Origin of the sequence: Lentilactobacillus kribbianus (assembly GCF_013184075.1) — a bacterium.
GTDB classification, from domain to species: Bacteria; Bacillota; Bacilli; order Lactobacillales; family Lactobacillaceae; genus Lentilactobacillus; species Lentilactobacillus kribbianus.
Genome location: NZ_JABEQQ010000001.1, coordinates 574,996 through 690,338 on the forward strand (window position 1 = coordinate 574,996; position 115,343 = coordinate 690,338).

General features: G+C 39.4%; 99 protein-coding genes and 1 pseudogene (2 of these 100 only partly in view). 65 read left to right on the forward strand and 35 right to left on the reverse strand.

The annotated features are described in order from the left end of the window. From gyrA to dnaA, 6 genes are all read right to left on the reverse strand, one after another. A protein-coding gene (gene gyrA / locus HII32_RS03015) for a DNA gyrase subunit A (protein ID WP_246224845.1) crosses the window boundary here: on the reverse strand, nucleotides 1–888 show its beginning. 1,656 nt of this gene lie to the left of the window's left edge; 888 of the gene's 2,544 nt are visible here — the first part of the coding sequence; it begins with the start codon at nucleotides 886–888; its stop codon lies off the left edge, out of view. A gap of 129 nt (nucleotides 889–1,017) precedes the next feature. Continuing rightward, the gene (gyrB, locus tag HII32_RS03020) at nucleotides 1,018–2,958 is read right to left on the reverse strand and encodes a DNA topoisomerase (ATP-hydrolyzing) subunit B (protein WP_172188162.1); all 1,941 of its coding nucleotides are present in this window, start codon (nucleotides 2,956–2,958) and stop codon (nucleotides 1,018–1,020) included. Beyond that, nucleotides 2,955–4,088 carry a DNA replication/repair protein RecF gene (gene recF / locus HII32_RS03025; RefSeq protein WP_172188164.1) on the reverse strand — a complete coding sequence of 378 codons (1,134 nt, stop codon included), beginning with the start codon at nucleotides 4,086–4,088 and terminating at the stop codon, nucleotides 2,955–2,957. Before recF ends, gyrB begins: the two co-directional genes overlap by 4 nt. Next, nucleotides 4,088–4,327 (reverse strand): S4 domain-containing protein YaaA, encoded by a 240-nt coding sequence (gene yaaA, locus HII32_RS03030; protein ID WP_343034641.1) that lies wholly within the window; start codon nucleotides 4,325–4,327, stop codon nucleotides 4,088–4,090. Before yaaA ends, recF begins: the two co-directional genes overlap by 1 nt. Before the next feature lie 239 nt (nucleotides 4,328–4,566). Then, nucleotides 4,567–5,706, reverse strand: coding sequence for a DNA polymerase III subunit beta (gene dnaN, locus HII32_RS03035; protein ID WP_172188168.1), 1,140 nt, complete (start codon nucleotides 5,704–5,706; stop codon nucleotides 4,567–4,569). A gap of 291 nt (nucleotides 5,707–5,997) precedes the next feature. Then, nucleotides 5,998–7,371 carry a chromosomal replication initiator protein DnaA gene (gene dnaA / locus HII32_RS03040; protein ID WP_172188170.1) on the reverse strand — a complete coding sequence of 458 codons (1,374 nt, stop codon included), beginning with the start codon at nucleotides 7,369–7,371 and terminating at the stop codon, nucleotides 5,998–6,000. 494 nt (nucleotides 7,372–7,865) lie between these two features. On the opposite strand from dnaA, the gene rpmH reads away from it, so the two are divergent. The 6 genes from rpmH to mnmG all read left to right on the forward strand — a co-directional run bounded on the left by rpmH (nucleotide 7,866) and on the right by mnmG (nucleotide 13,774). After that, entirely contained in the window at nucleotides 7,866–8,000 is a 135-nt protein-coding gene (rpmH, locus tag HII32_RS03045) for a 50S ribosomal protein L34 (protein ID WP_172188172.1), read from the forward strand. Between the two features lie 57 nt (nucleotides 8,001–8,057). Further along, the gene (gene rnpA, locus HII32_RS03050; protein ID WP_172188174.1) at nucleotides 8,058–8,417 is read left to right on the forward strand and encodes a ribonuclease P protein component; all 360 of its coding nucleotides are present in this window, start codon (nucleotides 8,058–8,060) and stop codon (nucleotides 8,415–8,417) included. After that, a complete protein-coding gene (yidC, locus tag HII32_RS03055) occupies nucleotides 8,417–9,265 on the forward strand; it encodes a membrane protein insertase YidC (protein WP_172188176.1) in 849 nt (282 codons plus the stop codon). Before rnpA ends, yidC begins: the two co-directional genes overlap by 1 nt. A gap of 224 nt (nucleotides 9,266–9,489) precedes the next feature. After that, complete coding sequence (gene jag / locus HII32_RS03060; protein ID WP_172188178.1) at nucleotides 9,490–10,248, forward strand: RNA-binding cell elongation regulator Jag/EloR; 759 nt, start codon at nucleotides 9,490–9,492, stop codon at nucleotides 10,246–10,248. Nucleotides 10,249–10,418: 170 nt separating this feature from the next. Next, the gene (gene mnmE, locus HII32_RS03065) at nucleotides 10,419–11,813 is read left to right on the forward strand and encodes a tRNA uridine-5-carboxymethylaminomethyl(34) synthesis GTPase MnmE (protein WP_172188180.1); all 1,395 of its coding nucleotides are present in this window, start codon (nucleotides 10,419–10,421) and stop codon (nucleotides 11,811–11,813) included. Between the two features lie 32 nt (nucleotides 11,814–11,845). Further along, the gene (gene mnmG / locus HII32_RS03070; RefSeq protein WP_172188182.1) at nucleotides 11,846–13,774 is read left to right on the forward strand and encodes a tRNA uridine-5-carboxymethylaminomethyl(34) synthesis enzyme MnmG; all 1,929 of its coding nucleotides are present in this window, start codon (nucleotides 11,846–11,848) and stop codon (nucleotides 13,772–13,774) included. Between the two features lie 44 nt (nucleotides 13,775–13,818). Here the strand turns inward: mnmG and HII32_RS03075 are convergent, their stop codons facing one another. From HII32_RS03075 to HII32_RS03095, 5 genes are all read right to left on the reverse strand, one after another. Beyond that, nucleotides 13,819–14,883 (reverse strand): FUSC family protein, encoded by a 1,065-nt coding sequence (locus HII32_RS03075; protein ID WP_172188184.1) that lies wholly within the window; start codon nucleotides 14,881–14,883, stop codon nucleotides 13,819–13,821. Between the two features lie 116 nt (nucleotides 14,884–14,999). Next, nucleotides 15,000–15,758: an ABC transporter ATP-binding protein gene (locus HII32_RS03080; protein ID WP_172188186.1), complete on the reverse strand. Its 759-nt coding sequence runs from the start codon at nucleotides 15,756–15,758 to the stop codon at nucleotides 15,000–15,002. Beyond that, nucleotides 15,751–16,662, reverse strand: coding sequence for an ABC transporter permease (locus HII32_RS03085; protein ID WP_172188188.1), 912 nt, complete (start codon nucleotides 16,660–16,662; stop codon nucleotides 15,751–15,753). The genes HII32_RS03080 and HII32_RS03085 overlap by 8 nt, the downstream gene beginning before the upstream one ends. 20 nt (nucleotides 16,663–16,682) lie before the next feature. Beyond that, nucleotides 16,683–17,645 (reverse strand): ABC transporter substrate-binding protein, encoded by a 963-nt coding sequence (locus HII32_RS03090; protein ID WP_172188190.1) that lies wholly within the window; start codon nucleotides 17,643–17,645, stop codon nucleotides 16,683–16,685. A gap of 390 nt (nucleotides 17,646–18,035) precedes the next feature. Beyond that, nucleotides 18,036–18,887 carry a hypothetical protein gene (locus HII32_RS03095; protein ID WP_172188192.1) on the reverse strand — a complete coding sequence of 284 codons (852 nt, stop codon included), beginning with the start codon at nucleotides 18,885–18,887 and terminating at the stop codon, nucleotides 18,036–18,038. A gap of 134 nt (nucleotides 18,888–19,021) precedes the next feature. Here HII32_RS03095 and HII32_RS03100 point away from each other — a divergent pair, with 134 nt between their 5' ends. The 4 genes from HII32_RS03100 (at nucleotide 19,022) to HII32_RS03115 (ending at nucleotide 21,668) form a co-directional block, all read left to right on the forward strand. Continuing rightward, the gene (locus HII32_RS03100; protein WP_172188194.1) at nucleotides 19,022–19,969 is read left to right on the forward strand and encodes an NAD(P)-dependent oxidoreductase; all 948 of its coding nucleotides are present in this window, start codon (nucleotides 19,022–19,024) and stop codon (nucleotides 19,967–19,969) included. A 32-nt stretch (nucleotides 19,970–20,001) separates the two neighbouring features. Further along, nucleotides 20,002–20,682 carry an NAD(P)H-dependent oxidoreductase gene (locus HII32_RS03105; RefSeq protein WP_343034642.1) on the forward strand — a complete coding sequence of 227 codons (681 nt, stop codon included), beginning with the start codon at nucleotides 20,002–20,004 and terminating at the stop codon, nucleotides 20,680–20,682. Beyond that, a complete protein-coding gene (locus HII32_RS03110; protein WP_172188196.1) occupies nucleotides 20,682–20,861 on the forward strand; it encodes a hypothetical protein in 180 nt (59 codons plus the stop codon). Before HII32_RS03105 ends, HII32_RS03110 begins: the two co-directional genes overlap by 1 nt. A 105-nt stretch (nucleotides 20,862–20,966) precedes the next feature. Next, the gene (locus HII32_RS03115) at nucleotides 20,967–21,668 is read left to right on the forward strand and encodes a GTP pyrophosphokinase (RefSeq protein ID WP_246224805.1); all 702 of its coding nucleotides are present in this window, start codon (nucleotides 20,967–20,969) and stop codon (nucleotides 21,666–21,668) included. A 53-nt stretch (nucleotides 21,669–21,721) separates the two neighbouring features. On the opposite strand, the gene HII32_RS03120 is transcribed toward HII32_RS03115, so the two are convergent. Next, a complete protein-coding gene (locus tag HII32_RS03120; RefSeq protein ID WP_172188198.1) occupies nucleotides 21,722–22,921 on the reverse strand; it encodes an MFS transporter in 1,200 nt (399 codons plus the stop codon). 127 nt (nucleotides 22,922–23,048) lie between these two features. Here HII32_RS03120 and HII32_RS03125 point away from each other — a divergent pair, with 127 nt between their 5' ends. After that, nucleotides 23,049–23,447 carry a winged helix-turn-helix transcriptional regulator gene (locus HII32_RS03125; protein WP_172188200.1) on the forward strand — a complete coding sequence of 133 codons (399 nt, stop codon included), beginning with the start codon at nucleotides 23,049–23,051 and terminating at the stop codon, nucleotides 23,445–23,447. A 3-nt stretch (nucleotides 23,448–23,450) separates the two neighbouring features. Then, nucleotides 23,451–23,822, forward strand: coding sequence for a DUF1304 domain-containing protein (locus HII32_RS03130; protein ID WP_172188202.1), 372 nt, complete (start codon nucleotides 23,451–23,453; stop codon nucleotides 23,820–23,822). Between the two features lie 38 nt (nucleotides 23,823–23,860). Here the strand turns inward: HII32_RS03130 and HII32_RS03135 are convergent, their stop codons facing one another. Then, a complete protein-coding gene (locus tag HII32_RS03135) occupies nucleotides 23,861–25,420 on the reverse strand; it encodes a multicopper oxidase family protein (RefSeq protein ID WP_172188205.1) in 1,560 nt (519 codons plus the stop codon). A 200-nt stretch (nucleotides 25,421–25,620) separates the two neighbouring features. Between HII32_RS03135 and HII32_RS03140 the strand changes: the two genes are divergently transcribed. Next, nucleotides 25,621–26,364, forward strand: a complete 744-nt coding sequence (locus tag HII32_RS03140) for a DUF554 family protein (RefSeq protein WP_172188207.1) — start codon at nucleotides 25,621–25,623, stop codon at nucleotides 26,362–26,364. 37 nt (nucleotides 26,365–26,401) lie between these two features. Here the strand turns inward: HII32_RS03140 and HII32_RS03145 are convergent, their stop codons facing one another. Continuing rightward, complete coding sequence (locus tag HII32_RS03145; RefSeq protein WP_172188209.1) at nucleotides 26,402–27,403, reverse strand: tRNA-dihydrouridine synthase; 1,002 nt, start codon at nucleotides 27,401–27,403, stop codon at nucleotides 26,402–26,404. Nucleotides 27,404–27,596: 193 nt separating this feature from the next. Here HII32_RS03145 and HII32_RS03150 point away from each other — a divergent pair, with 193 nt between their 5' ends. From HII32_RS03150 to codA, 3 genes are all read left to right on the forward strand, one after another. Next, entirely contained in the window at nucleotides 27,597–28,454 is an 858-nt protein-coding gene (locus tag HII32_RS03150) for a GRP family sugar transporter (RefSeq protein ID WP_172188211.1), read from the forward strand. Between the two features lie 87 nt (nucleotides 28,455–28,541). Next, entirely contained in the window at nucleotides 28,542–29,939 is a 1,398-nt protein-coding gene (locus HII32_RS03155; protein WP_172188213.1) for a cytosine permease, read from the forward strand. After that, nucleotides 29,929–31,164 carry a cytosine deaminase gene (gene codA, locus HII32_RS03160; protein ID WP_172188215.1) on the forward strand — a complete coding sequence of 412 codons (1,236 nt, stop codon included), beginning with the start codon at nucleotides 29,929–29,931 and terminating at the stop codon, nucleotides 31,162–31,164. The genes HII32_RS03155 and codA overlap by 11 nt, the downstream gene beginning before the upstream one ends. Nucleotides 31,165–31,201: 37 nt before the next feature. Here codA and HII32_RS03165 read toward each other — a convergent pair whose 3' ends face one another. Continuing rightward, complete coding sequence (locus tag HII32_RS03165; RefSeq protein WP_172188217.1) at nucleotides 31,202–32,197, reverse strand: zinc-binding alcohol dehydrogenase family protein; 996 nt, start codon at nucleotides 32,195–32,197, stop codon at nucleotides 31,202–31,204. A gap of 165 nt (nucleotides 32,198–32,362) precedes the next feature. On the opposite strand from HII32_RS03165, the gene HII32_RS03170 reads away from it, so the two are divergent. After that, the gene (locus HII32_RS03170; protein WP_172188219.1) at nucleotides 32,363–32,629 is read left to right on the forward strand and encodes a hypothetical protein; all 267 of its coding nucleotides are present in this window, start codon (nucleotides 32,363–32,365) and stop codon (nucleotides 32,627–32,629) included. 197 nt (nucleotides 32,630–32,826) lie between these two features. Here HII32_RS03170 and HII32_RS03175 read toward each other — a convergent pair whose 3' ends face one another. Both HII32_RS03175 and HII32_RS03180 read right to left on the reverse strand, forming a co-directional pair. Continuing rightward, nucleotides 32,827–33,756, reverse strand: a complete 930-nt coding sequence (locus tag HII32_RS03175) for a DMT family transporter (protein ID WP_172188221.1) — start codon at nucleotides 33,754–33,756, stop codon at nucleotides 32,827–32,829. A gap of 141 nt (nucleotides 33,757–33,897) precedes the next feature. Continuing rightward, a complete protein-coding gene (locus HII32_RS03180) occupies nucleotides 33,898–34,527 on the reverse strand; it encodes an NAD(P)H-binding protein (RefSeq protein ID WP_172188223.1) in 630 nt (209 codons plus the stop codon). 125 nt (nucleotides 34,528–34,652) lie between these two features. On the opposite strand from HII32_RS03180, the gene HII32_RS03185 reads away from it, so the two are divergent. Continuing rightward, nucleotides 34,653–34,973: a DMT family transporter gene (locus HII32_RS03185; protein WP_172188225.1), complete on the forward strand. Its 321-nt coding sequence runs from the start codon at nucleotides 34,653–34,655 to the stop codon at nucleotides 34,971–34,973. A 327-nt stretch (nucleotides 34,974–35,300) separates the two neighbouring features. Further along, on the forward strand, nucleotides 35,301–36,284 hold the full coding sequence (locus tag HII32_RS03190; RefSeq protein WP_172188227.1) for a matrixin family metalloprotease: 984 nt from the start codon (nucleotides 35,301–35,303) through the stop codon (nucleotides 36,282–36,284). 107 nt (nucleotides 36,285–36,391) lie between these two features. Here the strand turns inward: HII32_RS03190 and HII32_RS03195 are convergent, their stop codons facing one another. After that, complete coding sequence (locus HII32_RS03195) at nucleotides 36,392–37,255, reverse strand: DegV family protein (RefSeq protein WP_172188229.1); 864 nt, start codon at nucleotides 37,253–37,255, stop codon at nucleotides 36,392–36,394. A 121-nt stretch (nucleotides 37,256–37,376) separates the two neighbouring features. Beyond that, a complete protein-coding gene (locus HII32_RS03200) occupies nucleotides 37,377–39,206 on the reverse strand; it encodes a hypothetical protein (RefSeq protein WP_172188231.1) in 1,830 nt (609 codons plus the stop codon). Nucleotides 39,207–39,413: 207 nt separating this feature from the next. Between HII32_RS03200 and HII32_RS03205 the strand changes: the two genes are divergently transcribed. Further along, a complete protein-coding gene (locus HII32_RS03205; RefSeq protein ID WP_172188233.1) occupies nucleotides 39,414–40,934 on the forward strand; it encodes an MFS transporter in 1,521 nt (506 codons plus the stop codon). A 60-nt stretch (nucleotides 40,935–40,994) separates the two neighbouring features. Here the strand turns inward: HII32_RS03205 and HII32_RS03210 are convergent, their stop codons facing one another. The 4 genes from HII32_RS03210 to HII32_RS03225 all read right to left on the reverse strand — a co-directional run bounded on the left by HII32_RS03210 (nucleotide 40,995) and on the right by HII32_RS03225 (nucleotide 44,420). Beyond that, nucleotides 40,995–41,792, reverse strand: coding sequence for a CPBP family intramembrane glutamic endopeptidase (locus HII32_RS03210; protein ID WP_172188235.1), 798 nt, complete (start codon nucleotides 41,790–41,792; stop codon nucleotides 40,995–40,997). A 150-nt stretch (nucleotides 41,793–41,942) separates the two neighbouring features. Next, nucleotides 41,943–43,337, reverse strand: coding sequence for a DHA2 family efflux MFS transporter permease subunit (locus HII32_RS03215; protein ID WP_172188237.1), 1,395 nt, complete (start codon nucleotides 43,335–43,337; stop codon nucleotides 41,943–41,945). After that, a complete protein-coding gene (locus HII32_RS03220; RefSeq protein WP_172188239.1) occupies nucleotides 43,318–43,731 on the reverse strand; it encodes a MarR family winged helix-turn-helix transcriptional regulator in 414 nt (137 codons plus the stop codon). The genes HII32_RS03215 and HII32_RS03220 overlap by 20 nt, the downstream gene beginning before the upstream one ends. A 185-nt stretch (nucleotides 43,732–43,916) precedes the next feature. Beyond that, the gene (locus HII32_RS03225) at nucleotides 43,917–44,420 is read right to left on the reverse strand and encodes a DUF1836 domain-containing protein (RefSeq protein ID WP_172188241.1); all 504 of its coding nucleotides are present in this window, start codon (nucleotides 44,418–44,420) and stop codon (nucleotides 43,917–43,919) included. 132 nt (nucleotides 44,421–44,552) lie between these two features. On the opposite strand from HII32_RS03225, the gene trhA reads away from it, so the two are divergent. Beyond that, complete coding sequence (gene trhA / locus HII32_RS03230) at nucleotides 44,553–45,206, forward strand: PAQR family membrane homeostasis protein TrhA (RefSeq protein ID WP_425483255.1); 654 nt, start codon at nucleotides 44,553–44,555, stop codon at nucleotides 45,204–45,206. A 104-nt stretch (nucleotides 45,207–45,310) separates the two neighbouring features. Here trhA and HII32_RS03235 read toward each other — a convergent pair whose 3' ends face one another. From HII32_RS03235 to HII32_RS03250, 4 genes and pseudogenes are all read right to left on the reverse strand, one after another. Beyond that, nucleotides 45,311–47,116, reverse strand: coding sequence for a heavy metal translocating P-type ATPase (locus tag HII32_RS03235; RefSeq protein ID WP_172188245.1), 1,806 nt, complete (start codon nucleotides 47,114–47,116; stop codon nucleotides 45,311–45,313). A gap of 73 nt (nucleotides 47,117–47,189) precedes the next feature. Further along, a complete protein-coding gene (locus HII32_RS03240; protein ID WP_172188247.1) occupies nucleotides 47,190–47,834 on the reverse strand; it encodes a TetR/AcrR family transcriptional regulator in 645 nt (214 codons plus the stop codon). Nucleotides 47,835–47,856: 22 nt separating this feature from the next. Continuing rightward, nucleotides 47,857–49,029, reverse strand: coding sequence for an ABC transporter permease (locus tag HII32_RS03245; RefSeq protein WP_172188249.1), 1,173 nt, complete (start codon nucleotides 49,027–49,029; stop codon nucleotides 47,857–47,859). After that, nucleotides 49,026–49,745: pseudogene (locus tag HII32_RS03250) on the reverse strand (ABC transporter ATP-binding protein). The gene HII32_RS03245 and the pseudogene HII32_RS03250 overlap by 4 nt, the downstream one beginning before the upstream one ends. Before the next feature lie 73 nt (nucleotides 49,746–49,818). Here HII32_RS03250 and HII32_RS03255 point away from each other — a divergent pair. The 29 genes from HII32_RS03255 (at nucleotide 49,819) to HII32_RS03395 (ending at nucleotide 87,372) form a co-directional block, all read left to right on the forward strand. Next, nucleotides 49,819–49,980, forward strand: coding sequence for a hypothetical protein (locus HII32_RS03255; RefSeq protein WP_172188251.1), 162 nt, complete (start codon nucleotides 49,819–49,821; stop codon nucleotides 49,978–49,980). Beyond that, entirely contained in the window at nucleotides 49,970–51,553 is a 1,584-nt protein-coding gene (locus HII32_RS03260; RefSeq protein WP_172188253.1) for an Nramp family divalent metal transporter, read from the forward strand. Before HII32_RS03255 ends, HII32_RS03260 begins: the two co-directional genes overlap by 11 nt. Before the next feature lie 32 nt (nucleotides 51,554–51,585). Then, a complete protein-coding gene (locus HII32_RS03265) occupies nucleotides 51,586–52,032 on the forward strand; it encodes a universal stress protein (RefSeq protein ID WP_172188255.1) in 447 nt (148 codons plus the stop codon). A 489-nt stretch (nucleotides 52,033–52,521) separates the two neighbouring features. Then, on the forward strand, nucleotides 52,522–53,763 hold the full coding sequence (locus tag HII32_RS03270) for an S-layer protein (protein ID WP_172188257.1): 1,242 nt from the start codon (nucleotides 52,522–52,524) through the stop codon (nucleotides 53,761–53,763). Between the two features lie 230 nt (nucleotides 53,764–53,993). After that, nucleotides 53,994–54,491, forward strand: a complete 498-nt coding sequence (locus HII32_RS03275) for a MarR family winged helix-turn-helix transcriptional regulator (RefSeq protein WP_172188259.1) — start codon at nucleotides 53,994–53,996, stop codon at nucleotides 54,489–54,491. Between the two features lie 174 nt (nucleotides 54,492–54,665). Continuing rightward, a complete protein-coding gene (locus HII32_RS03280; RefSeq protein ID WP_172188261.1) occupies nucleotides 54,666–55,568 on the forward strand; it encodes a DMT family transporter in 903 nt (300 codons plus the stop codon). Nucleotides 55,569–55,729: 161 nt separating this feature from the next. Next, on the forward strand, nucleotides 55,730–57,157 hold the full coding sequence (locus HII32_RS03285; protein WP_172188263.1) for an NAD-dependent succinate-semialdehyde dehydrogenase: 1,428 nt from the start codon (nucleotides 55,730–55,732) through the stop codon (nucleotides 57,155–57,157). Between the two features lie 89 nt (nucleotides 57,158–57,246). Further along, on the forward strand, nucleotides 57,247–57,957 hold the full coding sequence (locus tag HII32_RS03290) for a TIGR00266 family protein (protein ID WP_172188265.1): 711 nt from the start codon (nucleotides 57,247–57,249) through the stop codon (nucleotides 57,955–57,957). A gap of 435 nt (nucleotides 57,958–58,392) precedes the next feature. Next, nucleotides 58,393–59,925: a metallophosphoesterase family protein gene (locus tag HII32_RS03295; RefSeq protein WP_172188267.1), complete on the forward strand. Its 1,533-nt coding sequence runs from the start codon at nucleotides 58,393–58,395 to the stop codon at nucleotides 59,923–59,925. 25 nt (nucleotides 59,926–59,950) lie between these two features. Next, a complete protein-coding gene (locus HII32_RS03300; protein ID WP_172188269.1) occupies nucleotides 59,951–60,586 on the forward strand; it encodes a pentapeptide repeat-containing protein in 636 nt (211 codons plus the stop codon). Between the two features lie 133 nt (nucleotides 60,587–60,719). Beyond that, nucleotides 60,720–62,645 carry a heavy metal translocating P-type ATPase gene (locus HII32_RS03305; protein WP_172188271.1) on the forward strand — a complete coding sequence of 642 codons (1,926 nt, stop codon included), beginning with the start codon at nucleotides 60,720–60,722 and terminating at the stop codon, nucleotides 62,643–62,645. 21 nt (nucleotides 62,646–62,666) lie between these two features. Further along, nucleotides 62,667–62,894: a heavy-metal-associated domain-containing protein gene (locus HII32_RS03310; RefSeq protein WP_172188273.1), complete on the forward strand. Its 228-nt coding sequence runs from the start codon at nucleotides 62,667–62,669 to the stop codon at nucleotides 62,892–62,894. Nucleotides 62,895–62,906: 12 nt separating this feature from the next. Continuing rightward, nucleotides 62,907–63,455: a ferritin-like domain-containing protein gene (locus HII32_RS03315; RefSeq protein WP_172188274.1), complete on the forward strand. Its 549-nt coding sequence runs from the start codon at nucleotides 62,907–62,909 to the stop codon at nucleotides 63,453–63,455. Nucleotides 63,456–63,842: 387 nt separating this feature from the next. Next, nucleotides 63,843–64,337: a helix-turn-helix domain-containing protein gene (locus HII32_RS03320; RefSeq protein WP_172188277.1), complete on the forward strand. Its 495-nt coding sequence runs from the start codon at nucleotides 63,843–63,845 to the stop codon at nucleotides 64,335–64,337. Nucleotides 64,338–64,494: 157 nt separating this feature from the next. Then, a complete protein-coding gene (locus tag HII32_RS03325; RefSeq protein ID WP_172188279.1) occupies nucleotides 64,495–64,662 on the forward strand; it encodes a hypothetical protein in 168 nt (55 codons plus the stop codon). 137 nt (nucleotides 64,663–64,799) lie between these two features. Next, nucleotides 64,800–65,468, forward strand: a complete 669-nt coding sequence (locus HII32_RS03330) for a helix-turn-helix domain-containing protein (RefSeq protein WP_172188281.1) — start codon at nucleotides 64,800–64,802, stop codon at nucleotides 65,466–65,468. A 16-nt stretch (nucleotides 65,469–65,484) separates the two neighbouring features. Beyond that, on the forward strand, nucleotides 65,485–65,712 hold the full coding sequence (locus HII32_RS03335) for a hypothetical protein (protein ID WP_172188283.1): 228 nt from the start codon (nucleotides 65,485–65,487) through the stop codon (nucleotides 65,710–65,712). A gap of 75 nt (nucleotides 65,713–65,787) precedes the next feature. Further along, entirely contained in the window at nucleotides 65,788–66,120 is a 333-nt protein-coding gene (locus HII32_RS03340) for a ribonuclease G (RefSeq protein WP_172188285.1), read from the forward strand. A gap of 292 nt (nucleotides 66,121–66,412) precedes the next feature. Further along, complete coding sequence (locus tag HII32_RS03345; protein ID WP_425483261.1) at nucleotides 66,413–68,467, forward strand: heavy metal translocating P-type ATPase; 2,055 nt, start codon at nucleotides 66,413–66,415, stop codon at nucleotides 68,465–68,467. 208 nt (nucleotides 68,468–68,675) lie between these two features. Next, on the forward strand, nucleotides 68,676–69,746 hold the full coding sequence (locus HII32_RS03350) for an AEC family transporter (protein WP_172188289.1): 1,071 nt from the start codon (nucleotides 68,676–68,678) through the stop codon (nucleotides 69,744–69,746). A gap of 24 nt (nucleotides 69,747–69,770) precedes the next feature. Then, nucleotides 69,771–70,775, forward strand: a complete 1,005-nt coding sequence (locus tag HII32_RS03355) for an NAD(P)-dependent oxidoreductase (protein ID WP_172188291.1) — start codon at nucleotides 69,771–69,773, stop codon at nucleotides 70,773–70,775. A gap of 68 nt (nucleotides 70,776–70,843) precedes the next feature. Then, nucleotides 70,844–72,448, forward strand: coding sequence for an ATP-binding protein (locus HII32_RS03360; RefSeq protein ID WP_172188293.1), 1,605 nt, complete (start codon nucleotides 70,844–70,846; stop codon nucleotides 72,446–72,448). After that, complete coding sequence (locus HII32_RS03365) at nucleotides 72,429–73,142, forward strand: response regulator (RefSeq protein WP_172188295.1); 714 nt, start codon at nucleotides 72,429–72,431, stop codon at nucleotides 73,140–73,142. The genes HII32_RS03360 and HII32_RS03365 overlap by 20 nt, the downstream gene beginning before the upstream one ends. A 73-nt stretch (nucleotides 73,143–73,215) precedes the next feature. Next, nucleotides 73,216–75,744, forward strand: a complete 2,529-nt coding sequence (locus HII32_RS03370) for an AAA family ATPase (protein WP_172188297.1) — start codon at nucleotides 73,216–73,218, stop codon at nucleotides 75,742–75,744. Nucleotides 75,745–76,060: 316 nt separating this feature from the next. Next, complete coding sequence (locus HII32_RS03375) at nucleotides 76,061–76,924, forward strand: DNA adenine methylase (RefSeq protein WP_484496948.1); 864 nt, start codon at nucleotides 76,061–76,063, stop codon at nucleotides 76,922–76,924. Nucleotides 76,925–76,940: 16 nt separating this feature from the next. After that, on the forward strand, nucleotides 76,941–78,353 hold the full coding sequence (locus tag HII32_RS03380; protein ID WP_172188301.1) for a type II restriction enzyme: 1,413 nt from the start codon (nucleotides 76,941–76,943) through the stop codon (nucleotides 78,351–78,353). A gap of 635 nt (nucleotides 78,354–78,988) precedes the next feature. Then, nucleotides 78,989–79,903, forward strand: a complete 915-nt coding sequence (locus HII32_RS03385) for a hypothetical protein (RefSeq protein WP_172188303.1) — start codon at nucleotides 78,989–78,991, stop codon at nucleotides 79,901–79,903. A 42-nt stretch (nucleotides 79,904–79,945) separates the two neighbouring features. Then, nucleotides 79,946–82,243 (forward strand): bifunctional glycosyltransferase/CDP-glycerol:glycerophosphate glycerophosphotransferase, encoded by a 2,298-nt coding sequence (locus HII32_RS03390; protein WP_216655621.1) that lies wholly within the window; start codon nucleotides 79,946–79,948, stop codon nucleotides 82,241–82,243. A gap of 53 nt (nucleotides 82,244–82,296) precedes the next feature. Beyond that, entirely contained in the window at nucleotides 82,297–87,372 is a 5,076-nt protein-coding gene (locus HII32_RS03395) for a CDP-glycerol glycerophosphotransferase family protein (RefSeq protein WP_172188305.1), read from the forward strand. Between the two features lie 67 nt (nucleotides 87,373–87,439). On the opposite strand, the gene HII32_RS03400 is transcribed toward HII32_RS03395, so the two are convergent. The 3 genes from HII32_RS03400 to HII32_RS03410 all read right to left on the reverse strand — a co-directional run bounded on the left by HII32_RS03400 (nucleotide 87,440) and on the right by HII32_RS03410 (nucleotide 90,867). Then, nucleotides 87,440–88,300, reverse strand: coding sequence for a hypothetical protein (locus HII32_RS03400; RefSeq protein ID WP_172188307.1), 861 nt, complete (start codon nucleotides 88,298–88,300; stop codon nucleotides 87,440–87,442). A gap of 357 nt (nucleotides 88,301–88,657) precedes the next feature. Continuing rightward, nucleotides 88,658–89,401, reverse strand: a complete 744-nt coding sequence (locus tag HII32_RS03405; protein WP_172188309.1) for a DUF4811 domain-containing protein — start codon at nucleotides 89,399–89,401, stop codon at nucleotides 88,658–88,660. Further along, a complete protein-coding gene (locus HII32_RS03410; protein ID WP_172188311.1) occupies nucleotides 89,401–90,867 on the reverse strand; it encodes an MDR family MFS transporter in 1,467 nt (488 codons plus the stop codon). Before HII32_RS03410 ends, HII32_RS03405 begins: the two co-directional genes overlap by 1 nt. A 189-nt stretch (nucleotides 90,868–91,056) precedes the next feature. On the opposite strand from HII32_RS03410, the gene HII32_RS03415 reads away from it, so the two are divergent. The 8 genes from HII32_RS03415 to HII32_RS03450 all read left to right on the forward strand — a co-directional run bounded on the left by HII32_RS03415 (nucleotide 91,057) and on the right by HII32_RS03450 (nucleotide 101,882). Beyond that, nucleotides 91,057–91,500, forward strand: coding sequence for a MerR family transcriptional regulator (locus HII32_RS03415; protein ID WP_172188313.1), 444 nt, complete (start codon nucleotides 91,057–91,059; stop codon nucleotides 91,498–91,500). Nucleotides 91,501–91,722: 222 nt separating this feature from the next. Beyond that, nucleotides 91,723–92,874: an MFS transporter gene (locus HII32_RS03420; RefSeq protein ID WP_425483262.1), complete on the forward strand. Its 1,152-nt coding sequence runs from the start codon at nucleotides 91,723–91,725 to the stop codon at nucleotides 92,872–92,874. Between the two features lie 114 nt (nucleotides 92,875–92,988). Beyond that, on the forward strand, nucleotides 92,989–93,906 hold the full coding sequence (locus HII32_RS03425) for an ABC transporter ATP-binding protein (RefSeq protein WP_172188317.1): 918 nt from the start codon (nucleotides 92,989–92,991) through the stop codon (nucleotides 93,904–93,906). Next, a complete protein-coding gene (locus HII32_RS03430; RefSeq protein WP_172188319.1) occupies nucleotides 93,903–95,513 on the forward strand; it encodes an ABC transporter permease in 1,611 nt (536 codons plus the stop codon). The genes HII32_RS03425 and HII32_RS03430 overlap by 4 nt, the downstream gene beginning before the upstream one ends. Before the next feature lie 10 nt (nucleotides 95,514–95,523). Then, nucleotides 95,524–96,174 carry a TetR/AcrR family transcriptional regulator gene (locus tag HII32_RS03435; protein WP_172188321.1) on the forward strand — a complete coding sequence of 217 codons (651 nt, stop codon included), beginning with the start codon at nucleotides 95,524–95,526 and terminating at the stop codon, nucleotides 96,172–96,174. Continuing rightward, nucleotides 96,175–96,804 carry a GyrI-like domain-containing protein gene (locus HII32_RS03440; protein ID WP_172188323.1) on the forward strand — a complete coding sequence of 210 codons (630 nt, stop codon included), beginning with the start codon at nucleotides 96,175–96,177 and terminating at the stop codon, nucleotides 96,802–96,804. A 119-nt stretch (nucleotides 96,805–96,923) separates the two neighbouring features. Next, nucleotides 96,924–97,910, forward strand: coding sequence for a linear amide C-N hydrolase (locus HII32_RS03445; protein ID WP_172188325.1), 987 nt, complete (start codon nucleotides 96,924–96,926; stop codon nucleotides 97,908–97,910). 342 nt (nucleotides 97,911–98,252) lie between these two features. Continuing rightward, nucleotides 98,253–101,882, forward strand: coding sequence for a YhgE/Pip family protein (locus HII32_RS03450; protein ID WP_172188327.1), 3,630 nt, complete (start codon nucleotides 98,253–98,255; stop codon nucleotides 101,880–101,882). A 92-nt stretch (nucleotides 101,883–101,974) separates the two neighbouring features. On the opposite strand, the gene HII32_RS03455 is transcribed toward HII32_RS03450, so the two are convergent. Both HII32_RS03455 and HII32_RS03460 read right to left on the reverse strand, forming a co-directional pair. Next, nucleotides 101,975–104,692, reverse strand: coding sequence for an HAD-IC family P-type ATPase (locus tag HII32_RS03455; protein WP_172188329.1), 2,718 nt, complete (start codon nucleotides 104,690–104,692; stop codon nucleotides 101,975–101,977). 283 nt (nucleotides 104,693–104,975) lie between these two features. Then, nucleotides 104,976–105,587, reverse strand: a complete 612-nt coding sequence (locus HII32_RS03460) for a LysM peptidoglycan-binding domain-containing protein (protein ID WP_425483263.1) — start codon at nucleotides 105,585–105,587, stop codon at nucleotides 104,976–104,978. A gap of 460 nt (nucleotides 105,588–106,047) precedes the next feature. Between HII32_RS03460 and HII32_RS03465 the strand changes: the two genes are divergently transcribed. Both HII32_RS03465 and HII32_RS03470 read left to right on the forward strand, forming a co-directional pair. Beyond that, nucleotides 106,048–106,704 (forward strand): hypothetical protein, encoded by a 657-nt coding sequence (locus HII32_RS03465; protein ID WP_172188331.1) that lies wholly within the window; start codon nucleotides 106,048–106,050, stop codon nucleotides 106,702–106,704. A 9-nt stretch (nucleotides 106,705–106,713) separates the two neighbouring features. Beyond that, entirely contained in the window at nucleotides 106,714–107,388 is a 675-nt protein-coding gene (locus tag HII32_RS03470) for a Crp/Fnr family transcriptional regulator (RefSeq protein ID WP_172188333.1), read from the forward strand. Between the two features lie 145 nt (nucleotides 107,389–107,533). On the opposite strand, the gene thrS is transcribed toward HII32_RS03470, so the two are convergent. Then, nucleotides 107,534–109,513 carry a threonine--tRNA ligase gene (gene thrS, locus HII32_RS03475; RefSeq protein ID WP_172188335.1) on the reverse strand — a complete coding sequence of 660 codons (1,980 nt, stop codon included), beginning with the start codon at nucleotides 109,511–109,513 and terminating at the stop codon, nucleotides 107,534–107,536. A 486-nt stretch (nucleotides 109,514–109,999) separates the two neighbouring features. Here thrS and HII32_RS03480 point away from each other — a divergent pair, with 486 nt between their 5' ends. The 4 genes from HII32_RS03480 to HII32_RS03495 all read left to right on the forward strand — a co-directional run bounded on the left by HII32_RS03480 (nucleotide 110,000) and on the right by HII32_RS03495 (nucleotide 113,576). Further along, on the forward strand, nucleotides 110,000–111,334 hold the full coding sequence (locus HII32_RS03480) for an APC family permease (RefSeq protein ID WP_172188337.1): 1,335 nt from the start codon (nucleotides 110,000–110,002) through the stop codon (nucleotides 111,332–111,334). Nucleotides 111,335–111,416: 82 nt separating this feature from the next. Beyond that, nucleotides 111,417–111,941 (forward strand): GNAT family N-acetyltransferase, encoded by a 525-nt coding sequence (locus tag HII32_RS03485; RefSeq protein ID WP_172188339.1) that lies wholly within the window; start codon nucleotides 111,417–111,419, stop codon nucleotides 111,939–111,941. Between the two features lie 2 nt (nucleotides 111,942–111,943). Further along, nucleotides 111,944–112,585, forward strand: coding sequence for a DNA alkylation repair protein (locus HII32_RS03490; protein ID WP_172188341.1), 642 nt, complete (start codon nucleotides 111,944–111,946; stop codon nucleotides 112,583–112,585). Between the two features lie 241 nt (nucleotides 112,586–112,826). Next, on the forward strand, nucleotides 112,827–113,576 hold the full coding sequence (locus HII32_RS03495; RefSeq protein WP_172188343.1) for an ATP-binding cassette domain-containing protein: 750 nt from the start codon (nucleotides 112,827–112,829) through the stop codon (nucleotides 113,574–113,576). Here HII32_RS03495 and tenA read toward each other — a convergent pair. Further along, a complete protein-coding gene (tenA, locus tag HII32_RS03500; protein WP_246224807.1) occupies nucleotides 113,573–114,277 on the reverse strand; it encodes a thiaminase II in 705 nt (234 codons plus the stop codon). The two genes, HII32_RS03495 and tenA, sit on opposite strands and share 4 nt — an antisense overlap. Nucleotides 114,278–114,372: 95 nt before the next feature. Between tenA and HII32_RS03505 the strand changes: the two genes are divergently transcribed. Further along, a complete protein-coding gene (locus HII32_RS03505) occupies nucleotides 114,373–115,119 on the forward strand; it encodes a glucose 1-dehydrogenase (RefSeq protein WP_172188345.1) in 747 nt (248 codons plus the stop codon). 133 nt (nucleotides 115,120–115,252) lie between these two features. On the opposite strand, the gene HII32_RS03510 is transcribed toward HII32_RS03505, so the two are convergent. Beyond that, nucleotides 115,253–115,343, reverse strand: the 3' portion of a protein-coding gene (locus tag HII32_RS03510) for a class I SAM-dependent methyltransferase (RefSeq protein ID WP_172188347.1). It continues 623 nt past the right edge of the window; only the last 91 of its 714 coding nucleotides appear in the window; its start codon lies off the right edge, out of view; the stop codon is at nucleotides 115,253–115,255.

Below are 115,343 nucleotides of genomic sequence, written 5' to 3' on the forward strand. Positions count from 1 at the left end.
GGCACTAGCATCCCGACGAACATCAATCACAATTCGCATACCTTCACGGTCGGATTCATCGTTAACATCCGTAATGCCTTCAATCCGCTTTTCTCGAGCTAGTTCGGCAATTCTTTCGATTAACTTGGCTTTGTTAACCATATATGGAATTTCGGTGGCAATAATTTTTTGTTTACCATCGGCTTCGCCTTCGATTTCAACTCTAGCCCGTAAAGTAATTGAACCCTTACCAGTTTCATAGGCTTTTCTGATACCAGATTTACCCATTACGACCCCACCAGTAGGAAAATCAGGACCAGGTAAAGCTTCCATCAAGTCCGCTGTGGTGGCTTCTGGGTTATCCATCAAGACGTGAATAGCACTAATTACTTCCGCCAAATTATGGGGAGGAATATTAGTGGCCATCCCAACGGCAATTCCGGAAGCCCCGTTTACCAGTAAGTTCGGAAAACGAGCTGGTAAAACGGATGGTTCGCGTTCAGTACCATCGTAGTTATCTTGAAAATCAATTGTATCTTTGTTGATATCACGCAACATTTCCATAGCAATTTTGCTTAACCGAGCTTCGGTATAACGCATTGCCGCTGCACCATCACCATCGACAGAACCAAAGTTTCCGTGACCGTCAACTAACATGTAACGGTAACTAAAATCTTGGGCCATCCGCACCATTGAGTCGTAAACGGCGGTGTCACCATGGGGGTGATACTTCCCTAAAACGTCCCCAACGATTCTGGCAGACTTCTTATATGGCTTATCAGGGGTAACCCCTAATTCATGCATATCGTATAAGATTCGGCGATGGACTGGTTTTAATCCATCACGAACATCAGGTAAGGCCCGCGCAACGATAACACTCATTGCGTAGTCTAGAAATGATGTTCGCATTTTTTTAGACAAATCCACATTGGTAACGTGGGTTTCAAATTCTGCATTGTCCAAACTGTTTTACCTCCATTTTTGGGCGACATTTGTTTCACGTGAAACAAACATTTTGTTCAACGGTATTTCAGCAAATTAAATGTCCAAGTTCTCAACAAACGTAGCATTTTCTTCGATAAATTCACGACGTGGTTCAACTTTGTCACCCATTAGCATTGAAAAGACTTGGTCGGCTTCAGCGGCATCATCGGCTTTCACCCGTAGTAAACGACGATTTTCTGGATTCATCGTTGTTTCCCATAATTGTTCCGCATCCATTTCGCCTAAACCTTTGTACCGTTGAATAACTGGCTTAGGTGATGGTTGGAGTTGTCCTAACACTTGACTTAATTCTTCGTCTGAATCGATATAGCGAATCATCTTACCTTGACGAACTTGATATAGAGGTGGTTGCGCTACATAAACAAAACCGGTGTCAATCAGCGGTCTCATGTACCGGTAAATTAACGTTAATAATAAAGTTTGAATATGCGCACCATCGACATCGGCATCCGTCATAATGATTAACTTGTGGTAATTAATCTTAGCTAGATCAAAATCATCACCAAAACCGGTGCCCATTGCGGTAAAGAGGGAACGAATTTCTTCGTTGGCTAAGATACGATCCATGGTGGCTTTTTCAACGTTTAAAATCTTACCCCGAATTGGCAAAATTGCTTGAGTCAACCGCGAACGGCCTTGCTTAGCTGAACCACCGGCGGAATCCCCTTCGACAATAAACAATTCAGAAATTTCTGGATCTTTACTAGTGTTATCAGCTAACTTACCGGGTAAGTTACTAATTTCTAAGCCACTCTTTTTACGAGTGACTTCACGAGCCCGCTTAGCGGCTGAACGAGCTTTCGAAGCTAAAATACCTCGTTCAACAATTTTCTTAGCGTCACTAGGATTTTCCATGAGGAATTTGCTGAAGTGATCAGAAAAAATTCGATCAGTAGCTGTTCGCGCATCTGAGTTACCCAATTTAGTCTTGGTTTGCCCTTCAAATTGAGGGTCTGGATGCTTGATAGATACAACGGCGGTCATTCCTTCACGAACATCTTCACCAGATAAGTTTGGTTCGCTGTCTTTCATCAATTTATTCTTCCGAGCATAATCGTTAACAATTCGCGTCAACGCCCGTTTGAACCCTTCTTCATGGGTCCCACCTTCATAGGTATGAATATTATTAGTGAAGGTCATTAAATTGTTGTGATAATCATCCGTGTATTGTAAGGCCACTTCAACGGTAATATCGTTTTCGATACCTTCAACATACACCGGTTCCTTCAACAAGGTTTCTTTATCTTTATCGAGGTATTCTACGTAATGCCGAATCCCACCTTCATACATAAAGTCTTCTTCAGTTGGAGTTTCTGGACGATTGTCCTTAATAACAATTCGTAGTCCTTTATTTAAAAAGGCCAGTTCCCGAATTCTAGTCGTTAATGTTTTAATGTCATAAGTTGTAGTTTCTTGGAAAATATCTGGATCAGGTAAGAAATGAACCCGAGTCCCGTGATCATCCGCAGAGGTATCTCGGACAATTCGCATGGCTTCTGTTACATGCCCGCGAGTGAAATCCATCCGATAAATGTGACCATTTTTGGCCACTTCAACGTCTAATTGAGTCGATAAGGCGTTCACAACTGAGGCCCCAACCCCGTGAAGACCACCAGAAACTTTATAACCACCGCCGCCAAACTTCCCGCCGGCATGCAAAATGGTAAAGACCGTTTCTAATGCTGGCTTGCCGGTTTTTTCTTGGAGATCAACCGGAATTCCTCGACCATCATCGGTTACGGTGATGGAATTATCTTTTTCAACGGTAACGGTAATTTTTGTAGCAAAACCTGCTAAGGCTTCATCAATTCCGTTATCAACGATTTCCCATACTAAATGGTGAAGACCTTGAGAACTGGTCGAGCCAATATACATTCCGGGTCTTTTACGAACGGCTTCCAAGCCTTCCAGCACTTGAATTTGACTCGCATCATATTCTTTGGCTTGGGCTTTTTTGCTTTCTTCTTCACTCATTCATGTTCCTCCTTATCGCCTGCTTGAACCTGACCTGCTTTAATCTTAAAAATCCGGGGATCTCTTAATAATTCTTGTTGCACCCCACTTAAACTAGTGGTGGTCAAAAACGTTTGTACTTTATCTTGAATAGCCGTCAGCAGATGGGTTTGCCGGTAATCATCAAGCTCAGATAAAACGTCATCTAACAACAAAACCGGATATTCATTAGTTTGTTCTTTCATCAAATCAATTTCGGCTAACTTTAACGCTAAAGCGGTAGTTCGCTGTTGTCCTTGCGAACCAAACGCCGCCACGTTTTTATCATTAACTAAAAATTGCAAATCATCACGGTGCGGTCCGAGTAATGTCGTGGCCTGCATAATCTCTTTGGCTTGAATTTGCTGGTACTGTTGTTGCAAATACTGATACAGTGCCTCCACTGAAATTTGATTGGCTACCGGAATTGAGGTGTGATAGTCAAGCACCAAGGTTTCTTTGCCTTGTGAGATTTCACTGTGGATTTGTTGCGCAAATTTCTCTAATTGTTTAATTAACTGTAATCGCTGAAAGATAATTTCAGCACCAAAGGCGGCTAGCTGGTCCGACAACACGCTTAAATAGACCTTATCCGTGCTGGTTTGCCGGTGTAAATCCTTTAAATACTTATTACGTTGTTTTAAAATTTTGCGGTACTGACTGGAATTATAGAGGTACTTGTTACTCATCTGCCCAAATTCCATGTCCATAAACTTGCGTCGCTTTTGCGGTGCTCCTTTGACGATTTGCAAATCTTCTGGGGCAAACAAAATCACGTTTAACTGACCGACGTAAGAAGAAAGTTTAGCTTGTTCTAAATGATTAACCTTCGCCTTTTTACCCCGGCTACCTAAGTCTAGCTCAAGTGGTAATACCCCGTTTTGCTTTTCAATTTGCGCCGCAATCTGGGCGTTACTGCTTTGCCAATTTATCAATTCCTTGTCATTAGCGGTTCGGTGCGAACGCGTTAAGGCAAGCACATAAATGGCCTCTAACAAATTGGTTTTTCCCTGCGCATTTTCACCCAATAAGACGTTGATATGAGGTGAAAATAATAGTTCCGTCTCTTCATAATTACGAAAATTGCGTAGCTTAATATTCAGTAATTTCATTAATCAGCCTTTTTTGTACGGATAAAAAATAAGCCAACCCCCGGTACATCAACGTTATCACCGTCAAATAATTTACGACCCCGACGATCATCGAGCTCGTCATTGACGCGCACAGCGTTTTCTTTTAGATACCATTTGGCTTGGCCGCCACTACTGATGATGGCTTCTTCTTTAAGCAATTGGCCCAAAGTTATATATTCTCCATTGACGAAAACTTCTTTTTTCACGATTTCACCCACCTTTAACAGGGTTAATTATACACTTTTTTTAAGCAAAAGTACATTTTGTTTCGCACATATTGCCCTTCTCAGCCGTTTTAAGTTAAAAAGTAATATTTAGCCAAAATTAAGTAAAATAGCTATAATCAAAAAAATTGGATTTTTATGGCCTTTAAGGCCGATTTTTAATTTAGTGGCAAAAAAATCACCCCGACTAATCTCGGAGTGATTTTTTTATTAGCATTTAATTTTAGTTTTAATTAGAAGGTCCGGATTGGCGTGATTAGTTGAATAAAACTATCGCCATCTTCAGTTGGCATTAAAGTAAAGGGCCGCAAGGCGGACGTAAAGTTAACGTTAATATTGGTTTGGCCAAAAGAACGCAAAGCGTCTTTCATATAATCTGGGTTAAAGGAAATTTCTAAATTGTTGCCCGTTACCGCTTTGGGTTCTAATTCTTCTTCAACGTTACCAACATCAGGAGAGTTTCCATAAATAGTAACTGCATGATTATTAGGTTCAATGGTTAATTTAACCACGTTATTTCTGGATTCGTGTGATAACAATGAGGCCCGTTCAATTGCTGCCAATAAATCATGAGCTTCAAATTGTAATTGGGTATCAAAGTCTTCGGGAATCAAGCGAGAAGTATCGGGATAATTACCTTCCAACAACCGAGAATAAAACATAGTATCGCCCAACATAAATAGTACTTGGTTTTCGGTTACTAGTAACGTAATATCCGTTTGCTTTTCATCGACCATTTTGGTTAATTCGGTCAAACTGCGACCCGGAACAACAAAGTCATAGTGGCCATTAACCGGATGATCTAAGATAACTTTACGTTGGCTCAAACGATGACTATCAGTGGCCACTGCCATAATTGAATCGCCTTCGATGGTGAAATGAACACCAGTTAAAATGGGCCGACTTTCTTGGTTAGAAACGGCGATTACGGTTTCACTCACGATTTCTTTAAAGATATCCGCTGCCAAAATAATTGAATCATTGGTATCAATTTCAGGTAAATGCGGATAATTATTGGCATCTAAACCGTTAATCGTAAAGGCCGATTGACCGGATTTGATACTAGTTTGAAATTTATCAGTGACTTCTAATTCAATGGTATCTTCTGGCAATTTTTTGATAATTTCCGTAAAGAACCGAGCAGGTAACACAATGGCACCTGGATTTTGAATTACCAATTGGTTGTCAGGATCTTCAACTGCCAAAGTGGTTTCAATAGAAACATCAGCATTGCTACCAGTTAAAACTAATCCTGTAACATCAGCTGATAATTTTAATCCCGTTAAAATGGGAATGGTGGTTTTACTAGAGATTGCTCTGGATACGGTGTTTAAGGCCTTAATGAAGACCGGTCGATTGATTGAGAATTTCATGTTAAGTAAGATACCTCCCGGAGAGTTGTATTTATATATTTAATTAATAAAAAAATTAGTAGTAACAGTAGGGGCTGTGGATTCTGTGGATAACTATCCGTTAGCTCAATCACCGCCTATTTTTTGCGTGTGGATAACGTTGTGGATAACTTTAAACGTTGTTCCACCTTTGTCCACAAGCAATTATACCATTATTGTCACTAAATTAGCAGGGCAATTCGCTTGCCAGTAGTTAGATGATGGAAAATAAAACCAGAAGCCCCCACTAACTGACTTCTGGTTTTATTTTGATTATTTAGCGTCTAAATCGTGTTTTAATTCATTAATTTCTTTTTTAAGATCGGCGTTAGTAGTGATAATGTCGGCAATCTTATCATAGGCGTGAATGACCGTGGTATGGTCCTTACCACCAAACTCTTTACCGATTTTAGGCAGGGAATTATTGGTTAATTCTCGGGAAAGATACATGGCAATTTGTCGCGGCATCACGATTGATTTCAAGCGCTTCTTACCTTTTAAATCGCTTAGAGAAACGTGATAATATTCGGCCACTTTATTTTGAATATCAGCGACTGATAATTCGTGATGTTCATGGGCAATATTCATGCCCCGCAAGGCCTCATAAACAAGAGCGGTGGTGATCGGCTCTTTTCTTAATTTAGCGTAGGCTTGAACACGTGACAAGGCCCCTTCAAGTTCTCTGACGTTGGAGTCAATTTGGCCGGCGATATAAGTTAATGTATCATTCGGAATTTCCAAATGATCCGCTTCGGCTTTAGAACGTAAAATGGCAATTCGAGTTTCCAAATCCGGTGGGGTAATGTCGACCGGAAGGCCCCAGGCAAAACGGGATACTAAGCGCTCTTGCAACTTAGGGATTTCTTGGGGCATGCGATCAGACGTCAGCACAATTTGTTTGCCATTATTGTAGAGATCGTTAAAGGTATGGAAGAATTCTTCTTGAGTTCCTTCTTTTTCAGCAAAAAATTGAATATCATCGACCATTAAAATATCCACATCACGGTATTCTTGTCTAAATTCTTCATTTTTATTGGTTTGAATCGCAGTGATGAAATCATTAGTAAAGGCTTCACTAGTGACGTATTTGACGTTAACGTTGGGATCTTCTTGCAGCATATGATTACCGATGGCTTGCATCAAATGAGTCTTACCTAAACCAACACCACCATAAAAGAAGAGTGGATTATAAAGTTTGCCGGGTTCTTCTGATACCACTAAAGCGGCCGCATGAGCCATTTGGTTACCTTTACCAATCACGAAGTTTTCAAAAGTATAAGTCGGATTGATATGGTTTTCCTTACTAAAGGTGACGTTTTGATTGTTCACTAATTGGTCAGTTACCTCAGGTTTAGGCTCTGGTTGGGCTGATTTGGGAATATCTTCTTCTAAGATGAACTTAGGTTCCACATTTTGTTGGGTAATCATATAAGCGTATTGAATCAGCTCATTGGATAATTCTTTGTTCCAATAAATAGTAAAGAGTTTGGATTCAGCCGCTAAGGTGAGAATTTTACCATCAAAAGAAATTGGTTTAATGGGGGGAACCCACGCTTCGTAGGTACTCTTGTCCATAGTTTCTTTAAATTTTTTGGTGATTTCTGCCCACAGGGAATCCTTATCCCATTGTGATTCGTTATTGAGCACAGTTGCGCCCCCCTAGTCATTCGGAATTAGTAAATTTATTTTAGCATGGATGATAAAAGTTTTCCACAGGTTAATTACCCCTGTGCATAATTGTTTCACAGAGTTGAATGGAGTTTTCCACAGGGGTGTTCGTAACTACCGATTTCAGGAGCTGATTTTGAGTTATCACCAACTAACTGTGGATAATTAACCCCTGTTATACCAATGAGTTAAGCGTTTTTTATAAAAGTTATCCACAACCGACAATATACGGTTATCCCGCCCTGTTAGCTTGTGGACAAAGCCGGAATAAGTCTGTTGATTACGATTTCAAAATCGAGAAGTTATCCACAGAAAATGTGCATGAAACAATTTTAAAAAATATTTGTCTACTACCTAATCTCGAAATTAATTGTTTAATCCCTAAATAATTTGTGTTATCATGTTTAGGAAATGCATTTGAACATATAAATAATGCTTAAACGCGACACTAACAAAAGGAGGATTCTTGAGTTATGAAAAGAACATACCAACCAAAGAAGCGTCATCGCGCTCGCGTTCATGGTTTCCGTAGCCGAATGAGCACCAGCAATGGTCGTAAAGTGTTAGCACGCCGACGTCAAAAAGGTAGAAAAGTATTGTCTGCATAGACCACTGACCATTCAGTGGTCTTTTTTCATTTTTTAAATCATTTTTGGAGATGAATCATGAGAAAATCATATCGGGTCAAGAAAGAAGCCGAATTTCAACAGGTATTTAATACCCATGATTCGGTGGCTAACCGCCAATTCGTCATTTATACATTAGATAAACCGGGGCAACCACATTTTCGGGTCGGAATTTCAGTCGGCAAGAAAATCGGGAATGCCGTTCACCGCAATTGGGTGAAACGACGAATTCGTCAATCACTTCTTGAACTCAAGCCACAGTTACGTCAAGATGTTGACTTTATTGTGATTGCTCGGCCATCAACCGATGGCATGTCAATGGCAGAACTCAAGCCGAGCTTGATTCATGCCTTAAAATTAGCAAATCTACTAGATTTTGCGGATGCCGGTGAGGAATAATGAAAAAAAGAATAAAAAAAATTACGGTGCTAATGGCGTTAATGTCGTTAACACTGGTTTTGACCGCCTGCGGTAAGTCGGCGATGTCACCAATTACCGAACATAGTACCGGTTTTTGGGATGGCGTTATTTTATTAAACTTCTCTAGAGCCATTATTTGGTTGTCCAAGTTCTTTGATAATAATTATGGAATCGGAATTATCCTATTTACCATTATCATTCGAATTATTATTTTGCCGTTGATGATTTTGCAAACGCGCAGCATGCGTAAGACGCAAGAAATTCAACCCCAATTAAAGGCTTTACAAAAGAAATATTCGTCTCGTGATAGTGAAACGATGGCTAAATTGCAACAAGAACAACAAAAGTTGTATTCCGAAGCCGGAGTTAACCCACTAGCTGGTTGTTTACCAGTGGTTGTCCAATTACCAATTATCTTTGCTTTGTACCAATCCATTTTGCGGACTGAGCAGTTACGGACGGGACACTTCTTATGGTTGCAACTGGGACATAAAGATCCATACTTGATTTTGCCAATTTTGGCAGCGGTATTTACCTTTATTAGTTCTTGGTTAGCTACTAAGAGTCAACCAGAATCTAGTTCCATGACGACGATGATGACGTTAGGGATGCCTGTAATTATCTTCTTTACGGCCCTAAACGTGCCATCAGCCTTGTCACTTTACTGGGTGGTAACGAATGCGTTTCAGGCAATTCAAACCTTGGTTATTCAAAATCCTTGGAAGATTAGTCGAGAACGTGAAGAAAAAGAAAAATTGGAAAAAGATAAAGAACGCAAACGCCAAAAAGCAATTCGTAATGCTAAAAAGAGTCGGCGTAAGAAATAATATATAGTAGGAAACGAAAGCGGAAACCGCTTTCGTTTTTTTATTGAACAAGTAGTCAGAAAAATGTTAGTGAGTTATAATTGTTGTATAAGTTTTAATAATATTAAGCAACTAAATGACAAATCATTTGAGAAAATGCTATTATGTAACGATAATGATTATCATTAGATAATGATAAATGGGGTTGACGTTTATCGTTTTGACTTAATAATAAGGGGTGCAACATGGCAAAGTATTCAGGAACAACGGTAGAAACAGCAATTGAAGCGGGGTTATCGGCGTTAAACATTACTCGAGAACAAGCCGACGTAACGATTATTCAAGTCGCGCGGAAAGGGTTCTTGGGCTTGGGACGGCGAGAAGCAGTTGTTGACGTTGTTTCGGTCGATCAAAAAGAGTTGGATCTGGCCAGCCAAAGTAGCGACCAAGTCAGTGAATTTGAACTTAAATCTAACGTTCAGATGCCACAACCTGCTGAACCACAAACGGTTATTGAAAATAACGATGATAAAGAAGAACCACGGTTAACGGCAACCGAAGTCGAAGCCGAATTAACTCAATACTTAACGGACGTAATCGAAGCGATGGGCTTTGCTCCTAAAATCAAGGTGGAAGTGAAAAATCGCCACCGATTGTATTATGATATTGCCGTGCAAGATGAAAGTCGCTTGATTGGCCACCATGGCCGCACGCTAAATGCCTTACAGAATCTGGGACAGATATACATAAATCGTTCGGGTGCTAATAGTGTTGAAGTAGTCTTAGACGTTGCTAATTATCGAGCTAAACGGCGAGAAGTATTAAGAAAACTCGCACAACGAACGGCGCGTAATGTAATTGCCAGCGGTAAACCGGTTTACTTGAATCCTATGCCGGCGTTTGAACGCAAACAAATCCATGCTTCACTAGAAGACAACGACCATATTTTAACCTACTCAACGGGAAAAGAACCACACCGGTCATTGGTTATTGCACCACGGTAGTTTGGATAAATTTTGTTTGACAAACTACAGCTTATTGAATAGTATATAAGTTAATCATTCTTATCTTAACTAGGTAAAGTAGTGAAAGTGCTTTATCCACGCTCTTTTGGGCGTGGTGTGGGCACTTTTTTTGTATTCTAAAAGGTAATTATCAACGAAAGGAGCCAATTATGGTTTTAACAACGACGGATTTTGATACCATTGCAGCAATTTCGACCCCACCTGGAGAAGGTGGAATTTCGATCATCCGAATTAGTGGAGATGATGCAGTTGAAGTTGCGCAACGGCTATATCGGGGCAAAAATTTAACTAAAGTTGATACTAATACCATTAACTATGGGCATATTGTCGATAGCCAAACTGGTGATGATATTGACGAAGTAATGGTATCCGTAATGCGGGCACCCAAAACATATACTAAAGAAAACATTGTCGAAATTAATTGTCATGGTGGTATTGTTGCTACCAACCGAATTTTGCAGTTAGTGCTTAGTAACGGGGCCCGCTTAGCCGAACCGGGTGAATTTACCAAACGGGCTTTCTTGAACGGTCGAATTGATTTATCCCAATCAGAAGCGGTAATGGACCTGATTGAAGCCAAAACAGACCGATCTATGAAAGTGGCAATTAGCCAACTAGACGGTAATTTATCCCACTTGATTCGGAATTTACGCCAAGATATTTTAGATGTGTTAGCTCAAGTCGAAGTTAACATTGATTATCCAGAATACGATGACGTTGAAACCATGACTAGTCGCTTGCTTCGTGAAAAAGCGATTAAAGTTCACGGCCAAATCGATGAGTTATTGCAAACTGCTAAACAAGGTAAGATTTTACGAGATGGCTTGGCCACTTCGATTATTGGTCGTCCTAACGTCGGCAAATCTAGTCTGTTGAATCACTTAATTCATGAAGATAAAGCGATTGTGACTGACGTTCCGGGAACGACTAGAGATGTATTGGAAGAATATGTCAATGTTCGTGGCGTTCCGTTGAAGTTAATTGATACTGCGGGAATTCGGGATACGGAAGATAAGGTCGAAAAAATTGGGGTTGATCGTTCTAAAAAGGCAATTGATAGCTCTGATTTAGTGCTACTGGTGCTGAACGTCAGTGAACCATTGACTGATGAAGATCGAACTTTAATTAATCTCACGGCAGCTAAACAACGCATTGTTGTGCTAAACAAGACGGATTTAACACCAAAAATTGATTTAGTAGAATTACGGCAACTAGTGGGCACATCACCTATTATTTCTACTTCAGCTATTCAAGCGAGTGGCTTAGAAGATTTGGAAGAAATTATTGCCCACATGTTCTTTAATGAAGGCATTGAAAACAGTCAAAATGATGTGGTGGTTACAAATGCCCGCCATATTGGATTATTAAACCAAGCCAACCAATCACTAAAAGCGGTGGTTGATGGGTTAGAAAGCGGCTTACCGGTTGATTTAGTACAAATCGATATGACGCATTGTTGGGATTTATTAGGTGAAATTACTGGTGACAGTTATCAAGATGAACTGTTGGACCAACTCTTTAGTCAATTTTGTTTGGGTAAGTAGTTGTTTCACGTGAAACATGGAGGAATTAACTAGTGAAAAGTTTACGAGTCAGTGATGTTAAGCAAACCTATCGGGGGCAAGACTTTGATGTGGTGGTTGTTGGTGCTGGACACGCTGGAAGCGAAGCGGCCTTGGCAGCCGCACGAATGGGTAATAAAACCCTCTTGATTACCATTAACTTGGACATGGTTGCCTTTATGCCATGTAACCCGTCTATTGGGGGACCGGCTAAGGGAACGGTAGTTAGAGAAATTGATGCCTTGGGTGGCGAAATGGGTAAAAATATCGATAAAACCTACGTCCAAATGCGCATGCTAAATACGGGAAAAGGTCCGGCGGTACAAGCTCTGCGTGCCCAAGCTGATAAACATGCTTATCATTCAGAAATGAAAAAGACTATTGAAGACGAACCTAATTTGACTCTACGTCAGGGGATTGTCGATAGCTTAATTGTCGAAGATGGTGAGTGTAAAGGGGTAATTACCAATACCGGGGCTCGTTATTATGCCAAAGCCGTGGTTATCTGTGCCGGTACAGCTGCGCGCGGAAAAATCATTATTGGTGAATTAATGTATGCTTCAGGCCCTAACAATTCACAACCAGCTGAAAAACTTTCAGAAAATTTAGCTGAATTAGGTTTTGATTTGGAACGATTTAAGACTGGAACCCCACCACGAGTTGATGGAACCACTATTAATTACAGTGAAACCGAAGAACAACCAGGTGATGAAAAACCGAACCACTTTAGTTACGAATCCAAAGATGAAGATTACTTGGCTTTAAAGAATCAGTTGTCTTGCTGGTTGACCTATACTAACGAAAAAACTCACGAAATTATTCGTGAAAACCTTGATCGAGCCCCAATGTTTACTGGGGTCATTGAAGGAGTAGGTCCCCGTTATTGTCCATCCATTGAAGATAAAATTGTGCGGTTTGCTGATAAAAATCGGCATCAATTATTCTTAGAACCAGAAGGCCGTAATACTGAAGAATGGTACGTTCAGGGTCTTTCAACTTCAATGCCTGAAGAAGTCCAACAACAAGTAATTCGTTCTATTCAAGGGTTGGAAAATGCCGAAATGATGCGACCGGGTTATGCGATTGAATATGACGTGGTGGCCCCTTATCAATTAAAGCCAACGTTAGAAACTAAAGTAGTTAAGAATCTCTTTACTGCCGGCCAAACTAACGGTACTTCTGGTTACGAAGAAGCAGCTGGACAAGGCATCATTGCTGGTATCAATGCTGGTTTACGAGCTCAAGGTAAACCTGGTTTTACCTTAAAACGGGATGAAGCTTATATCGGCGTAATGATTGATGATTTGGTAACTAAGGGTACCAATGAACCATATCGATTACTAACTAGTCGGGCAGAATACCGGTTGTTGTTACGTAATGACAACGCCGATATGCGTTTGACCGAAAAGGGTCATGAACTAGGCTTGATTTCTGATGAACGTTATGACGCCTTTTTAGCTAAAAAAGAACGCGTTTTAGCTGAAATTGATCGACTAGATCACGTGCGGGTGAACCCTAGCGCGGCAGTTGATGAATTAGTGACGGCTCATGGTGATAAACCGCTTAAGGATGGCGCAGTTGCTAGTGTATTCTTACGTCGTCCTTACGTTGATTATCAGACATTATTACAATTTATCCCGGCTCCAGATCAACCACTAGGTCGACATGAAATCGAACAAGTAGAAATTCAAACTAAGTATGCGGGTTATATTGCCAAAGCCCAAGCCAACGTTGAAAAAATGAAGAAGATGGAAGCTAAGAAAATTCCAGCTAACATCGACTATGATGCTATCGATGGGATTGCCACCGAAGCACACCAAAAACTAAAGAAAATCCAACCTGAAACGATTGCCCAAGCAGGTCGAATTAGTGGGGTTAACCCAGCTGATTTGGCTATTTTGAGCGTTTATATCCAACAGGGAAAGATTGCTAAAGTACAATAATAAAAAAAGATCCTTGAATGAATTCAAGGGTCTTTTTTGTTGTCTTAATCGGGTAAACTGGAGTTGTTATTTTGAGCAGTAAAATGATTAGCGGTCAAGAAATAATGGTTGAGCAGCTTAAAGCCAATAATAAATATAATCGCAACCAAAATACCTAAGAAATTATTGAAAATACGTAATTCACCAGCGGGCACGGTACCAAATAGGCTGGTGGCAATACTTAACGCCCCAAAACAATTTAAGATGCTGTGGTAGAAATAATTGTCAGTCAAACCTAAGCCAAAGCCAGCTAGCGGCGCTAAAATAAAAGCCCAAGCGTCCGGGACTAAAGCCAAACTAACAATAAAGAGGTTAGAGCCGATAATCACGCCTGTTAATCTGGCACCCACGCGTTTAGCATAATGGGGATTTTGTGGTAATAAGATCGACATGCAGGCAAAACCTAACCAAACGGCCCGATGAAGTTGCAACAGTTGGGCCACCGTTAGAGCAGTACTAACGCCTGAGGCTAAGCGTAATTGCCAGTGCGAGGTATCAGAATGCCAACTAAAATTAGTTAAAACATGGTGGAGACGCCGTTTTAACGGTTGCTGGTGATGATTACGCCATAATACAATCGCTAATAGGAACCAAACCAAGGCCATGGCCACCAAGCGATTAGAAAATTGGCTGGCGCTCACTGGATTACCTGTAATAAAAATATAGCTAAAAGTATACAACCCACCATTACCAAATGCCGGTTGAACCGTGGTGGTCATTAAAATAAATAATAGGCTAAGTGAATGCGCGATAAAAAACCAGGGAAGTGGTAGGTATTGAAAAAACATACTGCCAAGCAACATGATTAATAAAACCCCACCTAAAGCGAAAATACTGTCAGATAATTGGTAACCGTAGTTAACGAATCTAATTCCTAAAAGCATACAGAAACTACTAACAGCCACGCTACTATTGACATCACCAAATAATTTCACAAAAGTGGCGATATAAAAAATGGCGAAGGTCAATAAGGCAACATCTCGCCACAATAAAGCTTTTAAGTAACTGTTTTTTTGCTTTTTAGGCGCCATTTTAATCTTAGTCCGTAAGACACCGGGGCTTAACTGCATTAACTGATAAATAATAATTCCTCCTCGCTAAGTTAATAAACGATAAGCAATTTATCATTAAATGATTAAAAAGAGCCTGGTTTGATGGTTTTTTAATAAAAATTAAAGATGTGCGACTAATTAAACCAGGTTAACAATTCTGCTTGGGTTAATTGTTGCTTAGCAGGGCCGGCAACATCGTGGGTAATTTGACCGTCTTGAACCATAATCAGACGATTTCCATACTTGAGGGCATCCTCCATGTTATGAGTGATCATTAAGCTTGTTAGTTGTTGTTGGGTGATTAGTTGGTTAGTTAACTCCATCACCTTGGCGCTCGTTTTGGGATCTAAAGCAGCGGTATGTTCGTCTAACAAGAGAAGTTCCGGTTGACTGAGAGTAGCCATCAATAATGACACCACTTGCCGTTGACCTCCGGACAAAAATTTCACTTGAGTGTTCATAAATTTTTCCAGACCCATATCGACCGAGGCTAAGAGGGTTTCAAATTGAACTAATTCAGTTGAATTTTGAAATTTGTGAAAGGACCAATAATTGGTCGAATGAGCCAACGTTAGATTTTGAGCCACCGTAAGCTCGCTGGCCGTCCCACTTTTAGGATCTTGAAAGACACGAGCAATAAATTGAGCGCGCTTAGAAATCGATTGTTTAGTCACGTCTTGATGATTAATTTTGGTTTGGCCACTATCAGCCCTTAAATTACCAGCAATCGTATTTAACAGGGTTGATTTCCCGGCACCGTTATTGCCGATAACAACGATGAAGTCATTGGGATGAATGGCGAGGTTAATATTTTTAAGGGAGTGTTTGGGAGGCAAGTCAGCCTGTAAAAAAACCTTGTTAACGTTAGTCATGGTTAAAACAGCATTAGTCATTAGTTGGTTCCTCCACTTGAGTTTGGCTTAAGTATTTAGCAATTGCTTTGTGTTGTAACCAACGATTTTGCAGCATTGGTAACACGATGACAATCACTAAAATAATGGCTGATAGAATTTTTAAATCATCAGGAGCAATGCCTAATGACATTGCAATGGTGAGCAATAGACGATACAAGACGGCGCCCGCCACCATGGCCAATAATTTACCTATCATTTTGGTGGTATGTAAAAAGATTTCGCCGACTAAAACGGAAGCTAGTCCAATGACAATAGTACCTACACCCATACCGATATCAGCGAAACCGTTGTTTTGGGCAACTAAAGAACCAGATAAAGCGATGAGACCATTAGAAACAGCGTAGCCAATGATTTTCATGGCAGGAACGTTAATGCCGTTCGCCGCACTCATAATGGCGTTATTACCAACTGCCATCAAAGCCAAACCGTTTCGGGTGGCAAAATAAGCAATTAAACTCATAATGACTAAAAGACTAATGCCAGTTCCCATAATTAGAGTTTGACTGTTGAGCCCCCAACTCGCTGGTACCCAATCAAAAATCGTTTTTTGAGTTAATAGGCCCAAATTAGCGCGGCCCATAATGTGAATATTCACGGAATACAAACCAGTCATGGTCAAAATTCCGGCTAAAAGGGCCGGAATATGTAGTTTGGTATCTAAAATGCCAGTGACTATACCGGCAATACAACCGGCTAAGAAACCAGTTAACGTGGCCCAAGTAGGTGAGATTCCTTTTAAAATCATAGAAATAGTAACGGCGGCGCCTAACGGAAAACTGCCTTCAGCAGTTAGGTCAGGAATATCTAAAATACGAAAAGTAATAAAAACACCAATAGCCATGCTGACCCAAAGAAGTCCTTGGCTAATTCCAGAAATAATCATGATAAAACATCCTCTCTTAATTACGGTTTATGAACGGTCTTGGGGTTAATACCGAGGGCCTGAGTTCGTGATTGATTAACATATAATTGCAAATGCTGAGCGGTTTGAACTGGCATCTCGGCTGGTTTTTGGTGCTTTAAAACTACGTGTGCGGCCATTTTAGCAGTTTGTTTACCTAAATCACGGTAATTTAAACCGTACGTGGCTGTCCCACCGTCTGCCGCCATTTCAATTGAACCCGTGACTACTGGAATGTGGGCACGTTGCGTTTGCTTACCAATTAATTTCATAGAACTTGCCATCAAATTATCGGTGGGAACGTATAGGCCAGCCACTTTAGGAGTAAGCCCAACTAACGCTGATTGGATATCGTTGGCAGAGCTGACGCTAACTACTTTTAACTGCAGTTGGTGGGCTTTGGCATACGTCCGGGCAGTATTTACTTGATTTAAAGAATTGGCTTCTGACGAATTATAAATGATGCCTAATGGTTGCTGGGAGTGCTTGGTTAGTTGAGTTAACAATTTTATTTGCGCGGTTACTGGTCCTTGATCGCTGGTACCAGAAACGTTCGTTTGTGGTCGTTGATTAGATTGAACTAAACCGGCTTGAACTAAGTTTGTAACAGCAGTGGTTAACACCGGTATGGTTCGTGTTTTTCGTGCCATTACTTGAGCGGCAGGGGTCCCAATGGCTAGGACTAATTGAGGCTTGGTGATGGTTAATTGCTGTGCCATGGCGTTTAAATTAGCTTGATCACCTTGTGCATTTTGGTAGTTATAATGAACCCGCCACTTGGGGTGGACCCGTTTTACTTCGTGATTAAATTGCGTTTCAAAGCCGTCTCTAGCAGCATCTAGGGAACCATGTTGGACGATTTGTAGGATACCGATATTAAGCGTCTTAGGTTGTTTAATGCGACCACAACCGCTAAGCGTAAGGGTGAGTAACATTAATAGTAATAGTGGTGAAATTCGTTTCATCTGGGCCTCCTTAATTTTTAGCAAGAAAAAAGGCCAGTCAGATTTAGAAAAAAATCCAACTGGTCTTTAGGCCTATTACTATAATTCCCAGTTAGATTTTAATCACGCATCTAACTGGCTAATGTCATGCTCAAAAGCTTTAGCTCTTAATTAGATACGAACGCTTCGTTGCGCTCGTATCCGAAATGGTCGAATACAAACGCTATCTAAAGAAAAAGCTAAAGTTAAATCGATTATTCAATTGTGAGTACTGGGATTGATTCATAAATAAATTCCTCCAACAATTGATGTAACCAGCCTAACATTGTTAATGAAATATTGTCAATGTTGTTTTTAACGATCAAAAAAAGAACCACCTAATCTATTAGGTGATCCCACTGTCAGTAATAATTATTCACTATCAATGTTGTTAATGACGTAGTATGATTTGCCGCCAACGTGATAATTTTGCCAATTAGCATTAATTAAATCGTTTTTGGTTACCCAAGTTTTATTACCATCATGATTTTGTAAATTAATCTTTAAACGATACGTGCTCTTGCCTACCTTATATTCTTTTAAACCATTAATCGGATGGTTGTAGTAGAAATAAGTAACGTGGCCGTCACGTCTGATTTTGCTAATTTTTTGGGTAGCAGTTGGTTTTAATTGGTAAATGTTTTGGTTCCAAAGACCATCTTCGTAACCGGATTTTTTGACCGCTTGACTGTCATAGTATTGAACGTAGCCATCATCGGTAATATTAAACAATCCAGTAGCCTTTTTGCGGTTGGGATAGTTAAAGGCACTCCCGCGTTCAAACACGAGATCACTATATTTATTTTTAGCGGTACTTTTAGCAAGCTTAAAGGTGCTCGACTTCAAAGCAATGTTGTCAGTTTTAATCCAGTAACCGTGTTTTTTATTAAAAGTAGTGAAACTTTTTCTAAATTTATAGCTCTGATTGCTTAAATTCAAGCTCACCGTAGTTTTTAATTTACCGTTACTTTCAGTATAGCCGGTAGTAGCTACGCCCACTGTAGCGCCCTTGGGAATCGTATAACGAACCTTTTTGCCATTAATTTTTCGGTATAAATCGGTTTTGATAGCTTTTTTAGTAGTTACAAATCCATTACTGAAAACCTTCATTTCGTCTAGGTATCCCGAAGCGAGCTTAACGCTGCTGGCTTGGGTGGTAGTGGCACTGGCAGCTCCTACCAATAAACCACTCATGGTGGCGACGATGGTTAACATTTTTTTCATAAATAATCTCCTTTGAATCTAGGTGGACTAATCATTTTCAGCTAGTGTAACACGAAACACTACCCAACGGTAATTTTCTTGCATTTCCAATTAGTTGCTTTAAAATTTAGTTAGATTACGAGAGGAAGATGAAGATGAAAAAAATCATTAGTCCACTGACATTTAATGCCGAACAAATCGCACAGGTTAAGGACGTTGCGCCTGATTATCAGTTGGTAACCGAGGCAGAACAAGCTTCACTAGCTGAGATTAGCGGGGCCGAAATCATTTTTGGCTGGAGTGATAAATTTGCTCCCTTACTGAAACAAGATAATCAATTGAAATGGCTGCAGACTAAGTCGGTTGGGGTAGATTACTTGCCACTAGCTCAACTAGCGGCCCAAAATATTATTACCACGACGACTAATGGGGCGAATGCCGAAAACGTTGCCCAACAAGTATTATCATACATGTTGGTGTATGAACGGAAGCTATGGTCAGCATTCATTGATCAACAAGAGCATAAATGGGATCGAACTCATCCAGTGAGTGAGTTAACCGATAAAACCTTGGTAATGTTTGGGACCGGGCAAATTGGCGGACACGTGGCTAAATTAGCGCAAGCATTTGGGATGCATGTGATTGGAATCAATCGTCATGGTGGCACGAAGGCTAATTTTGATGAAATCATGACCTTTACAGCAGGCGAAAAGCAGTTAGCCCATGCTGATTATGTGGTTAATGCAATGCCATTAACGGCTGCTACTACGGACTATTTTAACGCTGCATTATTTGCTCAAATGAACGCCAAGACGTTCTTCATCAGCGTTGGCCGGGGTCCTTCAACTAATAGTGCGGACTTGATTACAGCGCTTAATACTAACCAAATTGCGGGAGCGGCTTTAGACGTGGTGCCTGACGAACCACTTTCAGCTGATGATCCATTATGGGATGCACCTAACTTAATGATCACCCCGCATGTTGCGGGTTTTTCAAACTTAGAACCTCGTCGGAATTTGCATATTTTTACCGAAAACTTGAAGCAATATCTAAAAGATGGACAACCTCAAATTAACCGTTTGGATTATCAACGAGGTTACTAAAAAATAACGAGGTGGTTTAAATTAAAACATTAGTGATTGTCGCTCATCCTGAGATTGAAAATTCACAGACCCAAACCTTTCTACAAAAGGGAGCCCAAGAAATGGCGGTCACCTGGCATCATTTAGATACGCTAGCGAGCCTTGATGTGACTGCGGAACAGCAATTATTGCGTACTGCGGACCGCATTATTTTTCAGTTTCCCCTTTATTGGTATGCGGCACCAGCCAGTTTAAAGCAGTGGGAAGATCAGGTTTTAACCAGCAATTTTGTGTATGGTGTGACTGAACCACCATTAAAAAATAAAGAATTCGGCATAGTGGTTACCACTGGCCGGCCGTTAAAAGATTTTCGGCACGGAGCGCGGGAAAATGTCACTATTGATGAAATTTTATTACCATATCGGACCTTGGCTCAACAAGCTCAAATGCAAATTATGCCGGCCTTTATCATCCCGCAATTTTGGTATCAAAATGAAACCCAGCAAATGCAATTATTAATTGATTACCAACGTTATTTAACTCAGGTACAACCGGATTCACTAGCTAATCGGCAAACTTGGTTTGCGAACCGTTTGCGTCAGTTCGCGACTAAGTTACCGGTAGCTGATCAGTTGATGGGACAGCTAATTAGCGACACTTTTGAACAAAATCAAAGTGACTTAGAGCAATTGCAAGATACTTTGACGTTGGTTAAGAAGGGAGAAGATGAATAATGACCGACAATACCGAATGGTTATTAACTCAAATCGAAACTCTGAAACAAAAGCAACCCGCTTATGAGGATCGGGCCTTTTTAACCGCATTGCAACAAGTAGTCCAGCAACAAGCGACCCGGAGTGAACAGATTCAAGGTGAATTGGATGGGCGGTTGTGGAATCATGGTAATTGGTAATTTTTAATCACACTCGAGGAGAACTTAAGTAATTGCAAAAATATTGACCAAATTGGGTATTATTTGCCGAACCAGGTATAATAAACGCCAATAGAGGTGAAAGATATGTCTGATAACAATCAGCAACCCCGCAATCCTAATTTAGGTGACTTGGCTAATTTACCGAGTGACTTATTAAGTGGGGATGTTGTTAAACAAGCCCTAAACATGTCGTCCAAGTTTGCCGGCGAATTTGAAATTCGTTACCAAACCGCGTTAGATTTGGTAGTTGACAAACTTAAATTTATTGATCGTAGTTATCAATTAGAGCATGATGTCAAATTAATCGATAGCTTACAACATCGGATTAAAACCCTGGAAAGTATTATGGAAAAAATTCAGCGGAAAGGGCTCATAAAGCAGCCCGCCGAGATTCGCAACAAAATTCGAGATATTGCGGGCGTGCGGGTGATTACCAAATTTTTAACTGATATTGAGACCGTTCATCAATTAATTAAAGATCAACCAGATATTGAAATTGTGCAGGAAAAAGATTACATTCGCTATCCTAAACCTAATGGCTACCAAAGTTTGCACTTAATTGTGGAAGTTCCCATTTATTTAAGTACTGGCACCGAACGCATTCCGGTTGAGATTCAAATTCGCACGATTGCGATGAATTTCTGGGCGTCATTAGAACATGAATTGAATTATAAAAAAGATGTTGATAATAAAGAGCAATTGCGTGATGATTTGCGTCGCAAGGCGGATGATATTACTAAGTTGGATGTCGAAATGGATCAGATTCGCCAAAAATTACGTAAATAATTGTTTCATGTGAAACAAAAAAAGATGCATATATAATATGCATCTTTTTTTGATTAATCTTGCTTTTTCTTAGCCATTTGTAACAACCACCAATTTAAAATTACCGTTACAATCGCCATGCCGATACTAAAAATCGGAGTAGCGTTTAAACCAATGTGAGCCGTCACTTGTCCCCCAATTAATGATCCGAGGGTGATCCCCAAATTAAAAGCTGAAATATTCAGTGCCGAAGCCATCGTGACGTCATTAGGTGTGTATTTTTCGGCTAATTGCACGATGTAAACTTGCAAACCAGGGACGTTCATAAAAGCGAACAACCCCATAATTAAAATCGCAAGCAAGCCCAGCCAATGAGCATTAAAGAAAATTTGAACGAGCAAATAAACCACAATTAAACTACTGAACATACCCAGTAAAGCTTTTACTGGATTATGATCGGCTAGTCGGCCCCCAATGGTGTTACCAATGGCGACCATCACACCGTACAACAATAATAACCACACAATGGTACCAGCACTAAAGCCCATGTGCATTAAAATCGGTGATAAATACGTATAAATTACGTACGGACTACCATAACCAACGACGGTTAACGCCAATACTAACAAAAGTTGGGGATTGGCTAAAATGCGACCAATGCCTTTGACAGAGGATTTTTCGGGAAGAGGGAGGTTACTAGGAACTAATAAAATATTAGCAATTAAACTAACAACCCCAACGATAGTGATGAATAGAAATGAAAAATGCCAACTAAAAGTGTTACCAATATAAGTTCCCAATGGTACTCCGGTTAAAGTGGCTACTGTCAACCCAGTAAACATCAACGCAATGGCACTGGCCCGTTTATCAGGCGCCACCACGTTAGCGGCAATCACGGAAGAAATCGTCATAAAAATACCGTGAGCTAAAGCGGAAATTACTCGCCCAAATAATAATAAACCAAAGGTGGGAGCGACGGCATCAATTAAGTTACCGGCGATAAACAATAACATCGTGTAAATTAAGAGTTGTTTTCGTGGAATTCGTCCGGTCAAAATGGTCATCAAAGGGGCACCGACGGTAATTCCCAGCGCATATATTGAGACGGTTAAACCGGCTGTACTAATCGCCACGTTAAAACTTTTAGCAATTAGTGGTAATAGGCCAACACTAATAAATTCAGTGATACCAATTGCAAACGCGCTAATGGCTAGGGCCATCAAAGTGAGGGTTGGCGAAATAGTATTGGTTGATTTAACTTCAGATACTTTCATAAACGTTCTCCTTTTTCGTTACTTACCTTTAATAAGCGATATAATTGATTATAATGGTTCAATCGCTTGTAACAAGTACGCACTTTTTAGTACAATAGGAACCTAAAAGTGCCTAAGGAGGGTTAATGTGCGAAAAATCTATAATATTGGTGTTGAAGCAACGCTAGACGTTATTGGCGGTAAATGGAAACCAATTATTTTGTGCCACTTAGGCAATGGTCCGATGCGAACCGGTGAATTAAAACGAGCCATTCCGCAAATTACCCAAAAAATGTTAACGCAACAATTACGCGAATTAGAAGCTGATCAAATTATTGATCGTAAAGTTTATCAACAAGTACCCCCCAAAGTGGTGTATCAACTAACAGATTATGGCACTACTTTAAGCCAAATTTTGGTGGATATGTCGGTGTGGGGTGAGCAACGCATTCAACGCTTAAAAGCGGCTGATGAACAAAATGAAATAAAACTGTTGGCCGATCATCAAGGTTACGTCAACGGGATGAATAATACGGAGGTGAAATAAATAATGGGAATTATCGCCAGTATCTTAGTAGTCATTGTCGCATTAGAGGCGATTGGCTTTATGATTTTAGAAATTTGGGGTAGTAATGAACTACTTCATCAAGCTTTTGGCATGGAATTAGATTTTTTGGCTAAACCAGCAGCACGAGTTGCTTTGGCCAACCAAGGAATTTATAATGGTTTTATTGGTGGGGGCTTATTATTTGCTCGTTTTGATTTTCCGGCGAACGCGCAAGTCATTGGTAGTTTGTTATTTACCAGTTTTGTTGTTATTGCTGGTATTTTTGGTTATGCTACGATTCAAAAAAAGAGTGTTTTCTGGGTGCAAAGTTTTCCAGCTATTCTAGCTGTTATCGCAATTATTTTAGGACGTTAAAAAAGAGTATGACAAAAGTCATACTCTTTTTTATTTGGTTACATATTCATATGACAACCACCAGAAGAATTGTCATCAGTATTCATGCCGGGCATCCAGACATCTTTAACATCAATACCTTGTTCCTTAGCAAAGGCGTTCATCAACGTATCCATATCCATTAAATGATAGGTTTGGGGATGATCGGGATCATACGATTCAATTTGAGCCATCATGCCACCATCTTCGTGTTCAATGATGTGGCAGTGATACATATAAACTCCGGTCAAATCAAACTTAACTTTAATGCGGATAGTTTCACCCGGGTTAACGGAAACCGTATCTTTTAAACCGTGCTCGTTAGGATAAGGTTCGTGTCCGTTTCTAGAAACGATGGTGAAAAGAGTTCCGTGCATGTGATATGGATGAAGCATACCAGCACCTTCAGCAGGATCATTGGTATTAGTAATATCCCAATATTCTACGTTGCCGACTTTTTGTTTATCATCAATGCGTTGCATATCAAATTTCTTACCATTAAGTGCCACTTCCTCATCCATGCCGTCTAAGGTTACTTTATGAACCTTAGTGCCCGGAGTAATATCAGGATCGGCAATATCAACTAGGTGTTCCGGTAATTGCGCATCAGTTCGTTTGAAATCGTGAATTCTAAAGGTAACCACGGGCGTATCGTCGGAATACAAAATGACCGTATCGCCAGCTTGATAATCACTAAAATCAACCACAATTTCAGCTCGTTCAGCTGCAGTTAACATTAATTTTTTGAGGTAAACGGGTTCTGGTAATAAGCCTCCGTCAGTACCAATTTCAGCAAAAGTTAAGTCATCACTAAAGTGCAGGCGCCATTCGCGGCGGTTAGCACCATCCAATAGTCGTAACCGTAGCTTTTGGGTAGTAACGTCAAAGTAAGGATTAATTGTACCGTTGATTACTGGTACGGGTCCTTGGACCCCATCTGGATCATAATCAGTGCGGTAATCGAATTGGTTATGTTCGTGGAATTTACGATCTTGTAAGACTACCGGAATGTCATCTACCCCGTAGTTACGAGGTAGTGGTAGCTTAGCTTCAACGTCATCTTTGATTAAGACCATGGTAGCCAGTCCTTTCCACACTTGAGTGGCGGTTGATGGACATGGATGAGCATGAAGCCAAAGGGTGGCTGCTGGCTGGTTGGCAGTGAAATCAATGTGGTTAGTTTCACCCGGATAAACTGGCGCATGACAACCACCATCAGTAATGGGACCAGAAACGTTTAAGCCGTGCCAGTGAAAGGTGGTTAATTCTGGCAGTTCATTTTTTAAATCAATATGAATATTTTTCCCATTTTCAAATACAATCGTTTGACCCAAGTAGGAAGAACCAGTATAGCCCCAGGTTTTAGTTTTTTCACCTGGTAAAAATTGAGTTTCACCCGGATTAGCCGTGACCGTGTAATATGTATCGGTGGCGGTATCCTTATCAGGCTTCAATAAGGTTGGAATAGCTAATGGTTTGGCGGTAGCATTGGCGGGAATAGCCAACGGAATATAAGCACCGTCATGGGTATTAAAGGCTCCTTCATCAAAGAAGTAACTATCATATACTTTGGCACACATAAAATGTCCCCCTTGCAAGATTTAGATTAGTATTACTGGCTCAATGATACCACGGTAACCGGTTTCTCACAGGGAGAAACCTTTTTATTTGGTGGTAATGATGGATTAATTTTTGGTTAGTGTTAACAAAAAATAAGTTCATGGTCACTAAATCTGTGATATGTTAGAATAGTTAGTTTTTTACGAAAGAAGATGAGATAGTGCCGATTGGACCATTTGTAGATTGTGCGTTAACCTTACTCGGCGCAGTGGTTGGGACGTTGTTAAGAAACTACGTCCCTAAAAATATGAAGGACCAAATGCCCCTAATTTTGGGCCTCATTTCGATGTCATTGGGGATTGTTATGTTGATTAAGATCCGCCAAACGCCGATTGTGGTACTAGCAACGGTGATTGGGAGTGCAATTGGAATTGGATTACATTTAGAGGATCATATTAAGAGTGGCTTGTTTAAGCTGTTACGTGGTCGAAGTAAACGAGAAAGTAATTTTTCGACGGAAACCATCGATAAATCTGAACAACAATTGAAAAATAATGATCGTTTGGAACAACTGATCGCTATTTTAGTGTTATTTAGTGTTAGTGGCATGGGAATTTTTGGTGCACTAAATGAAGGTATGACCCATAATTCGGATATGCTAGTTAGCAAAGGAATGCTAGATTTTGTTAGTGCGTTAATTTTTGCCACCTTGCTAGGAATGTTAGTAGCAGTGGCAGTAGTACCACAAGCAGTCGTGTTGTTCGGGTTATTTTACTCGTCGGTATTGATTATGCCGTTAATGACACCAGACATGGTGGGTAATTTTTCCGCGGCGGGCGGTATTTTGATGGTGGCAACGGGATTGCGGTTAAGTAACATCAAAACTTTCCCCATTGCGGATATGATTCCCATTTTAATTATTGTGATGCCGCTAACCTGGTTGTTAAAACCGGTGTTTGGTTAAATTAAAAAGGTCGCCCCATTCGGGACGGCCTTTTAATTTATTCAAAATTGGTAATCGGACTGTCTGCCAACATTTGCCGTACTTCATCCGTTGATTTAGCGTCCATTAATTGAGTCCGTAAATCAGCTGAGTGAGGAATACGCTTCACGTAAATTTTAAAGAATCGTTTTAAGGATGGAAAACGTGGATAGTCATATTTTTCGGCAAATTGATCAAATAAATCCAATTGCAATTTTAATAAAGCGATTAATTCTTGTGGGGTGTGTTGGTGAGGATGATTTTCAAAGGCAAACGGATTGTTGAAAATACCCCGACCAATCATGACGCCATCAATGCCGGGATGATCTAATGCTAATTGTTCCGCTGCATCACGATCACTGACATCACCGTTAATGGCTAATAAAGTATTCGGTGCAATTTCGTCGCGCATTTTAACGAGTTCATCAATATATTCGTAGTGAGCAGCTACTTTACTCATTTCCTGGCGAGTACGCACGTGAATGGTTAAAACTTGGACATCTTGCTTTAACAAGAATGGAATCCAGGTCTTAAATTCATTTAGGTCACTGTAACCTAGGCGCGTTTTAACGCTAACTGGTAACCCGGCTTCCTTAGCGGCTGCAATCACAGCTGCTGCCGATTCGGGATGACGAATTAAATCACTACCGCCATGATTTTTGATGACCGTTGCATCAGGACAACCCATGTTAATATCAATGGCTTCATAGCCCATTTCTTTAACCGCAAAAGCCGCTTTTCTAAATGGTTCGGCCTCGTTACCCCAAAGTTGGACGATGGGCTTAACTGGCTCATCAGGGGACACGTATAATCGCCCTCCTGCGGCGAATTTAGCCTTAGGATGCGTGACACTAATTGCGTTCACGAATTCAGTATTAATGACATCGGGGGCAGCGGCAGCATCGACTACCTGCCGAAAAACGGCGTTAGTAACGGCCTCCATGGGGGCCAAACTCAAAAAGGGACGGTGCTCAGCCCGTGCTTTGTCGGCAATTGCCTGCCAGTATGTTGAAAGCTCCACGTTTAAAATCTCCTTACTAATCCAAAGTTATCAATCAATTTTACCACGATTTGGGTGGTGGGCAAGTTATTCGCCAGTTTCAATCTAATTATATAGAAAAATTGGTATAACCAATTTTAGCTTTTTGCTTGTTTAATAACAGTTGAAAGGGTTATCATAAAGGTGTGAAATGTCACAACGGGAGAGTGAGAATATGAGTGTATTAATGTTACTTTTACCAGCGTTAGGCTGGGGGGTTTTACCATTAGCGATTCAAATTATCGGTGGTAATACCAAGAACCAAATTTTTGGAACGGCAATGGGTACCATGGTAGCTAGTATGGGGGTTTTAGTAGCGCTGCACGGAGTTCATATTTCGACGGCGGACTTTATTAAAGCGGCTTTGGCTGGGGCCTTTTGGATTTGTGGTCAGATCGGTCAATACGTTGCTTATGAAAACATTGGTGTTTCTAAAACTATGCCGCTTTCTACCGGTTTACAGCTAATCGGGACGTCTTTAATTGGGGTTTTGATGTTTGGTGAATGGAGTACGACTTCTGCCAAAACCTTAGGCTTCATTGGTATTGCAATGTTAGTAATTGGGGTCTTTTTAACCTCATATACCCAAAAAGGCGATAAACAAGGTAAAAACGTTAAAACTACATATACAGTGTTAATCTTAACCACGGTGGGTTATTTGATTTACAATACCATTCCACGTGGGATGGAATCGTCTGGTTTATCCATTTTCTTCCCTGAATCTGTGGGGATGCTTATCGGTGTGTTGATCTATTTATTTGCTACTCGGGATTTACATGCGGTGGTAGAAAAGAAGAGTTGGGAAAACGTTATTTCTGGTTTGATTTTCTCCGTAGCCGCTATTTCATACATCTTTTCAGTAAAAGAAAATGGTGTCAATACTGCCTTTGTGGTGGGCCAAGTTTCAGTGGTTATTTCTACTTTAGGTAGTTTAATTTTCTTACATGAACGTAAAACCCGTCGGGAACTAATATTTACCATTTTAGGGTTAATTGTGATTGTTGGCGGAGCCATTGTGACCACCATCAATTAATGATTGGAGGATAATCCGGTGACGGGTTATCTTTTTTTGTTAAAAAAACGCTAGCATTTTTTAGGCAACCGTGTATAATTTTTAAAAATGTGTCAAAAATCTGAAGGAGGATTTTTACAATTGAATAAATTATCTAAATATGCGGTTGATAGCATTCCAAGAGAGAATCGTCACATGACATATTGGGATATGTTTGCGACCTGGGTCGGAGCAAATGCCAATAACGGAACTTGGTTTGTGGGTGGCATTATTGCAGCGTGTGGCTTTTGGGGCGGTATTAAGGCCCTGATTATTGCTTCAAGTATTTCCTATATCTTTTTAGGATTGATCGGTTACATGGGTTACAAAACGGGAGTGACCACGATGGCTTTATCACGAGCCTCGTTTGGGATTCGCGGTAGTATTATTCCGTCTCTCGTAAATTTGACACAATTTATCGGTTGGACCGCCGTCAATACGTTTATTGCGGCGACGTCGATGTCTTACATTTTACATACTTTATTAGGATGGCCTGTGTTTGGTCATCCGGGCGGCAATCTAGGCTTGATTGTGGGAATCACGGTGATGAGTGCCCTGCATTTGCTAAGCATTGCGGCCGGCCAAAAATCGATTCAATTAATTGAACGAATTGGTATTATTTTGGTAATTATTTTTGTGATTTGGGAATCCATTATTGTCTTTCGCGATGTTTCATTTACCCAAATTACCCACTGGCGGGTTCCCAACGTGGCTAAAATGAAATTTGGGAGCGCCATCGATACTTTAGCTGCCTTTAACCTCGCTTGGGTGACGGCTGGAGCTGACTTTACTCGCTTTACTAATAAGTCGCAAACGGCGACTACAGCACCTTTTTTAGGAGCTAGTGTGGGAGTATTTTGGTTTGCCTTTATTGGCTTAACAGCCACAATTAGTATCGCCATTACTTCTGGAGTTTATGATCCTAATAATTCCGATCCTAGTACGATTGCCAATCGTTTGGGGCTAGGCTTAATTGCGATGGTGGTTATTGTGTTAACGAGTATGACGGCTAATGCGGTTAATTTGCAGGCGGCTGGTTCTGCTTTAAAAAACATGTTCAATCAATTATCGTTGCGGCAATCACTCTTGATCGTGACCATCTTAGCCACAATTGTCACCTTCATTCCGGTAATTTACGGCAGCTTCTTAGATACGTTTACGGCTTTCTTAGATTATGTAGGCATGGTATTAGGACCGATTATTAGTATTATGATAGTGGATTATTATTTTATTGCTAAACAACGGTATAATATAAACGAACTCGGTAATGGAAGCGGTAAATATTGGTATCACGGTGGCGTTCAGTGGCTATCCTTTGGCCTGTGGTTATTTGGAGTAGGCCTTTACTGGCTCTTGCAACAAGTCGCTTGGATTCAAACCTATACGGGAGCAACCTTTGTGGTGATGGTGGTAGTTGGCGCGATATATTACGTGATTAAGATGATGGAGGCACAACATGCTAATTAAACAGGTGTATATTGAAAATAACTCAGTTAAACAAGATGTTCGCATTGAAAATGGTCAATTTACAGCGATTGAAGCACAAATTGAACCATACGAAAACGAAGAAGTGATTGACGCTGATGGTAAATTATTGTTACCACCATTTATTGATTCACACGTTCATTTGGATGCTACGCTAACGGCTGGTGATCCAGAATGGAATGAATCTGGGACCTTGTTTGACGGGATCCGTATCTGGTCAGAACGTAAAAAAACCTTAACGAAACAAGACGTTAAGGAGCGGGCCCTTGCCACGTTAAAAAAGCAGGCCAGTCACGGGATTCAGTTTGTTCGTAGTCACGTTGACACGACTGATCCGAACTTTACCGCTTTAGAAGCGCTATTAGAGGTTAGAGATGAAGTGAAGGATTTCATGACCTTGCAATTAGTCGCCTTTCCACAAGAAGGTATTTTGTCATTTCCTCGCGGCAAAGAGTTATTAGAACAAGCGGTTAAAGATGGAGTAGATGTCATTGGTGGAATTCCTCACTTTGAATTTAACCGTGATTATGGGGTTGAATCACTTCGTTATTTAGTTGGTTTGGCCGAAAAATATGATAAGTTAGTCGATGTTCACTGTGATGAAATTGATGATCCTCAATCGAGAAATTTGGAAGTGTTAGCAACGCTAGCTTATGAAACCGGGTTAGGAGATCGTATTACTGCCAGCCATACTACAGCCATGGGATCTTATAATGATGCCTACACTTACAAATTAATGCGCTTATTGAAACTATCTGATATCAATATGGTTTCCAATCCACTAGTTAACATTCATTTAGGCGGTCGTTTTGATACTTATCCTAAACGACGAGGATTAACTCGCATTCAGGATTTAACTGCTAATGGTATTAACGTTTCCTTTGGCGAAGACGATATTAAGGATCCCTGGTACCCCATGGGGGATGGTAACATGCTAGATCCCGTTCATATGGGAATTCATGCGGAACAAATGATGGGCTACTCTCAAATTATGAATTCCTATGAATTTGTGACCAATAAGGCGGCCAAAACCTTACACGTGGCGGATCAATATGGGATTGAAGTCGGAAAAGCAGCTAACTGTTTAATCTTTAATGCAGCCAACTTCTATGATGAATTAAATGAGCGCAAGGAACTCTTGTACTCCATTCATAATGGTAAGATAATTGTTGAAACAAAACCGGCAGTGACTAAATTAAATCTATAAAAAAACGTCCCGAGTGATCGGGACGTTTTTTTGGTTATTAATATTTAATCACCAATTTACCAGTGGTATGACCACGGCGTAATTTTTCAAAAGCAGTAGTTAAAGTTTGAGCGCTAAGCCCATTAAAGACTTCGATTTTTTGAGGTTGTAGTTGATTTTCACCCATTAAATCGCCAATTAATTCTAAAATATTGCCTTGGCTACTTAAATCCACTCCGTATGATGATTTGGTAAACATAAATTCCCAATCAAAAGAAACAGCTTTATTTTTAATATCTGAAATCGCTAAATTAGAGTCAAGTTCGACAATGGTGCCCACGTGGCCTAAAGGAGCCACTAGACGGGCAACTTCATCCCAATAAGGCGCAATATTATAAAGGGCTACAATATTATTGATGGAGTTGGCTGGTAATTGGCGCAATCCTTCGTCACTATCTGAACGATAATCAATGGGATGATCTACGCCAATTTGTCGTAAATAATCAAACTTACGTGGACTGGCAGTAGCAGTAACCTCTAAACCGGCCCATTTAGCTAGTGGGATCAACATAGAGCCAACGCCCCCGGCCCCATTGATAACTAACAGTGATTGACCAGCATTACCGTTTGGTTCGGCCACTAAATGCATCCGCTCAAACATTAATTCAAAAGCGGTTAAACTAACTAAGGGAATAGCTGCAGCTTCTTCTAATGACAAGTTAGCAGGCTTTAAAGCAGCGATACGTTCGTCAACTAGCTGAAATTCTTGGTAACTACCATCACGAATGATCGAACCAGCGTAATAAATTATGTCGCCTTCTTTGAATTTGGTAGCGGCGTTACCGGTAGCAACCACTTTACCGACGGCATCATAACCTAAAATTTTAGCATTATCTTTGTTATCGTCGATATCTTCGAGCCGTTTTAGATCCACTGGATTAAGGCCAGCAGCTTGGACCTTTACCAAGACATCGTGGCCGGTGGGTTGCGCGATAGCGATATCACTATCGATTAATTGATGATTTTTAATAGTAACAGCGTGTTGGGTGGTCATAAAATTCCTCCTTTAGAAAATATTATTATGAAGTTAATGATTACTTACTCTTATTTTGATAATAGCACTTTGTGGGTGAAAAAAATAAATTCTCGTTTGAAAAATGGTAATTGTGCCGCTTTTTTTTTGCTATACTGAGATTAATTTAGAATTGGAGGCAACAAAATGATTGCAACCATTATTATGGCCATTGAAGTCATTATTTTAATTTTAATTTTTATGCAACGGCGTTTATTCAATGCTGGCTGGGGCTTGGTTACACCGATTGCCACTACCATTGTAGCGGTTGGTGAAACGACTTTGTTTAGATTTCAGGGAGCGCGGCTCTTTTCGTTATTTGATATTGGTTTTATCATTGTGATTATGATTTTAACTTGGGTAACTTATTGGATGTATAAACGACAAAGTCCATCCAAGCCTAAGCGAAAATGAAAATATTTTTCATCCTATTGAAAGGCATTGAAAATCAATGAAAGCAAGAAAATATTTTTCATTATTTAATTTAAGCACTTTCATTTGATCATTAAATGTGGCATACTTAGCTTAACTGCTTGCATTATTAAAATTCAAATTAAAGAAGCTGTAGCAAAATCAAAATTTTGCTACAGCTTCTTTTGCTAACTAAATAACTATTCAGATAAACCTTTGTTTTCCTTATTAGCACTAATTGCTTGGACGAATACAGTGGAAATAATTAACCCAGTTCCAATTAGTGAAGCAACGGAGAGATGGACGCTTAAAAAGAGGACGCCCAAAATGGTTGCTGATAACGGTTCACATGCATCAATGACGCTTGCAGTGGTTGGTGTAATGTAACTAAGACTAGCCAAAAATAAAAGATATCCCATCATGGTACCACCGACAATCACAAAGGCGATCATTAACCACGCCATTGGATCAGGAGCTGGGACTGAACGCCAAATAGGGTGATAGAAACTAAATAAAATACTACCAATTAACATTGACCAGCCGACGACTGAAACCGCACCGAATTCTTTAATTAAATTAACCGGCATAATGGTGTAAACGGCGGCACCAACAGCTGATAATAGGCCCCAAAAGACGGCCATTGGTGGTACTGAGAGGGTATGTAGTTGACCCGAAGTAACTACTAAAAAAGTCCCTAAGGTGGCCATAATTACTGATAACATATCTAAACGGCTAGGCCATACTCGATGATAAATTGCTAATGCGATAATAATTAAAGTAGGGTTTATAAATTGTAGGACTGTGGCTGTAGCACTATTTCCGGCTTGAATAGCGAAAAAATAGGTGGCTTGAATGCCCATCATGCCAAAAATACTGAATAAAAATAACATGATAGCATTGTGCTTAGTCCGCCAGATGTCAAAAACGTGGGTGCCTTCTCGTTTAGCATCAACGATGATGAGCAAAATACCGGCAATCATCATTCGGGCGCCAACTAACCAACTCGCGTTGACGTTATAGTTATCGAAGAGAACCTGAGCGACGGTACCACCGACTCCCCATAACGTTGTCCCAATAATTGCTAACCAAATGCCTCGCGGCTGATTCTTCATTGTATTCCCAACTTTCATATGGATAAGATCTTATCACCTAGTGTAACCAATTTCATGATGAAGGGCAAAGGTCGGTGCAGTGAAGTCTTATCTTATAAAAGAAAATGGTATTTTGACATTAAGTCAAAATACCATTTTTACGGTCTTAATTGCAATAAGTTAAAAAGCGGCGGCAATGGGAGTGTTACCACTATGCATTGTCACAATTTTACGGTAAGTGACGGGTTTGTTTAGCATGGTAGCCAGAGTTTCTGCCACGTCTTCGATCGGATTTTTTCCGCCATCGGTTACGTTAATGGTGATTTTACCGGTTCCAGCGTCTTCCGTTAAAGTAGCTGGTTGCAGAATTGTGTAATTAGTTTTGAAATTATCTATAACCCAGGTGTCAGCAAAATACTTGGCGATATTATAATCAGTCAAGTCAGCTAAACCAGGAAGGTCCCAGTGACTAGGTTCAGTAGCAAATAATGAGCTGAGCAAAATGAAACGATCGATACCGTTTGCTTGGGTAGCTTGAGTCACTTTAACGGCCCCAAAAGCATCCGTTTGCAGCAAATCATGACCCCGAGATCCAGCCACAAAATAGACGGCGTCCATCCCATTAAGCACTTGGCCAATTTCAGCCACGTTAGCGTGAAGGTCCAATGTTACTTTATGGATTAATTCACCGCTGGCACTGATATTTTCCGGCCGCCGCGCACCAGCATAAACTTCATAGCCGTTTTCGGCTAAAATGGCGGTTAATAAATTCCCAACTCGACCACTAGCACCAACAACAAAAATTTTCATATTAAGTCCTCCTCTTAATGATTATTTACTATCTAGGATACTCAAAATAAGTTCAAATAGATAGTCAGGCGGTTTGCTTCTCCTCATAAAATTTGCTAATCTCAAAGAAATTAGGAGGACATTACATGAATTGGATTTATTTAATTATTGCCGGAGTATTTGAAGTTGTCTGGGCGGCTACGATGAAGTTAAGCCAAGGATTTAGTCATTTAGGCTATGGCATCGCTACTTTAATCGGATTAGTATTAAGTTTTGTCTTTTTAACGTTAGCCACTAGATCATTACCACTAAGTATTGCCTATCCGGTTTGGACAGGAATTGGGGCAGTCGGATCCATCATCGCGGGAGTAGTATTATTTCACGATCAATTACCACCGGTTACTTGGATTTTTGTAGTTTTATTAATTGTTGGATTGATTGGCATTAAGGTTACTAGTGGGCATTAAGACTAGCTATTAAGAGCTAGTCTTTTTATTTGGGTATAAAAAAAGACCGCCGTAAACGGCAGTCCCGGTGGGCGTTCAAAATACGTTGAACAACCTACCACGATTCGTCAACCAACCTATAGTAGTCGGAGGTGGTTGAACGCGCAGCTACGCGCGGGCGTGCAAAGCACGCGGTGACATCTCTGTCACCTAGATTTGGCACCTACAATTTAATTATAACATTCTATTTAATTAATTGCCAGAAAGTAAAAAACGCCAAAATTGTCACCCCGGTTAACTATCCCTTATACTTAAGTTAAGTTCTAGGGGGAGCTGGAGGTGACGATAATGGATTACCCAAGCTTTAGTAAGCTACTACTGGTGGGATTTGCTATCGGAACAATTTTTGGTGGCACCTCGATTCAAGCCGCTACCATACATCCCACTCCTCAGCATGCATGGCGGTACTCGCAAAAAAGTGCGTGGTACCATGATGATTCAACTTCCAAGTATTACCGCCAGGTCTGGGACAAGGCCAATGCAACTTGGAGTAAAAAGGGGTTTAACTGGAAGAAGACTAAGGGCAGTTCTAAAACCACGGTTAAAAATGTTAAATCAAATGATATCGCCTGGGTGGGAATGACCTGGACGAATAATCCGAGCGGAATGTATATTCATAAAAATTTAGTGGTAGTTAATCAAACACTACTAAATAAGTTGAGATATACCAAACAACAACAAATTAACGTGGCCGCCCATGAGTTAGGACATGCGTTAGGAATTCATCATAATCACGATAATAGTATCAGTGTGATGAACCCAGCTAATCGGTACTATGGCATTCAAAATTGTGACGTAGCGGGAATGAAAAAAATATATAGTAAAAAATACGTTGGTCGCAGTAAGCTAAAGAGCTTAGCAACAACCAATGTCTCACGGGGGTTCGTAAGTCATGATTATGCTAGTGAAACGATTAAACAGCCAGCAGCATTGAAACTGCAGGCTAAAACGATTGTGCGCGCAAAAGTTGCTCAGGTTTCCGATGATCAGGATTTTTATAGCCGGATTAAGTTACAGCAGGTTGAAGTTTTAAAAGGTAAATTCGATGCTAATAAGAACGTGCGACAATCTGGAAACTCATTTAATGACGTTGCTGATAGTCAGGTATTAAAGACTGGTGAAGAAGTTATTTTAGCTCTAGCTGATAATGGTGATCATTATTTACCGGTCGCTAGCGGTAATAGTATCTTTGTGGCAACCGCTCAAGCCAACTCTTATCAACAACTATCAACCGGATTGCACTTTGAATTAGCGGATTTTAATTTGAATTAAAATGCAAACTATAATGCTAACCAGTGTGCGTTCGAGTGCGTTTTAAGCGCGAACTTAGTGTTAAAAGAATAAATAAAAAAGGTTCGCATTAAGCGAACCTTTTTTATTTAACTTTCATTAATCCAAGACAAAGCAAAGGCATTAGTTCCCACATGAGTACCGATAACTGGACCAATTTCATCAATTTCGGTGGACACATCTGGGAAACGAGTTTTGAAATCTGCTGCCCATTTTTCTAGTGCTGAAACATTATTAGTTCCCATAAACATTACATGAAGTGGTTGGGTACTCTTTTCATAAATTGCTTTGAAACGTTCCTCAATGTTGGTTAAGGCTTTTTTCATGGTTCTAATTTTACCAATCGGAATAATTTGGTGAGAGTCTTTTGAAAGGGTCAAAATAGGTTTGATTTTTAATAATCCGCCAGCTAAGGCCCCTGTTTTGCTCAAACGACCGCCAGTTACCAAATTCTTTAAATCATCAACAACAAAGAAAACTCCCATCGAAGCTCTAAGCTGGTCTAACTTGGCAATAATTTGGTCTAATGATTTGTTTTCTTTAGCCATTTTAGCGGCTGTTTTAACTTGGTAGCCCATTGGTGTTAACGCCATATGGGAGTCGTACACAACGATTTGAGCGCCTTCGTAATGTTGGGTAAACATCCGCAAATTATCCACAAAGCCGGTAATGCCAGCAGTTAAATGAATACTGATAATTTGGTCGTACCCTTTTTCTACTAAATCATCATAAAGTGAAAGCATCATTTGAGGTGTAGGTGGAGCTGTCGTTGGTAGCTTAGTGAGGGTGGGTAATAGAGCGTAGAACTCGTCATTGCTCATACCGATTCCTTCTGGGTAAATGTTGTTGTTAATCGTAAATGTGATTGGAACAACGTAGACGTTACTAAGTGCAGCCACTTCATCAGGACTCAATGAAGCAGTGCTATCGGTTACAATCGCAATTTTACTCACAGGCATTAACCTTCCTTTATTAAACAAATTTATGGGACATATATTTATTAGACTTAGACTAGTTGGATTCAGAGCTAGTGTCAAGATAACCGCTTTAACTGTGGTGATAATTTAATAATTGTTATTTGGTACTTTTAGTTAATTGTGAATCTTTAAACGAGGCGGGATCAATTTCGGTAATTCCGGTTTCATCTGTGTTTTTGGTTTTAAAGCGAACTTGATCACCGGCAGCAATGAAGCGAGTTACGGCGGTGAAGTTTTTATCATCAGTTGGTAAAGCGTAGACACCGGGTTGATTCTTTAAGATAAATAAAATTCGGTTATTAGTTTCGGGTAAGAGACGATAAATACTACCCTTGATGGTCTTTCCAGCCGTGCTATCGGCCACACTAACCTTATTGCCTAAACGTTGGTTAAATAAAGCTAGCGTGCTTTGTGCGTCGTCACCAACTGCATAGGTACCACTTTGGTTATTGCCATCGGCTAATAGGTAAACGTACTTCATGAACGAATTATTATCGCGATCTAGCATTGATACTACCCAAGTTGGTTTGTCTCCGACCCGATAAAGCAGTGGTAAAGTTCCCTTGTAGTTTTGGGGATTGATATCTTGTTGAGCGTAAGAAATAGCTCGTTCGGGGGTCATCACGTTGCCATGTTCGCGGTAATAATGCAAGGTATTAGTGCGGGCATCAATAAAGGAGTAACCCAAAATGGAACTTTGGTGTTCATTAATACTGGTCATGCCGGTGAAATAGTAAATTCGACCTTTATAAGCGTAAGGGGTTAAATGATCTTGACCCTCAGTCCCAGCTTTAGTAGGCTTCATGACACCATTGTGACCGCCCCATTGAGTCGAGTTCCAAAAACCATTTCGATATTTACCAAATAGTTTAACTTCTTGAGCGACCCAATCGGGACTAACCGCGATATCAACGAAACTGGGAACGTTATCCGGATTATAAAGTTTCACTTGACCGGTCACTGAGTTAAGTACGGCGACCTTGTATTTACGATAGTTATAGTTGCGGTTTAGATACGAAATTGGTTTGGCCAAAGTTCTCACATAATAAGGCGTTCCGTTATTATCAATTTCTAATTGAGCGGTTTTACCGACCATGGTGTATCCCAGTGAGTGGGCGCTAATGCGGCGATCAGCATCGTTATTGAAGTAAGCACTAGGAGTGTACTTCATGGATCGTTTCACAAATTTAGGATCGGCATTTTTATCAGTAGCGTTGGTCATAAAGTAACCGGGTACCTTGCGGTAGTGAATGTAACGCCAGAAGCCACCAGAAAAGTTAACGGGCGCAACGTAAACCATTTTGCCTTTGTACATTTGTACTCGCATTTGGTTTAAATCATATACATTAGAATTTTTGAAACTATTAAGCGAGTTGTTCATATCAGTTTGAATAGTTTGGGGCGCATTAACGACTGGTGTTTCATCGCTATTTTTAATCACTGGCATCGGAGCACTTTTAGTGTCGTTAACAATTTCAGTTTTAATGGATTTAACCGAAGGATGGGGATTCATCGTAGTGACGATACTAGAAATACTGCCCAGAATCAGGAAGGCTACGATAGCTAAGACTCCCGTAATGGTGAGCTTTGAGAGCCAGCTGACGGTTCCAGAAAAACGGCTAATAATGCGTTGAATAAGCGGGTTGTCACTGCTGCTGACTTTGTTATTGGATTTTTCAAATTGGCGAAAAACAATCACAGCAATTATCCCAACGATAAACCACATCAACCAACCGTTAATTAAAGCCGGATATGATAGGTCCGGTAAGTTGAAGTAGGTATTGAAATAAGAAACGATAAATAAAGCGATGAAGCCAATCAAGCCCCAGAAACGCTGCTGGCGGTTGCTAATTACTAAAAACCAGATTAGCGGAATCACCAGCCCCGATAGTTTAACGAGAGCGATGAGTGCAAAATAAAGTAACATGAAAGTTCCTCCCAATGGTTTCCTCTTAAATTAGCTTCATTATACAGGTAAGAAAGGGATTTGGATATGTCGATAGGAAATGAGTTATAAAAAACGAACCGTTTTCATAAGTTTTGTAAACTACCTTTATTTTTTCATAAAAAAGTTATAGTATGGTAATTAATAACTTACACATTTTTAGCCACTAATAGAGGAGAGTTTGAACTTTTGTCAAAACGAAGTATCGCCATTGTCACGTTTGCCTTACTGTTATCCAATGCCATGAGTGGTTTGGATAGTACCATTATTAATACGGCCCTGCCAGCCATTATCAGTGATTTACATGGTTTGGAGTTAATGGGGTGGATTGTGGCGGTATTTTTATTGGGAACCGCGGTGACCACACCACTCTGGAGCAAGCTAGGAGAACACATTGGCAATAAGGCCGCCTTTCAAATAGCGACGTTATTGTTTGTAATTGGTTCTTTTTTGCAAGGAATGTCACCAAATATTATTTTCTTAATTGCTGCTCGAACCCTAATGGGGATGGGTAGTGGTGGGATGGTTTCCATTCCTTACATTATTTATGCCAGTCTATTTGTAGATCCACGAAAACGAATGAAAGTTCTAGGATTTGCTACGGCCAGTTATAGTGCGGCTAGTATCATTGGTCCCTTAGCGGGAGGCTGGATTGTCGATACTTTTTCTTGGCATTGGGTTTTTTATTTGAATGTACCAATTGGGTTATTGGCCATTATCATTGTGCAAATATTTTTCAAAAGTTCACAAATTCCCGATCATTCACAACCCGTTGATTATCTAGGAGCTGGCTTAATGACAGTTGGTTTAATCACTTTGTTAACCGGAATTGAAGAAAGCGGCGTATTGTCCAATCAAATCGTATTCATTATGATTGCTGTGGGAGCAGGGGTAATCGCATTAATGTTTGTTGCTGAAGAACATGTTGCTGATCCAATTATTCCGAGTCGGTTGTTTAAAAATAAAACGTTATTAATTGATTTTGTTATTTTTGCCTTAGTTTGGGGCGCTTTTATTAGTTTTAATATTTACGTACCTATGTGGGCTCAGGGCCTATTAGCTACGTCCGCTATTATTGGTGGGGTAACGCAAGTGCCAGGTTCATTCACCAATTTCGGTGGTTCAGAGGCGGTTCCAGGGATGCGCAAAAAATTCAATCCTAACCAAGTCATCGGTATTGGAATTTTGATGATTGCGATTGCGTTTGTTATTTTGGTCGCTGCTGGAGTCAAGGCACCATACTGGATTTTACTGGTCGCGGGAGTATTTGAAGGTTTTGGTAATGGAGTTTGCTTTAATGAATTACAAGTTAAAGTCCAACAAGATGCCGCCAAAGAAGATGTAGCCGTTGCGACGTCTTTTAGTTTCTTAATTCGAATGTTAAGTCAAATGATGATGTCGTCAATTTATGGGGTTATTTTAAATAACGCTTTGTATCGGGGAATTCGTCAGGCTCATGGTCAAATTACTATGAAAATGATGAATAAACTTAGTGATGCTAACAGTTTGAATCAATTGCCGAGTGCTTTTTTACCATTAATGCGTCGAATTTTACATAGTGGTATTCACGATATCATGTTGGTCGGCTTGGTGATGTTACTTTTCACTGAAGCAGTTAATTATTATGAACAACAACGAGTGATGGTTGCGCCTAAATTAAGTGTTCATGATCGCATGAGTCGCCTCTTTGGTCATCGCGTCGCTCATTAATTGAATTGATAAATTGATAAAAAAACCAGCCGGGTCGATTACCGAGCTGGTTTTTATTTTTTATGAATTTAAGAAGTGGGCAATCATAACTATGGCAAAGATGACTGTATCCCAGGCAAAGTGACAGAGATATGAGACCCAAAGGTTCTTGGTGCGGATGTAGACGCCGTTGTAGAAAAGACGGGACATACCAATAATGATAAACATTTGAGCGATATGCCAATCGTAAGCTGAAAAATGCATAAAACCAAATACAATGATAGAAACGATGGTTCCAATCCAAAGGGCACCACCACGACTGACGTGCCAATATTTATTAGCTAAAGTTGCAAAAACTAACATTAAAATGATGGCTAGTAATTCTTCTGATAAGAGACTAAAAGCATCACTAATTGTGGTTATGACAAAAACGACAATCATTTGTAGTGGTGAGACGTTTTCGGTGAAAGCCTTGGCACCACCATTGTCAGCGACGGTAGAAAACATAGTAACGATATTTTCAGCAACCGAACTGTAAATAGTGGCGAGAGTTAAAGCGATAATGCCGGCAAAGAAATCCTTAAGTGTGATTTTATGAAAGAAAGTCTTTAGTGTATTTTTCGCTAAATAACGAAGCATCAATGCTAATAAAATTAGTGGTGCAAATGTTTGCACAAATTGTAGTGGTAAGGCCAACAGCATGTTATCTTTATCAAAATCAATTAATTGTGGCACAATTCCTACAAAAAATAGCAATGGCGTTAATATTGCGATGAGCCACAACCTGCCTTGTGACAATGGTTGAGTATCATCTAAAATGGGAAAAACTCGATTATCGTTTTTCCGCTCTAAAAAACTTTTCCCCTCAGTATTATTCATAATATAATCCCCCTGTAAATTATATTTACAATCTTAATATAACTTTTTAATTATTTAACTTCAAAGGTTTTGCCTTGTGAAATACCAATGATATCTGAAATTAAAAGAAGCCAATCGTGATCACGATTGGCTTCTTTATTGTAAAAAATATTAACGTGCTAGTTGTTGGTTACCTAATTTAAACGTGAAATGATACAAAATGAAATTAATGAAAATCAATAAACCAACAAACATAAATGCGTGTTGAGTGCCTGATTGCATCACCGTAGCGGCATTAGTACCAGTACCAGAAGCTAGGAAACTCGAAGCAACGGCCGTTCCAATAGAACCTGCAAATTGTTGCATGGTATTAAAGATAGCGTTAGCATCGGCTTCTTGCTCGCGTCCGACGATGGTTAAAGCATAGGTCATAGTGTTAGAAAATGACATTGTCATTCCAATTGCAAACAAAGTGTAGTAAACCAAGATGAGTGCGGGTGATAGATTAAAACAAGAAACGGCAAACAAAATGATAGCTAAAAAGTAGACGGTGTTGCCGATGGTGATAGGACGTTTAGCTCCCATTGTATCGTACATTCGGCCCCAAACTGGATTAAGTAATCCTGAAATTAAACTCCCAGGAAGCATAATAATGCCGGCAATTAGGGAAGTGGCATGATCAGCAATTTGGGCGTAATTAGGAAGCACGAAGTTAATTCCAATGTTGGTAAATTGAATGAAAATGTAAGCAATCAGAGCCATTGTGAAAACAGGATTTTTGAAAATATTGATATTAACTAAAACACGTTGGCTATGATTGGAAATGACGATGAAAGCCCATACTGCAAGTAACATTACAATCAATGCTAACCCAAATTGACCATTAACCCAGCCTAAGGTGCTGACGGTGTTAAAGCCAAGGGTCAAACTGACGAAAATAACTGCTAATAAGAACAAACGGAGCCAATCGAATTTTTCTTGTCTTAATGGAGTAATTTGCTCAATAGCAAGTCCCATGATTAAGCCAATAATCATTAAAGGTAATACTATCCAGAAAATATCGCGCCAACTTAAGAAGTAGACAACTACCCCGCCGAATGTGGGTCCTAAAGCGGGAGCCAGTGAAATAATTAAACCACCAAGGCCCATGAAAACACCACGTTTGGCCATTGGAGCTCGTTCTAAAATGATATTAAATAAGAGGGGCAAAGAAATTCCAGTTCCCATTGCTTGAATTAAACGACCGATTAATAATATTGAGAAGTTACCGGCTAAGGCACAAACCAAATCACCCACAATGGCTAAGATAGCTCCGGCCATGAAAATATTACGTTCTTTAAAACGTCCTTTAAGATAGGAAGAACAAATAATAACTAAGGAAACCATCAATAAGTAACCGGTAGTTACCCATTGAATGGTATTTAAATCAACGTGAAATTGCTTGGTTAAAGTGGGAAAGGTCACGTTCATTGAAGTTTCAATTAAAACGCCGATGAAGGCCATGATAGCAGCAGCTATGATGGCAAGGATGTCGCGTTGAGACATTTTATCTGTATTTGGTTGCATTTTTTGCTTTCTCCTGTTCGTGTGATATGGCAGATTTAAGTAACAACGGTTGAATAATGTTTCGTTCTTCCGTTGTTAAATTACCGAACGCCAATTTTTCGGCGTGCTTAGTTAGCTCAAAAAGGGGTTGGCGTAAATCTTCACCTGCGGCAGTTAAATAAAGATGGCTAATACGTTTATCGGTAGCATCAGGTTGGCGTTTTAAGTAGCCGAGCTTGATTAATTTAGCGACAGCACGGGTGATAGTACTATGATCTAAAAACATGATTTTGGTAAGATCATCTTGAGAGGCCCCGGGATGATCATGAATGAAGAAAATGAAAAAGTAGTTATTTTCATTAAGACCAAATTGTTTAACGTTGCGTTTCAAATCATTTTGAACGATTCGACTCAAGATACTAATCCCTTGAACGTGGTCTTCGCTTTCTTTGAATGTGATGATGTCGCCCTCCTTTTATGTGCGAAAGCACATTTAATGACGAAGAATAGTGTATGACTTATTTTCAATATTGTCAAATATTCACTGAAACAAAATGAAAAGAAGCTAATACTCCGCGAATATTAGCTTCTTTTATATATTTATTCCATTAAATCAGCCGAAATTAGACTTAGATTGTTGGCTACTAAATGATTAACTACCGTTTGATATAGCACGGTTCTGATTGCCATACTTTCAAAATCAGTGACCGCATTGGCTTGTTTTCTTAGATTCAATAGTTCATCGTTGAATTTCGCCGTAAATTCAGTAAAAGCATCTTCTAAACTAATATCGTGTCCGGCAATTTCAATGCCATTTTTTATGTAGTCTAATGAAAAGGCGGATTTTAAAACACTGACAATGATAATTTGGGCGAGACTATGTCTGGTATAACGCTTTTTGATGGGTTTATCTACTAAGCCTAATTTAACATAGCTGTTAATCATCGTTTTGGTAATTGGTGTTTCTGTAAATGGTGTAATATAGTGATTTACACAATCTATGAGTTGATCCATATACAAGTCAAGTTTGGGTAAATCAGTCCAGTTAGGTAGCTGATTTTGCCGATATTGGGTCAACCAATTCTCGAAGTTCTTAGCTTCCATAAAAATCCCCCCGTAGTTAACTATGTTGTTTCATTATACTCGTTTTAAACGGACAAGGTAAGGTAGAATTTAAATCTATTTAACCTTGCGTAGTAGATGATAATATCGTATGATTAATCTAGATGAGGAGGAATGAATATGCAAGTTAAAATCAGTCGGCATCAAAAAATTCTCTATGAGGTTTGGGATGCGATTACCCATGGTCTAGGTTTTATCGTTAGTGCAGGATTAGGAGCTGCATTATTAGTTAAAGCGGTTCGTGATGGCCTAAATGGAATACAAATTACCAGTCTTGTAGTCTATCTCGTTAGTTTATTGGGCTTATATTTGGCTTCCACTCTCTTTCACTGTTTCGTATTCACCAAAGCTAAACGCGTGTTTCAAATCATTGATCATAGTAATATTTTTATTTTGATTGCTGGTACTTACACGCCGTATTGCTTGGTATTCATTCATAATACGGCCGGTAATTGGCTGTTAGCTAGTGTTTGGGTCCTAGCCTTAGCGGGAATTGCACTACATATCTTCAGTCACGGGAAGCACCAACGATTAGAAACTACGATTTACGTAGTGATGGGATGGTTGTGTTTGTTGTTGGCTAAAAGTCTATACGCTAATTTAGGAACCGCCGGATTCTGGTTGTTAGTTAGTGGTGGAGTAACCTTTACCACTGGTGCTTTAATTTATAGTTTACCGAAATCACCGGAACTGCTTCATTTGATTTGGCACTTCTTCGTAATGGGCGGGACCACTTTGATGTTTCTATCGATCTATTTAAACGTCTAATAAAAATTGTGAGTTAACCATATTAAAACAATTATCAAACTAAAATAAAAACTGGAATTTGGCCGTGGTTAGGACAAGATTCCAGTTTTTATTTTGTTAAATATTTAAGTTGTCGGAGTGATTTCTCGTGTAGCTCGTAAGGCATACAAGATAGTGACGGTATCCACTACTTCTTGTAATAGCGCGCCGATGATGGTGGGAATGACGCCGGTGGCTGCAATTAACATTAAAATAATACAGATAGCAATCCCAATCAAAACTGCTTCTCGCGCAATTCGCATTGTATCTTTGGCGATAGTAATCGCGGTTGGCACTAATTGAAGATTATCGCGCATAATCACGACGTCAGCGGATTCACTGGCAGCTGTAGCACCATATGCTCCCATGGCAAAGCCAACGTTGGCAGTGGCTAAGGAAGGGGCATCATTTACTCCATCACCAACCATGCCGACAGGTAATAAATCTTGGGGCACGGTCTTTAATACCTCGATTTTTTGTGCTGGTAATTGAGAGGCAAACACCTCGTCAATACCCACTTCAGCGGCAATTTTATTGGCAATTACAGGACGATCGCCAGAAATTAACATTAATTTGTGAATCCCTAGTTGGTGCAATTCTTGCATTACTGCCGGGGCTTCTTCTCTAAGTTGATCGACTAAAGTAATATAGCCACTATATTGACCATCAATAGCAATATGGATGCAGGTTTGATCAACTTTAATAGCATCAGGACTAACAAAGGCGGCTTTTCCCACGCGAACAACATGGCCGTTCACATCAGCCTGGACTCCTTGACCAGTTTTTTCTTCAATATTAGTGGCAGCTGGTAACTTAGCCGGAGCGGCGTTGACGATAGAACGGGCCAAAATATGACCAGAATGTTGCTCTACAGCCGCAGCAATAGTGAGTAGCTCGGTAGCGGACAAATTATTAACTGGTTTAATTTCGTCAATGGATAACTGACCCTTAGTAATAGTTCCAGTTTTATCAAAACCTAGTGATTTTAATTGAGCGGTTTTTTCAACGGTGTTCCCGTTTTTAATTACAATTCCGTGACGACTAGCTCGTCCCATCCCAGATACTAGGGCAATTGGCGCCGCTAAAATAAGCGGACAAGGAGAAGCGACCACTAAGACTTGAGCAAAGCGGACGGGGTCTTTGGAATACCACCATGCAATTCCAGCAATAATATAAGCGACTGAGGTGAAGGGAACGGCATAACGGTCGGCCATGCGGACAAAGCGGGCCGGTTGCTCGTTAGCTGCCTTTACTAAACGAATAATGCTTTGATACTGACTGTCAGCGGCAGTTTTTTGAGCGACTAAGGTGATCGCATTATCACCATTTAAAGCACCGGACATCACTTGATCGCCCATTTGTTTTTCTACTGGGTTGGCTTCCCCGGTTAGTGATGACTCATCTAAAACGGTGTGTCCCGCGATGATTTTACTATCAACTGGGATGATTTCGCCGGGCTTAACCAATAAGCGATCACCGATTTGGACTTGTTCCACGGCAACATCAACGGGTTGATCTGCTGCGGTTAGTTTGTGGGCGGTTTGCGGTGAATTAGCTAATAATTGTTTTACTTCAGCGCTAGCGCGATTGGCAGCATAATCTTCAAGGGCTTCCCCACCGGTCAGCATTAATAAAACAATTAAAGCGGCCCAATATTCACCAACCGCCAAGGTCGCAATCACGGCGGTAATAGCTAGTAAGTCGACCCCAAATTGACCATTACGGAGCGTTTTGATCATGTCTACAAACATAATCAACGCCAAAATCGATCCCAAGATAGTCACTAGAATTTGCGCCCAGAGATTTTGGTGTAGGCCAAACGCTAAAATACAAGCAGCGATTCCGGTTCCTAATACCCACCAAAGGGGTTGGTAATTTTTCAAATTGGACATAATGACAGCCTCCTTAATCGTGGTTATTACCTTGAGTGTACCAATTGCCCTGAATTAAGTCTAATTTGAACGGTTATGACGGGGTTAGTCCGCGATTTAAAAACTCAATTAATTGTGCGGCTACTACCTTATTATTTCGTGGTTGATTTAACAAAATGGTAGGCACCAAACTGCCAATTAATGTTGATAGCATGTAACTAAAAATACGGTCATTATCCCAAGCAATTAATTGGTGTTGTTCTTTTAGCTGGTCAAACTGTTGGTATAACGTTGGCAGCACCTCGCGTTTAACGTTAGTCATAATGGTTAACACCAGTTCTTGTTGATTTAAAGCTTCTCGGATAATAACGCGCAGTTCTTGTTGATTAGCTTGAGCAAAGTCGAAGCGATCCAACGTAATGGTTTGCAGCAAATCCGTTAAGTTAGTAAACTCGGTGTTAATTAACACTTGGCGAAATTCTTGCGCCACTTGTGGAATAATCGCAATGATGGGATGCAAAACGGCGGTAAACAATTGTTCTTTGGTTTTAAACCGCTTATAAACAGTTCCTTCACTGACGTTAGCTAATTGAGCAATTTGTTTAGTGCTAGTGTTATCAACTCCTTGAGCTGCAAAAAGCTCGAGTGCTGCTTTTAATACTTGTTTTTGTTTAGTGGGTAGTTCTGAATTATTTTGGAGATTACTTTGAAAGAGATCTTTTATGGGCGTGGTGTGCATTTAGTTCTTCCTTTCTTGATAGCTATACTTTGCGGTATTTACGCATACTAAAAATATTGATGATTACAAAGAAAATTAAAATGCCAATTAACACGGTCACCGGTTGCCAAATATCACCTAAGGTGGCTTGCCGTTGAATGACATCGGTTAAGGCACTAGCACCGTAATAAAGGGGCATGAAATGGGCCACTACCTGTAACCAATGATCCATACTGGCAACGGGAACAATCCCAGAGAAAAAGACCTGAGGGATGACAAGTAGGGGAATGAACTGCATCATTTGAAATTCCGACGCAGCAAAGGATGAAATAAATAATCCCATCGCTAACGCGACTAAGGCAATCAAAATGCAGATGGCCAGCACCAACCAGAGACTACCTAATATTTGCACTTGAAGAGCCCAAACACAAAATAAAACGACAATGATGGTTTGCAAAATAGCAAACAAACCATATCCTCCTAAATAACCGTAAATGATTTCACTCCGGTAAATGGGGGTAGCTAATAAGCGCGAGAGCGTGCCAGAATTTCTTTCACCCAACAAAGAAATTCCAGAAATCATGAAAACAAAGAAGAAGACCACGAAACCAACAAAAATAGGAAGCATCGTTACGAAGAAAGAAGCGTCGCCATTGGCATATAGATATTTAGACTTAACCGTATAATTACTAGGTTTCTGTTTCTGGGGGTTAGTTTTCACTTTGTGTGCACTGGAGTTTGCGGTAGTTTGTGGTAATTGTGCGCTTAGCGTTTTAAGTTGCTGCTGAGCTTGTTTTAGTGCGACTGTTTGCTTGTGGGTGACACTGACCAGTTGCTGGATTTTTAGCTTGACCGTCCCAGTTTGAATACTTTGTTTTAAGATTCCGGCTTGGGTTTGATCAGCATTTTCATAGGTCATAATTAACTGATTGCCTTTAGTAGTTAGGTAACCAGCATAGTGATTTTGACGAATAATTTGAGTAGCAGATTGGTTATTTTTAATTTGATGAATTTTCACCTTTTTATTATCAATGGCTTTAACCACCTCACTAGAAACGTTGTGAACGGCTAAATCAGCAGTAGAATCCGAGCCGGATTGAAAGAGAAAGTACATCAAACCTAACATTAATAGTGGTGCGATAAACATCATCGCTAATGTTCTTTTGTCACGAATCATTTCTTTAATAATACGTTCAAATACAGCTAAAATTCTCATTGGGCTTGCCCCGCTTTCACAAAAACATCTTCTAAACTATCAGTGTGGTATTTAGCCAATAATTCAGTAGGGGTTCCGGATGTCGTGAACTGACCATCGCGAATCATGGCTAGATAATCACACTAGGCGGCATCTTCCATCACGTGAGTAGTAATAATGATGGCTTTACCGTTAGCCTTAAGTCGGTTAAGTTCCTGCCAAATTTGTTGGCGCAATTCTGGATCAATTCCAACGGTAGGTTCATCTAAAATAAGTAAATCAGGGTCAGCGAGTAAAGTTAGTGCTAGAGACAAGCGGCGTTGCATTCCACCAGAATAGTTGCTAACTGGACGATCCAAAAATTCTAACAGATTAACGGTTCCCGCTGCGTATTCAATGCGAGCTGGAATTTCTTTAGTGGCAATTTTAAATAATTTGGCAAAAAAGGTTAAATTTTCTCGCCCAGTTAGTAATTCATAAAGGGCATCGCTTTGGGCCATAAAGCCAATGTGGGCTAAATTTTGCCGATTAGGCATAGACTTACCTAAAACGGTGACGGTACCACTATCGGGAGCGTCCATGCCCATAATAATTTTTACTAACGTGGTTTTGCCAGCGCCAGAAGGCCCAATTAGTCCCACGATTTTGCCTGGTTGAACCTGTAAATTAATGTTATTTAGGACAATTTGGTTACCAAAACTTTTGTTGATATTGACTGCATCTACTGCTAATACCATCGAATTTTCCTCCTTTTCAGCAATCGAGTGAGTGCTGACTCACTTAATTGAGTTCAGTATAATAATTATCCGGGTGAGTGTCAACTCACTTATTGGAACCGCTTTACAAAATGCCCTAGTTACTTTAATCATTAAGAATAAGTTTGGTAATCCTAAAAATTTCGTTTACTTTTGTTTAAATTATGATAGCATTATTAATGAAAATGCAGAGGAGGCGGAATTTGATGGCAAATAAGAAGCCGGAGAAGCAAAAGAAGGAAAAACTTATCCATTATGCTAATGGTCCTTCGCTAGAAGAAATTAACGGAACCGTGGAAGTTCCTAAAGGAAAAGGATTTTGGCGTACGTTACTAGCGTATTCTGGCCCAGGAGCCTTAGTAGCAGTGGGATATATGGATCCAGGTAACTGGTCAACGTCAATTACCGGTGGGCAAAACTTCGGTTACCTACTTATGTCTGTTATCTTGATGTCGAGTTTAATTGCAATGTTGTTACAATACATGGCGGCTAAACTGGGCATTGTGACACAGATGGATTTGGCGCAGATGATTCGCGCAAGAACCAGTAAAACACTGGGATATGTTTTATGGATTATGACGGAATTAGCTATCATGGCGACTGATATTGCTGAAGTTATCGGGGCGGCGATTGCTTTGTACCTATTATTTGGTATTCCGTTATTATTGGCGGTTTTAATTACCGTGTTTGATGTAATGCTTTTGCTATTATTAACTAAAGTTGGTTTTAGAAAAATTGAAGCCATTGTGGTTTGTTTGATTTTTGTTATTTTAATCGTTTTCGTTTATCAAGTAGCTTTATCTAATCCGGACATGGCTGGTGTGATGAAAGGATTAATTCCTACTACTGATACTTTTGCCGATAGTCCAGAAGTGGGCGGCCAGACACCATTAACGGGAGCACTGGGAATTATCGGAGCCACCGTTATGCCGCATAATTTGTACCTGCATTCAGCAATCTCTCAAACCCGTAAAGTGGATCATAGGGATGAAGAAGATGTGGCTAGAACCGTTCGTTTTACCACTTGGGATTCAAATATTCAGCTATCACTAGCCTTTGTAGTTAATTCACTACTATTAATTGTGGGGGTAGCGGTCTTTAAGAGTGGGGCAGTAAAAGATCCATCCTTCTTTGGTTTGTATGAAGCTTTATCTGATCCATCAACGTTAAGCAATGGACTACTGAAAACAGTGGCTCGTTCAGGAGTATTATCAACGTTATTTGCGGTTGCATTATTAGCTTCCGGACAAAATTCCACGATTACGGGAACTTTAACCGGTCAAGTTATTATGGAAGGCTTTATTCATATGCGCATGCCAATTTGGCTCCGGCGCTTAGTTACTCGGTTGATTTCAGTGGTACCGGTAGTTATTTGTGTGGTAATGACAGCACACAAGTCGGTCATTCAACAACATGAGGCTTTAAATACTTTAATGAATAACTCGCAAGTATTTCTAGCTTTCGCGTTACCGTTTTCAATGTTACCATTATTAATGTTTACAGACAGTAAATACGAAATGCACGATCGATTTAAGAATTCTACCATTATTAAGTTACTCGGTTGGATTTCGGTCATTGGTTTAACTTATCTGAACTTGATTGGTTTACCAGGACAGTTCGAGGCATTTTTCGGTGATCAAGCAACCAAGTCAGAATTAGCATTAGCTGACACAATGGCTTACATTGGGGTGGTTTTGGTATTAGCACTATTAGCTTGGGTAGTTTATGATTTACATCGTAGTAACAAGCAGTTTGCGGCTAAACAACAAGCCCAAACCAATGAAAAATAAAAAGGATCCATTGGAGAGGAGTCGAGTTATTCATGAAGCAAGAATATAACAATCAAAATTTTAAACGGATTTTAGTTGGGGTAGATGATTCAGAGGATGCTCAACTGGCTTTTCGGTACGCAATTCATGAAGCTCGTGAAAATAAGGCCACTTTGATTATTGCGTCCGTCTTAGAACATGATGAAATGAATATTTATCAAGCTTTGGATAAGGATTATATTCATGGTGAACGCGAAGCTTTAATGAATCACATCGAAAAGTACCGTCAATTAGCTTTACGTGCCGGAGTTGAAAAGGTTGATACTATTATTAGTGAAGGTGAAGCTGGTGAAACAATCGTTAAAGAGATTATTCCAGCTGTTGATCCAGATCTTTTAATTATTGGTTCTATGTCTAAGCAAGGAATCAAAAAATACTTTGGCTCACAAGCAGCATATATGGCAAAATATTCACCAATTTCAGTAATGGTAGTACGTTAAGGGGTCAATATTGGGGTAATTTAACAGAAAATAGGGGTAATACCTGGTTTAAAACCAGTGTATTACCCCTTTTTATGAAATTGATTAAAAAAATTTTTTATAAAAAATTCAAAGAAAATTCCTTTTTAAAATTTAAAAAGCGACCAATCGCTTGCTATTAATGGATTACAGCCTATTGGCAATTTTAATACATCGCATCAAAAATCACTTCTTATCAATTATGTATCGCATTCATTATATAAATAAATGAACTATAAATATCATTATTTTTTAAGTAGTTTAAATTATTAATCACATTTAATTTTAAGCTCTATTAAAAATTAAATATGTAAACGGTTTAATTTTCTTAAATGTATATCATATTCATTATATCGATATAACTATTTTGGTTGAAAGCGAAATTTTATTATGTTATTCTTGGTTTGTTCAAAGGTTATTCACAAATTAATAACATTTTGAATCCATTTAATTTTAGGAGGGGTTTATTTTATGAAAGCATCATTGAAAAATTCATTGTTTGTCGGTTTAGCTGCTTTAGGTTTTGTTACACTTGCGGGTGCAACTAATGCTAGTGCCGCTGCTACCTCAACAGGATTTCATGATTTAACGGGGGTTAAAGCAAACGATCGTAACGTCACATTTACTGGAAAGAACGCAATTTATGACAAGCCAGGTACTGTAGCTGGTAAGAAACAAGTTGTAGCTTCTACTACTACTTTGAAGAAGCTATCTGCTTCACAAAATAGTAAAGAAAACTTCCGGGCATATGGTTACACTACCACTGATCGTGGTTCAGTTTACTACAAGGTTGTTAGCTATGATGGTCAATATCGTGGTTACATCTACGGTGGTAAAAAGGTAAATAGTTTTGGCGGTGGTGTTGCACAATTCGCTACTTCTAAAGACGCTTCAGTTAACTCAACTGAAAAGAACAAGACCTTTGTATTTGCTCACCCTGGTGACACCAACGATGGTAACTCAGTTACATACGCTGCACCTGCATATACTCAATACAAAATTGGTCGTAAAGTAATGGATACCACTGATTACAAGAACGACAAATTAACAATTACTAAAGCCGCTACTCGTACTCGTGAAGGAGACCGTTGGGTATACGTAACTGACTCAACTCATCCAGAAGTAAGTGGTTGGATTAAATCAACTGGTGTTAAGGAATACAAGTCAAACGGTGTAAACCAAACTACTGCCAGCCGTGTATTTAATTACAGTAACTATGATGTAGCTGGTCAAAAGACTACAAGCACCATTTCTAACCTTAGTGGCTTACGTCTATTGTTTAACTCTAACGTAAACTTCACTAACGCTATTAACACATTTAACCGTGATACTGCCGTTAAGGGTAACAAGTCTGACATTCTTTCGGAAGATACTTTAGTATCAACTCTTAAGAAGGATGGTTTGACTACTGTTTACATGAAGATTACACCAACTATCATTGGTAGAATTCCTGGTGGTATCTTAGATAACATGGACACTACTGGTCTATTTATGAAGTTCAATCTTGATAAAGATGCACTTCCAAGCAATGTTCACTACGGTGATAATATCCGTCTTTCATACACTGTTGAACCACAAAACTTGTATGTCAAGGCACCTAACCAAACTGTCATCGAAGACAACACTAAGAATGAAGATGGTTACTATGCTATTCCAATGAACAATGACGTAATCCGTAGCATTGTAAGCACTATCGCAACAATGGAATTCTAGGATTAGCATTTTAAACTTGCATTATTCCCCTAAAGAATAACATTAACTTCATACGGCAACTTAAGTTAATTAAGACCTGATTCCTACTTTTAGCGGGAGTCAGGTCTTTTATTTATAATGATTCAATAATATTTTAGTGTAATCTATTTATATCGGGGCTTATCGTTTAATGAACATTCTTATCATAACGAGCATTTATATCTAATCAGCTATTGTCAGGAGGACTAGCTTTGACTAAGTTAAGTAATTCAGAATTATTTACACAGATGTTCATTACCGCATCACAAGTTGTTATTAAAAACCATTCCTTTGAAAAATTTGACTTAACCCGACTGCAGGCTTTAACGTTGGCTAATATTTGTAGGATGCCGGGTATTTCCATGGGAAAATTAGCTAATTTAATTGGTGTATCAAGATCTCAAATCACCGGAATTGTGGAAACATTAGTTCAAATTAGTTTAGTTCGTCGGGAAAAAAGTCCTAAAAATCGCCTGTTCTACAATATCTATAGCACGGAGAAAGGCGATCAATTTTTCGAAAAACAGTGTCGAGTTTTAGATGATTATTTTGAAGAAAGGCTACAAAAATTAAATGAAGATGAATTAGAACAACTGAAGGCAGATTTAGAAGATAGTTTTTGTTTGATGGATAAATCCAATATGTTACCACAGGGGTTCATTAATCCATTTACGTATCAATTCCCATCAAAAAATCAACAAATTGAATAATTATAAAGGTCTGGCTCCGACTTCACGTCGGAATCAGACCTTTATTAAATATAGTAGAAATTTTAAATAGTCATCTTCAATTGGGGCTCTCCTACTCTAAAGTATATATGCTATACTAATAATTGGTGAAAATTAATAAAAATATTTATACATAAACGTGAGAGGAAGAATAAGATGCAAAACTACAATAAGACTTCATTGCAAAAGGGGATGCTTTGGGCCCTGCTTGCATCAATCCTATGGGGTATTTCAGGAACCGTCTTGCAAATTATTTCACAAGGTGAAGCCATCCCGGCTGCTTGGTATTTGTCGGTAAGAACGTTAGGAGCTGGGGTAATTTTGATTGTCATTAGTGCTTTTAAATATGGCAAACACATTTTTGACGTCTTTAAATCCGGTCGCCTAGTTTGGTGGCTCTTGGCATATGCTGTTTTTGGTTTATTAGCCAATCTGTTAACTTTTTATATGGCTGTTCAAACTGGAAACGCACCTTCAGCTACTATTTTGCAGTATTTAAGTCCGCTATTTATCGTTTTAGGGGCATTATTATTTAAACACGAACGTCCTAGTAAAATTGATATGATCGTGTTTGTGATCGCATTATTAGGAGTGTTTTTGGCCATTACCCGGGGTAACATTCATGAACTAGCAATCCCAACAGTATCGTTAGTATGGGGAATTTTATCGGGGATTACCGCAGCCTTTTACGTGGTTTTACCCCAACCAGTAACTAGATACTATCCACCAATGGTAGTACTCGGCTGGGCCTTTTTGATCGCTAGCTTGTTACTTAACTTATACCATCCATTTTGGAGTGGGGTGCCAACGGTAACACCTCGTTTAGTATGGTCAATGTCAACGGTAATTATTGTCGGAACGATTTTACCGTTCTTAATTTTATTGCATGCACTTAACTTTGCACCCTCATCAGTGGTCAGCATTATGGATGCTGCTCAACCAGTGGTTACTTTTATTTTAAGCTTGATTTTCTTAAACCTAGAATTTAACTGGATTGAAATGTTAGGATCTATCTTGGTAATTATTGCGATTGCCATTTTGCAACGTTACCGAGAGTGATTTTGAGGGTTGCACTTAAAGCTGAATATGTTACTATAGAGCCAATGAAAACGATTTTATTTCCGTCATGGAAATAAAGTTAAGAGAGGGCTGGGGGGAAACTTCCAGTCCTTTTTGTTTCCCTTTGTTGTTGAAATCACAAAATTCAGGAGGAATTTACTATGGCATATAAGTCAGTTAATCCGTATACCAATGAGCTTTTAAAGGAATATCCATTTGCAACGGGTCAACAAATTGCTGATACTTTGACCACTAGTCACAAACTATACAAGCAGTGGCAAAAAGATAATGATTTGGCAGCTCGAGCCCAAATTTTACATCAAGTGGCCCAAGCTTTTCGTGATCACAAAGAAAAATTAGCTAAAATTGATACTGAAGATATGGGTAAACTTTACCGTGAATCACTAGGTGAAGTGGAATTATGTGCAATGATTGCTGATTATTTTGCTGATCATGGCGCTGAAATGTTGCAACCCACACAATTAAAAACGATTGCTACCGGTCAAGCCGAAGTACAAAAACATGCTACGGGGGTATTAATGGCCGTAGAACCATGGAATTTCCCTTACTATCAAATTATGCGGGTCTTTGCTCCTAACTTTATGGTGGGAAACCCAATGATCTTAAAGGATGCATCTAACACACCTACTGCTGCTCAAGCCTTTGCTGACGAAGTATTGGCCGCCGGTGCCCCTGCTGGAAGTTTAACCAACCTCTTCTTAGATTACGATCAAGTTGGTGAAATTATCGCTGATCCACGAATTCAAGGAGTAGCTTTAACTGGTTCTGAACGTGGTGGTAAATCTGTAGCGGTGGAAGCAGCTAAGAATTTAAAGAAAAATACGATGGAATTAGGCGGAATGGATGCCTTTATCGTTTTAAAAGATGCTGATATCGATGAAGTAGCTAATATTGCTTGGCGAACACGGCTATACAACGCCGGTCAAGTATGTACTTCTTCTAAACGGTTTATTGTTGCCGCTGATTTATATGACGAATTCTTGAAGCGTCTGAAAGCCAACTTTGCTGCCGTAGTACCGGGTGACCCAATGGATAACCACACTACTTTGGCACCGATGAATACGGCTAAAGCTAAGGTAAAGCTTCAAGAGCAAGTTGACCGAGCAATCGATAATGGGGCGCACGTTTACTACGGTAACGAACCAATTGATTTACCAGGTCAATTCTTCATGCCAACCATTTTAACTGATATTGAACCAGATAATCCGGCCTTTCGTGAAGAAATGTTTGGCCCAGTTGCTCAAGTATACAAGGTTAATAGTGAAGCTGAAGCAATTGAAATGGCCAATGATTCTGAATTTGGGCTTGGTGGCATTGTTTTTGCTGGTGATGCTCAACATGGTAAAGAGGTAGCCAGTCAAATTGAAACTGGAATGGTCTTTGTAAATAACTTTATGGCTTCGCTACCCGAACTGCCTTTTGGAGGAGTTAAGAAGTCAGGTTATGGTCGGGAAATGAGCGAATTAGGCTTAATGGCCTTTGTTAACGAACAATTAATTGTCACCGCTGCTCATCCGGATCTAGATAATCCGGCGGGCGGCTTGGTAGCCACTGATCCTACCAAATAAGAGAAACTAGGCGTTGCTACTATGTTAGCAACGTTTTTTCATAGGGTGAGTGTTATACTTATGGGTAAATCAACTAAGGAGGCATTGCCATGAATTACGAATTACACGGCGCGGATCCCTTTCCCTTAGCAGTAGTTAGTCTAGCTAATAATGAACGAGTCCAAATCGAATCGGGTTCGATGATTTATTTTAATGATCAAATTAACCTAGAAGGCCATATGAACAGTAACGGCAAGAAGGGACTGAGTGGGGTCATGAGCGCTTTGGGACGGAAAATGACTTCCGGCGAGTCTTTCTTTATTACGACCGCAACCGGTACCGCTGCACAGGGCCAAATTGCGATTGCTCCGGGAAATCCGGGCGTGATTCAAGAATTAGCCGTGGATGCCACTCACCAGTGGCGTTTAAATACGGGCGCCTTTCTAGCTGCTGATGAAACGGTAACTTACAACATGGTCCGACAAAAAATTAGTGGAGCATTATTTGGTGGTACCGGTGGGTTATACGTAATGGAAACCCAAGGAACTGGGATGATGTTAGTTAGTGCCTATGGTGGCATGTTACCCATTGATTTAGATGGTAGTAACGATTATCGTATCGATAATAACCACGTTGTCGCTTGGTCCAATAGCTTAGATTACGAAATTGAACCAGCTAGTGGCGTCTTGGGCTTTAAGACCGGTGAAGGGTTAGTTAACCACTTTAGCGGCAAGGGACGCGTGTACATTCAGAGTCGTAATTTGGAGTCGTTAGCAAATTTATTAACACCGTACATGCCTAATACCAGCTCAAGTGATTAAATAAAAAACACGCTCGCTCACTGACGACCGTGTAAAATATATTTATTCAATTGGGAGGAAAAAATCAGCTTATTTAGGGGGATAGTCAACGTTTAATTGACTATGGAAAAAGTATAGGCCTAGTCGCTTAAACGCACCTTAAACTAAGGTAAAGCATTGGTAAAGATGAAAAGAAGCGGATACTTAGTCAAAACCTTAAAATTATTCAAATTTACCGAATTTCCTGCCAAAAAATTAGTTATTTTTTGAATGGGTAGTGTACAATAAACATGCACCACATTGCAAAATGTAGGGTGCCAAGCGGAGGAAGGGTGTTAGTCATTTGACTGACGCCTTTTTTCTTGGTTAAAAATTTTAGAAATGAGTATTTTAGCGGCAAATCAGTTAAAATTAATCTAACAAATAATGGTGGCTACCAACAAAAGGAGTGATCACATGGATCAACTTAATTCTGACTCAGCATTTCAACGGGTTACGCCAGTGGCATTAGAAAATTATGTTTTTCCGACTTCTGGTTGGGTGAAGGTCATTAAACGGGGAATTTATGCCCATTCGCGGCCGGACCTAAAACGTCGGACTCGCGTGCGTTATTACCCCAAAGACGCAACGAAACAGATTCATTATGCTGGTAAATTCATGGCCAATCACTGGTGGTGGGCGGTGCTAAGGGATGGCAGTTATTTACCGTTGGGTCGAGTTAGTGACTTAAACGCATTTCGACAACGAGTATCGTATTATACGGTGAACCATCTGTTTTGGCAGCGTTTTGGTAATGTCGAAGATGAGAACCGGGCGCAACCACTAGAAGTTTTTTGGCCCTATACCAAAACGGCCAGCGCCGGCTTTCATGATGTGGTGGCCAAAGAAAACAGCGTGACGAAACTACAACCAGTGGACTTAACGACGTCGGTAATGCCTACCAAAGCTGAGTTACACCGTATGCAAGCTATTGCTACAGCCATTGAGCAAACCAAAGAAGCCGACACGGTCACGATTGGTTTCATTACTGATACTCATGTGGATAGTTGGAAAACGCCAGGAACGGCGCGTTCTTTACGTGGGATTCAGTTATTAAGCTATTATGCTAATCATTTTGGCGCTGATTTGTTGGTTCATGGTGGTGACGTCAATGATGGCATTAAACCACTGGATTGGTCGGTAGCTGATGTGAAACGGTCGGTGGCGGCCATGAAATTAGGTCAAGTACCATTTATTGTCGCTCAAGGTAACCATGATGATAATTCTGGGTATGCACGGGATATGGCTGGGTATCAATTGGATCAAGTGATTACCAATCAAATGGCGCAAACACTACGGGCTGATCAGTTTCGACAATGGCTGGAAATGCCCACGGGAACCCAAAATCCTAATCAAGCGGTATTTGGTACCTATTTAATTCCTAATAGTTCGGTAGTAGTAATTGTATTAGATGGGTTTGATATGCCAGATGTTTCTCAAGCAGACGCTGATTTCGGTACTTTTCGACATGGCTATACTCATTATTCACCCCAACAAATCAGTTGGTTAAAACAAATATTAACTACGATTACTGCTGATCAACAAATTATGGTTTTTGATCACATTACCTTAAATGGGATTGCTCCCACCGACTGGCATGATTTAAAGCCACGATTTGAAAATAATCATAGTCAAACTGCCAGAAAAGCAGCCCAACAAAGTCGGCAAATTTATGATATTTTAACTAAGCATCAACAAGTTCACCATAATATTATTGGATTTATGGCTGGCCATTCACACACTGATGATTATGTTTTAAGTGACGGGGTTCAATTTATCACCAGTACCTGTGGGGTGTTTGATCGTGGTGATGGTGCTAACAAACGTTGGCTAGGTAATCTTAACGAAAGTGCCTTTGATATTTTACAAATTAATCCCCGGTCGCGTCGGGTTCAGCGTCACCGGTTCGGTTTTGCTGGACCCCATTTTCTAGCCACATGGCAATATTAAAATTGGTTGAGGAGTATTTATATTCATGAAAGTAGCTAAAGTAACTATTGATAATTTAATCCCGGGGCATTTTGCTGATATTTATGCTGATATTGATTCAATCTTGCACGGCAAATTAGTGGCTGCAGAAAAGGCCGAGGGTCAAAAAATGACTCATCCAATTGTGGAAAGTTCAATTTTTAATCATGTGACTTTTAATAAGAGTCAATTGGAACGTTTGGAATTAAGTGATGTTATTTTTAATAATTGTGATTTTTCTAATTGCCGTTTTGATAAAGCGGAAATGTTTCGCGTTGAGTTTCATAATTGCAAAATGGTGGGTATTGACCTAGAAGGCGCCTACTTCAACCAGGTGGTTTTTGATCAGTGCCGACTAGATTTGGCTAATTTACGAAAAGTCACCTTAAAAGAAGTCAGCTTTTTGAATTGTAATTTGGTCGATGGTAATTTTAGTGAAAACAACATTCGGCAAGTTGAATTTGTGGATTGTGAGTTAAACAACTTAGAGTTGTATGGGACTGCGTTAAAAGATATTGATTTAAGCAGTAGCCATTTTGAGACTCTAGAACTGGAACCGGGAGCTATTCGAGGGTTAACCGTCAATGCTGAACAAGCGGCACGATTAGCCAATATTTATTTGGGTATCCGAGTAAAAGAGTAAATAAAACCGTTTCATATCAATAATTTGATATGAAACGGTTTTTTTGTTTGAAAACTTGACCCACATCAATTTTTTATGGCGACTTCCTCTCTATACTATAGACATCAAGTTAAGTTATGGAGGAGGTTCTAACATGAAATTTGAACGCTGGATTCGCCAGCATACTAATCAAATTACGGTGCTTGTCGGCAGCTTAATTGTGGCTGGGTTTGTGGCTAAATGGACTAATAATTTCGCGATCAGTCAGGGATTATTAGCAGGGGCTTCGGTGCTTGCCGCGGTTCCGGTGATTATCAATGCGGTGGAAGCACTACGGTATAAAACCATTAGTATTGAACTATTGGTCAGCATTGCGGTCATCGGGGCTTTTATTATTCAAGAGTACGCTGAGTCGGCCGTCGTCACTTTTTTATTTTTATTCGGTAGTTATTTAGAAAATAAAACATTGGCCAAAACGCGCCAGTCGATTAAGAAACTCACCGAAATGGCACCAACGACAGCCAATGTATTACAAGCAGATGGCACTGTTGTAGCAACCGACGTTGATTTATTAGATGAAGGTGATGTGGTTTTAGTCAAAACGGGTGGGCAGATTCCGGTGGACGGTAAAATTGTGGCCGGTTCCGGTTATGTGAATGAAGCCTCCATTACCGGTGAATCTCGCCCGGTTGCCAAACAAACGGCAGAATCGGTGTTCTCCGGCTCACTACTAACTAACGGTACTTTGCAGATTGAAGCTACTAAGGTGGGGGATGAAACGACCTTTGCCAAGATTATTGAGTTAGTTGAAGAGGCCCAAGATGCGAAGTCACCAGCTGAGAAATTTATTGATCGATTTGCAACTTATTACACTCCTGCGGTGTTAGTTTTAGCCTTAATCGTATGGCTCTTTAGCCAAGATTTTAAGTTAGCAATTACCGTGTTAGTGTTGGGTTGCCCGGGGGCATTAGTAATTGGGGCGCCGGTATCTAATGTGGCAGGCATTGGTAATGGTGCTAATCATGGTGTGTTAATCAAGGGTGGCGATGTAATGGCCACTTTAGCGAAGGTAGACACTTTTGTCTTTGATAAAACCGGAACACTAACTAGAGGTGAAACCACCGTCTCTGCTTACCATCAATTTGGTAATACTAATGAAACCATTTTGCCGTTAGTGGCTCAAATCGAACAACAGTCCGATCATCCACTAGGGCAGGCGATTATCAATTACGCTAAACAGCAAGCTCCTATCGCTCACATGCCAGCAGTAGCGCAAGTTGATACGGTGAAAGGGCAAGGGTTGCTGGCTCAATTAAGTGATGGACAAAAAATGTTAGTGGGAAATTGGCGCTTATTAGCTGATCACCAAGTAACGATCAATAGTGAGCAACAGCAAGTGATTAATGATTTGCAGCAACAAGGCAGTTCAACCGTTTTGGTGGCAGCCAAACAACAACTCGTGGCGGTAATCGGGGTAGCAGATCAAATTAGACCTGAAGTTCCCGCTAAGCTGCAAGCCTTGCGTGATTTGGGTGCTAAACAATTAATTATGTTAACTGGTGACAATCAGTCGACGGCTCAAGTAGTAGGGGAGCAACTCGGTTTGGATCAGGTCCGAGCAGAGTTACTACCTGAAGACAAGTTAGCAATTGTTAAACAACTACAAGCTAATGGTCACCGAGTAGCCTTTGTGGGGGATGGGATTAATGATAGTCCCTCGATTGCAACTGCCGATATCGGGATTGCCATGGGTGGTGGAACTGATGTAGCAGTGGAAACGTCAGACGTAGTCTTGATGCGTTCTAATTTTGGTGAATTGGTTCACGGTTATGGCTTGGCCCAAAAAACAATGGCCAATTTGCGAGAAAACATTACGATTGCTATTTTGACGGTGGTCTTCTTGTTGGTGGGACTAGTGTTGGGCTATATCTACATGGCCAGTGGAATGTTGGTGCATGAAGGTAGTATTTTGGTAGTGATTTTTAACGCAATGCGTTTACTAAAATATCAAAATAAAAAAGACCCCAAACTTGATGTAAATCAAGTTAATGAAATGAAATCCCCAGTACAATCAAAGTAAATCAAGTTGGAGGTAACTATTATGAGTAAAGCAATTTTACAATTGGATGGCCTGTCATGCCCATCATGTATGACTAAAATCGAAAATGCGGTCTCCCAGCAAGCTGGGGTAGAACAAGTTAAGGTTTTATTTAATGCGGCCAAAGTGAAAGCAGATTTTGATGCGGAACAAACTACCGCAGCTGATTTGGCCAACGTCGTAACTAATCTAGGTTACGAAGTAAAAGCAGTCAAAGTAAAAGAAAACTAGGAGGAATCAACCATGACAGAATTAACCCCAGCGCAAAAATGGACCCAGGAACAAGCCCAAGCAGATAAGGATCATCATACGCCCACAGCTGGTGCTATGACCGGTCATATCGTGGCTAACCTAGAGGTATTGAGTCATAAGTTATTACAAGCCAGTTGGTACGTCACCGGTTTGAATCGCAACTCACTTCGCGAACAGTTCGCACACCAACGCGAACAAGCACAAACTCAATTGGTAACCTTAGGCCAAATGCTGATTGATGAAGGTGAGATGGCTCCTAGTACCACTCAGGAATTTGTAGATTACAGTATGCTAGAAGAATCCGGTGCTTTTAAATATGAATCGGCAACGGCGATGATCGATCAATTAGCCCATGACTACTATACAGAAAATCTGTTTGTAACGCGGGCCATTAAGCTAGCTCAAAAAGAAGAACGTCCCGTGTTGGCTGCATTTTTAACGGAGTTATTGGGAAGTAATAATCATAATATTGCTGAATTGCAAGCAATGTTAGGTCGTTATGGACTGGAAGGCTTGGCGGAAGAAGACGAGGATGATTAAACCTAAAAATAGCTGATTCCTAAATGGAATCAGCTATTTTTTGAACCAATTAATGACTTTTTTATCAGTCAAAAGGCCAATGCTAATTAAGAGTACCCCAATTCCTAAACCAATTTTACTCTGGGTAGTAAAGATGAAGGCGACTCCCAGCGAAAAAATTAAGTTGCTAATCAGCTGCATGCGGATCACTCTTTTCTAGTTAATCATTCATTATTGTTAACATAACTAAGTTTTGCAGTAATCACCAGCAGTTATTAGGCGCATGTAGCACGTAATAGTCGCGTCTAGAATCGACCATGTTTATTCGGTATATTTATGATAATATTATTCCTAATCAGGATTAGATTAAGGAGCGTAATTGTTATCGAAAATAATTTAGCCTATAACTTGAAACAAGCACGAAACCAGCGGGGATATTCGCAAAATGATGTTGCCACGATCTTACATATTACCCGGCAATCGGTCTCGAAGTGGGAACGGGGACTAGTGTATCCGGATCTTGATAATTTAGTACGATTAAGTGAAATTTATCAAGTGTCGTTAGATGAATTAGTGATTAAAGGACGCGAAAAAACAGTAGAATCTGAAAAAAATCAGAATGTATCACCCAAAACTAAAACTAGTAAAGGTTCGCATTTTTTCGAAAACACCAATAAGGGCATTTTTTTGCTGATATTAGTGATTGTTTCCTCGATTTTGCCACCGCTCGGAATTATTATTCCAATTTATGTAATGTGGCAAAATACTAAGTACAATTCTTTTTATAAAAGTATTTATTTAATCAGTGTCGTGGTAGTGATGGTGAGTTTAATTAACAGTTACGTGGTGGTTAGTGATAATTGGCTGAAGCCATCACAAACGACCGTTTATCGAATTAAGTAGGAACGTATTGGGTGCCATTAGGCAATGAAACCCATTGCGTTCTTATTTTTTGGACTATTTTTCCTATGATGGGATAAATAGGAGTGGTAATAGTCAGACGAAAAGAACGTAAAATATTTAAGCGGTGATTGCTAAGGAGAAACTCAAAATTGATAGATTGCAAGTTATCAGCTTAAGCGTGGTAATGGTGCTAGCGTTAGGTTGGGCTTACGGCTGGTTTACCCAAGGTGCGATCAACTGGGCTCTTATTTTAAAGGCAGCTGGTTTTGTATTAGAACTTAATTTGGTGGAATGGTTAATTGAGTGGTTTAAGCAAAATAAATAGCAATGTGGTTTGCGATTTAAGTTTGCGTTTATTAAACTCCAGGCTCTCAATTCAGACGCTTAAATCTTTTATGTAACTAGGTAATAGCGTTACAATCGTTCTCTTTTTACTTAATCTAGAGAAGAAAGGAGATCATAATGCAATTTGCAATGATACTAAAACAACGTCGAAGTCAGCTGGGATTGACCCAACAAGAATTGGCGACCCGGTTATTTGTTACTAGACAGACCGTTTCGCGCTGGGAAAATAACCAGAGTTATCCAAACTTGGATACCTTGATTGAGGTCAGCGACCTATTGCAGTTGTCGCTGGATGAACTATTAAAAGGAGACAATAGTCAAGTGGTGAATAAGATTAGTAAGGATGTGCGGTTAAAACGCCGTTATCAAAAATATGTGGTGGTATTGACCATTATGTTTATGCTGGGATTGCTGTTTCTGGGAATTTTGGGTTATGGTCGCGCAACACAAAATCAATTAATTGATCGATTTAATCCGTTCCTGCCAACGCGGTATGGGTACAGTGTTTTACCTAATCGTAGTCAAGCCAAGGTTGATACTTTTGTTTCGGATACCCCCTTTGGTGATGGTGAATGGTTAAAATTTATGACCGGTCAATATAACAAACAAAATAAATGGGTATTGGTAGCACACAAAGGAGCTTACGTTAGTCGAATCAGGTTGATTACCTACAATCGGGTGCCGGATAGTTACCGCGAACAAGTGGGAACTAATTACTTTAAATATCAACCAAAGGCGATGGGCCCTAGAACACCACAACCGTTGAGTTGGTGGCCCTTTAGCTAATAACAAGGAGGACTTAATGGATTGGAATTCATTTTTTAAATTAATAACTATCGCTGGATTACTATTGTGGACCTATGATTTGTACCAAACAACGCAAAACAAGTTTGTTTTAATTTTATTAGATACAGCCGGATTAGTTCTGTTACTGATTGGTACGTGGTCTGTGATGAATTGGTGGTGGATCATTTTTCTGGGGCTAAGTTGGTTGATGACTAATAGCTGGTTAATTGTAAAAGCGAATTAAAAACGGCTGTCAAAAACTTACGACCAACAAAACTGATTGTCGCTAAAAGCTGAACAACAATGGAGAGGAAAAACTATGCAAGAAAATGGTAAAGTAACACCCAAAGAAGTGAAGGGCTGGAACTGGGGCGCCTTTTCCTTTAACTGGATTTGGGGCATTGGCAATAAAACTTATTTGCCCCTCATATCTTTGATTCCCCTGGTTGGCTTTATTTGGAACTTTATTGTGGGCTTTAAAGGTAATGAATGGGCTTGGCAAAAGGGGGATTATGACGACGTGACCACTTTTAAAAAGGTGCAGGAAACCTGGAACCGAGCTGGTTTAATTAATTTTATAGTTAGTATGATTGTCTTTGTATTTTATATCATCATTATCTTATTGCCATTCTTAAGTGATATGAACAGCTAATGGATCAAATTAAAAAACACCTACGACCATAAATTGGTTTGCAGGTGTTTTTGTTAGTTTAATTTGTGATTTTTATTTGGTAACTAGTAAAAGCAAATTATTCGATATTTAGTGTCTGGTTATATAACATGGTGTTGATATATGACTTAGCATGATAAAATTCTTGACTTTTTGTGACTACGTTTGTAAACTGAATAACATCAACTACATTTGTAAACGAAAAGGAGTGAGCTGAATGGCTAACAACGACAAGCACGAACAGATGGACATGAATCATCATGACCATTCGCAGATGCACCACGAAATGAACCATGAAATGCACCAAGGTCATGATATGAACCAGATGTCGATGCATGGTAATGACAGTGATACCATGGAACACGGCGGTCACATGATGCACATGGGAAATTTGAAACAAAAGTTTTGGGTATCGTTGATTTTAACAATTCCGGTACTTTTAATGAGTCCGATGATGGGGATGAAATTACCATTTCAAATCACCTTTCAACCATGGTCTGACTATTTAGTGGCCGTTTTAGGAACCATTATTTTCATTTATGGTGGTAAGCCCTTCTTTACAGGCGCCAAAGGAGAACTGGCGGACAAAAAACCAGCGATGATGACGTTAATTGCAATGGGGATCACGGTCGCTTACTTTTACAGTATTTATGCGGTGATTGCTAATGATATTATCCATGTGACGCCAATGGTAACCGACTTCTTTTGGGAATTGGCCACATTGATTGACATCATGTTACTGGGTCATTGGATTGAAATGAATACCGTGATGAATGCTGGTTCAGCGGTCGAAAATCTGGCTAAATTATTACCAGATGTCGCTCACAAAGTAGTTAATGGTAAAACGACTAATGTTAAAATTGCTGATTTAAAAGTAGGTGACGTGCTTCAGGTTAAAGCGGGTGAACAAGTGCCAGCTGACGGAGTATTAGTCGATGGTAGTACTAGTGTTAATGAAGCGTTAGTAACCGGTGAATCCCAAATGGTCGCCAAACAAGTTAACGATGAAGTAGTGGGGGGCTCCGTCAACGGCGATGGTACCTTTGAAATGAAGGTGACGGGAACCGGTGATTCAGGGTACTTGTCTCAAGTAATGAAGTTAGTTAGTGAAGCTCAAAATTCTAAGTCCGATAAGCAAAATATGGCTGACAAGGTGGCGGGATATTTATTTTATGCCGCATTAACGGTGGCTATCATTGCATTTTTGATTTGGCTATGGGTAGCTAATTTACCAATGGCTCTCTCAGTTGCCGTGACGGTTTTAGTCATTGCTTGTCCGCACGCCTTAGGATTGGCAGTGCCATTAGTGGTGGCTCGGAGTACTTCATTGGCTGCCCAAAACGGATTATTAATTCGGAATCGGGATGCCTTGGAGCAAGTTAATAAGATTGATTATGCTTTAATGGATAAAACCGGGACGTTGACTGAAGGAAACTTCAAGGTGAATGATTATGGTACTAGTGGTTCAAAAATGACGGCGGACCAAGTATTAAGTATTATGGCTAGTCTAGAACATGGCTCTAGTCACCCACTAGCTCAAGGAATCTTAGCTGCGGCTAAACAGCATAATTTAACTCCGGCACAAGCTAGTGATATCAACCAAGAAACTGGGGTTGGCTTGAGTGGTATGGTCGATAACCAAAAATATGAAATTGTGTCAGCAGCTTATTTGAAGCAACAACATTTAGACTATGATGAAGATGAATTTAATCAATTGGCTAGCGCTGGTAATTCAGTTAGTTACTTGCTAAGCGGCGATACGGTCTTAGGTTACGTTGCTCAAGGTGATCAAATTAAGTCATCTTCCAAGGCCTTTGTGGCTAGTCTAAAAAGCCATGGCATTACGCCAGTGATGTTAACTGGTGATAACCAATTAAGTGCCGCCAAAGTGGCCCAACAAATTGGCATCACTGAGGTTCGCGCTCAACTGCGACCAGAAGATAAAGCTAAAATTGTAAAAGAACTGCAAGGTCAAGGTCACCACGTCATCATGATTGGTGATGGGGTTAATGATGCCCCTAGTTTGGCACAAGCTGATATTGGGATTGCCATTGGTTCCGGGACAAACGTTGCGATTGATTCAGCTGACGTGGTTTTGGTCAAGAGTAATCCCGATGATGTGATTAAATTGTTGGATCTAGCTCGCAATACTAACCGCAAGATGACAGAAAACCTCTGGTGGGGAGCTGGTTACAATTTGATTACCATTCCACTTGCTGCCGGTGTGTTAGCACCGATTGGCTTCATGCTTAATCCCATGGTTGGAGCTGCGGTCATGTCATTGAGTACGATTATTGTGGCAATTAATGCGTTGAGTTTACGAATTTAAATGAATAAAAAGTAAATGACCAGAAATGATTTCTGGTCATTTTTTTTATGGTGTTTAATGTTACTTAGCATGCTCACAAACGCACTTACATTAATTACATAAGTATCTTTAGTTTGCTTTTGTATATTAATGAACAATCTCGAAATATACTCTAATCATTGATAAAAGATTGAATTAGCAATTATTTTATTTTCTTTGGAGGATTGAAATGGATATTTTACAAGCAATTGAGCAAACTTTTAGCAATGTTAGTATTGTGAGCTCAATAACTTCAACTGTTTTTGTTATTTTATTGGGGTGGTATTTACGCCGAGCTGAAATTTTCGGTGATTCCGTAGGAAAGACACTTTCACGGGTAGCTTTAAAGGTAGCTATTCCAGCATTATCATTTAATTCATTTATGCAACCTATTGATACGGAAACGCTACACCAAGGGATTGCCGTTTTGATTTGGGGAATTTTGGTTTATCTACTATTAATCTTTATCACCCCATTGATGTATCCCAAAGCTAAGGGCGACAGAAAACAGGTCCTAGCAGTACTAACAACTTTTGGTTCAACTACTTTCTTTGGTATTCCAATTGTTGGTGCCGTTTTTGGTGCCAAAGGGATTATGTATAGCTCGATTTTTAATATTGGTTATCGAATCTTTTTGTACTCATATGGTTATATGAGTTTGACAGGTCTAAAAATGAAGGCTTCCAATATCAAGGTAATGTTGCTTAAGCCAGTGGTTATTGCTACTTTCCTTGGTTTTATTATGTGGATTTGCCAAAGTTTCGTACCGCACGTTAATGTACCAGTAGCGGTCAGTGGTGTCCAAGGAACTGATATGGCTAGTGTTGCCTTTTACCGTATTGATCAGACGGCAATTTGGTTGTGGAAACCATTAAACTACTTAGCAGGTCTATCATCACCATTAGCTTGGTTAGCAATTGGGATTACCTTAGGCTCCGTTTCCTTTGGGAAGGCGGCTACTAATAAAGTGGCTTGGTATTATAGTTTTAATAAAGTTATTTTAGTACCATTGTTAAACATTATCATTTTATCTTTATTGGTTAAGCTTGGGGTAATTTCAATGAGCTATGTGGCAATTGCAACCATCGCTATTATGATGGCTACACCAACTGCAACCGTTGCCGCTGCATATGCAATTAGTTCTGATAGAGAAGCCTTGTTGACTTCTAACGCTTCATTTATTTCAACGATTGCAGCGGTGGTTATGACGCCTGTTTGGATTGCTGGGTTACAAATTTTGCATGGTATTGGCTTAATCTAATTCATTTATTTAGGAGGAAATCAGATGTTTAAAATTACTGCATACGGTGTTCGTTCTAACGAAGTAGCTTACTTCAATAAGTTGAACACGCAACATTACGAATTAAACTTAGTTGAAGCAATGTTAAATACTGAAAATATTATCGAATCTAAAGGCTCTGATGGCGTCTTGGTACGAGGTAATTGCCTGGTTGATGAAACTGCCGCTGCTAAGTTTGAGGCTTGGGGAATCCAGTATGTCTTTACTCGCACCGTAGGCTTTGACCACATTGATTTGCAAGCTACTAAGAAACACAATATTATGGTGGCACGCGTTCCTAGCTATTCACCATACGCAGTGGCCGAATTAGCTTTAACTCTAGGGATGAGCCTCTTTCGGCACGTCAATGCAGCGGTGGAAGCGACCGTTAGTGGTGATTTAAAAGTCAAACCAAACTATTTCAGTCGAGAAGTGCATAGTAGCACGGTTGGAATTGTTGGTGCCGGTCGAATTGGTAAAGCAGAAGCTAAACTTTATGCGGGCATGGGCACTAAAATTTTGGCATATGATCCCTATCCAGATGACGCGGTCAGAGATTACATCACCTTTGTGGAATTACCTGAATTGTTAGCTCAAGCTGACATCGTTTCAGTTCATGTACCATATTTCAAAGGGGAAAATGATAATTTAATCAATGCTGATTTTGTGAAGCAAATGAAGAATTCAGCGGTATTGGTAAACACTGCTCGAGGAGAATTAACCGATATCGATGCGGTGATTAATGGTTTAAATGATGGACAATTAGCTGGTTATGGTACTGACGTTATGTTAGATGAAAAATCAGTTTTTGGTAAACAATTTGACAATATTACTGATATTCCTAATCAAGCTGATCAACAATTATTGTTAAACCATCCCAAAGTTATGGTTACTCCACATATTGGTTCATATACGGAACCGGCTTTAGAAGATATGATTTCCATTAGCTTTGACAACTTTAAAGAAGCTTTAGCAACTGGGCATTCTAAATTTGAATTAACAGCAAAATAAAAACTGTATAAATAAAAAGTCTTATCTATAATATAGATAAGACTTTTTTGTCTGAATGGAGATTAATCGTGAAACTAAAATTTAAAAAGCAACGACGCTTATCGATTGGCTTTGTGGCAACGATGATTGTGATGGTATCGTTAACCTTATCATTGCTAGTAACGATGTTGTTTACCTGGCATGCAGAAATTCAAAATAACCAAGAAACTATTAAAAATAATTTGTATAAAACGGCACTGGTGGTCGCCAATAATGAAACTGTAAAACAAAGTGTCTTACACCACCAACAAAATAGCCAAGTGCAAGCTTATGCTAAGAATATTAAAAAAGTAGCGAACGTGCAATTCGTGGTAGTAATGGATGATCATTATATTCGTTATTCGCATCCGAAGCTTTCTGAAGTGGGAAAACGGTTTTTATCTGTAGCAGATGCGAAAAAATCAATTAATGGCAAACCACATTTATCAACAACGGCTGGTGTAATGGGACCGGAATATCGTTATTTTTATCCAATCTATCATCAACAAAAGGTAATCGGATTAGTATGCTTAGGCTACTACCAAAAAAATTTACGCCAAGAAACAGTAAGGTTAACGATTCCCATTTTTATTGGGGCTTTGGCGGGTTTGATTATTGGTGCTGTGGGGGCTTTTATTTTAGAATATTATTTACGTAAGGTCTTATTGGGCATGGAACCAGATGAAATCGCGGCAGAAGTTGTGAAACATGATGTGGTAATTAACAGCATTGTAGAAGGTATTATTGCGATTGATGAACATGATTGTATCATTGAAATGAACCAGCCAGCACAAGCATTATTTCAAGATCAATTAATGCCAAATAACAAAATACCAGCAGATTTTAAACATAAATTTTTTGATATTATTCATTATGAACTGGGAGTTGAACATGAAGTCTGGTATGGTAGTCGGCAATTGGTGGTTTCTACTATGCCCCTGAATTTGAACAATAATCGTTACGGGATGGTTACTTTAATTCGGGATATTTCAGAAGTAGCTTCTTTGATTAGCAAGCTTTCAGGTAATAAGCGCTATATTGAGTCTTTGCGTGCTCAAACACATCAATTTATGAACCAACTACACGTCATTAATGGCTTACTAGAAATTGATGATGGTCCAGCCGCGCAAGAGTTTATTGCTAAAATTACTCAAGTTCACGATCTGGAAATCGGTCAAATTACTAAGTTGATCAAATTACCGTCACTAGCTGGTTTAATTTTAGGCAAAATCAAGCAAGCCAGTGAACAACAAATTACGTTAACTTTAGCGGATCAGTCGCTGGTACCGGAAAAGGAATATGCTACTAAGTATGAAGTGGATTTATTACGTATTATTAGTAATTTAATTGATAATGCGATTGATGCGGTTTTAGAGACCTCGGAGAAAAATATTAATTTATTAATTAAGGTGGATGAAAAATCTGATAACGCTCAAATTGTTATTGAAGATACCGGTAAGGGAATTGCGGATACAGAATTAATTTTTACTACGGGATACTCTACTAAAGGCGATAAACGGGGCTTTGGGATGCAGATTATTGCGGCCGCAGTGAAAGAATTAAACGGTAATATTGAAGTCACTTCTACCGTTGGTGAGGGGACGATTATTGAAGTTTGGCTAGGAGGTTTAGTAAATGAAAGCAATGATAATTGAAGATGACCCGATGGTACGAGATTTAAATCATCGTTTTTTAGAACGTGTCTCCGGTGTATACTTCAGTGAAATTATCGAAGTGAACTCGGCTACTAATGCTTTGTCTGAGGCAGAGCTAACCAAGGTTGATTTGATTTTATTGGATACTTATATGCCGGGGATGTCTGTGGTTGATTTTTTGCAAGTGATTCGCGAACGAAAAAATCACGCAGCCGTGATTATGCTAACGGCAGCTTCCGATAATGAAACGGTGCAGCGAACCATTGATTATGGGGTTACGGATTATTTAATTAAACCCTTTACTTTTAAGCGGTTTGAAACTGCTATTCACAAATTTGCAGAAAGTCATCAAACGATCATGAATACCCAAGTGGTGCAGTCGCAATTAGATGAATTATTTCAAGGCAATACGGTGACGACTACGCCACCAACAACGGCGCTACCCAAGGGATTAGCCCAAAATACGTTAGGAGTAGTCGTGGCCGCCATTAAACAACTTGATGAAACTGCATTTACTAATCAGCAGATAGTGGAGGTTACTAAGTTATCACGGATTTCCACTAAAAAATACCTCAACTTTTTAGTGACGCAAAATGCCTTGCAAGAAAGCGTGGATTATCGCAAGGTGGGGCGACCGGTAACGATGTATCAAGTGACCGATACAGGAGCACTGGCACAATTATTGCATCAATAAGTAGAATAATCTTACAAATAGCGGACACTCACCTATAATGGAGGCGAGTGTTTTTTATATAGGAGGCAAATTCATGACAGTTAATGCTAATCCAGTTGACCACATCGAAGTTCGCGGTGGTAACGTTAATAATTTAAAAAATATTGACGTTGATATTCCACTAAATAAGTTCGTTGCTATCTCCGGTCTTTCCGGTTCGGGAAAATCATCGTTAGCGATGGGGATTTTATATTCCGAAGGGGCCCGGCGCTATTTAGATGCGCTGGCTACTTACACTCGGCGGCGCATTAGTCAGGTTGGCCGAGCTGACGTTAAATCAGTGAAGCACATTCCGTCAGCCTTAGCATTGCGCCAACGGCCGAGTGTTCCTGGAATTCGTTCTACGGTCGGGACAATGACCGAAATTTTTAACGTTTTGCGGTTGATTTTTTCCCGGTTAGGCTCACCCAAGTGTCCCAATGGTCATCAAGTACCACCAACTATTGAAATTGCTGAAGCGATGGACAAGACGGGAGCCGAAATGGGAATGATTACCTGCCCTATTTGTGGCGTGCACTTTCAAGCGTTTAGTGCCGAGGACTTTGCCTTTAATTCCGATGGCGCTTGTCCGGAATGTGAGGGGCTGGGCGTCACGAAACAACTTGATCCGACTAAGTTAATTGCAGATCCTAATAAAACCATTGAAGATGGTGCCGTGGCTTCTTGGCGGGTGCCAGGACGGAATTTTATGCCTAGTGTCGCCCGAGCTGCTGGTATTCGAATTGATGTTCCTTTTAAAGACCTAAGTGATAAAGAAAAGGATTTTGTGTTGCACGGCCCTAAACAAAAAATTTCGGTTGATATTCCGTCGAAAAATGGCCGGATTTTCCATATGGATAATGCCATTTATGAAAATGCGTATAACGCTGTTATCGATAGTATGGCTACTACCAAAAGCGAAGTGGCTTTAAAGCGACTCAACCGTTTTTATAAATTTTCGACTTGTCCGACATGCCATGGTACCCGAATTAATCCCAATCGGTTAACTCAATTAGTGGCTGATCAAAATATTGCTGAAGTGAGTGCGTTAGCTTTAGGATCATTACCCGCTTGGGTCACTCAGGTCAAAGAGTGGTTGCCAGATAACATGCTGGCTTTAGCTGATAATTTAACTGGTGAATTACTGCAACAACTGCAACCATTATTAGATTTAGGGTTAGATTATTTGACCATGGATCGAGCCGGGAGCACTTTATCTACCGGTGAATTACAACGAATTCAGTTGGGACGTACTTTGCGAACAGAAACTACCGGCGTTTTGTACGTTCTAGATGAACCCTCTGTCGGATTACATCCCGATAATGTGGCCGGATTGATCAATATCTTTCGACAATTGATTGAACAAGGTAACTCCGTGGTAGTAGTTGATCATGAAACGGCGATTATTGATGCTGCTGATTGGATTATTGAAATCGGACCCGGTTCCGGAGCGGCTGGTGGGCAAGTGATTGCCCAAGGAACTCCAGCCGAAATTAAGCATGATCCACAATCTCTAATCGGTCCCTTTTTAACGGGGACGGCGCCGGTATTAGTTCGCAAACCAGCTGCTAAAGCCGATATCATGGTGAATGGCAGCATTGATTTAACGGTCAGTGATCGGTTTAATTTGCACGATGTTTACGTTCAAATTCCTCTCAACCGACTGACGGCAGTCACTGGTTTTTCCGGGGCGGGCAAAACCACCTTGATTTTGGATAGTTTGTTGCCGGCTTTAACGGCTCAAGTCAAAGGGGAAAAGTTGCCTAGTCATGTCACCCGTTTAAATGCTGCGGATATTAATAATTTGGTGAGTGTTGATGCGGTACCAGTTGGCAAAAATGCGCGTTCCACGGTTGCTACATACACTAATATTATGGATGAATTACGGAAACTGTATGCTAAACAACCACTGGCTAAAGAGAAGCATTATACGCCGTCGTATTTTTCTTACAATAATAAACAGGGAGCTTGTCCCACTTGTGGTGGTACCGGAGAAATTTCACTAGATATTCAGTATTTGCCGGATATGGTGCAAGTTTGTCCGACATGTCACGGTAAACGATTTAATCCCGATGTCTTACAAGTAAAGTGGCACGATATGAGTATTGCTGACGTTTTGAGCTTAGAAGTTGATAAGGCGCAAACCATTTTGGCGGATGATACTAAAATTTTACGCACCCTAAAAACCTTAGTAGGAATGGGGTTAGGCTATCTTCAATTAGGGGAAGCTACTCCCACTTTGTCTGGTGGTGAAGCACAACGGTTGAAATTAACCACTCATTTGGTACATCAACTGGATAATTCATTATTCATTTTTGATGAACCAACTGTAGGATTGCATCCCCTAGATGTGCAAACATTGTTACGAGTTTTTGATCAATTACTAGCTAATGGCGCAACGATTATTGCCATTTCCCATGATTTAGATTTAATTGCCAACGCTGATTATATGATTGATATGGGCCCTAAAGGCGGCGTTAACGGTGGTCGAATTATGGCGACCGGGAGTCCGTTAGAGTTGGTAAAAGAAGCTGCGGGAGATAGTTTGACGTTGGGGTATTTGAGGGGGAGAGTAGGAAAGTAATGAGTTTATTGCTGGTATTAATTTAGTGGTTCATAATTTTATTTAAAGTGAAATTATTTTCCTTTTCGTACCTTTTTAAAAGAGGTATTATGTAAATTGTATATTTTTACGAAATATCGATTATTTCTACATAATCGCCTCATAGGAGGAAAATATGAATATTGATAGCTTATTAATGGAACATAATACGAATAAACGAAAATTGTCTCAACATCAAGATATTCCGTATACAACAATAGTTTCCGCATTTTCTAAGTCATATAATAACTGGTCAGTATCAATATTAAGTGCTGTTGCAAAGGAAGTAGGAATAGGGATGGATGATATAATTAAGCAATTAGATAATGAAAAGACTAGCTTAAGTCCATTTATTAAGTGGGTAGGTGGTAAAAGACAGTTATTTGGAAATATTAGTGAACTTTTGCCTAATTCTTATAATCGTTATTATGAACCATTTTTAGGAGGTGGGGCAGTTTTACTTGCTCTTCAACCTAAGCAAGGAGTAATTAATGATTTAAATTATGAACTGATTAATACTTGGCAAGTTGTTAAAGATAATCCAGAAGAATTAATTGTAGCTTTGCAAAAGCATCAGGAAAAGAATAGTAAGGAGTATTATTTAGATATACGAGTTATGGATCGCGATGGACGCTTGGAGCAAATGACTAGTGTTTTGCGTGCGGCAAGATTTATTTATATGAATAAAGTTGGATTTAATGGATTGTGGCGAGTTAATAAAAAAGGTCAAAATAATGTACCATATGGTAAGTATAAAAATCCAAATATTGTAGATAAACGGATAATTGATGTGTCTAAATATCTTAATAAAAATGATATACAAATATCTAATGTAGATTATCGAGAAGCTGTTGTTACAGCAAAAGAAAATGATTTCGTTTATTTTGATTCACCTTATATTCCTTTAAATCCTACTTCAAATTTTACTTCTTATAATTCTTCGGAGTTTGGTTTATTGGAACAAGAAGAATTGAGAAATACTGCATTGAATCTAGCAAAACGAGGAGTCAAGGTAATGCTATCTAATTCGGATACTGAAATTACACGTAATTTGTATAAAAATAAAATATTTAAATTGCATGAAGTAAAAGCAACTAGATCTATCAATTCTGATGCTAAGAAACGCGGGAAGATAGGTGAGTTAATCATTACCACTTATTAAGTAGGGAGTAGGATTAATGATAAAAAAAAGACATAATAAAAACGAGGTATGGTCTGCTATTTTTGATAAATTAGGGTCAGAAATTTTATCATCAATCAACAGTGAACAAGGATACTTTGATATTTCAGCAGACCAAATAAGATACTTTAGTAATGAGCTACACGGTCCTGACGTACGGTTGTTAGCCAAATTTGATCGCTCATCGGCATTGCCAGATGTTTTTAAAAATAGTTCCAATGATATCGATGACTTTATTAATATTTTACCGATTGGAAATATTAATGGACAATATATGTATAGGTTAGGAAAATTTAATGCTTATGCACCATTGACGATAAAAGAAGATGATACTCCAGAAATTATTCGATTTCCAGATATTCAAACGATAAGACAAGATCATATGGACGAAAAAGGAGTATCGGAAAATACTTATCTTGATTTAGCTTTTACCAGTAATATGTTGAACAGAGCTTTTGATACGGAGAATAGTCCATTAATGCCAGTGATGCATGGTCGATTACGATCTGGAGATATGAATTTCTTTATTGGTAAAAATAATAAAATATTTATTCATACTGGTAGCTCCCAAGTAGAAATCGATGCAACTTATGAAAACGATGATAGTATTGTTATAATCGAAGCTAAGTCAGTTCCAGAAAAAGATTTTTTAGTACGCCAATTATATTATCCATATTATATTGTTAGGAGTAGAGGTGTTACTAAATCGATTAGGCCATCCTTTATGCTTATGCAGGAAGGTAACTACTATTTCAATGAATATGAGTTTGGGGAGTCAGACAATTATTCAACTATAAAATTAGTAAAGCAAAAAGTTTTTCGATTTGCTGATGCTAATATAATAACCTTAGACAAAGTAGTTAATATGGTTAAAAATACTCCTATTGTACCAGAACCACAGGTGTTATTCCCACAGACTAATAGTAGAATTGCTTTTGTTAAAACTCTTGGGTTGTTAGAAGAAAGTAAATTGGAGGAGAGTGAAATAGGATTAACCAGTAAGCAAATTGCTAGTGGTCTTGGATATAGTATTCGTCAAGGTGATTACTATGGTTATTTACCGGTTTACTTAGGATTGGCTAGGAAAAACAATCAAAAGTTTTATATTAATGCAAGGGGAAGTCAGTTGTATTTGAAATTTAATTCTAATGAGGGAAGAATTGAACTTATTAGGTTATTACTTAGTCATAAACCATTTAGACTAGTGTTTAATTGGTTTATGACTGATAACCATATAAAAATGGCCTATGAAAAAAATATTTCTAAAGAACAAAAAGAAAAAATAGTAAATTTAATTCGTAATAATGTTGATTTGTATGGTATTAGTAGTGAAAGCTCAACCTTTAGTAGGCGTGTAAGTTCTATTATTAGTTTAGTAAAGTCATGTGTATTCGATGTAATAGAAAAATAAATGGTTATTTTATTGAAAAACATAATGTTATCTGATGGTATCCCCCAAAATAGACAGTTTAATTTAATCCTTTAAATCAAGGAAACTCTTATTGGGTTATTTGCATAACATTTTTTCTTAATTATGAGATGCACTTTTGAGCATTAAAAATTATATATAATACTTTGTTTCCTAATACTTCCGTATCTTATTTCTTTTTTTGATATTTATTTTATAGAGATATGTTGATTAAAAGATAAATCAACATATTCTCGTACCTATTCGTAAAAATGGCTCTAATATCGTTAGATTTATTATCTAGCTTTATTGGGGCTTTTTAATTAATAACTTGTTTTTTGTGTAATGAACTGTATAAAGTGTAGTATCAACAACCCATTATCCTAAAAAATCAAAGATAATTACATATATGAAGTTTGACTAAAACCTCCTCCCCCATTTGCTATCCCCCCCATTTATTGGTAACATGATAGTGTTTTAGTCTTGCATAATGGGGTCATTTTATGGTCTTGAAGCGCAAGCAATAAATTTAAAAAACTGGTGCGCACTGGTTTGCGAACTAGGATAAATGATACTGGTGGCTTTAAAAACCGCCCACTATCCTTGAGGCAGTGGGGTGTAGTATCAGAGGAGAAATTATGAATTTTTTGATCAATGTGCCGTTAAGTAAGTTAACGACCGACGCAGATTTGAAATTATTTTTAGAGAGAGTAGCAATTCAAGAATATGCTGACGTGACGGTTCGATTAATAACTCCCACTGCTAATTTAGCAGCAGTACAAGCCGTAGCCACTGCATCACCACTCAAAATTATGGTGGTGGATGAAGCTAACCCGACACCGTTAACCGGAGATTATTTATTGAACTTGCGGGTGACGGATCACTTACTACCAGGAGCTTTAGCTCAACTGGCTTCGGTGTTAAAAATCCATCCCACGATGATGGTTTCGGGCGCTAAGTTTTCTATTGAAGTAGATTTGGGGACGGCACTTAATAACTTCTTTGAACAAGAAGATAATAGTTTAGATGTACGACTTACAGCAGTGCCATTACTAGCTAAGGCCCTTAAAAAAGCACCATTTAACAGTTTGCCAATGGCCGATAAACTTGCCATTTTACCGATGATTCAGCGCTATTTAGTAGATACTCACGATGATCGCTTTGAGCGAATGGATACCAAATTATGGCCATATGCTAACGTTTTACAAATCAGCGCATTAAACCCTGATTTACCAGCTATAAGTGTGGCTCAACAAGCCAGCATCATGCAAAAAAGTGCTGATATTGTTTATTTAAGCACTCCAATCATTCAAGCGGATCACCGAATTTTAGATCCTAAGCAATGGGTAGCGCAGTTACTTGCGGTTCTTGCGGGAAAGCAACAGATGAGCTTTACCGATAAGTACCGTGATTATGTTGTTAATGAATTAGAAAAATTAAAAGAAACACCAGCATATGGCGCATTAACGCGGGATGATAAACAAGAAATACAATCCCAAATCAAGACGGCATTTACGGTGACAGATGGTTATGATCCGGATGATGTTAAGTAAGAAAACGCCGGTAACCGGTCGATTTAAAAGTGAGGTTAGGTTTTGATTAAGTATAGTATTGTAACACCCGTAAAGGCAGCCGATGTGGCGAAATTACCGCTATTAAAAAACAACATTGATAAACAGGGGACCACAGATTTAGAGTGGTTAATTATCGGTGATGATACCTTGGACAAGTCCGCTTTAGCTTTTACCGCTGAATATGAAATTTCAGTTTTGACGGTACCGAATAGTACGGTCGGTAAAGCACGTAATCTGGGACTAAAGCAAGCTCAAGGAGAGTATTTAATCTTCATTGATGCAGATGACTTTTTATTACCCAAGACATTGCAAAAATATTGGTCCGTAATTAGTAAATTTGATATTACGGATTTGAACCAATATCCAACGTATGAACCAGAAAGTTCCTTTTTAACTAGTATTGCCGGTGGAAATGCTGAAGACGATCTGCCTGATTGGGGGGGTTCGCATCGCAAAACACACGTAGATTGGCATAAGCTAGACGTAACAACACCAGTGAGTGTTCCTAGCTCAACAATTGCGGCTCAAAAAAATTACAACGCCTGGTTAAGTGCCAAATACCGAGTCTTTAACACCCTAACAGTAGGAGACGTTCTTAACCGAATGCTACGCGCTGAAGGAAAGGCCGTTCGTCGTGAATTTGCTAACCAAATTAATGCTGATTTTGATGCAACTAATTTAACGTATGCAGATTACCAATTTACATTAAATATTTTAGACCACGTTACCCAAGTGGCCCAACTAAACAAACGAACTTACTTCAAGGAACGGCATAATGATCCCATTAATGACCCATCCCTGAGCCAAGGTTCGTTCTTTTACCGTTGGCACGGCTGGATATCTGCTTGGTTAACGGAACTGCCAAAGCTGCAACACGCAAAATTAAAAACGCAATTTGCCGAATATACTTTAGGGGCGGTCCATCGTTATTTTTATAACGGGATGATGGGCGAAACCACTAATGACGAGCGCACGATTTTACTAACTCAATTGCAACAATACCTTGCAATGGTACCGGAAACGGCTATTAAGAGTGTAGGTCATAGTAGTCGTAGTATCTTTAAAAAAGTAGCTAAAGGTAAATTTACGGCGGCCACGAAGCAAATGAAACGAACCGTAGCGGCTCGTTACTTTAGACGAGCTTTAGTTAAGCACGGTCGCGGTATGCCGCGGGCAATGTATCAGTTTATTTTCACCAAATTTCCGGTTAAGGATAACGTAATTATTTACGAATCATTTTTGGGACGCAATTATTCTGACAGTCCTAAGTATATTTATGAATATATGCGTAATCATTTTCCTGGCAAATACAAACATGTTTGGATTGTGGCTAAAGGAGCAGATGTAGCTATTCCTAAACACAAGGACACTGTCACGGTGCGGCGATTTAGTTTTCGTTATATGTATTACATGGCCATTTCTAAATATCAAGTCTTTAATATGCGGCAACCACAGTGGTTTGCTAAGCGGCCGGGAACTACTTTTCTCTCTACTTGGCACGGAACCCCATTAAAACACTTAGTTTTTGATATGGATAATGTGGCCTCTGCCAATCCGTTGTACAAGCAAATCTTTTATCACCAATCACGTCAATGGGATTACTTAGTTACCGCTAATCAGTTCTCGGTCGACGTTTTTGAGCATGCATTCATGTATCCCGTCGATAAAATGATAAAATCAGGGTATCCCCGAAATGATATTTTAAATGCGCCGGATAAGGACCAACGGCAACAAGCAATCAAAGCTAAGCTAGGTATTCCGCAAGACAAAAAAGTTATTTTGTATGCTCCTACTTGGCGTGATGATCAGTATTATGGTGTGGGTCAATATAAGTTTGATCTCGAACTAGATATTCCGCGCCTAAAAGCAGCCCTTGGCGATGAATACGTCTTAGTACTGCGAACTCATTACTTTATTGCCGATCATTTGGATACGTCTGGTTTCGGTGACTTCGTCTTTAACGAATCTAGTTATGATGATATTGCTGAGTTATACCTCATTTCGGATATTTTAATTACCGACTATTCGAGTGTTTTCTTCGATTATGCTGTTTTAAAACGGCCAATTTTGTATTTTGTCTATGATTATGACAAATACGCCAGCGTCCTACGTGGTTTTTATCTCGATATGAATAAGGACTTACCAGGACCACTATTGAGAACTAACGATGAGGTCTTAAATGCCATCGAAAATATTGATCAGGTTAACGTTGAGTATCATGATCGTTACCGTCAGTTCAACGAGCGTTTCAATGCCTGGGAAGATGGCCACGCCACTGAACGGGTAGTTAACACCGCTTTTTTCAATAAATCGAAGTAACACTCATTGAGAAATAGTGAAGTGCTATAAATGAAAGGTGAAATCTGCTAGTAATGAATGACAAAAAACTTTTAAGCGTTGTTATCACGTATACCAACGGAACCACTGAACTTGAGGAGTGTTTGGATTCGCTGTTAGAAACTAAATTTCCTCAAACTAACTTTGAAGTTTTATTTTTAGATGATGGTAACGACGAAAACGTTAGCGCCATTTGTGACGCATATGCTCCTAAATTTGCCACTTTTAAACGTATGGTAGTGGCAACCAATGATTTAAGCGAATTACGATCTACTGGTCTACACGCAGCGACCGGCCAATATGTAGTATTTATGGATAGTCGCGATCAAATCAATCCAATGTCATACACTAATTTGGTGCAAACCGCGATTGATGATGATGCAGATATTGTAGTTGGTTACGTAATCAAGTTTGATGCGGATGGCAACAAAGATGATTATGAAAATCAATTAGGGACACAAGACAACTTAAAACATGCCACCTTAGAGGATAATCCCGGGTTACTATACGATAATTTAATTAATAACAAACTTTACCGGCGTGAATTTTTAGCTGATAGCAGTATTCAATTTACCCAAGGGGTAATTGATGAAGATATGAGCTTTGCGTTGGCCGCCCACTTGGCTTCTAAAAGTACGTCGGTAATCACTGATATTTCGTATCTCTGGCGCGCCCGTGAAATTCATGATTACAACGGTCCTGACCGGCAAGAATTTAGTGATTTCAATGCCCGGACTGCAAATTTAAATATTTGTCGGACAATTTTGGCAGAAAACGGATATGTGGAAGGTTCACCACTTTATCTAGCCTTTATTCACAAGGTATTGAACGATGATTTGCCAAGCTTTTTTGTGAATGTGGCTGATACAACTGAGTATTTCCAATACCATATTCAGGAATTAGTTTACCGTTTCTTGCGTGATTGGAATTTGTGGGATTCACCCGCTATTAAATTAGTGGATCTTAAAACCCAACTTCAATACTGGGCTATTGCTCACGGTGATTTAAGTCTATTAAAACAATATTCCTACAATAAAAAGTTATACGAAATTAGTGAACGTTTTGGACGTAACTACAAGCTTAGTATTCCCGGAACGGACCAAAAAATTGTGGATCAACTGGACGAATCTGACAATGTTTTGCCAGTGGTTCAACAAATTAGTCGAGTTAAATTGGACAATGAGACGGGGCTAGTTGAAGGAAAAGGGTACTTCCGAATCAAGAATATGCCATTATCCAAACGCCCATTTTCGAATAATAATGTCAACGAAACCATTAGTGCTCAGTTAGTTAACATTGTTAATCATGCGGTTTATCCGATTGATTTTAAGCGAGCCACCACACCATTAAACAAGCGAATTTTTAAGTCTCATTCAGCCTGGACACATGCGCGGTATGAATTTTCGTTTGATTTAGCCGACGCAACCAAGCAACTAGGTCAAGGAACGTGGAAAATTTTAGTAACTAATGAAGTTGCTAATAAGTACAAGGTTAGTGCTTATTTGGATCATCCGGGACCTAAGGCTACCAAGTTTAAATTGAAATTTTTGCAAAAAGGTAACGTGGTAGTAGGTGGGTTTAACCGAGCCAAAGCATTGAGCTTTACTTGTAAGACAAAGGAAGCCTTGTCTGGTCTGTGGCTTAAGAACGCTCAAGCAGTGGCAGAAAAATTAGTTTTTGATACTAATTTAGATGCTACTAAAGAAGTTGGCATCATCATGTTAAAGGCTAATAGTTCACAAGAAATGAAACCAATTATCGGCCAAATTACAGCTGGTAAAATTAGTTTTGATTTAGCTGGGGTGCCCATTGATTTACTAGGTGAATCCTTAGTACTTAACGTTCAAAATCTAAGTACTGGTTTTCAACGGCCTTATCAATATGAATACCAAAAAATTGCTGATGTCTTTAATTTCCAAGATCGAATGATCAACGTAAATTATAGTTCGACCAAGCAATTACTAGTCACAGTGAACTATCCAGCTGTTACCGCTGTAAAAGATAAGTTCGATGGCAAAAAATTAAAAGAAACCATCCAATTATTACAACCAGTGGGGCAATATGATTTAAGCCGGTCTAAGCTAGTGTTAAGTAGTCGCAACCACAAGGAACGAGTGATATTTAACTTAGATGATATTGTGGGTAAATTAGAGCCAGATTCAAATAAGCTAAAAATCAAACTCCCATTACAAAATGCTGAAGGGCGCCTCCAAATCTTAGCTGGTATTTATAGCTACACTTTGGAAATGTTTGATAATGACCTTCAAAAAGTGGCAATTTATAGTGTCGTGGATAAGAAGTACATTGATCCAGTAAAAGCCGTTGATAATCCTAAAACTAGCACAACGTTGACCTTAAATCATGGCCAACAAGCGTTAGTTAACCTTCGTTCTTCTAAACAAAATGCTCATGAATTACGAATTCGGCAACCGTTTAGTGGTTGGATTAATGCTAAAAAAGGCCGCCGGGCTGTCAATTATACGTTGCTCTATCCATTGATGCGCTTGTTACCATTGCGTAAAAATGTGATGGTTTTCCAACACGATTGGGGCAGTAACTATGGTGGTAATGAAGCGGCAATGTATGAGTATATTCGCCAACATCACAGTGAAATTAAACCAATTTGGTTTATGAAAAACGACCAGGTGGAAGTACCGGCAGATGGTGAAGTAGTTCGCATTAATACTTTGAAGTACTGGTACTACCTAGCAGTTGGTAAGTACTTTGTTCAAAATACTAATTTGACGAACCAGTACTACAAACGTAAGGGCCAGATCGAAGTAGAAACTCTGCGTAATTCATTCTTACGAGAAATGGGCTTTGATTCTCCTCGTTATCGGACTGCTGGTGCCAAAGTTCAATTAGAATTAGCTGATCGAATTCGTCGTTGGGACTATATGGTGGTGCCATCTGATTACATGGCAGTAGTGGCTTCTAAGGCCTACGATTATGACCGCATTGTCTTGCGCACTGGTTTTCCTAAAGTGGATCAATTAATTCATGAAATGCATGATGAAAATCGGATGGTGGCTTTAAAGAAGCAAATGCACTTACCATTAGATAAAAAAGTAGTCTTGTATGCGCCAACTAAACGCGATAAAAATAGTCGTGAACTAGGTCTTGATTTGGATATTTTAAAGGACCAGTTAAATGATGAATTTGTGATTGTGTTGTCCTTAGATTCTCAACTAGCTCATTCAGTCGATGTTAGTCGTTATGCGGGGTTGGTTTATGATTTAAGTGATTACGGTAGTCAAAACGATTTGATGCTCATAAGTGATGTGATGGTTACGGATTATAGTAATCGGATGTTTGAGTACGCTTATTTGAAGAGACCAATGATTTTCTTTGCTTATGATCAAGTCGAGGTCCTAGAAGAAAATCCCCGCGATACTTACTTTGATTACACGGCGCAAATGCCGGGACCAATCGTCCAAACGACGGCACAAGTAGCCACGGCGTTACTTCATTTACCAGAAATAACGGCAGAGTATGCCACTAAAATGACTGATTTTTATAATCAGTACGCTGAATATGGTCGCCAAGGAGATGCCACTAAACAAGTGGTTGAAACCTTATTAGCCACTAATGTTAAAGAATTAGACCAAGAGCCACCTAAGGCAGTTATTTGGAATAAATTCTGGCATTTCTTCAAGATTAAAGATTTACAAGCGCGGTTATTGAACTGGTTAGGTGAAATTTTACCGAAGAAAGATATTATTATTTTTGAAAGTTTCTTTGGACGTCAGTTCTCTGATAATCCCAAAGCACTATATGAATACATTAAGAGTAACTACCCACAATACAAGTTGTATTGGAATATTCGTGATGATATGATTCCTTACTTCAAGGAACATAAGATTCCGTATACCGTTCGTTATGGTTACAAGGGAATCACCAAGCAAGCACAAGCTAAGTACTACATTACTAATACCCGCCGACCATTCCGTTGGAATAAGCCTAAAGGAACCACGTTATTGGAAACTTGGCATGGCACACCTTTAAAGACGATTGGAACTGATGTGCAGTTAGTGACAATGCCAGTTAATGATTCTGGTAAGTATCATGAAGGGGTTGTGCGTGATTCCAAGCGTTGGGATTATTTGATTGCTCCTAATAAATACTCAGCTGACATTATGAGCCGAGCATTTAGAAAAGATAATAATCAAATGATGCTAACGGGTTATCCGCGAAATGATATTTTAATTAACTATACTGACGACGATATTAAGCGTATCAAGGATGAGTTGAATTTAGATCCTACTAAGAAATTGGTGTTATATGCACCCACTTGGCGTGATGATGAATTCGTTAAAGCTCATGAATTTACGGCTCAATTACGCTTAGATTTGGCGGAATTAGAAGACCGCTTCGGCGACAATGTTATCTTCTTGATTCGGACGCACTACATGATTGCTAACTCCCTTGATTTGACTAAGTTTACCAATGCGGTCAATGTTAGTGATTATCAAGATATTAGTGAATTATATTTAATTTCTGATGTTTTAGTTACCGACTACTCATCGGTAATGTTTGATTATTCTATCTTGCGCCGCCCAATCATTTTCTATACTTATGATCTGGAGCAGTATGCAAGTACGATTCGGGGCTTTTACTTTGACTTTACTCAAGCAGCACCGGGTAAATTAGTGAAAACTACGACCGCAGTTGCTGACGAGTTAGAAGACATCTTTACCAATGGTTGGACGCCAGATCAACAATATCTGGACTTTACCCAACGTTTTGATGAATGGATGGACGGCCATGCCAGTGAACGGGTGGTTAAAGAATTATTTGATGATGATAATATGAAGGTGGTACCGGTAAAAGGCGACCTAAGTTCGATTGGTATTGCTAGCGACGAACCGGTTAATTTACGTGATGGCGCCGCTATTTGGGCACCTAACAAGAACTTTACTGATAACAATGATTTATCATTTATTAAATACTATGATAAGACTGATAAACCAGCGCCAATCGAGGCGGTGGAAGCTCAATTGATTAAATCAACGCATACTGATGTATTGATGAACACCTACGTGAAGGTGAAAGTACCAGACTCTCCTAATACTATTGTTGGTTGGGTTAGTTTGGATGATATTTTAAGTTAAATAAAAAGAGTGTGATAGAAATCATTTCAGGATTTCTACTACACTCTTTTTTATGATGGTTGAGTTATTACTCTCCATCATCATGCATATAAGAATAATATTTGGTACCACCAACAGTAAAGGTGTTAAATGTTTCTGTGGCAAATGGATCTTCTTTTTCGCGATAATGGGTTGGTTTATTTAAATTTTTAACGGTTAATCGATAACGTTTGTTGCCAGTTTTGCTAACCTTTTTTTCTTTAATACCGGTGATCGCATTTTTATAGTAATAGTACTTGGTGTTACCTTTTTGAGTAACTTGATAAATTTTTTGAGAAGCGGTTGGTTTATTAAATTTTTGGGCACTGGCAATACCGTTCTTGTAGTAATCAATGTAACCATCAGTCGTAGCGATTACCAGCTTATGTTTATTATCTTTCATAGAATTTTCTAAAGTATTGTATTTAAAAGCAGTGGTGTAAGTATAATTATCACCAAGGCTATAACTTAAGTTTTTCATACTAGAGTCAAATAAATATTTAGGTGCTGAAGTTAATTTAACGTTTTTGATGTTACTACTATATTTACTTTGGATCCAAGTTCCACCACGGTGTGGTTGAACCCAATTTTTGCGCATATGGTAGCTAGTGGTGAAAAAGTTGAATTGAATTTCGAGGGATTTTTTCGGATTGTCGACAGTTCCATTGGAAAAAATAGTTGGTTCGCCAGCTAAAACGGTGCCCTTAGGAATAGTTACTGATTGAGCACAACCAAAGTATTTGATTTTGGTTGCTTTGGTGAATTTATAGTAGTTAATTTTTCCGATTTGGTTTTTTAAATTGGAATCATTAATGGATAATGCATGGGCTTTTTGGGGATTAATTATGGTAAACGCTGATAAAGAGGCACTAATAAGGGCTAGATTTAAAAATGTCTTTTTGATTTTCAATATTATGTATCTCCTAATTATTAATTGATCTAATCATATCATACAGTTAAAGCAATCATTACAGATACTGGCTAGCAATGTTTAAGGTTGGTCACAACTTATCTTAAATCGGCTTCGACCTTCAATTAGCTTATCTAGTTACAAAAAAGAGATAGTGACAAAATATTTTTGTCGAACTATCTCTTTTTTAAGTTATAATTTCGCTAATTCCCGGAGGACTCAGAACTCTAAGAAATTGGCTTCATCCAAGCTATTCTTTCACCTAACTAAAAAATCACCAATAGCAATCCTGTTAGATTGAACTATTAGTGATTTTTCTGTTAATGCTCAATAATAAAATTAGTTGAAAGCAGCACTCTATCTACTTTGATCCATATCCAACAATTTTTGTTTTTGCTTATCCATTGCAGCCGCCGTCACCTTAGCCACAATTTGCTTTTGCAATGCTTTTTGTTGTTCAGGAGTCATCGTTGGATTCTTTTGCATTGCTGCCATCATTTGTTGCTTAATCACAGCCTGCATTTGTTGTTTTTGCGCTGCCTGTTGTTTTTTACTAGTCTTAGCTTGCTTTTGCAATGACTTGGCTTGCTTTGCAGTTAAGACCACATAATTGTCCGGCAATTCAAACGTGTTGGTCCGGGATTTATAAACGGAGCCATCCCCTAAACCAGCAAATAATAACTTATAGAACTGATTCTTGTAGACATATTGCTTAGTCTTAGTGACTAGCTTAGCTTCTGTCCCAGTAATGTGCTTGTACTTGTTAGTAGTATGAACATCAGTTTGCGTATGCTTAGTTTTACTTTCATGCGGTAATTTATAAACGACAATTTTTTCGTCTTTGGTACCCAATTTTTGTTCCACTAACATGTTCATGTCCATTTGTTTGATAGAACTAACGGGCTTAATCAACTTAGTAGTCGTTTTAGTTTCTAATTTCATTCCCCAATTCCAGCTATCAGCCGCCGTAATGGCCACTAAAGAAAAGACTAATAGGGCAAAGGAAACAACGTATAAAATAACTCGAACGATGCCACGTTGCATGACCACGTAAGAGACGATGAATAAAAGGGCGCTAATAATAATTAATGCTAGAGCCATTATTTGTCACCTCCAACAGTAGTTTGTTTTTGTTTCAATAGGTATGATAATCCCCAACCAATCAAACAGAACACTACAGCGATCGCAAATGCAGCTGAATAACCGTTTAAGACGGCATTTTGAGCGCCTTCCTTATAAGCGAGGGGGTTATTATGAAGCACATGTTTAGCTGGCATATCATCTTTAGTAACGTTAGTTAAGACACTAATTAAGATGGCAGTTCCCACTGAACTGGCTACTTGCCGAGCAGTGTTGTTAACGGCAGTACCGTGACTGATCATGGTGTTAGGTAAAGCATTCATCCCGGCAGTTGAAGTTGGCATCATAACCATCCCGACTCCGAGCATTCGAATACAATAAGTCACAATAATGAAGAGAAGTGGTGTTTCTTTAGTTAAGAATAAGAATGGAATGGTACCTAAGGTAAGTAAAATCATTCCGGCGGTAGCTAAATGCTTAGCCCCATATTTATCAAACAAACGTCCGGTAATTGGACTGGCAATCCCAATCATCAAGGCCCCTGGTAATAATGTTAAACCAGATTCTAGTGCGGAATCGCCCCGGATAGTTTGCAAATAAATTGGCAATACCATTTCCACACCTACCATCGCCATGTTAACGTCTGATGATAAAATAGCGGAAATCGTAAAGTCTCTAGTCTTAAAGACACGTAATTCCAAGAAGGGATTTTCTAAGTGAAGTTGACGATAAACGAAAATGATAATCGCAACGATCCCAATTAAAATTGGGAAGATAACAGTTGGATCGCCCCAACCATTATCCCCAACTTGAGAGAATCCATAAAGTAGTAAACCAAATCCTAAAGTAGATTCAGCTGCTGACAGCCAATCAAGATTAGATTTTCTAGTTGGTAATACTTTTTTATTGAAGATTAAACCAATTACTAAGGCAAAGATTGTAAATGGAATCAAAGTACTAAACAAGGCACGCCAGTTGTAATTATCAATTAACCAACCAGAAAGAGTTGGACCAATGGCAGGAGCTAAACCAATGGCTAGCCCCATCATTCCCATGACCGAACCACGGCGATCAGGTGGATAAATTGAAAGTAAGACGGTTTGGGCTACTGGCATTGCAATTCCGGCACCGACAGCCTGAATTACCCGAGCGGCAAGAAGCACCCCAAAGCTAGGAGCCACCCAAGCTAGAATTGAACCGATTAAGAAAAAGCCCATCGCGGTATTGAACAAAAGACCACTACCATAACGGCTAATTAACCAAGCGGAAATTGGAATCATGACCCCGTTGACCATCATGTAGCCAGTCGTAAGCCATTGAACTGTAGAAGTGGAAACATCAAATGCATCCATTAATGTAGGATAAGCAGTAGCAAGCATGGTACTACTTAACACTGACATGAATAAACCTAAAATAATCGCAACCACCATCATGGTTCGATTATAGGGTTTACCATTGGCATCAAGTGTTTTTTGATTATCAGCCATATTGTATATGCCCCTTTTCTTTTTAAGATAACGTTTAGTATATTAACGCTCACAAAAATGTTTGTCAACATATTTGACAATGATGCCGTTTTCAGTAACAAAGTTGGTGAAAAAGTTGCCACCCATGATAGAATTTGTTATAGTGATTCTTCGTAAAGCGAATTATTAATAGAAACGAGTGACGAAAGAATGGATAACCCAATTGGCAAGTTTATTGATACGGACAATTTAATATTTGGTATTGGTCAAGCAAGCAAAATCACGGGAGTTTCGGCTCGTTCTTTACGTTACTGGGAAAGCCAAGGTTATATTGAAACTTTGGACTCAGATAATGCGAAAGATAAGAAAACTTCCCGGCAATATGATATTAAAAATTTGGTGAAAATCTTTCACATTAAACACTTCCAAGATGAAGGTTACACGCTTCAAGCGGCAGTGGAAAAAGCATCCGAGTTTCGTAAACAATTACCAATTATCAAGACTTTTATGCGTGAACAAATTCAAGACATTAAAGTAGAAGATGATCATGGCGTGATTGATTTTGGTTATAGTGATGCCAGCAAAAAACAGCGGGTTTACGGTATTGTGACGGAATCAGGACAGACTTATTTTGAAATTAAAGACGTTGAATAAACATCAGTGGTAATACTGTTTAGGTATTATTAACTGATGTTTTTATTTATAAAAATGTAGAATAGCGAAAATATTTAGCCGTGAAACTGGACACGCCCGGAATGTTTCGGTATACTTGTTTCTATACTGTCTGAATTATTAAAGAGGGGGACTATCTTGTCATCACAAGTTAAAAGAGCCATTTTTGTTTTAATTTTAAGTAGTTTTCTGGTGTGCCTTGGGATGAGTTTGATTTTCCCAGTTATGCCATTTATTAAAAATGAACTTCATTTTTCTGCCCTAGATATGGGAATCATGAATTCATTATTTGCGTTTGCCCAATTGATTGGGTCACCAATTATTGGTCGTATTTCAGATAAATCCGGCCGTAAAGTAGTTTTAGTAATTGGTTTGCTATTATTCGTAGTGGCCGAGTCATTGTTTGCTTTAACTAACTCATTGATCGTGATGGATATTTCACGGACCATCGGTGGACTTTCAGCAGCGATGGTGGTGCCGACTTCAAATGCGTTAGCAGCTGATATTACCACACCTGGGCAACGGGCCAAGGTAATTGGTTGGTTATCAGCAGCCTTTAGTGGTGGTTTGATTCTAGGCCCTGGTATCGGTGGGGTATTAGCTCGCTCTAGTTATAAAACGCCATTTTGGTTTGCGGCTACATTGGGCTTATTAAGTGTTATCTGTTTGGCCATTATGTTACCGTCAGACAAGAAGTTAAAGCAATTGCGTACGTCCACTAAACCAGCCATTGCTAAGATGAAATCAGATACTAATTTCTGGCAAGATTCATGGAAATTGCTGAGTGGACCAATGGGCTTATTGTTTATTTTGATCCTAGTCTCTGCCTTTGGATTGGTTAGTTTTGAAAGTATTTATAGTCTTTACGTTAATGAAGTTCATCATTTTACGATGGCTAATATTGCCTTGGTCTTAACGTTAAACGGAATTATCTCGTTATTATTCCAGATTTTATTGTTTAACCGAATGGTGATTTTGTTAGGTGAAAAACGATTAATTCGGTATTGCTTCTTTTTTGCCTTTTTGGGAACGGCCTGGATCATGGTGGCTCACCAAAAATGGGCAGTTATTATAGCTACCTTACTAGTCTTTACGGCGTTTGATTTAATTCGGCCGGCAATTACCACCTTACTAACAAAGGCCAGTTTGACGGATCAAGGATTAGTGAACGGTTTGAATATGTCTTTAACCAGCGTGGGAAATATCATTGGCCCAATCCTATCAGGGGCTTTGCTAGATTACAATTACCACTATCCATATTTCGTTGTGATTGTCTTCATGCTGATCTCATTCTTCTTAACTTACAAAATTCACCGCGCGCCAACTAATAACAACCAGGAACCAACTGAAAACTAAGCTGAAAATGCCGCTATTAACGTAGCGGTATTTTTTTATTATCTAAATGACTACTTAGTCATTAAATCGTATAATCAAGGCAAAATTAGAAAGTAACATTGAGGAGGTTTTTTTATGGCAACAGTTCCAGTCTTAAAAGTTGAGCATTTACAAAAGTCGTTTGGTAAGTTTCAGGCACTAAAAGACATTAATTTAGATTTACAACCAGGAGAGGTATTAGGCTTTATTGGACCAAACGGAGCGGGGAAATCTACTACGATTCGAACTATTCTCGGATTGATTAAAGCGTTTAGTGGAACGGTTAAAGTATTTGGCAAGAATGCTTGGTCGGATGCAGTTGCCATTCACCAACAGTTGGCCTATGTACCGGGGGATGTTTATTTGTGGCCCAACTTAACTGGTGGTCAAACAATTGATTTACTATTGAAATTATCACACCAAAAACATAATGCCCGAACTGACGAATTAATCAAAGAATTTGAATTGGATGTGACTAAAAAGAATCGGACTTATTCTAAGGGTAATCGGCAAAAGGTAGCCTTGATTGCGGCTTTATCTACGGATGTGCCATTATATATTTTTGATGAACCAACTTCAGGACTGGATCCACTTAACGAACAAATTTTTCAAAATGCAGTGGAAAAATTAAAACAAGCTGGTAAGAGTGTATTGTTATCTAGTCATATTTTGTCCGAAGTGGAAAAAATGGGTGACAAGATTGCAATAATTCGTCAAGGAACCATTATTGAAACAGGTACGTTAGCTTCAATGCAACATTTAACTCGAAACCAAGTGTCTGTAATCACTAAACAACCATTGACTGATTTAGACCAGGTGACTGGGATTCATCAATTAACGTTGCAAAATAATCAATTAGAAGCTAACTTCACGTTGGATAGTGATGCTACGACAGATGTTATGAACTATTTGGCTCAACACCAGATTGTCCATTTGAAGACAACTCCACCAACCTTAGATAATTTGTTTTTACGTTACTATGAAGATAACGGAAAGTCTGGTGATACTAAATGAAGCCCTTTGCAGAAACCAGATTATTATTAGTCGCTAATTTTCGTCGTGATATTAAAAAAATTATTATTTGGTTAGTTGGTCTAGCTGGTCTCTTTGTGGCAGTGGCTTATAAGTTTGAAGGCCTGTATGGTTCACGCCAACAAATTGAAACGATTGTGACCACTTTAAAATCTAAAGCGATGGTATCGTTATTTGGCCCATTACCCCATGTTAATCATTTAACGACCGCTATTATTTTCGCTGGAGAAATGTTGATTTTTTGGTCCATTTTCATGGTGATATTTAACATTACCTTGGCGATTGGGGCCACAAGAGTCCCAGAAGAAGAGGGACTTACTGAAATGTTGCGAGGGGGTCATCCCGTCGGACGTCAGGCCCCTTTACTAGCAGCCATTCTTGAAATTAGCATTGTGGACTTAGTCTTTTTTGTAATTACTGGTGTAGGCACCCAACTAGCAAATTTACCTGGAGCTAACTCCATGGGTACCTGGTTATTGGCAGCGGCTTTGAGTATTGTAGGCTGGGCTTTTGGAATGTTTACCTTGGTATTAGCACAGTTATTTAATGATTCTAAAAACGCAACTATGGTTAGCTACCTTTTATTTGGTATTACTTACTTAATGCGAATGATTAGTGATGTCAGTGACCAACAATTAACCTGGTTGTCACCATTAGGTTGGGTGGAAAAAACCAGTATTTACGTCAATAACAACTGGTTACCGATTGGTTTGTATTTGGTTTTCGGTGGGTTTGCATTGATGATTGCACTGGCTTTAAATGCTAATCGAGATATTGATGCTGGTCTAGTAGCGGTCAAGCCCGGTAAAGCCACTAATCGCTTTTTGCGAGGACCGCTGAGCTTGTTGGTATGGAACCAAAAAACTACTAGTTTAGGTTGGATCATTGGAGTAGCTCTTTTAGGTGCTAGCTACGGTTCTATCTTTGATAGTATTGGTAAATTAGTGAATGATTCACCCGTAATTCGTCAAGTTTTAGGCACTGGTGGGGTGATGCACGCTCAAAAATTACAATTATTATCATTTATCGGTATTTTAAGCATGGTTTTTGCGTTACTTGGAATTCTGGCTGGAGGAATGGTCACTAATCGCCTTTACGCTGATGAAACCCGAGGTTACTTAGAACTAGTGAGTGTCAAACCCGTTCATCGTACTACTATGATTTTAATTCCAGTCAGCTACGGTATTGTTTTAGCTGAATTAGTGCTTATCGCTGCCATGTTTGGCATGCAAGCGGCCGGCAATGCGGTCTTAAAACACCCATTGGCCGCTAAGTATTTTTGGCAATCAATTCTTGCCATGACTCCTACGGTGCTTTTATTTCTGGGTATTTTAACGTTATTTGTCGGAGCAATGCCTAAGTTACGTTCGTTGACGTGGTTATATCTAGGCGTGGCCTTTGTTATTTCTTATTTTGGTAAACTATTGAAGTTACCGGATTGGGGTTTAAAAGTATCCCCATTTTATTGGTTCCAAAAAGTACCAGTTAAAACTACCGATTGGACAGCTTGGTGGGTAATTTTAATAATTGCTTTGGTCTGTCTTTTAGGCGGAGTTATTGGGTATAATAAACGTGACTTAAGAAATTAGGAGGATGATGATGGCTAAACGATTGCCAAAGGATCCCCAGAAACAAACCGCAATTTTAACCGCCGCGATGCATGAATTTGCGCAAAATGGTTATCAGGCTAGTACCGATGCGATTGCCAGTACGGCCAATGTTTCCAAAGGTTCCGTATTTCGTTATTTTAAAAATAAAGCCGCTTTGTATGAGGCTGCAGTGGACTTAGCAGTTGCCAACTTACAGGATAATCTTGACTATACGGTGTGGACTGATTCCGATGATTTAGTAAGCATGATTTTGCGCGCCACTAAGTATAAGATTGAGTTATCACAACGGTTTCCGGATGAGTTTGCGTTATTGCTGGCGGTTTATCAAAATAGTCAAGCTATTCCCAATGATCTGCGCCAAAAGGTCTTTGCCGTTTTTGATCATTGGACGCAGGAAAATATTAATCAGATGGTTGACCCGGTTATTAGTCATTTGGATTTACGACCAGATCTAGATCCGATGGAGGTTCGGCGATTATTATCGATGATGATGAACCAGATTTTATTGATGGCGCAACAGTATCTAAGACAACACCCAGAAGTGAAAACCATTGATGAAATGGACGAGTTAATCAGTAAAATTAAGAGCTATATGGATATGATTGAACACGGCGTGGTGCAACCTAAGGAGAAGGATTAGATGAAGACGGAATGGCGAAAAACTGAAAAAGCATTGTATTTACCCAAGGCTAAGCCGGAATTAGTAACGGTACCAGCCCAACAATTCATTATTGTGACGGGTACCGGTAATCCTAATGAACCGGTGTTTGCGGAGCGAGTGGGTGCCCTTTACTCGGTGGCCTATGCTCTAAAAATGGGGTTAAAGCAAGATCCCACTAATGAACACCCAGATTTTACGGTTTACCCATTAGAAGGATTATGGAGTAGTACTACTAAACCGACAGCGAACCAACCGATTGATAAAAGTCAGCTAATTTATCAAATCATGATTCGCCAACCTGAGTTTGTGACTGCCGCAATGTTTCAAGCCGCAGTGGCTAAAACGGCAGTGAAAAAACCAAACTCCTATCTGAAGGAACTAAAATTAGAAACCATTACGGATGGTGACGTGGTCCAGATATTACACGTGGGAACTTATGATACGGAAGCCACTACGTTTGCGATTTTAAATGAATATTTAGCAGCCAATCACTTGCAACAACGGCCATTAAACGGCTACATTCATCGAGAAATCTATCTATCAGATCCGCGCCGGATCGCACCAGAAAAACAAAAAACGGTGTTACGAATTGGAGTTAACCCTAAATAATAATTAAAGCCACTTATCGGGTAGGTAAGTGGCTTTAATTTGCGACAATTAGTCCAGCAAGAGGTTACAATATAAGTAATAATAACTCGTTTGGTAACTGCGTGAGAAAGGTGATTAAGATGTGTACAAGTATTTTCCAAATTAGTATTGATGAAAATCATCCGGCCCATGTATTAGGGCGCACAATGGATTGGCCACGACTAGGAGCAGCACCGGTATTTTGTCCCCGTGATTTTGAGTGGCAAAGCGTCTATGATAATCAATCGTATCGGACTAAGTACGCTTTAGTTGGGGGTGGGGGCTATCATGACAATGAATTGGATGTTTCCGATGGGGTTAACGAACACGGATTAACGGTACAAAAATTAACCTTTACTAATGGTACCCAGTTAGTGGATGAACCAACGCCGGGAAAGATTCATTTGGCTCCTTACGAATTATCGTTTTATTTGCTGGCTAACTTTCAATCCGTACAAGATATTGTCGAACACATTACTGAAATTGAATTAATGACCGATCATTTTAGTCGCCAAAAGTATGGCAAAGTTGAATTACATTTTGTGGCCGCCGATGCTACGGGACGTGTAGTGGTCATTGAACCAGATCAACAACCAATCAGAATTATTGAAAATCCATTAGGAATATTAACTAACAGTAACCACTTTGAACGCCAAATTGATAAGTTACGTCAATACGTGGATTTTACCCCAGCATTTAATGCCGGTAACGTGCCACTAAATACCCCTAGAGTAACTACGGGAAATGTATCTGGTAAGGCCATTCCCCCAGGATCTTATACCCCCAATTCGCGTTTTATTCGGGCTGCTTACTACAAAGAACGAATTGATTTGGCAACAGATTTAGATTCAGCGGTAGATAATGTGTGGCATTTACTAGACTCAGTTAACGTCCCTAAAAACACATCGCATCAACAGACTTATTCGGTGTATCGCGCTGCTGCTGATTGTGATAGCTTGACCTATTATTACCAACCATATCACGCTAAACAAGTTGCTAAAATTACGTTAACCAAAGAGTTGATTGCTGAAAAGCAGTTACGTTTTTTCCCAGTGATTAATCAAGTTAGTTTTCAAGAATTAAACTAACAACTAAATTGATATTCTAGCTAATCCTAGCTAAAAGGTCCGGTCTTGTAATGAGATCGGTCCTTTTTAGTTAGTTTATCGCGCTGATATGATAGTTCACCAATGTGCACTATTATTTAAGTTAGCGTCCTTAATAATATGATAGACGTTGCGGTAACAGTAGATGTAGAGAAGCGTTCTAAGATAGTTTATGGTATTTACTAATTTTAAAATTAGGGTTATACTTTTCAGCATGTACTAAACTGTCTTGCAATTAGTTCATATTAATTTATTCATACTAATCGATTACCACCCCTTGGGTCGTAATGGATGACAGCTTATAGAAACTGAATTTAGAAGGGTGTGTTTATTATTTTTAAGCGACGGAGTGTCAAAATTGCAGCAATTGCGTTAGGAGTTACTCTGCCAGTTGCTGCAGCACTATTATTTCTCCAGTCAGTCTGGAATCCGTTTGGTCATACTAGCCAATTACCAATTGCGGTGGTGAATAATGATCGACCGGTTCAATATCAAGGAAAAACCATGGCGGTTGGGGATTCGATGATTTCACAACTTAAACATAATCATGGGATGCAATGGCATTTTGTTACTGCTAAACAAGCTCAAAAAGGGTTAAAAGACAACAAGTATTATACGGTAGTTAACATTCCCAAGAATTTTTCTAAGAATGCTACCACTTTAACGGATTCGAATCCTAAACCGATGAAATTAAAATATAAGACCAATGATTCGATGAATTACATAGCCGGGGTTATGAGTAGCGTCGGAATCGATCAAGTTAATAGTCAGGTGCGTTCAGCCGTGACTAAGAGTTATGCATTAGCTATTTTTTCTCAAATTAAAACTAGTGGCGCTGGCTTCCAAAAAGCTGCTGATGGGGCAACACAATTAAAAGATGGGACAGTTACCTTACAGTCTGGCTTGAAACAATATACGACTGGGGTTAAAACCTTAAAAGACGGTATGGTTAAAATGGACACCAGTGTGCAGCCTTTACCAGCCGGGGTGAAGAAATTAACCGATGGTAGTGGTCAATTAAGTGCGGGCCTGAACCAATTAAACGCTAAAAGCGGCACATTAGTTAATGGGGTAAACCAATTAGCCGATGGAGGTAGTCAATTAAACGGCGGACTACAGACTTTAAACGGTAAAACGGGAACCTTGAAATCCGGTGTTGGTAAGTTAACGGATGGTTCCGAACAAATCAGTGGTGGTCTCAGCCAATTGAATGGTAAAAAGGGTGAATTGGCTAGTGGAGTCGTGAAATTAGCCGATGGCTCTAAAGCGTTAAAAACGGGTGTATTGACCTATACTAATGGTGTTTATCAAGTAAATTATGGTTTACAACAGCTAAACGATAAAAAAGGAGCGCTAGCTGAGGGTGTTTCTCAATTAACTTCTGGTTCGGCGCAATTATTACCTGGTTGGATCCAATATACTGATGGAGTTGCTAAATTAAACGGTGGTATTCAACAACTTGATGGTAGTAAGGGCGAATTAGCTGATGGTGTGAGTCAATTGTATGCCGGTTCTGGAACATTATCATCTGGTGTTAATGACTATACAGCTGGTGCAAGCTCTCTTGACGATTATCTCGGTCAACTATCAGAGTCATTAAAAGAACAAAATTTAGTTGGTGGAACTAGTCAATTAAGCGATGGATTGGTTCAATTGCAACAAAGTATTGGAACTCTACCTGCACAAATGTCATCTTTATCAAGTTCACTAAAAATTATTAATAATGGTGTCTCAAATAGTTACGCTGCTTTAGCAGATGCGAAGTCAATTGTTAATAGCAATACGGCAACTTCTGCTGCTAATAAAGAAGTTATTCAAAATTTGAATGTTATTTCTGATGAAATCGATAACCTTAATGATAATTCTACTAACATAGATTCAAGTGATAGTGATAACGGTGATAAAATAGCTTCCGCAGTAAATAAATTACAAAGAGATGTTAATAACAGTCAGACTACAACAACCACCATTTCAAACAATGGAAATACTGATAATTCAACATCTGGAGACACAGATGCTGAAATTAATGCCAAAATTGAATCAGTAAGTAAGAAGCAAAATTTAACATCTGAACAAACTCAGGCAATTAAGTCGGCATTAAAAGGTGCAGGTGGTGGTACTGATAAGGATAGTAGTGATGATTCAAATACAAATAAAGTAACTACAACAACTACCGAAAATACTAATAAAATTCAGAATGATATTGAAAATATCAAGAAAATTTCTGTTGATCAAACAACAACTACTGATACTAATGATGAGTCTAATTCCAACAGTGATAAAGTTAAAAAGATTCAATCACAATTGAAAGATGTACAATCAAGAATTTCGGAAGATGACTATGCCAAATTAAAGAGTGATATTACTACTGCATATAATGGTCTTACAATGCCTAAAACAATCGGGTCAATCACGTATAATACGGTTAATAGTCAATTAGATAAACTCAATGGTGATGGAACAGATGCTAATCCAGGACTTACACTAGCATTGGCTAAATTAGTTGAGGGTGCAAATGAATTGAGTTCTTCATCTCCAGAATTAGTAAGTAGTATAGATAAAATTCATACTGGATCTACGATGCTTGTTTCTAATAACTCTAAACTTATTCAAGGAGCCATGGATTTAAACAATGGTCTCAATCAACTCAACAACCAAGTACCAACGCTAGTTGATGGTATTACTCAATTATCAGCTGGTTCATCTCAATTGGTTGCTAACAACAAGACCTTGATGGATGGTCAAACTAGCTTGGACAATGGATTACAATCACTTAACAGCCAAGTACCGGTCGTGACTGATGCTATCAAGCAATTATCGGCTGGTTCAGCTAAATTAAATAAGAACTCCAGTGCCTTAAACGATGGCGCTAAGCAGTTAAGTAATGGCTTGGGTCAATTAAATGTCCAAGTCCCAGTCTTAACGAGTGCTATTGGTAAGTTAAATGCTGGAGCCCAACAAGAGACGACCGGGATGAGAACTTTAAATGGTCAAGTTCCAGCCTTGGTTAGTGGTGTGGGCCAATTGGCTGACGGTTCTAGTCAATTAGATAATGGTTTGCAAACATTACAAGGTAGTACTCCAGCCTTGAAGTCGGGAATTTCTCAATTAGCTGATGGTGGTAATCAATTAAGTACGGGATTAAATACTTTAAATAGTTCCACAGGGACTTTGATTTCTGGTGCTGATCAGTTGGCAGCGGGGGTCACCGAATTAGATGCTAATTCTGGCAAATTAAACGATGGAACTGGTCAATTAAAAGATGGTGACACTACGTTAGCTTCATCCTTACAAGGTGGGGCTGATCAAGTTAAGGCCACTCCATTAGGAGATAAGATGGCTCAAATGTTTGCCACTCCAACCAAAGTTGTTCGAGAAAATGATAATTATGTCCCTAACTTTGGATATGCCATGGCACCATTTGTGGTTTCGTTAATTACTTTATTGGGGGTTACTGGAATTGTCTTCTTATTAGCACGCTTAACTGACTTTAAGACAACCCGAAATATTGTTGATACCGTAGCTTTGGCAGCGTTGCAAGGTGCCGTTACCACTGGAGTGATTAACTTAATCTTAAAAGAGATTGAGCATCCATTCCAATTAGTTACCTTAGGGATTATTCTTTCTGTTTCGACAGCGCTAATCGAGATTGTACTTTATAAATACATTAAGTATTGGGCCTTCTTGTTAGCTGGTGGTCTTTTAGGAGCAGCGGTTTTCTTCTCTAATGATATTTATCCAATGCAGACTATCAATTCTATCAGTGGGTTCTTGGGAACTATCTCACCAATTCACTACACTAACTTGGCCTTGCGTCAATGCATGACCGGTGGAATTGATATCAATGTCACGGGGATTGTGATTTTATTGTTAACGTTAATTACAATTTTGACCCTATGGTTAATCTACATTATGGGCAAACAAACAGTTACTACTGCTAAACACGCAGAATAAATTCTAAATAAGTGGTAATGAGTCGAAGGACTGGTTACCACTTATTTTTGGCAATAAAAAAGCACCGAGCATAATGCTCGGTGCTTTTTAAATTATATCGCTTTTCGTTCACGTCGGCGTAAGCCAATGCGAATTAATTTAACGGCTTCGGTAACTACTAAAACAACTAGACCAGCCATAATTGGAACCAGCCAACCGTAGAAGAAGTTGATGGAAGCAGTGTGGAAAATGCCTTGCATAAATGGCACATAGATTAAAATCGCTTGTAACGCAATCAAAATCGCAATGATGATAAATGCCATTTTATTTTCAAAGAAGTGTTTTGAAAAGATCGGATAAGAGTTACGAATGTTAAACAAGTAAAAGATTTTACCGAAAATAATAATATTGACGGTCATCGTACTTGCTAGCACTGGTGATAAGATACCAGCGTTAACGAAGTGATCGAACGTAAAGATCCCTAAAGAGGCAATTAACACTGATACGTAGGTCATTTCTACTATATCAAATTTGCCTAAAATACCTTTCGTAACGTCTCGAGGACCGCGGATCATAATTGAATCTTCGGACGGTTCAAAAATGAAGGCAAATTGAATGGTTAACGCAGAAACAGTGTTGATCCAAAGCAGTTGAGTTGGAAATAGTGGTAATTCTTGTCCCATAATCATACTAATTAACACCACTAATCCTTCGGCAAAACTAGTTGGGAGTAAGAAACGAATGGTTTTTTGAATATTATCAAAGACGTGACGTCCTTCGGCAACCGCTTTAACAATCGTGGTAAAACTATCGTTAACCAAGACCATGTTGGCGGCTTCTTTAGCCACTTCAGTTCCCTTAATTCCCATGGCGATTCCAATATTGGCTTGTTTTAAGGCCGCAGCGTCGTTAACACCATCACCGGTCATCGCTACAATATTAGCATTGTGCTGTTGGGCACGGACAATCCGCAGCTTATTAGCTGGGGTAGTCCGGGCAAAAACATTATAGCGACCAATCACTTCGGCCAGTTCCTTGTCACTTAATTCATCAATTTCGGGACCAGTAATGGCGTGAATACTGTCAGCTAGTCCTAGTTGCTTAGCAATGGCTGTAGCTGTATCGGGATGATCACCCGTAATCATATTAACCTTAACACCCGCTTTGCGTAATTCAGCAATCGCCGGAATAACTTCATCACGTGGTGGATCAATGATACCGAATAACCCACTAAACTGCATGTTTTCCGCAATTTTATCTTGGTCAATCGTAGTTAAGTGATCGATAACGGGTACAGAACCCAACGCTACCACTCGTAAACCTTTACTACTTAATTTTTTAACACTTTCTTGCCATTTAGCCATGTCAAAATCAGGATGAGACTGCTTGACCATTTCAAAAATGGTATCAGGGGCTCCTTTGACCATTAGTTCATGTTGGCCATCGATGTCGACTAAACGAGCACTATAACGATAGGCCGAGTCAAATGGTAAGGAATCAATTTCATTGACGTCTGGCGCTTGTCCCATTAACTTGTGATACAGCGTGGTTAAAGCTCCGTCGGTCGGTTCCCCAGTGATACTCCATTGTTCATCTTGATAGACTAATTCGGCATCACTAGTCATTCCCGCAATTTCGACTAATTCAACAAAATTATCGTCTTTATGCCAGTCAAATTTTTGGCCGTCTAATTGCACGTCACCATTAACCTGGCCATCGGTGGTAGCAAAGCCCACACCGGTGACCGTATAATGATGGGCTTTGGTAACAACATCGGTAACGGTCATTTCATTTTTAGTTAACGTCCCAGTTTTATCGGTATCAACGATATCCACTGCTCCCAGTGTTTCCACGGCAGGGAGGTTTTTCACAATGGCACCGTGTTTGGTCATGGTTTGAACCCCACGAGCTAACACAACGGAAGTGGAGGCTGGTAGCCCTTCAGGAATAGATCCCACCACCATTGTGATGATAGCAATCGTTAAGGTTGGTAAGCTATAAATTTTGGTGAAGACACCAGCGATAAATAGTAACACAGCTACCGCCACAATAAAGAGGGAAAGGTTCACGCCCAATTTATTCAAGTTCTTCATTAATGGAGTGACTTGTTCTTTAACAGTAGTAACGCTTTCTTGGATAGAACCGATTTCAGTATCGGTTCCAGTAGCGACCACAATTCCCATTGCTGAACCCTGAGTCACGGCAGTAGAAGCAAAGGCCATGTTATTTCGTTCGGCAAGGGCGATTTTATTAGCTGTTAAAGGATTTTCTTCTTTGGGAACGGAATTACTTTCACCAGTCAGCGTTGATTCCTGGATGCGCAAGTTATCCGCTGCAATTAATCGTAAATCGGCTGGAACTGCATCTCCAGCTTCCAGGTTAACTAAGTCACCAACGACTAAATCTCTAGCGGGAATTTCTAACTTGTGACCGTTACGAATCACAATATTTTGACTCACCAAGAGGTCTTGAATTTTATTGAGGGCATTGTCGGCTTGACGTTCCTGGACATAACCAATGATGGCATTGGCCACGATCACGAAACCGATAACCGCTGAATCAGAGTAGTGATGCATAAGAAAAGTAATAACGGCCGCCGCAATTAAAATATAGGTAATACTGTTATTAAATTGCAGCAAGAACTGAATTAACTTACTCCGTTTGACCGTAGCTAATTCGTTCGGACCGTTTTGACGGAGCCGGGCATTGGCCTCATCTTCACTTAAACCATTTTCAACATCTGTTTGAAATCTCTGTTCAAGTTCTGCTTGGCTTAATTGCCAAAGTTGTTGTTCATCCGGAGGGATCTTGTCTGTAACTGATTGTGTCATGTATAACGCACCTTTCATAGAAAATATTATTGAAGCCTAATCATACTGGATTTTTGAATCAGTGTAAATAATTGTTATCTGATTGTTAGAAAGTTTTAGGATGATTAATACTTCGTTGGTTAAATATAGTTTACTACATGAAGTTTAGATAGTGGAAATAAAACAATTGGATCCAATATTCGTCCATAGTCCCCAATAGCAGGCGTCGATGCTAAACGAACTTGCTCTTTTTTTGTGCAAATAAAAAACATCCTCGAAAGAGAATGTTTTTTGGGTAATTAAATTACATTGCCCAAGCAGCCATACCTTGTTGGTGGTATAGACTTACAGCAGCATCGATTTGGTCTTGAACTGAACCGCCACTGATGTGCATGTTTTGGAACAAGCCGTAGGCACCTGAAGTACTGTTACGTACTGATGATTGCCAGTTTGATTCACGGTTGATGATGTAGTTCCAAGTAGAAGCTGAAACACCAGTCCGTGATTCCATTTGGCTTAATACGGCAGCATGTGAGCCAGTGCCGTAGTTACTGCTACTGTTTGAAGTAGTAGTAGATGCCTTTGGAGTAGCAACAGTAGTAGTTGCTTGAGTGTTTTGTGCAGTATTAGCAACAGTACTATTAGTAGTAGCTACTGGAGTACTTTGAGTAGTTGCAGTAGTAGTTGCAGTGTTGTTTTGACCAACTTCAAGTTTTTGTCCTACAACGATGAAGTTAACGTCTGCTAAATGGTTGCGTGATGCGATGCCGTTAATAGTATCGTTGTAATCAGAAGCAATCTTAGCAACAGTGTCGCCAGCCTTAACAGTGTAACTGTCAGCGTTAGCAACAACGCCGCTCAAACCAAGAAAACCTGCAACAACTGATAATGTAACTAAACTCTTTTTGATAATAATGACCACCTTTTATATTTTTTAAATCCAAATTAACAAAATTGATTTACCAATCGAGAAGTTTGTGTTGAAATCGATTGGCCTTTGATCATCCAGTTGATAACTCTACTGAATTGATTTCGAGATACATCATAACAAACCAATAATTTTCGTCAACCACATTTCGTAATAATACAAAAATGTTACAGCTTATTCATTTGATAAGTATGAGTTTTTTGCCAATATTACAAACGTGTTAAATTAAAAAATACTTCTTTTTTTGAAATGGATAACCCCATATATCATTAAAAAAGTGGTGACTTTTACCACAAAAATGGGGGAGCCCAATTAATAGATACGGTAAAGTGGTGGCTAAGTGGTTGTAAGCGATTATTTGCCCTGTTTCAGACGGTAAGAAGGGCAATTTTGCTTTTCTAATAAAACTGGGTACAATGAAGAAAAATAAAGAAACGAGTAGTGCAAAATGGTGAAACAAGGACAACGGGCGACTAGTAAACGTCTCAAGCAAATCAAACAAATTAGAAGAAAAAAAGCGATTAGTTATGATCGAACTATCGCTGCAAGTCAATTAGCGGAATTTATGTTAGTTCGATATGGATTAACCTTAAAGAAGAAAATACCGCAAACCCAAACGCAAACAGTTCAACGTTTTTTGCAAGAATGGTTAGTGCAAGCACCTAAATCTAACGTGAATTGGTCTATTGCACAAGTTACGACTGCCGTCTTGAAACAGTTGAATTGTCAGGTACCGTGGCAGTTTTTAGCTGTGTTGGCACAAAATTGGTTATCAATTCAAGCCTTTTTAATGAAGGAATTACCTGCCGTGCCACTTAAAGATCGGTTAGTGGTTACCGATGAATTGACCGTTAACCAACTTACGCAGTTACTTAGTCACCAACTGGCCACTAATTTCTTTTTGACTACCCTGGGGGGAAATCCCCAATTACTCCAACAAGTGGCCGCTAATAAAGTAATGGAATTACAAGCTAGCTTACAACTTGATGATCATATTGATTGGCAACGAGTAAGTGCCTTATTTATTCAACCTTTTGTAGTCAATGAAGCGGCTGATTTAGGGACACGAGCTTGGTTGCAGCAACTCAGCCAATTAAAATTTTAGGAGGGCCCAATGCATACTCACCGAAATACACTAGAATGTCTAGAATTAGTGCCATTATTTGCTTCCTTACCATTGGAACAGCGCCAAGCGATTGCTGATTTAATTGTGCAACAACCATACTCTAAGGGCAGTACTATCTACCTGGCTGGTGATGAAGTTAGTCGGTTTTTAATTGTGGAACATGGTCAAATTAAAATTACGCAATCATCTGCGGCTGGCAACGAGCAAATTGTGCGGGTCCTGAATGCGGGCGAATTCGATGGTGAAGCCAATTTATTTGGTCAAACAGAACGAGATACCTCGGCTACGGTCTTAACTGATGCGTTGGTTTGTCAAATTAATCGCGCTGATTTTCAACGATTATTACACCAAATTCCAGAAGTAGCAGTTAGTTTATTAAATCAAATGAGTCAAAAAATTGCTCAATTAGAGAAACAAGTAACGTTGACTAATACGGTAGACGTGAAAGGGCGGTTGGCTCAATATTTAGTAGAAACGAGCGCAGCTTTACACCAAGAGAGCTTCTCGTTGCCATTATTAAAAAAGGATATTGCTACTTATTTAGGAACCACGGCCGAAACAGTTAGTCGAACCTTTAAAGAATTAGTTCACGAACAGTTGATTACTAACAAGGGTCGTCAAGTGACCATTTTGGATGCCGATGGATTGGCCCTGTTAATATAGTAGAAACTCATAAAATATATAGAAAATAAAGCGCTGAAACTAGCGGTATAATAGCTATTAAGCTCTTTATTTAACCAAATAAAAAAAGCCGATCACAAAAGTATTATTTGTGATCGGCTTTTTTATTTTTAATTAAACAAGTTCATTATTTCTCTAATTTTTCGGCGACGATGTCTTCAGCATCAGTATCACGTGAGTAAGATTCAAGATCTTTCTTAACGTAATCAGTGAAGTCTTTCATAGACATTTCTTTACTATCTTTATGACCGTATTGACGAACAGAAACGGAATTATCATTAACTTCATCGTCACCAACAACAATCGTATATGGAATCTTGTTAGTTTGGGCATCACGAATCAAGTAACCCATCTTTTCAGAACGTGAATCCACATCAGAACGAATGTGCATCTTGTGAAGTTCTTGGTTCAATTCTTCAGCGTACTTACCATGTTTTTCTTCACTAACTGGGATGATACGAACTTGGTGTGGGGCCAACCAAGTTGGGAAAGCACCCTTATAAATTTCAGTTAGGTAAGCAGTGAAACGTTCCATCGTTGAAATAATACCACGGTGAATCATAACTGGGCGGTGTTGTTGACCGTCTTCACCAACGTAGTGAAGGTCAAAACGTTCTGGCAACATGAAGTCCAATTGAATGGTTGATAGAGTTTCTTCGTTACCAAGAGCAGTCTTAGTTTGGACATCTAACTTAGGACCATAAAAGGCAGCTTCACCCTCAGCTTCAGTGTATTCAAGGCCCAATTCATCCATGGCACCCTTTAACATTGATTGAGCTCGATTCCACATTTCATCATCGTCAAAGTATTTTTCAGTGTTTTCTGGGTCACGGTAACTCAAACGGAAAGTGTAGTCTTTGATATCAAAGTCACGGTAAACAGAAACCATCAACTTCAAGATTTTTTGGAATTCTTCTTGGATTTGATCAAGCATAACGAAGGTATGACCATCATTTAATTCCATTTCCCGAACTCGTTGAAGACCAGTCAAGGCACCAGATTTTTCGTAACGGTGCATCATACCGATTTCAGCAATCCGAAGTGGTAATTCACGGTATGAACGAATGAGGTGTTTGTAAACTTGGATGTGTGAAGGGCAGTTCATTGGGCGAAGTTCTAGCATTTCGCCGTCACCCATATCCATTGGTGGGAACATATCTTCACGATAGTGATCCCAGTGACCAGAAGTTTTGTACAAATCAAGGTTAGCTAATACTGGAGTATAAACGTGTTCATAACCTGCTTCTACTTCCCGGTCAATAATGTAGCGTTCTAGTGTTCGACGAATAGTAGCACCGTTTGGCATCCAGTAAGGAAGACCAGCACCAACTTTAGGATCAACAAAGAAGAGGTCTAATTGGTTACCGATAACTCGGTGATCGCGTTCCTTAGCTTCTTGTCTTCTCTTTAAATCTTCTTCTAATTGAGCCTTCTTCAAGAAAGCAGTTGCGTAAATACGTTGCAACATTGGGTTAGAAGACTTACCTTGCCAGTAAGCACCAGCAACAGAAAGTAACTTAAAGATCTTAACGTCACCAGTTGAAGGAAGGACTACGCCTTCGTTTAAACTCATGAAGTCACCAATCTTATTGAAAGAAACTTGACCGTCTTTAGCGGCAGCGTTAACTAATTCAGTTTGGTATTTATCACCGGCAACTTGTTTCAACGCATCGTCTAATGAAAGTTCAACGTTTTCAATAGCTACCTTGTCAGCAATGATTTTCTTCATAGTATCAGTAAGACTAGCTAATTCGTCGACACTGATTTGCGTGTTAGGCTTGTCAGTATCAAGGTAAAAGCCGTCAACGTCTGCGGCACTTTCACCAAATGAAACGTCGCTAAAGTCACTAGCAATTGCCATCTTCAAGATTTGAGCAGCAGTTTGCCGTAAAACTTGGTAACCTTCAGCGGTGTCATTAGTAATGATTTCAATCGTGCCGTCGTAGTTGATAGGGGCATTAATTGCAATCATTTCACCATCTAACTTACCAGCAACGGCCTTCTTAGCCAAACTAGTGGAAATGGATTTCGCAATTTCTAAAACAGTAGTACCAGCAGCGAATGATTTGATGCTGCCATCGGGGAACTTAAGTGATAATTCTGCCATGAAAACTCTCCTTTATTATTGGCCTGAAACCACAAAAAAACGTCCCTAAAATGCCAATACTTTGGCATTTTAGGGACGCAAATAGCGTGGTTCCACCCATTTTTACTTAATTAAAAGTACTCTAGTAGTTGTTAACGGCTACTAACCGGAATGGAATTCTCCTCCACTCGAGATAAAGAGTGGTAACGCTGATCTTCTAAACAAACGGACTTCCAGGCTAGATCCGTTCTCCCTGTGATGAGAAATCAGTGTCATGTCTCTTTATTTGTGATTAATTGTGCCCTGTTCTGAAAAAATTGTCAAGGGTCAACCGTAATTTATAATTTTGATTGTTAAAAACAACGTAAAATGCCGATAAAGAGACACTACGTTCCGAATTAATTACTTTACCGGCAATAATTTTGAGAGTATAATTCTCGAGTTGATAATTTAAATCGCTAAACTAAATTTTAAAAAATGCAACTTGGTTGCGGGAGGTGAACTCGAATGGAAGAAAATAACGGCTTACAAAGAACCGTCACCTTAATGCCAGCTCTTTCATTAGTGGTTGGAACAGTGATTGCATCAGGAGTCTTCTTTAAAGCATCCGCCGTGACGCAGGCCGCAGGCTCTAGCAGTATTGCGATGCTGGCGTGGCTGGTCGGTGGTATTGTGACGCTTTGTGCGGGGTTAACTGCTGCTGAATTGGCAGCAGCGATTCCTCAAACTGGGGGACTTACTACTTATATTCAGATGACTTACGGTCACTTTTGGGGATTTTTGGCTGGTTGGGCTCAAGGCTTTATTTATTTTCCCGCGAATGTGGCCGCCATTTCAATTGTTTTTGGAACACAAGTGGTGAATCTATTCAATCTGTCCGCTCAATGGATTGTGCCTATTTCAATGTTAGAGGCTTTTTCACTAACGTTAATTAATTTTGCGGGAGCTAAAGCGGCCAGTCGGGTTCAATTTATTGCTACCGTCATTAAGTTAGTACCGCTAATTTTGATCGTGGTGTTTGGTTTCTTTCATAAAGGTGGCGGCGACTTTTCTCTCTTTCCAATAGTTGCTGGACCGCATCGTAATTTTTGGACGGCCCTCACTAACGCTACGTTTGGGACTATGTTTGCCTATGATGGTTGGATTCACGTGGGCAATATTGCCGGGGAAATGAAAAACCCCAAGCGGGATTTACCGCTCGCCATTACCATCGGTATCATGATTATTATGAGTGTTTATTTGTTAGTTAATGCAGTCTTTTTATACATTGAACCGCTCAACCACGTGGCTGGTAATTTAAACGTTGCTTCCAATGTGGCGGAAATGATTTTTGGTAAAATGGGTGGTAAATTAGTCACTATCGGTATTTTAATTGCCGTTTACGGCGGGGTAAATGGCTACATTACTACTGGAATGCGGTTGCCAATGATTATGGGCCGGGAACATAAACTCCCATTTGGGCGGTGGTTTGCGACCTTGAATAAAAATGGAGTACCTTGGATTAGTGGTTTGGTTCAATTGGCCATTGCTTTTGTTATGATGATGTCAGGTCAATTTGATTCCATTACGAATATGTTGGTCTTTGTAATTTGGATTTTTTATGTGATGGCCTTTGTAGCCGTCTTTATCTTGCGTAAACGTTGGCCGGAATTGGATCGTCCGTACAAAGTTCCCGGTTATCCGATTGTGCCGTTAATTGCTATTTTAGGTGGTGGCTTCATCCTAGTGGTTACTTTATTTACTCAGTGGCAAACGTCATTGATTGGGTTAATGTTAACGGCTGTTGGAATTTTGTTTTATATTCCGCTGGAAAAGAAATATCATTTTAATGAAAAGAAATAGTTGTTAGGCTGGTTGTTATTTACAACCGGCTTTTTTGTTTGTCGACGATTTTGTGGTTATAATGAACCAAAGGAGTGATGATATGCAAATTAGACCGATTCAAGCTAGCGATTACGATGCCGTAAATGGATTATTGCACCGAGCATTTAATGAGACTCCGAATGGTTACGATGGGGAAGCGGAGCTAGTAACAGCATTGCGCCAAGAGGTTAAATATAATCCTCAAGCAGAATTAGTGGCGGTGATGGATAACCAAATTGTGGGCACCGTCTTAATTACCCCCTTAATTGTTGATGGGCCTCGGTCTTCTACCAAGGGAGCAGCCCTAGCTCCGTTAGCTGTTGCTCCCGAATATCAACAACAAGGGGTAGGAAAAGCCTTGATGACCGAAATCGAAAAAGTCGGGCGACAATTAGGTTTTCGGTTTATCGTCATTTTAGGTTGGCCGGATTACTATACTAAATTTGGTTATCAACCAGCCGAACAGTTCAATATTCATGCGCCTTATGATGTACCTACGGAGAACTTTATGGTGAAAGCACTAGTTCCAGACGGTCTGAAAAATATTGATGGGACGGTCCGGTATTTAGATAGTTTTGGAGGTTAGGGATGGATTTTGAATTAATGGGTGATCCTAATAATCGCAAACCGATGGCAAACTACATGCGCGATCAGTTTGTGTTTGCTGGCGTGAAAGCTAAAGCCCGTCAAGAACAAGCAAAGCCGCTGATTAAGGCTAGTAAGTCGCTAGCGTTTAACGAAATTAAAACGCTAATCGCAAACCTTTATGCGCGTTCGGAACGCGAATATCAATATACGGCGATCGATGTAGCGGTGGCTAATGTGCGTCGTTTTAATCTGGCTGAGTTGCAGGCATTATTACCATTTGTGACCCAAAAAGCGTGGTGGGATACGGTTGATTCTTGGCGTAAAGTTTTAGGGCTCTACATTGCTCGCCATCAAGAGGATAAGGCAACCGTTTTTAGCTGGTTATACCAACAAGATGATTTTTGGTTACGGCGACTTTCAATTATTCTGCAGTTAACGGAAAAAGAAAAAACGGATCAGATTATGTTGACGCAGGCGATTGAAAATGATTTGAATACCGATGAATTTTTCATTCAAAAAGCTATTGGTTGGGCCTTACGACAATATAGTAAATTAAACCCCAACTGGGTTGCTGATTTCATTGCTGATCATCAACTTTCGAAGTTGGCGGTGCACGAAGGTAGTAAATATTTAAATAAATAAACTTGCCAAATTAAAAAAGTTAGTTACACTGCTAGTAATTATTAAAAGGGAAGTGAACGAATTGAAAATTGCTACTCGTTAAGAAATTGAATGTTAATCGTAGTCGAACAGACTAGGGTTATTTCTAACGATGTGCAACTTTTAATTCGGCTAATAGCGGTATAAAAGGACGCAGTTGCGTCTTTTTTTGTGCACTAATTTTGAAATACCCAGCTGTTCATTAATGATGGGGTGAATAACTATGGGAATGATAAAAATCGAAAATGTCACGTTTCAATACGATGGCATGTTGACACCAATTTTTGCTAATTTGAACTTAAATATTGATCAGTACTGGCGTATGGGACTCATTGGTCGTAATGGGCGCGGTAAGACCACCTTTTTGAAGCTGTTATTGGGTCAATTACAACCTGCTAAAACCAATACACCACTACTAACGGTTAATGATTTGCAAGTTAAACGGGGCCCACAGTGGTTAGCACAACCGGTTAGTTTTGAGATTAGTAATCATGATCGCTTGATTTTAAGTGGTGAAAATGGGGCGGGAAAGTCATCGTTACTGGCGGCATTACTGCCTCAGGCAACTATTGAATATCGAGGTACCATTAATTGGGCTCACCAAGCCAAAGTATCGTATGTGGCACAATCATTTGAACAGCTCAGCGGTTCGTTGACTGCTTATGCTGAAAAGAATGGGGTGGCAGTAGATCAGTTCTTTAATTTATTACGCAAATTGGGATTTGAACGGGCTTATTTTCAAACACCGATGCAAGAACTAAGTATGGGCCAAAAAAGAAAGGTCAGCCTGGCACGCTCATTATGCGAACCGGCTAACCTCTATATTTGGGATGAACCCTTGAATTATTTGGATGTTATCACCAGACAACAAATCGAAGACTTGATTTTAACGGTGGCACCAGCAATGTTAATTATTGATCACGATCAGCTTTTTGTGGAACATGTGGCCACCCAACCGGCTATTGAAATTTAAAGGCTAAACGGCCAATTTGCTTGATCATAAGCGGTTTGCCAAAATTGTAATTCAAAGTAGGCACTGCGTAAAAAGGCTTCGATCATTTGCGATTGAACGACACTAGATTGAGCTTCACCTAGACGATCCACGATATCAATCATGGTATTGGTGGCAGCAGTGAACTCAGGGCTGGCGTAGGTATCAATGAATTGTTGGTAGATTTTAACGGGTGAAGATACATCACTTAAATGTTGACCTAATTCATTATAAAGCCAATAGCACGGCAATAAAGCAGCAGCGCCACAAGCCGAATTGCTATTTAATTCATGCTCCATATGAGTGATGTAATTGTAAGTATTGGGCGCCATAGGTGTCTCCGTCATTTCGTTGGCAGTGATGTCTAATTGACTGAAGAATTCTTCTCTGACTTCTTGTTCACTATTGTTAAATCCGGAAGCTTCGTTTTCTAAAAAGGCAATCGTATCTGGATTGCTCATTTTAAGTGCGAGTTCATGATGAAGGCGGGCAAAGTTTTCCAGGTAATAGTGATCTTGTTTTAAATAAAAACGAAAACGGGCCATTGATAGTTGGCCATCAGCAAGTTCGGTGATAAAGGGATGATTGAAGCTGGCTGCAAATAAATCACTGGCTGCAGCGTGCATATTAGCGGTTAAAGTCATAGTATCGGGCTCCTTTAAGAACGGATTTGATAATTCCATTGTATTATAGATTTTTCTATAAGGCTTAAATAATTACACTTTTGGTTGAGAATGGTAGAATTAGGTAAATATGATGGAAAATGGAGGTAGTTGCAATGGATCGTTTGAAGGATAAAACAGCTGTTATCACTGGTGGCGTGGCCGGAATTGGTTTGGGAATTGCCCAAAGTTACATTGATGAAGGTGCTAACGTTGTTATTACTGCCAATCATAATGTTGATGGCGGTAAAAAAGCCGTAGAAAAATTTGGTGAAGATCGCGCTTTATTTGTTCAACAAGATGTCGCAAATGAAGAAGCTTGGGAACGGGTGATGGACGCGGCCGTTGATAAGTTTGGCAAAGTCGATATTGTGGTTAATAACGCTGGTATTGGTGGCGTCGGCGGTCCCATTCAAGACACTTCATTGGAAGATTGGAACAAGGTCATTAACACTAATTTAACCGGTAACTTTTTAGGCGAAAAATATGCGGTTCGAGTGATGAAAGAATTTAATAACGGTAAAGGTTCCATTATTAATATTTCCTCAGTTGCCGGCTTAGTAGGTTTGCCAATGAGTCCCGCTTACTCTGCAAGTAAGGGTGGTACTCGGATGTTGACTCATGCGACGGCATTGCAATTAGCCCAACAAAAATTGGATATTCGGGTTAACTCCGTGCATCCAGGCTGGATTGATACTAATATTATTCCGGAAGAACAAAAAGATGCTATTATTTCAACTATTCCGGTAGGCCATTTGGGCAAACCAAGAGATATTGGGGCCATTTGTGTTTACCTGGGTAGTGATGAATCAGAATTTGCTAATGGTGCTGAATTCGTAGTGGACGGCGGCCAAAGAGCATAACAACGTGTTGTAAGTGTGAACCAAGCGGTAAGTTACCGCTAATTAATCTAAAAAAAGTCCAATAGTTCGTCGATTATGACGCTATTGGGCTTTTTTTAATTAGACAGTAAAAGGACACATTGCAAGGTACCATTTATTTTTGGGCTCGAATCACAAAAGATGCCATCCACGGGCCACCCCACCAACCGTTGAACCCAATTTTTTGTTTCTTAACCGTAGTTATA

Excerpts from the sequence above, each read along its gene's own strand:
- HII32_RS03075 (WP_172188184.1), bottom strand. The coding sequence starts at position 14,883 with ATGCAGTTAAGCCCCGGTGTCTTACGGACTAAGATTAAAATGGCGCCT.
- HII32_RS03345 (WP_425483261.1), top strand. The coding sequence starts at position 66,413 with ATGCACCACGAAATGAACCATGAAATGCACCAAGGTCATGATATGAAC.
- trhA (WP_425483255.1), top strand. The coding sequence starts at position 44,553 with ATGAATATGCAAGTTAAAATCAGTCGGCATCAAAAAATTCTCTATGAG.
- HII32_RS03315 (WP_172188274.1), top strand. The coding sequence starts at position 62,907 with ATGACAGAATTAACCCCAGCGCAAAAATGGACCCAGGAACAAGCCCAA.
- rnpA (WP_172188174.1), top strand. The coding sequence starts at position 8,058 with ATGAGAAAATCATATCGGGTCAAGAAAGAAGCCGAATTTCAACAGGTA.
- HII32_RS03285 (WP_172188263.1), top strand. The coding sequence starts at position 55,730 with ATGGCATATAAGTCAGTTAATCCGTATACCAATGAGCTTTTAAAGGAA.
- HII32_RS03090 (WP_172188190.1), bottom strand. The coding sequence starts at position 17,645 with ATGAAACGAATTTCACCACTATTACTATTAATGTTACTCACCCTTACG.
- HII32_RS03435 (WP_172188321.1), top strand. The coding sequence starts at position 95,524 with ATGGCTAAACGATTGCCAAAGGATCCCCAGAAACAAACCGCAATTTTA.
- HII32_RS03115 (WP_246224805.1), top strand. The coding sequence starts at position 20,967 with ATGTCTGATAACAATCAGCAACCCCGCAATCCTAATTTAGGTGACTTG.
- HII32_RS03100 (WP_172188194.1), top strand. The coding sequence starts at position 19,022 with ATGAAAAAAATCATTAGTCCACTGACATTTAATGCCGAACAAATCGCA.
- HII32_RS03150 (WP_172188211.1), top strand. The coding sequence starts at position 27,597 with ATGAGTGTATTAATGTTACTTTTACCAGCGTTAGGCTGGGGGGTTTTA.
- HII32_RS03395 (WP_172188305.1), top strand. The coding sequence starts at position 82,297 with ATGAATGACAAAAAACTTTTAAGCGTTGTTATCACGTATACCAACGGA.
- HII32_RS03305 (WP_172188271.1), top strand. The coding sequence starts at position 60,720 with ATGAAATTTGAACGCTGGATTCGCCAGCATACTAATCAAATTACGGTG.
- HII32_RS03185 (WP_172188225.1), top strand. The coding sequence starts at position 34,653 with ATGAATTGGATTTATTTAATTATTGCCGGAGTATTTGAAGTTGTCTGG.
- HII32_RS03495 (WP_172188343.1), top strand. The coding sequence starts at position 112,827 with ATGGGAATGATAAAAATCGAAAATGTCACGTTTCAATACGATGGCATG.
- HII32_RS03095 (WP_172188192.1), bottom strand. The coding sequence starts at position 18,887 with ATGAAAAAAATGTTAACCATCGTCGCCACCATGAGTGGTTTATTGGTA.
- yidC (WP_172188176.1), top strand. The coding sequence starts at position 8,417 with ATGAAAAAAAGAATAAAAAAAATTACGGTGCTAATGGCGTTAATGTCG.
- HII32_RS03245 (WP_172188249.1), bottom strand. The coding sequence starts at position 49,029 with ATGAGAATTTTAGCTGTATTTGAACGTATTATTAAAGAAATGATTCGT.
- HII32_RS03290 (WP_172188265.1), top strand. The coding sequence starts at position 57,247 with ATGAATTACGAATTACACGGCGCGGATCCCTTTCCCTTAGCAGTAGTT.
- HII32_RS03350 (WP_172188289.1), top strand. The coding sequence starts at position 68,676 with ATGGATATTTTACAAGCAATTGAGCAAACTTTTAGCAATGTTAGTATT.
- HII32_RS03155 (WP_172188213.1), top strand. The coding sequence starts at position 28,542 with ATGTGTCAAAAATCTGAAGGAGGATTTTTACAATTGAATAAATTATCT.
- HII32_RS03295 (WP_172188267.1), top strand. The coding sequence starts at position 58,393 with ATGGATCAACTTAATTCTGACTCAGCATTTCAACGGGTTACGCCAGTG.
- gyrB (WP_172188162.1), bottom strand. The coding sequence starts at position 2,958 with ATGAGTGAAGAAGAAAGCAAAAAAGCCCAAGCCAAAGAATATGATGCG.
- HII32_RS03110 (WP_172188196.1), top strand. The coding sequence starts at position 20,682 with ATGACCGACAATACCGAATGGTTATTAACTCAAATCGAAACTCTGAAA.
- HII32_RS03190 (WP_172188227.1), top strand. The coding sequence starts at position 35,301 with ATGGATTACCCAAGCTTTAGTAAGCTACTACTGGTGGGATTTGCTATC.
- HII32_RS03420 (WP_425483262.1), top strand. The coding sequence starts at position 91,723 with ATGAGTTTGATTTTCCCAGTTATGCCATTTATTAAAAATGAACTTCAT.
- HII32_RS03225 (WP_172188241.1), bottom strand. The coding sequence starts at position 44,420 with ATGGAAGCTAAGAACTTCGAGAATTGGTTGACCCAATATCGGCAAAAT.
- HII32_RS03240 (WP_172188247.1), bottom strand. The coding sequence starts at position 47,834 with ATGCACACCACGCCCATAAAAGATCTCTTTCAAAGTAATCTCCAAAAT.
- HII32_RS03120 (WP_172188198.1), bottom strand. The coding sequence starts at position 22,921 with ATGAAAGTATCTGAAGTTAAATCAACCAATACTATTTCGCCAACCCTC.
- HII32_RS03375 (WP_484496948.1), top strand. The coding sequence starts at position 76,061 with ATGGATGATATAATTAAGCAATTAGATAATGAAAAGACTAGCTTAAGT.
- HII32_RS03470 (WP_172188333.1), top strand. The coding sequence starts at position 106,714 with ATGCATACTCACCGAAATACACTAGAATGTCTAGAATTAGTGCCATTA.
- HII32_RS03080 (WP_172188186.1), bottom strand. The coding sequence starts at position 15,758 with ATGACTAATGCTGTTTTAACCATGACTAACGTTAACAAGGTTTTTTTA.
- HII32_RS03260 (WP_172188253.1), top strand. The coding sequence starts at position 49,970 with ATGGCAAATAAGAAGCCGGAGAAGCAAAAGAAGGAAAAACTTATCCAT.
- HII32_RS03385 (WP_172188303.1), top strand. The coding sequence starts at position 78,989 with ATGAATTTTTTGATCAATGTGCCGTTAAGTAAGTTAACGACCGACGCA.
- HII32_RS03085 (WP_172188188.1), bottom strand. The coding sequence starts at position 16,662 with ATGATTATTTCTGGAATTAGCCAAGGACTTCTTTGGGTCAGCATGGCT.
- HII32_RS03430 (WP_172188319.1), top strand. The coding sequence starts at position 93,903 with ATGAAGCCCTTTGCAGAAACCAGATTATTATTAGTCGCTAATTTTCGT.
- HII32_RS03355 (WP_172188291.1), top strand. The coding sequence starts at position 69,771 with ATGTTTAAAATTACTGCATACGGTGTTCGTTCTAACGAAGTAGCTTAC.
- HII32_RS03210 (WP_172188235.1), bottom strand. The coding sequence starts at position 41,792 with ATGAATAATACTGAGGGGAAAAGTTTTTTAGAGCGGAAAAACGATAAT.
- HII32_RS03170 (WP_172188219.1), top strand. The coding sequence starts at position 32,363 with ATGATTGCAACCATTATTATGGCCATTGAAGTCATTATTTTAATTTTA.
- HII32_RS03485 (WP_172188339.1), top strand. The coding sequence starts at position 111,417 with ATGCAAATTAGACCGATTCAAGCTAGCGATTACGATGCCGTAAATGGA.
- HII32_RS03445 (WP_172188325.1), top strand. The coding sequence starts at position 96,924 with ATGTGTACAAGTATTTTCCAAATTAGTATTGATGAAAATCATCCGGCC.
- codA (WP_172188215.1), top strand. The coding sequence starts at position 29,929 with ATGCTAATTAAACAGGTGTATATTGAAAATAACTCAGTTAAACAAGAT.
- HII32_RS03465 (WP_172188331.1), top strand. The coding sequence starts at position 106,048 with ATGGTGAAACAAGGACAACGGGCGACTAGTAAACGTCTCAAGCAAATC.
- HII32_RS03265 (WP_172188255.1), top strand. The coding sequence starts at position 51,586 with ATGAAGCAAGAATATAACAATCAAAATTTTAAACGGATTTTAGTTGGG.
- HII32_RS03335 (WP_172188283.1), top strand. The coding sequence starts at position 65,485 with ATGGATTGGAATTCATTTTTTAAATTAATAACTATCGCTGGATTACTA.
- HII32_RS03405 (WP_172188309.1), bottom strand. The coding sequence starts at position 89,401 with ATGGCTCTAGCATTAATTATTATTAGCGCCCTTTTATTCATCGTCTCT.
- HII32_RS03410 (WP_172188311.1), bottom strand. The coding sequence starts at position 90,867 with ATGGCTGATAATCAAAAAACACTTGATGCCAATGGTAAACCCTATAAT.
- HII32_RS03330 (WP_172188281.1), top strand. The coding sequence starts at position 64,800 with ATGCAATTTGCAATGATACTAAAACAACGTCGAAGTCAGCTGGGATTG.
- rpmH (WP_172188172.1), top strand. The coding sequence starts at position 7,866 with ATGAAAAGAACATACCAACCAAAGAAGCGTCATCGCGCTCGCGTTCAT.
- HII32_RS03235 (WP_172188245.1), bottom strand. The coding sequence starts at position 47,116 with ATGTCCAATTTGAAAAATTACCAACCCCTTTGGTGGGTATTAGGAACC.
- dnaN (WP_172188168.1), bottom strand. The coding sequence starts at position 5,706 with ATGAAATTCTCAATCAATCGACCGGTCTTCATTAAGGCCTTAAACACC.
- HII32_RS03310 (WP_172188273.1), top strand. The coding sequence starts at position 62,667 with ATGAGTAAAGCAATTTTACAATTGGATGGCCTGTCATGCCCATCATGT.
- HII32_RS03365 (WP_172188295.1), top strand. The coding sequence starts at position 72,429 with ATGAAAGCAATGATAATTGAAGATGACCCGATGGTACGAGATTTAAAT.
- mnmE (WP_172188180.1), top strand. The coding sequence starts at position 10,419 with ATGGTTTTAACAACGACGGATTTTGATACCATTGCAGCAATTTCGACC.
- HII32_RS03380 (WP_172188301.1), top strand. The coding sequence starts at position 76,941 with ATGATAAAAAAAAGACATAATAAAAACGAGGTATGGTCTGCTATTTTT.
- HII32_RS03440 (WP_172188323.1), top strand. The coding sequence starts at position 96,175 with ATGAAGACGGAATGGCGAAAAACTGAAAAAGCATTGTATTTACCCAAG.
- HII32_RS03270 (WP_172188257.1), top strand. The coding sequence starts at position 52,522 with ATGAAAGCATCATTGAAAAATTCATTGTTTGTCGGTTTAGCTGCTTTA.
- HII32_RS03370 (WP_172188297.1), top strand. The coding sequence starts at position 73,216 with ATGACAGTTAATGCTAATCCAGTTGACCACATCGAAGTTCGCGGTGGT.
- HII32_RS03505 (WP_172188345.1), top strand. The coding sequence starts at position 114,373 with ATGGATCGTTTGAAGGATAAAACAGCTGTTATCACTGGTGGCGTGGCC.
- HII32_RS03340 (WP_172188285.1), top strand. The coding sequence starts at position 65,788 with ATGCAAGAAAATGGTAAAGTAACACCCAAAGAAGTGAAGGGCTGGAAC.
- jag (WP_172188178.1), top strand. The coding sequence starts at position 9,490 with ATGGCAAAGTATTCAGGAACAACGGTAGAAACAGCAATTGAAGCGGGG.
- HII32_RS03180 (WP_172188223.1), bottom strand. The coding sequence starts at position 34,527 with ATGAAAATTTTTGTTGTTGGTGCTAGTGGTCGAGTTGGGAATTTATTA.
- HII32_RS03175 (WP_172188221.1), bottom strand. The coding sequence starts at position 33,756 with ATGAAAGTTGGGAATACAATGAAGAATCAGCCGCGAGGCATTTGGTTA.
- HII32_RS03165 (WP_172188217.1), bottom strand. The coding sequence starts at position 32,197 with ATGACCACCCAACACGCTGTTACTATTAAAAATCATCAATTAATCGAT.
- HII32_RS03135 (WP_172188205.1), bottom strand. The coding sequence starts at position 25,420 with ATGTGTGCCAAAGTATATGATAGTTACTTCTTTGATGAAGGAGCCTTT.
- HII32_RS03300 (WP_172188269.1), top strand. The coding sequence starts at position 59,951 with ATGAAAGTAGCTAAAGTAACTATTGATAATTTAATCCCGGGGCATTTT.
- recF (WP_172188164.1), bottom strand. The coding sequence starts at position 4,088 with ATGAAATTACTGAATATTAAGCTACGCAATTTTCGTAATTATGAAGAG.
- HII32_RS03130 (WP_172188202.1), top strand. The coding sequence starts at position 23,451 with ATGGGAATTATCGCCAGTATCTTAGTAGTCATTGTCGCATTAGAGGCG.
- thrS (WP_172188335.1), bottom strand. The coding sequence starts at position 109,513 with ATGGCAGAATTATCACTTAAGTTCCCCGATGGCAGCATCAAATCATTC.
- HII32_RS03215 (WP_172188237.1), bottom strand. The coding sequence starts at position 43,337 with ATGCAACCAAATACAGATAAAATGTCTCAACGCGACATCCTTGCCATC.
- HII32_RS03455 (WP_172188329.1), bottom strand. The coding sequence starts at position 104,692 with ATGACACAATCAGTTACAGACAAGATCCCTCCGGATGAACAACAACTT.
- HII32_RS03415 (WP_172188313.1), top strand. The coding sequence starts at position 91,057 with ATGGATAACCCAATTGGCAAGTTTATTGATACGGACAATTTAATATTT.
- HII32_RS03280 (WP_172188261.1), top strand. The coding sequence starts at position 54,666 with ATGCAAAACTACAATAAGACTTCATTGCAAAAGGGGATGCTTTGGGCC.
- HII32_RS03425 (WP_172188317.1), top strand. The coding sequence starts at position 92,989 with ATGGCAACAGTTCCAGTCTTAAAAGTTGAGCATTTACAAAAGTCGTTT.
- HII32_RS03490 (WP_172188341.1), top strand. The coding sequence starts at position 111,944 with ATGGATTTTGAATTAATGGGTGATCCTAATAATCGCAAACCGATGGCA.
- HII32_RS03480 (WP_172188337.1), top strand. The coding sequence starts at position 110,000 with ATGGAAGAAAATAACGGCTTACAAAGAACCGTCACCTTAATGCCAGCT.
- tenA (WP_246224807.1), bottom strand. The coding sequence starts at position 114,277 with ATGGAATTATCAAATCCGTTCTTAAAGGAGCCCGATACTATGACTTTA.
- HII32_RS03200 (WP_172188231.1), bottom strand. The coding sequence starts at position 39,206 with ATGTTACTTTATTTTGCACTCATCGCTCTCGTTAAACTATCGGGGCTG.